The sequence below is a fragment of the Micromonospora sp. NPDC050187 genome, from assembly GCF_044459745.1.
Lineage (GTDB): Bacteria > Actinomycetota > Actinomycetes > Mycobacteriales > Micromonosporaceae > Micromonospora.
On the sequence record NZ_JBITJH010000020.1, the window covers coordinates 1 to 115,343 of the forward strand.

The window sequence follows — 115,343 nt, forward strand, 5'->3', positions numbered from 1 at the left end:
AGGGTGCGGTCCTGGTCGTGCATGGCCCAGCTGGGGTCGCGGACGAGGTCGACGACGCCCTGGTGGGTGATCTGGATGCCCTTCGGCTCACCCGTGGAGCCGGACGTGTACATCACGTAGCAGAGCTGCTGTGGATGCACGGTCGGCAGCGGTCCGTCGTCCACCACCGGGTCGGCATCGCACCCCAGCACCCGACGCCCGGCGGCCACCTGGTCGGCGACCAGGTCGTGAGCGCGGAACGCGTCGTCGACGAGCATCACCGGACATCCGGAGGCCGCGGCCACCGCCCGCATCCGGGCCAGCGGGTAGGCGGTGTGGATGGGCAGGTAGGCGCCGCCGGCCTTGAGGACGGCGAGGAGGGCGACGACGAGGTCCACCGACCGTTGCATGAGCATTGGCACCGGCGTTTCGTCCGCCACCCCGGCCGCCCGTAGCGTCCGGGCCAGCCGTTCGGCGCGCTCCCGCAGTTCCGCGTACGTCAGGACGGTCGAACCGTCGGTGACCGCTACCGCGTCCGGGGTATGCAACGCCTGGGCGTCGAACGCCTCGACCACGCTGCACGCCAGCACGGCTGGAGTCGACGCCTGTGCTTGCCGGGCACGCTCGCCCTCGACCAGGACGTCGAGCCGGCTGATCGGGGTGGCGGGTTGCCGGGCGACCTGGCGCAGGATCGCGTCGAGGCGCTGCCCGAGCAACTCGACGGTCTCCTGGACGAAGAGATCCCGCGCGTAGCCGATCGCGATGTCCAGATCCCCGTCGACCGGCTCGTCCATGACCGTGAACTCCAGGTCGAACTTGGCGATGGCCAGCCGGGTCGGTTCCGGCGTGCAGTCCAGCCCCGGCAGAGGAGTGGCGCTCGGGGTGCGGTCGGCACGGGACAGGGCGATCTGGAACAGCGGGTGCCGACCGAGGGAGCGCGCCGGTTGCAGGTGCGTGACCAGTCGCTCGAAGGGGAGGTCCTGGTGGTCGTAGGCGGTGAGGTCGGTGTCGCGGACGCGGTGGAGGAGTTGGGTGAAGGTGGGGTCGCCGGTGGTGTCGGTGCGCAGGACGAGGGTGTTGACGAAGAAGCCGATGAGGTGGTCGAGGGTGTCGTCGGTGCGTCCGGCGACGACGGTGCCGAGGGGGATGTCGGTGCCGGCGCCGAGTCGGGTGAGGAGGGTGGCGATGGCGGCTTGGACGACCATGAAGAGGGTGGCGTCGTGGTTGCGGGCGATGGTGCGGAGTGCGTCGTGGGTGGTGGGGTCGATGGTGAGGTCGACGCGTCCGGCCCGGTAGGTGGCCTGTGGGGGGCGGGGGTGGTCGGTGGGCAGCGGCAGTTCTTCCGGTAGCCCGGCCAACGCCGCGCTCCAGTAGCGCAGTTGCCGGCTGACCTCGCTGCCCGGATCGTCGTCGTTGCCGAGCAGGGTCCGCTGCCACTGGCTGTAGTCGGCGTACTGGACGGGCAGTGGCTGCCAGTCGGGTGCGTGGCCGGCAAGGCGTGCGGTGTACGCGGTGGCGAGGTCCTGGGCGAGGGGCGCCATGGAGGCGCCGTCGCCGGCGATGTGGTGGAGGTTGACGAGGAGGAGGTGGTCGTGGTCGCTGGTGGAGATGAGGTGAACGGCGAGGGGGGCTTCGTGGGCCAGGTCGAAGGGGTGCGCGGAGGTGGTGGCGAGGAGGGTTTCGGCCTGGTCGGGGGTGGCGTGGTGGTGGGTGAGGGTGGCGATGCCGGGTGTGGGGTCGAGGATTCGTTGGACGGGTTCGCCGTCGACCTCCGCGTAGGTGGTGCGGAGGATCTCGTGTCGGGCGACGAGGTCGTCGACGGCGGCGCGTAGCGCGTCGACGTCCACGGTGCCCTTGAGACGGGTGGTGACCGGCACGTTGTACGTCGCCGACGGGCCCTCGATGCGATGCAGCACCCAGAGCCGACGCTGGGCGAACGACACGGGCAGCGGATCCGGTCGCGGCGCGACGGTCAGCGCGGCCCGTGCGGTGCCGGTGCTCAGGTGGGGTTCGAGGGTGGCGACGGTGGGGTTCTCGAAGAGGTGGCGGACGCCGAGTTCGACGCCGAGGGTGGCGCGGATGCGGTTGACGAGGCGGGTGGCGAGTAGGGAGTGGCCGCCGAGGTCGAAGAAGTTGTCGGTGGTGCCGATGTCGGGGAGGCCGAGGACGGCGGCGAAGAGTTGGCAGAGTACGCCCTGTCGGGCGTTGCGGGGGGTGGCGTGCACGCTGGTGGTGTGGGCGGGCACGGGGAGTGCCGCGCGGTCGAGTTTGCCGTTGGGGGTCATCGGCAGGGCGTCCATGGTCATGTAGGCGGTGGGGACCATGTAGTCGGGCAGGTGCGTGGCGAGGTCGCGGCGGAGGTCGGCGATGTCCAGGGTGGTGTCGTCGGTGGGGACGAGGTAGGCGACGAGGCGTTTGTCGCCGGGTTGGTCTTCGCGGGCGATGACGGCGGCGTGGCGGATGTCGTGGCGGGTGGTGAGGGTGGTTTCGATTTCGCCGAGTTCGATGCGGAAGCCGCGGATCTTGACTTGGTCGTCGGTGCGGCCGAGGAAGTGGAGGCGTCCGGTGGTGTCCCAGCGGACGAGGTCGCCGGTGCGGTACATGCGGGCACCGGCCGGGCCGTACGGGTCGGCGACGAACCGGGCAGCGGTCAGGCCGGGCCGACCGAGGTAGCCACGGGCGAGCCCCTCCCCGGCGACGTGTAGTTCGCCCGGCACACCGATGGGGACGGGCTGGAGGAACTCGTCGAGGACGTAGAGGTCGGTGTTGGCGACCGGGACGCCGATGGTGACGGGTTCTCCGGCGGGCAGTGGTCCGCCGCTGGCGCAGACGGTGACCTCGGTGGGGCCGTACGAGTTGACCAGGCGGTAGTCGACGGACCAGGTGTCGACCAGCCACTGCGGACACGCCTCGCTGGCGGTGATCACCATCGTCCCGGCGGGAAGGACGTCGGGGCGGAGGGAGGCGAGCAGCGAGGGCGTGACCGTGACGTGGGTGGTCCGGGAGACCAGGGCGGTGTGCTCGCCCTCGGGGTTGAGCAGGTGCTCCGGGGTGAAGGGGACGACGGCGCCGCCGGCGAGCAGGGCCATCAGCATCTCCCAGACCGAGCCGTCGAAGCCGATCGAGGCGATCTGGAGGACGTGACTGCCGGGCCGGACCTCGAAGTCCCGCTGGTAGCGGTGGGCCAGCCGGCTGATGCCCCGGTGGGTGACCGTGACACCCTTCGGCGCACCCGTCGACCCCGACGTGTAGATCACATACGCGGCGTTGTCCAGGGACGGCGCCGGGAGACGGTAACCGGTGGGCGGCTCGGTCGGCCCCTCCCACGCCTCATCACCGGCCACGACGATCGCCGCCGGTGCCGGTGAGGGCTGGGCTGCGACATCGTCGACGATCAGGACCGCCGGTGCGGCGTCGCGGAGGATGAACTCCTTGCGGGCGGTCGGGTACGCCGGGTCCACCGGCACATAGCAGCCACCGGCCATGCTCACGGCGAGCAGGGCGACGACGAGGTCCGCCGACCGTCGCATGCAGACCGCCACCGGCACGTCCGGCCCGACCCCGAGCCCGACCAGGTGGTACGCCAGCCGACCAGCCCGCGCCTCCAACTCCCGGTACGTGATCTCCACGCCGTCGTGCACGACCGCGACGGCGTCCGGGTGCTGCCGTACCTGCCGGTCGAAGAGCGCCGGGAGGGTCTCGCACGGCACCCGGGGCGTCGCGCGCTGGAAACCGTCGAGAACCTGGCGACGCTCCTCGACGGTCAGCACCTGGACCGCGCTGACCCGCAGCGTGGGATCGGTGGCGACCTGGGCGAGCAGGGCGATCAGCCGTTGCCCCAGCGTTTCCGCGTTCGCCCGGGTGAACAGGTCTTCCGCGTAGATGAGGCCCAGCACGAGTTCCCCCGAGCGGTGCTGCGGCGCGAACCCGAAGTACAGGTCGAACTTCGCCGTCTCGAATGGTGGCTTCTCCGCGACGACGTCGAACACGTCCATGTCGAGGACGAGTCCGCCGTCGACGGCGAACGCCACCTGGACCAACGGGTTGCGACCGGGTGACCGGGCGGGCTGGAGGTGTTCGACGAGGCGTTGGAAGGGGAGGTCCTGGTGGTCGTAGGCGGTGAGGTCGGTGTCGCGGACGCGGCTGATGAGGTCGGTGAAGGTGGGGTCGCCGGTGGTGTCGGTGCGCAGGACGAGGGTGTTGACGAAGAAGCCGATGAGGTGGTCGAGGGTGTCGTCGGTGCGTCCGGCGACGACGGTGCCGAGGGGGATGTCGGTGCCGGCGCCGAGTCGGGTGAGGAGGGTGGCGATGGCGGCTTGGACGACCATGAAGAGGGTGGCGTCGTGGTTGCGGGCCATGGCGCGCAGGGCGCTGTGGGTGGTGGGGTCGATGGTGAGGTCGACGCGTCCGGCCCGGTAGGTGGCCTGCGGGGGGCGGGGGTGGTCGGTGGGCAGCGGCAGTTCTTCCGGTAGCCCGGCCAACGCCGCGCTCCAGTAGCGCAGTTGCCGGCTGACCTCGCTGCCCGGATCGTCGTCGGCACCGAGGAGTTCGTGCTCCCAGAGGGCGTAGTCGGCGTACTGGACGGGCAGCGGCTCCCACCCGGGGGCGCGACCGGCGGTGCGGGCGGTATAGGCCCGGGAGAGATCCCGCGCGAGCGGGCCGAGCGAACCGCCGTCCCCGGCGATGTGGTGCAGGTTCAGCACCAGCAGGTGCTCCCGCTCGGTGACGGTGAACAGTCGCACCCGCAGCGGCAACTCGGTGGCCAGGTCGAACGGCCAGCGACAGGTCTCCGCCGCCGCCGCGTCGACCTTGTCGGCCGTGATCGCCACGTGGGCGGCGTCGACGGATGCTCCGGCGGCCGGCAGGACGCGCTGCACCGGTTCCCCGTCGACCTCCACGTACACGGTGCGCAGGATCTCGTGCCGACCCACCACGTCCCGTACGGCGGCGAGCAGCGCGTCGGCGTCCACCCGGTCACGGATGCGCGTGACGATCGGGATGTTGTACGTCGCGGCCGGCCCCTCCAGCCGGTACTGGAACCACAACCGCCGTTGCGCCGACGACAGGGGGAACTCGGTGCTCGCGTCGGCTCCAGCGGGATCCATCCCGGCAACACCTCGTACTCTCCGTGAATGGCCAGCTTCCCTGCGCCGTCGGAGTAAGGATCGAGGTGGGCACTCACCGGGAGCTTCCCGGATCCTTCCCGCCGAACCGTGGGCGGTCACGCCACGGGTTCGGACGGGACGGTTCAGCCGCTGTGTCGGTCGAGCCTCGCCCGTAACGTGCCGGCGAAACCCTCGGCGACGGCGAGTTCGTCGCGGAGCGCGGTGACGCGGGCGTCGGCCGCCTCGTGGAACATGGCCAGCCGATCCAGCAGGGCGGCCCGGTGCTCCCCGCCCGTGACGGTGTCGAGCGCGTCGAGCAGGGCGAGCAGGTCGCGCATCTCGTCGAGGGTGAACCCGAGCGGCTTCATCCGCCGGACCACGGCGAGCCGGTCGAGATCGGCCTCGGTGTAGAGGCGGAAGCCGCCCTCGCTGCGGGCCGAGGGGACGATCAGACCGACCTCCTCGTAGTGCCGGATGGTGCGGATGCTCAGGCCGACCCGCTCGGCGGCCTCGCCGATCTGCATCAGCCGGCTCGGGCCGGGCACCGGGGCGTCCGGGGCGGAGTGTGCCTCCGGCCCGGACGCCCGGCTGGGACTCGCCATCAGTGGCCGACGCCCAGTTGACCGGCGAGGGCACCGTGGATGCGGGCGCTGGACGGGTTCAGTTCGATGATCTCGACGGTCTTGCCCCGGGCGGCGTACCGGGTGGTGACGGCGTCGAGAGCGGCCACCGAGGAGGCGTCCCAGACGTGGGCGTGCGTCATGTCGATGATCACGTGCTGCGGGTCGCCGGTGTAGTCGAACTGGTGGACCAGGTCGTTGCTGGAGGCGAAGAAGAGTTCACCGTGCACCGAGTAGATGCGGGTGCCGCCCTCGGGGTCGAGGACGCTGGTGACCTGGACGAGGTGCGCCACCCGCCGGGCGAAGACGACCATGGCGGTGAGTACGCCGACCAGCACGCCGATGGCCAGGTTGTGGGTGACCAGGGTGGTGGCGACGGTGGCGACCATGACGGTCGTCTCGCCGTACGGCATCCGCCGGAGGGTGGCTGGGGCGACCGAGTGCCAGTCGAACGTGGACACCGCGACGATGACCATCACGGCGACCAGGGCGGCCATCGGGATGAGCGCCACGACGTCGCCGAGCGCGACCACCAGGACCAGCAGGAAGGCACCGGCCAGGAAGGTGGAGAGTCGGGTACGCGCACCGGACGCCTTCACGTTGATCATCGTCTGGCCGATCATCGCGCAGCCGCCCATGCCGCCGAAGAAGCCGGTGACGATGTTCGCCACGCCCTGCCCCCAGGATTCCCGGGTCTTGTCCGACGGGGTGTCGGTGATGTCGTCGACCAGCTTGGCGGTCATCAGCGACTCCATCAAGCCGACCAGCGCGATCCCCAGGGCGTAGGGAGCGATCAGGGCGAGGGTGTCCAGGGTCCACGGAATCTGCGGCAGGCCGAGGGTGGGCAGGCTGTCCGGTAGCGCGCCCTCGTCACCGACCGTCGGCACGGTCAGTCCGACGGCCACCGTGGCCACCGTCAACACCACGATGGCGACCAGGGGAGCGGGCACCGCGCGGGTCAGCCGGGGCAACCCGACCATGATCGCCAGGGCGACGGCGACGAGCGGGTAGACCAGCCACGGCACCCCGAGCAGGTGCGGAACCTGCGCGGCGAAGATCAGGATGGCCAGGGCGTTGACGAAGCCGACCATCACGCTGCGGGGGATGAACCGCATCAGCTTCGCCACCCCGAGCGCGGCGAGGACGATCTGGAACAGCCCGCCGAGGATCACGGCCGCGATCAGGTGGTCGAGGCCGTGCTCCTTGGCCAGCGGCGCCACCACCAGGGCGATCGCGCCGGTCGCGGCGGAGATCATCGCCGGCCGGCCGCCGCAGATGGCGATGGTCACCGCCATGGTGAACGAGGCGAAGAGTCCCACCCGTGGGTCCACCCCGGCCAGGATCGAGAAGGAGATCGCCTCCGGGATCAACGCCAGGGCGACGACCAGGCCGGCGAGGACCTCGGTGCGGAACACCTTCGGCGACGACAGCCAGGAGGGGCGGGACAGACGCGGCCGGCGGGCCGCGGACAGGAGAGAGGACATGCGGCCATTTCCGGTCGGTACGTGAGGGAGCCGGGCCGACCCTACTCTCACGTCAGGGGAGGGTTCACCGATCGTGATGATCACCACGGCGCGACGCTGCCCACCTGGCGACCCTGCGGACCGTTGTGAACAAAATTGTCGTTTTAGCCCGGATGGTGTGGGTGCGGCTGCACACTGTCGAGGCAGGCGGCGTGCGCCTGACAAAGAGGAGGTCGACCATGAAGGTACGCACCCTGCTGCTGACTCTCGCGGTGCCAGCCGTCATGGGGCTCACGGCGGGCGCGCAGCCCGCCGCCGCGCAGTCCGAACCGGTGATCATCGATTGGCCGACCCAGGAGAAGCTCCTCGGCTGGGCGGCGGCCGTGGAGCACGAGGGCCGGCACAATCACCCGGAGGCGTATGCCGGGGTGGCGATCGACCCCACTGTCGGCACGGTGATCGTGCACCGTATCCCCTCGGTCGCGTTCGACGACGCCGTACGCCGAGTACTGCCACCGTCGGCCGCCGTCCGGTACGTCGACGCCGAGTACTCCGAGGGGCATCTCGCCGCCTGGACGGCGGAGGTGGTCGCCGACACCGACTACTGGCGGGAGCGCGGCGTCGAGCTGAACCTCGTCGGCAGCAAGCCCGGCCAGTGTGTCCTGGTGGGCGTCGAGGATCCCGCCCGCGACGCCGCCTCGATCGGCGCCCGGTATCCGGGGTGGCCGCTCTGCGTGGAGCACGACGGCAGGGCGGTGCCCCTGGCCGGAGGGCAGGCCTGAGCTTCCCACCCGCCTCGTGCGGAGATCCGCTGCGACGAGACAGGGCCGACGCGTGGTCCTGTGGAACCGGTGCACCCGGCGATATCCCGCCGGGTGTGCCGGTTGTCGACCAGCCGGGATGTCGTCCCGGACCCGTCCGGGCCGGACCCTCGCCCACGGGTGGGGCAGGCTCTCGCGTCCCGGACCCGTCCGAGCCCTGTCCTGACCCACGGGTGGGGGAGGCTCTCCCGTCCCGGAACCGGAAGAGGTGGCCTTCGTCAGGCAACCGGACGGCGCAGGTCGTCGAGGTGGTGGGCGAGGGCGGCCCGGACCCGGTCGGGCGGCATCAGGTCGGGGTGCAGCAGGGCGTGCAGGGCGAGCCCGTCGACCAGCGCGTGCAGCCGGGTCGTCTCGCTGGGCAGGTCCCGGTCGGCGGCCACCAGGCCGGCGTCGGCGAGCGCGGTGACCGCGAGTTCGGTGGCTCTCCGTACGCCGTCGTCGGCCTCGGCGACCCGGGCCCGCGCGACTCGGTCGGCCGGGGTGCGGGCGGCGAGCAGCAGCCACACCTCCATCTCCCGGACGCGCTGCTGGTCCAGGGGGAGGAACTCCTCCAGCATCCGTTGGACGACCTCGCGGACCGGTCCGGTCCAGTCTTCGGCGTGGAAGCGTTCGGTCGCCTTGGTGATGACATGTTCCATGGCGAAGGCGAGCAGTTCGGTCTGGGTGGTGAAGTAGTGCCGTAGCGCGCCGGGTGACCAGCCGGCCTCGGTCGCGATGCTGCGGACGGTCGCGGCAGCGGCCCCGTCGCGGTAGACGACGCGCCACATCGCCTCGGCCAACTCGGCGCGACGTGCCTCGTGGTCAACGATCTTGGGCAACGGCCCCTCCGACTGACATGTGCGACCCGCTGCTACGGTTATCACACAGCGTACTAAAAACGGGGTGGGAGATGCTCGTCGGACTGATCATCGCGTGTGAGGTCGCCTTCTGGGTCGTGCTGGCGGCCGGACTGGTCGCCCGCTACCCGCTGCGGCGCCCCCGGCTGGGTGCCGCGCTGCTGCTGGCGGTGCCCCTGGTCGACATCGTGCTCCTCGTCGCCACCATGATCGACCTGCGCTCCGGAGGCACCGCCACGCTCGTGCACGGCCTCGCCGCCGCGTACCTCGGCTTCTCGGTGGCCTTCGGCCACAGCATGGTGCGCTGGGCCGACCAGCGCTTCGCGCACCGCTTCGCCGGTGGCCCGCCGCCGGTCAAGCCGCCCCGCTACGGCTGGGCCCGGACCCGGCACGAATGGCGCGAGTGGGGAAAGGCCCTCCTCGGCTGGGCCGTCGCCTGCGCCCTGCTGGTCGGCGGGATCGTCCTGGTCGGCGACCCGGACCGGACGCGGGAACTGGAGGCCTGGATCGGCCGGCTCAGCCTGGTCGTCGTGATCTGGCTGGTCTTCTGGCCGCTCTACTACACGGTCTTCCCGAAGCGGGAGCCGCGCCACTGACCGCGCCTCGTGGTCAGCTGCCGTCGGGGACGGCCATCTCGCCGAGCAGGGACCAGTCGTCCTGCGGGATCGTCACGTTGACGATGCGTGGCGTCTCGGCGAGGTGCGGCGGCAGGGCCTGTTGCGCCGCCTTGAAATGCGGGGACTGGACGTGCTCCGCACCGGCGTTCTCGTCGCGGAACGCCTCGATGAGGATGTACTCCGTCGGGTCGTCGACGCTGCGGGACCAGGCGAACCACAGACATCCCGGCTCACGGCGAGTGGCCTGGGTGAACTCGTCGGCGATCTCGGGCCACCGGTCGGCGTGCTCGGGCAGCACCCGGAACTTGGCGGTAATGAAGATCATCAGCATCTCCCGTTTCGTGTTCTTGCTCTTCGGCCCAGGTCACCCGACTCAGATCATGCCGTACCGGGTTCCCCAACCCCTGCTGGCGGACCGAGGCGGTACTGCGGTGTACCTGGGCCTCCTGAGCAGTGCTACCAGCTACGATCCCGGGTATGACCAGTCCGGAGCGACCTGTCCGTAAGCTCTCGATATCCGTACCGGCGGACGTTGCTGATCGCCTCGACGCCGAGAGCAACGCCAGTGCCTACATCGTCGGCGCGGTCCGTGCCCGGATGCGGCTCGAACAGCTTGAGGTGATCCTCGCCCGGCGGGGGATGACCGTCACGGCTGAAGGCAGGGCGCGTGCCGCTGCCGCGATGGCCAACGCGGAAGCCGAATGGACCACTGAACGACGTGCCGAACTGCGGGAGCGGTCCAGGCAGGGAGCCGAGGTTCTGTTGGACACCCCGGCGAGCCGGCGGGCCTCCGCCGCGTGACGGACCCGAACCCGCCGGTACGACTCATTCTCGACCGATCCGCCCTGGTCGCCTACGCCGTCGGCAGCATGCATGCCGCCGAGCCGATCCACCAGGTGGTCGAGAACCAGGCCCGCATCGGCGTCTCCGTGGCAGCGCTGTCGGACACCCTCGCTCAGCTCGACGACCCGCAGGACCGTGCGGCCCTGAACGAACTGGTCGGCTCCGACGCGTGCGAGCCATTGCCCGTCCACGCCGACACCTGGCAGGAGCTGGCGTACTGGCAGCGTGTCACCGGCCGTTTGGACCTGGCCGCAGGCGTCCTGGCGGTGATCGAGCACGACTGCTGGATTCTGACGGCGGAACCGAAGCTGTACGGCGACGGCATCCCGCTCGTCGAGATCCCGGATCTCTGAGGGCCGGTCATCCGAGACCGATCCGGCTGGCGGGCCGCTGAGCCAGCGCATCGATCAGGTTCTGTCCCGCAGATCCTGTTGCCGGCAACGACTGCATATCGCCCCGACCTCCAAGCGCCCGAGGGGTAGGGACCTTCGCCCGCCTGCTTGCAGAGGAAAACGAGATCAGCCACGTGACAGTGCGCCGGGGTCCGGACTCGGTGATCGAGTGCGCAAGGGCCACTTCGCACCACGATCCATACCCGACGGGGCGGCAGCGCTTTGGGGAGCAAGCTTGAGCTGAATGAACTCGTCGGGCGTGGCTTACCGGGCCGCCGTCACAGACCAGCGGCGGGCCAGCGCTATTACGGCAAGGAAGGCGGCGAGGACGATCGCCGCCTCGGTCCCGATCGCCAGTGGGGTGAGCGGGAAGTTGAGCGACCGGCCGAATGTGGCCGCAGCGGCGATCCCGACTGCGGCAGCGAGCGGCAGCAGCAGTGTCATCCGCGCCGCAGTGTGTCGGATGCGGGGCGTGTCGCGCAGGGCGAAGCGTACGGCGAGGACGGCGCCGGCGATGACGACCGCCGCGACGCCGCCGTAGAAGACACCAGCGGCAAGCCACACCGGCACCCGCACGTCTCGCGGCAAGTCGAATGTCGACACGAATGTCTGGTGCAGGCCGATGACCACGACGTATCCCACGACGAGGGAGAGCATTGCGCCCGCACTCGCCACGCCGAGTATCTGGCCGTACCGCGGTGGGGTCCGCTCCATGCCGGCTTCCTCGGCGATCCTCAGGGCGAACTCGGTGGGGTCGGTGCCGAGAAGCTCTGTCGGATCGAGCCCGTCGGCGGCTGCTGCCTCGAGCTCGGTGCGCAGGTCGGCCGTGAGGGTCACCCGGTCGTGACGGCGAATGCCGAGAGCACTCCACTCCCGGTCTGCGGCGGCGAGGAGGTTGTCAACGGCCGACGTCGACGTGCTCATGGTCGTCTCCTGGATTCGGTGGACGGACGGCGAGGGTCTGGTTCACGACGTTCGCGAACTGGAACCACTGCTCACGCCAGGCGCGTAGCCGGTCATGGCCGGTGTCGGTGAGCCGATAGACCTTGCGGGGCGGGCCGCTGGGGCTGGGCTGCAGCGCGTTGGTAACGAGCCCCAAACGGTGCAGTCGGGTGATCATCGGGTAGATGGTGCCGTAGCTCACCGTCCCGAATCCGGCGGTGTCGAGTCGGTGGACGAGCTCATAGCCGTGTGCCGGATCGGCGGCGAGCAGTGCAAGCAAGCACGTGTCCAGGCAGCCGCGCAGTAGCTGGGCCTGCCGCTCGGTCGAATCGTCCGACCCGCCCGCTCCCACTATCATGCGATGCATAATACTGTCGGTATTATGCGTCGTCTAGTAGTGCTCTCGTCGCAAGCGATGGTGGCCTTGCGGATGCGGATGAGCCCATCGTGAGACGACCGGATCGCGACCGAGAACCAGGCTCGTGTGGATTCCGGCGAGGAGCTGGCTCCGCTGATCGCCGGGTTCCAGGCGCTCGTCGCTCGCCAGACCGTGCGGGGCGCTCGCGACAGCGGAGGCCGCCGCGCGGATCACCGTGCCGGTCGAGTTCTTGCAGTGGGACGACGAGCGGTTGCCACGGGCCCAGGGCCTGGCGCTGATCGACGCCTTGGCCCCGGTCGAGAAGACCCTGCACGCCAACCCCGGCAGGCACGGGGAGATCCCGGCATTCGAACTGGACAGCACGCTACGGTTCTTCGCCCGGCACCTTGGCTGACACCGTCGCCTGTGGTACGTGACGCGCCGATCGGGATCTGTTCCCGATCGGCGCATTCGGCGAGCGTCGGTCACCGGGGTTCGCCGAGACGGACGGGGCGGATTCGGGCGTGACCCGCCCGGCGCCTGTCTGTCAGCGCTCCGGCTTGTGGGCGACGACCAGCTCCCAGCCGCCGGGGAGCACGTCGATCCTCTCGAAGCCGGTCTCGGTCAGCAGGCTGGTGTAGAACTGCACCTCCCGCAGCCGGCTGACGCAGCTGTCCACCCCGATCAGGAAGTACGACCAGAAGAACTGCATCGCCAGCCGGTCTGGCGTGCGGAACTCCTCGCAGATCAGCAGCATCCCGCCCGGTGGCAGCGCCGCGTACGCCTTCTCCACCAGCATCCGGGCGACGTCGTTGGGCCAGTCGTGCAGCACCCGGACGAAGGAGATCGTGTCGTACCCGGTGGGCAGCGGCTCGGCGAAGAAGTCGCCGCCGACGAACCCGAGCCGCTCCGGGTCGACGGACGCGGCCCGGGTCTGCTCGACCAGCGGCCCGACCGCCGGCAGGTTGTAGACGTCGACCCGCAGCTCCGGGGCGTCCCGGAGCACCCGCGCGGCGAGGGTCCCGTCGCCGCCGCCGACGTCGAGGAAGCGGCGACGTCCCGACCACAGCCGGTCGGCGTGCTGGCCGAAGACCTCGACCACCGGGCCGAGTCCGACCGACATGCTCTGCTCGAACGACGCCGTCTGCTCGTCGGTCTTCGGCGGCCAGGCGAAGTCGTCGTCGGTCATGCTGACCTCGCCGCGCAGGCTCTCGGCCAGCCGGCCGTGCAGCCGCCGCCACGGGTACTGGTCCCGGTCACGTTCGATCGAGCCGGGCCCGAGCACCGCCCACACGGCGTCCCGCAGTCCGGGCACCGCCCGGTAGCTGGCCTCGGTGATGTCGTCGCTCTTCTCCTCCCGTTCGACGACGCCGACGCTCTCCAGGCAGTCGAGGAACTTGTAGAGCCGCAGCGGCCGTACGTCGAACCGGGTCGCCAGGTCGCCCAGGCCCACCGGGCCGGGCTCCAGCGCGTCGAGCAGCCCCATGGTGAGGGCGGTCTCCAGCACGTCCATCGCCTTGCTGGCGTTGAACAGCAGACTCATCAGCGCGCGCGGCGACAACGACGGTGTGCTCATCGGTGGCTTCCCTGCCATTCCTGTTCGAGTGCGTCCATGAACTCGTCGATCTCGTCGAGGGTGTTGTAGACGTGCGGGCCGACCCGCAGGTAGCCACGCCAGCTGCACACCAGGTTCCGGGCGGCGAGGCGGTACTTGAGCGCCTCCCCGTCCGGGACGTCGAGGCAGACCACCCCGCCCCGCTCCGGGCCCACCGGGCTGACCACCGGGATGCCGGCCGCGCCGGCCCGGTCGATGACCCGTCGCGTGCAGCGCAGGGAATGCGCCCGGATCGTCTCGATGCCCACCCCGGCCAGCAGGTCCAGGCCGACCTGGGAGATGAGTGAGGTGAGCGGGTACGGCGTGCCACCGGCGAACCGCTGCGCGCCGTCCGCGTACCTGGTCGACGGCTGGAAGGTCAGCGCCCGGTCGCCCGCCTGCCAGCCGGTCGCCGCCGGTTCGAGGCCGGGCAGCAGGTCGGGACGGACGTAGAGGAAGGCCGTCCCCGCCCCGCACAGCCACTTGTGCGCCCCGCCGAGGAGGAAGTCGACGCCGAGCGCGGTGACGTCCAGCGGCATGATCCCGACGCTCTGGAAGGCGTCGACCACCACCCTGGCCCCGACCGAGTGCGCGTGCTTCACCAGCCGGGCGAGGTCGACGGTGGCCCCGGAGGTGAAGCTCGCGTGCGGTACGCACACCAGCAGCGTCCGCTCGTCGATCTGCTCCTCCAGGGCGTCCTGGTCGATCCGGGGGCCGCCGGTACCGACCACGACGGGCTGCGCGCCGTGCCGGCGGAACGCGTTCCAGATGAACGGCACGGTGGGGAACTCGAGGTCGGTGGTGACCACCCGGTTCCGGGGCGCTCGGTAGTCGAAGCAGGAGGCCACCCGGACCAGCAGGGTGCTCAGGTTGGCGTCGGTGACCACGCTGCCGCGGGGCGCGCCGACGAACGCGGCCACCCCGTCGGCGTACCGGTCGAGCCCCTCGTGCCAGCCGCCCCAGACGTCGTCCCGCCAGGTGCGCAGGGTCTCCCAGTAGCCGGCCAGGACGTCCTGGACGCCCCGGGGCACCGCGCCGGTGGAGTTGCTGTTCAGGTAGACGCAGGTTTCCAGTACGGGGAACTGCGCGCGGAAGGCCGCGTCCACGTCAGCCCTCCGTGCCCGGGGTCGCCCCGGTCGTGTCCTCCGGTCCCCCGACGAGCGCGGTACGCGCCTGCCACAGGTCCGGGAAGAACCGGTGGTCGATCAGCTTGGCCAGCCAGTTCGCCGGGCTGCCCTGGGTGCCCGTCGGGCCGTGGCTGCCGATCCGGATGGCGATCTTGTAGTGCCGCACCCGCCACAGCGACACCCGCTCGTCCCAGTCGACCATCGCCTCGGCCACCCGGTAGACCGGGTCGGCGGGACTGCCCGCGTAGAGCTTCCGCAGGTCGATCTGCCGGTCGGCGAGGTATCGGGCGAACGCCTGATCGAGCCGGCGGCTGGCGGCCTGTGCCTGCTTCCAGCCCGGCGACTCCGCGCCGGAGCCGTTGCCGAGCGCGGGCACTAGGGCCTGGAAGGTGGCCGGTGGCAGGTGCCGGAACATGTCCAACTGGTCGGTGACGAGCCCGATGGCGAGTGAGGCCCGGCCCAGCAGGAGTTCGGCCTCCGACAGTTCGCCGTCGTCGACGCGCCCGGCTGCCTCGGTCAACTCGGCCACCGCCAGTTTGAGCCACAGTTCGGCGGACTGGTGCACCACCTGGAAGAGCAGCTCGTCCCGGTGGACCATCTCCGCCGGTTCCCGTTGCAGGGTGAGCAACTCGTCCGTACGCATGTAGCGCGCGTAGTCCGTGGCACCCTCGCCGGGGAGCACGGGCGAGTGGTCTCGCTTCACAGAATCGTCCCTTCCATGGGTGTCGGTGCGCCCGGTCCACGTGCGTCCGGGATCATCGCGCGGCTCATTATCCAGTGATGCCCGGCAATCAAAAGAACGCCCCCGCGTATGGGCGACGGGTCGGGAAGAGGCGCCTGCCGACGCTTGTGCCGGAATCGGCCGGTAATTCACGAGTGTGGCGCCTGTGTATGCGCGCCCGTGGCGTGGCGCAGGGCTCGCCGGCGACGACGCGTCGGCGGCGGCGAGGTGGAGCCGTTCGGTGGACTGCCGGGTGGCCGTCCGATGAGGACCGACCGGGCGGGTCGGTCGGTGCGGGGGAGCCGGACGGGTGGATGTCGGATGGTGGACACCGGGGCTGCGTCGTGGCCTGCCCGTCGGCTCCCGCCGGGCCCGCGACGCCCGGCCGGGAAGGGGCGGTTCAAGCGAGTAAACCGCAGGTGAAGCCCTTACTCCACAATGGTGTTACAGGCGGGCGCGGCTGCGGTCGGGCGGCGCGGTGGCCGGCGGCGCGGGTGCGCAATGCCGTGGTGGGCGGTGCCCCGGTCAGAGCCGGTAGGCACCGTTTAATCGAGATATGTATATTCGCCGAAATTATGAGGCGGTAAGTCATTCTACTGTGGACCTGATCAGCCACTTAGTATCCGTGATCGACAAAGAGTGCCCAAAACCGACGTATCGAAAGTGGTTGCGTCGGCAAGGAGTGCCGCTGCTAGCATTCCGGTGCGATCCACTGGGGTTGCGTGAAAGAAGCCGCCGGGCCGATGCTGTGGCGGAATTGTTCATGGCTGTTCCGGCCCCCGGGCCGGTGGTGGTCCGTGCCCATTTCCGACCTGCTCGGACAGGACGGTCGGGGTGGGGCCGGAATTGGGGTGTGCTGTGGACGAGGTTCCTGAGCGGTCGACGTCCGACCGTGCGCCATGGGCCGGAATCGGTACGCCGACGACGTATTCCGCCGTCTTTGAATCGGCGGACATAGCTGTTCTCCGCCCGTCGCCACGACGGGGGTCGGACCGGGCCGCGCGCCGGCGTCCCCGGCCCGTGCCCGGGACCGTCGCGGCGGCCGTGGGCGTCCGCACCTGCTGACCCGAGTTCCGAGCCTACTTACCACCGCGTCGGCACCTCCCCGACCGGTCGCCCCGAGCCACCTCGACGACGAGGCCCGGCCGGGCCCGGTCGACGGAGCATTCTCCCGTTGAGGACACGTCCATGCAGCGTCCCGATCAGGCAGCGTCGCGTCACGACTCGCCCACCGCCTCGGCGGTGGAGGAATGGCTTCGGCAGCACCTGGCCGTCCAGCTCGGTCTGGACGCCGCTGGTCTGGACGCGTACGAGCGTTTCCACCGGTACGGTCTCACGTCCCTGCGTGCCGCAGGGCTCATCGCCGGGCTTTCCCGGTTTCTCGGGCGCCCGCTTCCGGCGACACTTGTCTGGGATCATCCGACCCTCGATTCGCTGGTGCGGTTCCTCAGCGAAGGGGATCGCGCACCATCCGTCACGGATTCCCGCCCCGTCGTAGGCGAGTCGGAACCGATCGCGATCGTCGGAATGGCGTGCCGCTTTCCGGGGGCGCGGAACACCGACGCCTACTGGCAATTGCTGACCGAGGGTCTCGACGCCATTACCGAGGTGCCGGTCGACCGGTGGGACGTCGACCGTTTCTACAGTTCCGCGCCGGACGCGCCGGGCCGGACGAGTACCCGTTGGGGCGGCTTCCTCGACCAGGTGGACCGCTTCGACGCCGGGTTCTTCGGTCTGGCCCCGCGCGAGGTCATCCAGATGGACCCGCAGCAGCGGCTGTTCCTGGAGCTGGCATGGGAGGCCCTGGAGGACGCCGGCATCGTCCCCGGAACGCTGAAGGACAGCCCCACCGGCGTGTTCTGCGGCGCGATGTGGCAGGACTACGCCCGGCTCGCCACCCGCCGCCCCGAGGACGTCACCGCGCACACCGCGACCGGCCACGACCTGAGCGTGATCCCGGCCCGGGTGTCGTACCTGCTCGGACTCCGGGGGCCGAGCCTCGCCGTCAACACGGCCTGCTCGTCCGCCCTGGTCGCGGTCCACCTCGCCTGCCAGAGCCTGCGCTCCGGCGAGTCGACGATGGCGCTCGCCGGCGGCGTCAACCTGACCATCGCCCCGGACAGCACGGTGGCGATGTCCAAGTTCGGGGCGATGGCACCGGACGGCCGGTCCAAGGCCTTCGACGCGCGGGCCAACGGTTACGTCCGGGGCGAGGGCGCCGGCATCGTCGTGCTCAAACCGCTGTCCCGGGCACTCGCCGACGGCGACCCGGTCTACTGCGTGATCCGTGGCTCGACGGTCAACAACGACGGTTTCAGCAACGGGCTCACCGCCCCCAGCCCGCAGGCGCAGGTGGCCATGCTCCAGGCCGCCTACCAGCGGGCGGGCGTGGCACCCGAACGGGTGCACTACGTGGAGACCCACGGCACCGGCACCTTCCTCGGTGATCCCATCGAGGCCAACGCGATCGGCGCCGTGCTCGGCGCGAACCGCCCCGCCGACCGGCCCCTGGTGATCGGGTCGGTCAAGACCAACATCGGTCACCTGGAGGCCGCCGCCGGCATCGCGGGCCTGATCAAGACCGCGCTCGCGATCCGAAACCAGACCATCCCGCCGAACCTGCATTTCACCCAGCCGAACCCGCACATCGGCTTCGAGCAGCTCCGGCTGCGGGTTCCCGGCACCGTCGAACCCTGGCCGCACCCGGAGGAGAAGCCGCTCGCCGGCGTCAGCGCCTTCGGCTTCGGCGGCACGAACTGCCATGTGGTGCTGGAGGGGGCGATCGCGCAACCGGTCCACCTGCTCCCGCTGTCCGCGCCGGATCCCGACGCGCTGCGAGCGGTCGTCCGTGCCGTACGGGAGGCCGCCACCGGCCCGGTCGCCCTGGCGGACCTCTGCTACACCGCCGCCCGTCGGCTCACCGACCAGCCGTACCGGCTCGCCCTGCCGGCCCGCACCCGGGACGAGTTGGTCAGCCGACTCGACCAGTGGCTCGACACCGTCCCCTCGTCCGCTCCCACGCCGTCGTCGCCTCCCCGGGTGGTGTTCGTGTTTCCGGGTCAGGGTGGTCAGTGGTGGGGGATGGGTCGGGAGTTGGCGCGGTGTGAGCCGGTGTTCCGTGGGGTGTTGCGGGAGTGTGCGGCGGCGTTTTCGGAGTTTGTGGACTGGTCGTTGGTGGAGGTGTTGGAGGGGGAGTCGGTTCCTGAGGGGATCGATGTGGTGCAGCCGGTGTTGTTTGCCGTCGAGGTGGGGTTGGCGGCGTTGTGGCGGTCGTGGGGTGTGGTGCCTGCGGCGGTGGTGGGGCATTCGATGGGGGAGGTCGCGGCGGCGTATGTCGCTGGGGCGTTGTCGTTGTCGGATGCGGCTCGGGTGATCTGTGAGCGCAGTGGTTTGTTGCGGCGGATTTCGGGTCGTGGGGCGATGGCGGTGGTGGAGTTGCCGGCTGGCGAGGTTGAGGCGGTGGTGGCTCCGTTCGGTGGTGCGGTGGTGGTGGCGGCTCTGAATGGGCCGGTGACGACGGTGGTCGCGGGTTCGTCGGAGGCGGTGGACGCGGTGGTGGCGTCGCTGTCGGGTCGGGGGGTGTTCGCGCGGCGGGTGCAGGTGGATGTGGCGTCGCACAGTCCGCAGGTGGATGGGTTGCGGGACGAGTTGGTGGCGCGGTTGGTGGGGGTGTCGCCGCGTGTGGCGGTGGTGCCGTTGTATTCGACGGTGCGGGCGGAGGTTCTTGCTGGTACGGAGTTGGATGCCGGGTACTGGTGGGAGAATCTGCGGGAGCCGGTGCGGTTCGCGCCGATGGTGGACCGGTTGCTCGACGACGGGTCGACCTGCTTCCTGGAGATCAGCCCCCACCCGGTCCTCGGCACCGCCATCGAGCAGAGCCAGGCCCGTTACCCCGGCCGGGGTGTGACGCTCGCGTCGACCCGCCGGGACGAGGACGAGCGCGCCGCGATGCTCGACACGGCGGCCCGGCTCCACGAACTCGGACAGCCGCTCCACTGGCCGGCCCTGTACCCGCAGGACGTCGTGCCGGTGCCGCTGCCGTCCGCACCGGACACCGCCGCGCCGACCGACCCGGCCCGGCCCACCCCGCAGACCGCGCCCGAGGAGCCGGCCACGGCATCCGACGAGCGGGTCACCGCGTCCGACGTGTCCGGTGACGCCGGGGTCGCGGCAGCCGGGCACGACGCCGGGGACGTTGTACTGCTGCCGCTGTCGGCGCACACGCCGGCCGCGCTGACCGACCTGACCCGGCGCACCGTGGACCTGCTCCGCCGCCAGCCCAACCTCGACCTGCGCGACCTCGCCCACACCGCCGCAGTGCGGCGTACCCACCACGGCGTCCGGCTCGCCGTCGCCGCCACCTCCCACGCGGACCTCCTCGCCCAACTCGAAGCCCACCTCGCCGACGGTCGCCCGTCGGACCCGGTACCCGCCGGCCCGGCCCGCCGGGTGGTGTTCGTGTTTCCGGGTCAGGGTGGTCAGTGGTGGGGGATGGGTCGGGAGTTGGCGCGGTGTGAGCCGGTGTTCCGTGGGGTGTTGCGGGAGTGTGCGGCGGCGTTTTCGGAGTTTGTGGACTGGTCGTTGGTGGAGGTGTTGGAGGGGGAGTCGGTTCCTGAGGGGATCGATGTGGTGCAGCCGGTGTTGTTTGCCGTCGAGGTGGGGTTGGCGGCGTTGTGGCGGTCGTGGGGTGTGGTGCCTGCGGCGGTGGTGGGGCATTCGATGGGGGAGGTCGCGGCGGCGTATGTCGCTGGGGCGTTGTCGTTGTCGGATGCGGCTCGGGTGATCTGTGAGCGCAGTGGTTTGTTGCGGCGGATTTCGGGTCGTGGGGCGATGGCGGTGGTGGAGTTGCCGGCTGGCGAGGTTGAGGCGGTGGTGGCTCCGTTCGGTGGTGCGGTGGTGGTGGCGGCTCTGAATGGGCCGGTGACGACGGTGGTCGCGGGTTCGTCGGAGGCGGTGGACGCGGTGGTGGCGTCGCTGTCGGGTCGGGGGGTGTTCGCGCGGCGGGTGCAGGTGGATGTGGCGTCGCACAGTCCGCAGGTGGATGGGTTGCGGGACGAGTTGGTGGCGCGGTTGGTGGGGGTGTCGCCGCGTGTGGCGGTGGTGCCGTTGTATTCGACGGTGCGGGCGGAGGTTCTTGCTGGTACGGAGTTGGATGCCGGGTACTGGTGGGAGAATCTGCGGGAGCCGGTGCGGTTCGCGCCGATGGTGGACCGGTTGCTCGACGACGGGTCGACCTGCTTCCTGGAGATCAGCCCACATCCCGTACTGGCGGCGGGAATCGAGCAGAGCTGCCGGGCGCGGGGTGGTGACGGCGTCGTCCTCGCCTCCACCCGCCGGGACAACCCGGAGCGGCTGGCCATGCTGGACACCGCCGGTGAGCTGTACCGCCTGGGCGTACCGGTCGACTGGACGGCGCTGCACCCGACCCCCGGCGCGGTCGTCCGCCTGCCCGACTACCCCTGGCAGCGGGAACGGTACTGGGCCGACGAGCCGGCCACCGGACCCGCCCACGCCCGGCACACCGGCGGCCATCCGCTCCTCGGCGGGCACGTCGAGTCGTCACTGGACCGGGGCGCCCACCTCTGGACCACCGAGATCGACGTCGACGCGCTGCCGTACCTCACCGACCACCGGGTACGCGGCCAGGTCGTCGTCCCCGCCACGGCGTACGTCGAGATGGCCCTGGCCGCCGCCGGCGAGCTGCTCGGCACGCCGGCCCGCGTGGTCGAGCACCTGGACGTCGTCGCACCGCTCGCGCCGTCCGGGGAACGGCCCACCACCGTCCAGGTGAGCCTGACCGGGGACCCGTCCGGTGGGTTCGCGTTCCACTGCGCCAGCCGGCAACCCGACGAGGACGGGCAGCCGGGCGGCTGGCTGGTGCACGCCCGGGGCCGCGTCCGCGCCGGTGAACCCGTCGTCGCCGACCACGATCCGGAGGACACCTCCCGGCCGGACGGACCGGAGCTGACCGGGGACGACCACTACGCGGCGATGCGCGCCCGGGGCCTAAACTACGGCCCGCGCTTCCAGGGCGTACGGCAGCTGTGGCGGGCCGACGGCGAGGCGTCCGCGCGGATCGACCTCGCGGCGGACCCGTCCGACGGGTACGGCGTGCACCCGGCGCTGCTGGACAGCTGCCTCCAGGTGGCGATCGCCGTGCTGCCCGGCGCGGCCGACGACACCTGGGTGCCGGTCCGGATCGAGCGCCTCGACCTGCGGGAACGCCCCGGAACGACGCTGTCCTGCCGGGCCCGGCTGCGGCCCGTCGCAGCCGGCGACGTGCGGTCGCACACCGTCGACCTGGTGGCCCGCTCCGCCGACGACGGCCGGGTCCTGCTGGTCGTCGACGGCCTGCGCCTGCGCCGCCTGGCACGCGACGCGTCGGACGCCGGCCTGCTCCACGAGATCCGCTGGGAACCCCTCGTCACCCCGTCCGGCGACGCCGACTGGGCCGGCCGGTGGCTGTTGCTCGCCGACCGGGACACCACCCTCGACGCCGCGCTGGCGGCGCGCGGCGGCACCTGCGTCGTCGTCCGGCCGGGTCCGGCCTACCGACGGCTGGCCGCCGACCGGTACGAACTCGACCCGACCCGGCCCGAACAGATCCGGGACCTGCTCGCCGACGCCTTCGACGCGGACCGGCCCTGCCGGGGTGTGATCCACCGCTGGGCGCTGGACGCCGGAGGCCCGAAACCCGACCCGGCCGCCCTGGAACACGCCCACCAGGTCGTCGCCGACAGCGTGCTGCACCTGGTCCGGGCGCTGCACGACCTGCCGCCCGGGCGGCGGCCCCGACTCTGGCTGGTCACCCGGGACAGCCAGGCGGCGGCGCCGGGCGACCGGGTGTCCGCGCCGTTGCAGGCCCCGCTGTGGGGGCTCGGCCGGACCGTCGCGCACGAGCACCCCGACCTGCGCTGCACCCGGATCGACCTCGGCACGGACCTGCCCGACGAGGACACCGCCCTGCTCACCGCCCTGCTCGCCCCGGCCGAGGAACCCGACCTGGCCCTGCGTGGCGGTGACGTGTTCGTCTCCCGCCTGGTCGCCGGGGCACCCGGCGCGGCACCCGTCGTCGCCGAGCCGGCCGGCGACCGCCCGTTCCGGCTCGAACTCGACCGGGCCGGCACCCTCGACGGGCTCCACCTGCGTCCGTTCACCCCGGCCCCGCCGGGCCCCGGCGAGGTGCTCGTCGAGGTGCGGGCCAGTGGCCTCAACTTCCGGGACGTGCTGAAGACGCTCGGCGCGTACCCCGGCCTGGACGACGCGGAGGTCACCCTGGGCGACGAGTGCGCCGGGGTGGTGGTCGCGGTCGGGCCGGACGTGACCGACCTGCGGGTCGGCGACGCCGTGGTGGCCGTCGGCAGCCGGTGCGTCGGCAGCCACGTGCGGGCCGACGCGCGGCTGGTGGCGCCGAAGCCCGCCGGTCTCGACTTCACGGCGGCCGCGACCATCCCGATCGCCTTCCTCACCGCCGCGTACGCCCTGGAACACCTGGCCCGGATCGAACCGGGCGAGCGGGTGCTGGTGCACGCCGCAGCGGGTGGGGTCGGCCTGGCCGCCGTGCAGCTCGTCCAGGCCGCCGGGGCCGAGGTGTTCGCCACCGCCGGCAGCGCCGAGAAACGCTCCTACCTGACCTCGCTGGGCGTGTCGCACGTGCTGGACTCGCGGAGCATCGCCTTCGCCGAGCAGGTGCGCGCCGCCACCGGCGGGCAGGGCGTGGACGTCGTGCTGAACTCCCTGGCCGGTGCGTTCATCACGCACGGCATCGCCGCCCTCGCCCCGTACGGGCGGTTCGTGGAGATCGGCAAGCGGGACATCCACCAGGACCGGCCGATCGGACTCGGTGAGTTCCGCCGCAACCTGGCCTTCTTCGCGGTCGACCTGGACCGGATGTTCACCGAGCGGACCGCGCTGCTCGGCGCGCTGCTGCGCCGGATCGTCGCCCGGGTCGACGCCGGAGAGCTGCGTCCGCTGCCGACCCACCGGTTCCCGGTCGCCGAGGTACGCGACGCGTTCCACCTGATGGAGCAGGCCGGCCACATCGGCAAGATCGTGCTGACCGTGACCGACCGGCAGACCGTCCCGGTCACCCCGGCCCCCGGTGCCGCCCGGATCCGCTCCGACGCCAGCTACCTGGTCACCGGCGGCTTCGGCGGGCTCGGCCTCGGCGTCGCCCGCTGGCTCGCCGACTCCGGTGCCCGCCAGCTCGTCCTGGTCGGCCGCACGGGCGCGCCGGCCACCGCCCGGCCGGTCCTCGACGACCTGGCCCGGGCCGGGGTGGAGGTGGTCTCCCTCGCCGCCGACCTCACCGTCGCCGACGAGGTGGCCCGGGTGCTCGACCACGTCCGGGAGCACCTGGCGCCGCTGCGCGGCGTGGTGCACGCGGCCGGGGTGCTCGACGACGGCATCCTGCTCCAGCAGACCGCCGAACGGTACCGGCGGGTGGCCCGGCCCAAGATCGACGCCGCGTGGCACCTGCACGACCAGACCCGCACCGAGGCGTTGGACTTCTTCGTCCTGTTCTCCTCGGTGACCTCCGTGCTCGGTTCACCCGGCCAGGGCAGCTACGCGGCCGGCAACGCCTTCCTCGACGCGTTGGCCCACGCCCGTCGGGCCGCCGGCCTGCCGGCGCTGAGCGTCAACTGGGGACCCTGGTCGGCGGTGGGCATGGCGGCCCGGCTGGAACAGGGCGGGCAGCAGGCGCTGCGCGGCCTGCGCGCGATCAGCCCGGACCAGGGCGTCGCCGTCCTCGACGGGCTGCTCGGGCGGGATGCCGCCCAGGTCGCCGTGATGCCGTTCGACGCCGCCGAGTGGGTGGCCGCCTATCCGGCCGCCGCCCGGAGCAACCAACTCGCCCGCCTCGGCACCGACGCGGCCGGGCAGCCGACGACGGCCGGCGCCCGCGCCGAGTTCCTTTCCGCCGAGCCGGGACGCCGTCGCCGGGCGGCGATGGAGGGCTACGTCCGCCAGGAGGCGTCCCGCGTGCTGCGCCTGGCTCCGGCCCGGATCGGCGTCGACACCCCGCTCCGCAGCCTCGGCTTCGACTCGCTGATGTCGCTGGAGTTGCGCAACCGCCTGGAGGCGGGCCTCGGCATCCCGCTGTCGTCCACGGTGCTCTGGAACTACCCGACGATCGAGGTGCTGGTGCCCTACCTCGCCGAGCGGATGGCGATCCCGCTCGACCCGGCGGCCGTTCCGGACGACCCCGACGGCGCCGACCCCGGCCCGGCGGCGCCGGGTCCGGACGACGACCTGGGCGAACTCTCGGTCGACGGCGACCTGGGTGGGCTCCCGATCGACGGCGACCTGGGCGAACTCTCGGTCGACGACCTGGAGGCGCTGCTCGTGCAAGAACTCAACGACCTCGATTCCTGACGGCGGACAAGGAACCGACATGTCCTCAGCGGAACACTCCTCGGCGGCGACGCTGCACCGCGCGTTGACCGCGGTGCGCGACATGCGCGCCAAGCTCGAGGCCAGCGAGCGCGCCCGGACCGAGCCGATCGCGGTCGTCGGCATGGCCTGCCGCTTCCCGGGCGGAGCGAACAGCCCCGAGACGTTCTGGGCGCTGCTGCGCGACGGGGTCGACGCGGTCTCGGAGGTACCAGCCGACCGGTGGGACGCCGACACGCTCTACGACCCGGATCCCACCGCGCCGGGCCGGGTCAGCAGCCGCTGGGGCGGATTCCTGGACCAGGTGGACCGCTTCGACGCGGCCTTCTTCGGCATCTCCCCCCGGGAGGCCGACCAGATGGACCCGCAGCAGCGGCTGATGCTGGAGGTCGCCTGGGAGGCGTTGGAGAGCGCCGGGCAGACCACCGAACGGCTGGCCGGCAGCGCCACCGGCGTCTTCGTCGGTGTGCACAGCCACAGCAACGACTACACCTGGCTCCAGTTCGCCGACCCGGAGCGGATCGACACCTACACCGGCACCGGCACCTCGCACAGCGTCGTCGCCGGCCGGATCTCGTACCTGTTCGACCTGCGGGGGCCGAGCGTCGCCCTGGACACCGCCTGCTCGTCGTCCCTGGTCGCGGTGCACCTGGCCGTGCAGAGCCTGCGCAGCGGCGAGTGCCGGACCGCGCTGGCCGGCGGGGTGAACCTGGCGCTCGGCCCGCACTTCGCCATGGCCACCACCAAGATGCGGATGATGGCCGCCGACGGCCGCTGCAAGACCTTCGACGCCGCCGCCGACGGCTTCGTGCGCGGCGAGGGCTGCGGCGCGGTGGTGCTCAAGCGGCTCTCCGACGCGCGGCGCGACGGCGACCCGGTCCTGGCGGTGATCCGCGGGTCGGCGGTCAACCAGGACGGCCGGACCAACGGCCTGACCGCCCCGAGCGGGCTCTCCCAGCGGCAGATCGTCGCGCAGGCGCTGGCCAACGCGGGCGTCGAGCCGGCGGCGGTCAGTGCGGTCGAGGCCCACGGCACCGGCACCGCGCTCGGCGACCCGATCGAGATCGAGGCGCTGACCGAGGTGTTCGGCCCGGCGACCGGGCAGAGCCGCCCGATCACCCTCGGTTCGGTCAAGACCAATATCGGCCACCTGGAGGCCGCCGCCGGCATCGCCGGCCTGATCAAGGTGGTGCTGTCGCTGCGGCACGAGGCCGTTCCGGCCCACCTGCACTTCCGTACCCTCAACCCGAACGCCTCGCTGGCCGGGACCCGGTTCGTCATCCCGACCGAGCTGCGCCCCTGGCCCCGGGGCGAGCACCCCCGGTCCGCCACGGTCAGCTCGTTCGGCTGGTCCGGCACCAACGGCTGTCTGGTCGTGGCGGAGGCGCCCGCCGGGGAGACCCCCGTGCCCCCCAGGAACACCCCCGCGTCCGCCGGGGAGACTCCCGTGCCCGCCGACGGGCCGGCCGACCGGGTGGAGCTGCTGCCGCTGTCGGCCCGCAGTCCGCAGGCGCTGCGTGCGCTGGCCGGCGCGTACCGGTCGATGCTGGCCGACACCGACGTGCCGCTGCGTGACCTCTGCTGGACGGCGGCTGTCCGGCGCAGCCACCACCCGTTCCGGGCGGCGGTCTCCGGCCGCAGTCACGCCGAACTGGCCGACCGGCTGGCGGCCGTCGTCGACGCCCCCGCCCCGGCGGAGGCGGCCGTCCCGGACACCCCGGCCGGACCGGTCTTCGTCTTCTGCGGCCAGGGTGCGCAATGGGCCGGCATGGGCCGGGACCTGATGGCGGCCGAGCCGGTCTTCGCCGAGACGCTGCGCCGCTGCGACGAGCTGTTCCACGCCCTCGCCGGCTGGTCGCTGGTGGGCGAGCTCCTCGCCGACGAGAGCCGGTCCCGGCTGGACCGCACCGAGGTCGCGCAACCCGCGCTCTTCGCGGTGCAGGTGGCGCTGGCCGAGCTCTGGCGCTCGTGGGGCGTCGAACCCGAGACGGTGATCGGCCACAGCGTCGGCGAGGTCGCCGCCGCGCACGTCGCCGGGGTGCTCACCCTCGACGACGCGGTACGCGTGGCGTACCACCGGGGCCGGGTGATGCAGCCGGCGCACGGGCTCGGCCGGATGGCCACCGTGGCGCTGCCGGAGCACGAGGCCGCGCAGGCCGTGGCCCGGTACGGCGACCGGCTGGCCGTCGCGGCGGTCAACAGCCCCACCTCGACCGTGCTGGCCGGCGACGCCGACGCGCTGGCCGAGGTGCTGGCCGCGCTCGCCGAACGGGGCGTGTCCAGCCGGCCGCTGCGGGTCGAGTACGCCTTCCACAGCCCGCAGATGGCCCCGTTCCAGGATCCGCTGGTCGAGGCGCTGCACGGCGTCACGCCCCGTCCCGCCGCCGTGCCGATCGTGTCCACGGTGACCGGGCTCCCCGCCGCCGACGGGGACTACGGACCGGCGTACTGGGCCCGCAACATCCGGCAGCCGGTCCGGTTCGCGGCGGCGCTGGCCCAACTCGACGGGGCGGGAGCCGGCTGCACCGTGCTCGAGGTCGGCCCGCAGCCGGTCCTGGCCCGGCCGATCGTCGAGCAGGTCGAGCAGCACGGCCGCCCCGGTGTGGTGCTGGCCTCGATGCGGGCCGGCGCGGACGGCCGCACCACGCTGCTGACCGCGCTCGGTGGGCTCTACCGCGCCAACCACCCCGTCGACTGGGCGCGTCTGCACCCGAGTCCCGGCCGGTGCGTGCCGCTGCCCGGCTACCCGTGGCAGCGCCAGCGGCACTGGCTGCGCGGCACGCCCCGCCCGGCCCACCGGACCCCGGCCCCGGGCGGGCACCCGCTGCTCGGCCGGCGGATGCGTACCGCCGTGCCGACCTTCGACAACGTCCTCGACGCCGGCGGCTTCCTCGGTGACCACCGGATCCACGGCGCGGCGCTGCTGCCGATGACCGCGTACCTCGAACTGGCCCTGGCCGCTCACGGCGGCACCACCCCGGTCCAGGTCACCGACCTGGTGCTGCACCAACCGCTGGTCCTGCCGGACGACGCGCCCCGGTCGGTGCAGGTCGTGCTGACCCCCGCCGCGGGGTGGTTGCAGGGGTCCCCTACTACGCAGGAAGCGGTAACAGGGGACCCCTGCACGCACCCCGGCGGCACCGTGCAGGTGTTCAGCCAGCCGACCAGCGGCGGCGACGACCAGCCGTGGAACCGGCACGCGACCGGCAGGGTGGGCGAGTACAGCCCGCCCCAAGCCGACCGGTGCGACCCGGCGACCCTGCCCGACGGACTCACGCCGGTCGACGTCGCGTCGTTCCACCGGCGGCTCCGGTCGGCCGGCATCGCGTACGGCCCCGCCTTCACCGGCCTCCGTGAGCTGTGGCGCGGCACCGACCAGGCCCTCGGTCGGGTCGCTCGCGCCGACGGCCTGGCAGCCGACGACTACCGCTGGCATCCCGCGCTGCTCGACGCCGCCCTCCAGGTGGCCCTGGCCGCGTTCCCCGACGACCCGGCCGACGCCTGGCTGCCGATCGGCCTGGACCGCTTCGCCCCGGTCACCGCGCCCGGCCGGCAGGTGTGGAGCCACGCGCGGCTGCGCAGCCGCAGCGCCGAGGCGGCCGTCGCCGACGTCGAGCTGCGCACCACCGACGGGGTCCTGGCCGCCCGGGTCGAGGGCCTGCTGCTGCGCCGCGCCGACCGGCACGCCCTGCACGGCACCACCGCACCGGGAGTCCACTACGCGATCGCGTGGGAGCCGGCGGAGCCGGCCACCCCGACCACCGGCGCCGGTGACTGGCTGCTCCTGGCCGACCAGGGCGGCACCGGCACCGCCCTCGCCGACCTGCTGCGGTCCCGGGGCGAGCGGGTCGAACTGCTGCCCCCGGACGCCGACCCGACCGGGCCGTTGCGGCACCCCGGCCGGACCTGGCGCGGCGTGGTCGACCTCGGCGGCCTCGACGCAGCGGCCGTCGAGCCGGCCCTGGACGAGGTGCTGGCCGCCCACGAGCGGACCGTCCGCCGGATGCTCGACCTGGTGTCCACCCTGGCCACCGACGACCCACCGGCGCCCCGCCTGTGGCTGGTCACCCGGGGGGCCAGGGCGGTCCTCCCCGGCGACCCGGTCGCGGTCACCCAGGCCCCCGCCTGGGGACTGGCCCGCGCGGTCAACCGGGAATGGGCCGGCCTGCGCTGCGGCTGCGTCGACCTCGACCCGACCGACCCCCGGCCGGTGGCCCCGGAACTGGCCGACCTGCTGCTCGCCGCCGACGGCGAGGACGAGGCGGCGGTCCGCGACGGCGTCGTGCACGTGCCCCGGCTGGTGCCGACCGAGCCGGAAACGGGGGACACCGGCCCGGTGCGGCTGCGGATCCGCGAACGCGGCGTGCTGGAGAACCTCACCCTCGAACCGGCCACCCGCCGCCAGCCGGAACCGGACGAGGTGGAGATCCGCGTCCAGGCCACCGGGCTCAACTTCCGGGACGTGCTGAACGCCCTCGGCATGTACCCCGGCGAGGCGGGTCCGCTCGGCCTGGAGTGCGCGGGCGAGGTCGTCGCCGTCGGCGCGCGGGTCGACGCCCTCGCCGTCGGGGACCGGGTCCTCGCGCTGGCCCCGGCGAGCTTCGCCAGCTACGTCACGGTGTCCGCCGCCCGGGTCGCGCCGATCCCCGTCGGGCTGGACTACGCCGAGGCGGCCACCGTCCCGGTCACGTACCTCACCGCCGCGTACGGACTGCACCACCTGGCCCGGCTCAAGCCCGGCGAGCGGGTGCTGGTCCACGCGGCGGCCGGCGGGGTCGGACTGGCCGCTGTGCGGCTGGCCCACGCCGCCGGGGCGGAGGTGTTCGCCACCGCCAGCCCCGCCAAGTGGCCGGTCCTCACCGAGCTGGGCGTCCGGCACGTGTTCCACTCCCGCACCCTCGACTTCGCCGACGCGATCCGTGACCGTACCGACGGGCAGGGCGTGGACGTCGTGCTCAACTCCCTGGCCGACGAGTTCATCCCGCGCAGCCTCGACGTGCTGCGCGAGGGTGGCACCTTCCTGGAGATCGGCAAGCGCGGCATCTGGGACGCCGACCGGGTCGCCGGAGTGCGGCCCGATGTCGGGTACCACCCGTACGACCTGGGCGCGGTGGCCGACGCCGATCCGGAGCTGATCCGGGCGACGCTGCGCGAGCTGACCGACGCGCTCGGCGCGGGCCGGCTGGCCCCGCTGCCGCTGCGGGCCTTCCCGCTCGACCGGGCGGTGGACGCGTTCCGCCACATGGCCCAGGCACGGCACGTCGGCAAGGTCGTGGTGACCCACGACCACCCGCCCGTGGTACGCCCCGACGCGACGTACCTGATCACCGGTGGTCTCGGCGGGATCGGCCCGGCGGTGGCCCGCTGGCTGGTCGAGCAGGGCGCCCGCCACCTGGTGCTGCTCGGCCGCAGCGCGCCCTCGGCGGAGGTCGCCGCGACCCTGCGCGACCTGCACCCCGACGCGCGGATCCACATCCGGCAGGCCGACGTGGCCGACCCGGACGCCCTGGCCGGTGTGCTCGCCGAGATCGCCGCCACCCTGCCGCCGCTGCGCGGGATCGTGCACGCCGCCGGGGTGCTCGACGACGGGGTGCTCGCCCAGCAGACCTGGTCGCGGTTCGCCGGGGTGCTCGCCCCCAAGGTGGCCGGCGGCTGGAACCTGCACCAGCTCACCCGGGACCTGCCGCTGGACTTCCTGGTGTTCTGCTCGTCGGTGGCCGCGCTGCTCGGCTCGGCCGGCCAGAGCAGCTACGTCACCGCCAACACGTTCCTCGACACGCTCGCCCACCACCGGCGGGCCCGGGGCCTCGCGGCGACCAGCGTCGGCTGGGGGCCGTGGGCCGACGGCGGCATGGCCGCCCGCCTGGACGACCGGCAGCGGCAGCGCCTCGCCGCGCAGGGCTTCCGGGCGCTGCCGGCGGACGAGGCCACCGACGCCCTCGGCCGGCTGCTGGACGCCCGGACCACCCAGGCCGGGGTGTTCGCCGTGGACTGGTCGGCCCACCTGCACGGATACGGCGAGCGTCCGCCGGCGCTGCTGGCCCGGCTGCGCGCCGTCGAAAAGCCGCCCGCCACTGCCCTGACCGACCGGGACCCGACCGACCGGGCTCCGACCGGCGGGGCCCGCGAGCGGATCGAGGGCGCGCACCCCGCCGAGCGCCGTCAGCTCCTCCAGGAGTACGTGCAGTGCGTCGCGGTCACCATCCTCGGCCTGCCCCCGGCGCAGCCGGTCAACCCGCAGCAGCCGCTGCGGGAACTCGGCCTGGACTCGCTGATGGCGGTCGAGCTGCGCAACGCGCTGGGCGGATTCGCCGGGCGTCACCTGCCCAGCACCATCGCCTTCGACCACCCCACGGTGACCCGGCTGACCGACTACCTGCTCCGCGAACTGTTCCCCGAGTCCGCGACGCCGGCCCCGGCGTCCGACCCCCCGCCGACCCCCGACGTGCCGGACGACCTGGTCGCCCGGGTCGCCGCGCTGGACGACGCCGACGTCGAGGCGCTGCTGGCCGCGAAACTCTCCGCCCTGGAGGTGAGGACCACCCATGAGTGACACCGGAGCCGCCGCGACGTTGTCCCCGCTCAAGCGCGCCCTGGTCGCGATCGAGACCCTCCAGGCCCGCCTGGACGAGATCGAACGCGCCCGCACCGAACCCATCGCCGTCGTCGGCGTGGGCTGCCGGCTGCCCGGCGGCGCGAACAGCCCCGACGAGTTCTGGGCCCGGCTGCGCGACGGCGTGGACCTGGTCTCCGAGGTGCCCGCCGACCGCTGGGACGTCGACGCCTACCACGACCCGGAGCAGTCCACCCCGGGCACGATGAGCAGCCGCGACGGCGGCTTCCTCGACCAGGTCGACCGGTTCGACCCGGGCTTCTTCGGCCTCTCCCTCGGCGAGGCGGCCAGCATGGACCCGCAGCAGCGGCTGCTGCTGGAGGTCGCCTGGGAGTCCCTCGAACACGCGGGGCAGGTGCCGGCGAAACTGGCCGGCACGCACACCGACGTGTACGTCGGCATCAGCACCTGGGACTACTCGCTGCTGCTCGGCGGCGCGCCCATCCGGGGGCTTTCCGGCACCGCGTTCAGCATCGCCGCGAACCGCCTCTCCTACGTCTTCGACCTGCACGGCGCCAGCCTGGCGGTGGACACCGCCTGTTCGTCCTCGCTGGTCGCGGTGCACCTGGCCTGCCAGAGCCTGCGCGCCGGCACCGCCCGGCTCGCCCTGGCCGGCGGCGTCAACGTGATGCTCTGGCCGGAGACCACGGCGGCGTTCTCCCAGGTCGGCATGCTCTCCCCGGACGGGCGCAGCCGCACCTTCGACGCCAGCGCCAACGGCTACGTGCGGGGCGAGGGCGCCGGCATGGTCGTCCTGAAGCGACTCTCCGACGCGCGCGCCGACGGCGACCGGGTGCTGGCCGTGATCCGGGGCTCGGCGGTCAACCAGGACGGGCACAGCAACGGCCTCACCGCCCCCAACAGCGTCGCCCAGGAGGCGGTGCTGCGGGCCGCGCTCGCCGACGCCCGGGTCGCCCCGCACCGCGTCGACTACGTCGAGGCGCACGGCACCGGCACCACCCTCGGCGACCCGATCGAGGTGCGCGCGCTGGCCGCCGCGCTGGGCCCGGGGCGCGACCCGGAGCACCCGCTGATCCTCGGCTCGGTCAAGACCAACACCGGGCACCTGGAGGCCGCCGCCGGCATCACCGGCCTGATCAAGGTGGCGCTGGGCCTGCACCACGGCGAGATCCCCCCGCACCTGCACCTGCGCGAGCTGAACCCGCACGTCGAGTGGAGCGAGCTGCCGCTGAAGGTGGCCACCACCCGCACCGCCTGGCCGTCCCCGGCCGGGCAGCGGATCGCCGGGGTCAGCTCGTTCGGCTTCGGCGGCACCAACGCCCACATCGTGCTCGGTGACGTGCCGGCCCTGGTCGGCGAGGCCCCGGCCGACCCGGCCCCGGTCGACCAGCGGCCGCTGCGGCTGCTGACCGTCTCCGGCCGTGACGAGGCCGCGCTGCGCGACCAGGCCCGCCGGTACGCCGACCGGCTCGCCGCGCCGCCCACCCCGACGCTGGCCGGGCTGTGCCACACCACCAACGCCCGGCGCACCCACTTCGCGCACCGGGCGGCGGTGCCGGTGGCCGACCTGGCCGCCGCCCGCGCCGCGCTGACCGCGCTCGCGGCCGGTGGCACCCCCGACGGGCTGCACCGGGGCAGCGTCGGCGTCGGCACCCGGCGCCGACTGGCGTTCGTCTTCCCCGGCCAGGGCGGCCAGCACGTCGACATGGGCCGCGAGCTGTACCGGACCGATCCGGTGTTCCGCCGGACCATCGACCGCTGCGCCGAACTGTTCGACGTCCACCACCCGTGGCGGCTGCGCGACGTCATGTACCCCGCGCAGGGTGGCGTCCGGTACCCGATCGACGAGACCGAGTACGCCCAGCCGACGCTCTTCGCGATCCAGTGCGCGCTGGCCGAGATGTGGCGCTCCTGGGGGGTCCGGCCCGACGCGGTGATGGGCCACAGCCTCGGCGAGTACGCCGCCGCCTGGGTCGCTGGGGTGTTCAGCCTGGAGACCGGGGTCCGGCTGATCGTGGAACGCGGCCGGCTCACCCGGACCCTGCCGCCGACCGGCATGATGGCCGCCTGCTCGGCCTCCGCCGAGGACGTCACCGCCCTGCTCGACGGGTACGCCGGCCAGGTGGCGGTCGCCGCCGTCAACGGCCCCGAGCACACCGTCATCTCCGGCGAGAAGACGGCCGTGCAGGCGGTGCTGGAACGGCTGGAGGAGGAGTTCGTCCTCACCCGCCCGCTGCGGGTGTCGTACGCGTCGCACTCGCCGCTGCTGGAACCGATCCTCGACGAGTTCGAGAAGGCCGTCACCGGGCAGGAGTTCGGCGAACCGCGGATCCCCTTCATGTCCACCTACCGGGCGACCATGCTCCGCTCGGGCGTCTGCCACGACCCGGCGTACTGGCGGCAGCAGCTCCGCGAACCGGTCCGGTTCCTGGACGCCACCCGGGCCCTGGCCGCCGAGGGCTACGACACCTTCCTGGAGATGGGCCCGAAGGACACTCTGATCGAGATGGGCAAGCGCTGCCTGCCCCGGGGCACCGGCCGGTGGCTGCGCTCGCTGGACCCGGAGACCGGCAACTGGCAGACCCTGCTGGACAGCGCGGCCAGCCTGCACACCCACGGCGTCGACCTGGACTGGGACGCCTTCGAGGGCACCGCGCACCCGCCGGTCGACCTGCCCACCTACCCCTTCCAGCGGCGCCGCTGCTGGCTGGACCCGGAGCAGATCCGGGCGCACCGCCTGACCACGGAGGACCAGAGGTGAACGCCGTGCCGAACGTGCTCGAGGTGACCACGACCGGGCCGGGCATCGTCCGGGTCGCCATCTGCGACCCGCAGCGGGAGAACCGGCTCAGCTACGAACTGGTCGACCAGCTCATGGGAACCCTGGACAGGCTGGCCGGCGACGAGTCGGTGAAGGTGCTGCTGGTCACCGGCACCAGGGAGATCTGGTGCGCCGGGGGCACCCTCCAGATGCTCAAGGAGATGGCCAGCGGCGTATACGACGAGCGCCGCCTGCTCGCCCTCTCCGACCGGCTGCTGAGCTTCCCGGTACCGGTGATCGGCGCGCTCGAGGGGCACGCCGTCGGCGGCGGCCTGGCCCTGGCGCTCTGCTGCGACCTGACCGTCGCCGCCGAGAACCGCCGGTACGCGGTCAACTCCGCGAGCATGGGCTTCACCCCGGCGATGGGCCTGTCGGTGCTGCTGCCCGCCGCGGTCGGCCACCACGTCGCCGCCGAGATGATCTTCACCGGGAAGTACTACAAGGGCCGCGAACTGGCCGACCGGCGACTGTTCAACGCGGTCGTTCCCGCCGACGAGGTGCTGGCCCGCGCCACCGACCTCGCCGAGCAGATCGCCGAGAAGCCCCGCTACGTGCTGGAACTGCTGAAGGAGACGTTGGCGCTGCCCAAGCGCCACCTCCTCCAGGACGCCATCGCCCGCGAGCCGCTGATGAACCGGGTCTGCTTCAACCAGCCCGGCAGCGACGCCCTGCTCGACCAGACGTACCTGAACTGACCCGAGACGAGGAGAACACCCCCATGCGGGTAGGTATCGAGAAGCTGAACCTGTACGGCGGTCGTGCGTACCTCACGATCGCCGACCTCGCCTCGGCGCGCGGCGGCTCCCTGGACGAGCTGGAACGCCGCCAGATGGTGCCCTACGAGGCCCGGTCGATCATTCCGCCGTACGAGGACCCGGTGACCCTCGCGGTCAACGCCACCGAACGGCTGCTCACCGACGCCGACCGTGAGCAGATCGAACTGGTGGTGGTCGCCACCGAGTCCGCCGTGGACTTCGGCAAGCCCATCTCCACCTGGGTGCAGCGGCACTCACGGCTCCCCGCGCACAGCCGCAACTTCGAGGTCAAGCACATGTGCTACGGCGGCACCGCCGCGCTGCGCGTCGCCGCCTCCTGGGTCGCCTCGAACGTCCGACCCGGCAGGAAGGCCCTGGTCATCAACAGCGACCTGAGCCGGACCCGCAACCACGTGCAGACCGAGGACGACGACCTCGGCGAGCTGATGGCCGGCGGCAGCGCGGTCGCCATGCTGGTCAGCGCCGAGCCGACCGTGTTTGAGCTGGAGCTGGCGAAGGCCGGCTACTGGACCAACGAACTCTCCGACGCGTTGCGCCCGAACTCGCGTACCGAGATCATCACCGGGCAGACCAGCTTCTACTCGTACCTCGACGCGCTCGAGGAGACCTACGAGCGGTACGAGCACCTGGTCGGCGAGGTCGACTTCGACACGCACTTTCGGAAGAACATCTACCACGCCCCGTTCCCCGGGATGACCCGGATCGCGCACAAGACCCTGCTCAACCGGCTCGGCGTGTTCGACAAGGCAGCCATCGAGGCGAGCTGGCGGGAGCGGGTCGCCGACAGCACCCACTTCGCCCGCCGGATCGGCAGCGCGTACGGCGCGTCCACCTTCATCTGCCTGCTCGGCATGCTGCACGCCGGAAGCGGCTACGCCGCCGGGGACCGGTTCTCCGTCTTCGCGTACGGCTCCGGCTGCCAGGCCGAGTTCTACAGCGGCCTGGTCGGCACCGACGCGCAGGCGTACGTCCGGGGTCTCGACGTCGACGCGCACCTCGACTCCCGGGTCCGCCTCGGCGTCGAGCAGTACGAGCAGATCGAGAAGGCGTGCGAGTCGAACATCGACGAGCCCACCTACGAGCCGCTGACCCAGGACGTCGGCGACCTGTACGCGCAGCGCTACGACGGTCAGCGCCTGCTCGTCCTCGAGGGCGTCCGCGACTACCAGCGCCACTACACCTGGAGCTGACCATGGATCGCGCGGTTCGCTCCGAGATCGCCGACGGCGTCTGCTTCGTGACGCTCGTCGCCGCCGCCAACGGCAACGCCATCAACTTCGACCTGATCGACGGGCTGGAGGAGGCACTCGACGCGGTGGACGCCGACCCGGACTGCCGGGCCCTGGTGCTCACCGCAGAGGGGGACACCTTCTGCCGGGGGCTCGACCTGGAGGCGTTCTTCGTCCACGGCAGACTGCCGGAACGCGAGCAGCTCCGCCGGCTGCCGGCCTGCCTGGCCCGGCTGCGGCGGTCCCGCGTACCGGTGATCGCCGTCGCGAACGGCGAGGCCATGGGCGGCGGCCTCGGTCTCCTCGCAGCCTGCGACCTGGTGCTGGGCACTCCGAACGCCCGGTTCATGCTCTCCGAGCCGATCGTCGGCCTGGTACCCGCCACCATCGTGCCGTTCCTGCTGCTGCGCACCGGCCCGGCCCGGCTGCGGGCCATGACGCTGAGCACCCGGGGCATCGAGGCCGCCGAGGCGCACACCTACGGCCTGGTCGACGAACTGGTCACCGACGGCGTCGAGCCGGCCCTACGGGCCCAGCTGCAACGGATCTTCCGGTCCGCGCCGCAGGCGCTGGCCGAGACCAAGCGCTACTACGACCGGTGCAGCGCCGCCGACCTCGACGAACAGATCGAGGCGGGCCTCGACCTGTTCACCGGCTGGCTGGCCCGGCCGGACGTCCTGGCCGGGGTCACCGCGTTCGGGGAGGGCTTCGCACCACCGTGGTTCGCACGCTATCGAGGGCGGATGGATGTTCCAGGTCATTCGGGTACGTGAGGTGGAGCCCGGCATCGCCGAGCTGACCCTCGACGACGCCGAGCACGACAACCGGCTCAGCGACCGGCTCTGCGACGAGCTGCTGGCCGCCCTGGCACAGCTCGCCCGGGACCCGCAGCTCAAGGTGCTGCTGCTGCGCGGTCGGCCCGAGGTGTTCTGCGCCGGGGCCACCATGGACGCGCTGCACCGGGTGCTCTCCGGCACCCTGCACGTCAAGGACCTGCTGTTGTCCCGGCCCATGCTGGACTTCCCGGTGCCGATCGTCGGCGCCCTCGAAGGGCACGCGGTCGGCGGCGGCCTGGTGCTCGCGCTCTGCTGCGACCTCGTGGTGGCCGCCCGCAACCGGCGGTACAGCATGAACTTCGCGCGGATGGGCTTCACCCCGGCGATGGGCACCACCACGCTGCTGCCGGCCGCCGTCGGCGCGGCCACCGCCGCCGAGCTGACCCTGACCGCCCGCTACTACAAGGGTGCCGAACTCGACGGACGCGGCCTGTTCAACGCGGTCGTCCCGGCCGCCGAGGTCGTCGACACCGCCCTGGAGTACGCCCGCCGTATCGCCGAGAAACCCCGTCACGTGCTGGAGCTGACCAAGGAGAGTCTCGCCCAGCCCCGACGGCAACTGCTGCGCGAGGCGATGTCCCGCGAGCACCTCATGCACCGGGTCTGCTTCGGCCGACCCGAGGTCGCGGACATCGTCGCCGAGACCTACCTCACCTGAGAAGTACCACCGAGAAGGAGCACGAAGATGGAACGCCAGCAGGTCGTCGACGTGGTGACCAAGCACATCCGACTCAACGCCGAGGGCCTCGACGACAAGCCCGTCGACACCTCGAAGTCGATGAAGGAGTTCGGCCTCGGCAGCCTCGACATCGTCGAGATCGTGTCGGCCTCGATGCGGGAACTCAAGATCCGGGTGCCCCGTACCGAACTGGCCAACCTGTCCAACGTCGACGAACTGGTCGACCTCTTCCTGAAGGTCAAGCAGCAGCAGTAGGTCCCGGTCCACCAGGAGCAGTAGGCGCACCACGCGAGGAAGGGTTGAGCCGAATGGCGCCCGAGCGCAGTCACCCGTCGGACCCGACACCCCGGTCCGCAGCCGAACCGATCGCCGTGATCGGTCTGAGCTGCCGTTTCCCCGGTGCCGGCGACGCCGACGCCTTCTGGCGTCTGCTCGTCGGCGGCGGGGACGCGATCACCGAGGTACCCCGGGACCGCTGGGACGCCGACGCCCTCTTCGACGCCGACCTCGCCGAGCCCGGGACGACCAACAGCCGCTGGGGCGGCTTCGTCGACGGAGTGGGCCGGTTCGACCCCCACTTCTTCGGCATCTCCCCGGGTGAGGCGGCCAGCATGGACCCGCAACACCGCCTGCTGCTCGAGGTCACCTGGGAGGCGCTGGAACGGGCCGGGGTCGTCCCGGGACGGCTCGCCGGCAGCGCCACCGGCGTCTACGTCGGCATCGGTACCGACGACTACGCCCAGGTCGCCTTCGACGACCCGACCAACCTCAACGCCTACTACGTCACCGGCAACGCGCTCAGCATCGCGGTCAACCGGCTGTCGTACCTGCTCGACCTGCACGGCCCGAGCCTGGCCCTGGACACCGGCTGCTCGTCGTCCCTGGTCGCCGTGCACCTGGCGTGCCAGAGCCTGCGCTCGGGCGAGACCACCGTCGCCCTCGCCGGCGGCGTCAACCTCATGCTCTCGCCGAAGGCCACCATCGGGCTCTCCCAGACCTGGATGATGGCCGCCGACGGGCGCTGCAAGAGCTTCGACGCCGCCGCCGACGGCTACGTCCGGGGCGAGGGCTGCGGGATGGTCGTCCTCAAGCGGCTCGCCGACGCGCGCCGTGACGGCGATCCCGTCCTCGCCGTCATCCGTGGCACCGCCATGAACCAGAACGGACGCGGGGAGGCGCTGACCGCCCCGCACGCCGGCGCCCAGGAGGCCGTCGTCCGCGACGCCCTGCGCGACGCCGGGGTCACCCCCGACCAGGTCGACCTGATCGAGGCACACGGAGTCGGCACCCCGCTCGCCGACGTGGTCGAGGCGACCGCCCTGACCAGCGTGTTCGGCCCGGGACGGGACGCCGAACGGCCGTGCGCGCTCGGCTCGGTCAAGACCAACATCGGCCACCTGGAGATGGCCGCCGGCATCGCCAGCCTGATCAAGGTGGTGCTCACCCTCCAGCACGGGACGATCCCCCCGCACCTGCACCTCGACACGATCAACCCGCAGACCGGGCTGGCCGACGCGCCGTTCGTCCTCCCGGCCACGCCGCTGCCCTGGCCGCCCGCCGCCCGCCCCCGCCTCGCCGGGGTCAACTCGTTCGGCCTCGGCGGCGTCAACGTGCACCTGGTGATCTCCGAACCGCCGGCCGACGTCCCGTCCCTGTCGCCGGTCGAACCCGCCTCCGCCCGGCCGGGCAGCGCCGACGGCGGCAGTGGCGGGCCGCTGGTCCTGCCACTCTCGGCACGGAACGCCGCCGCGCTGCGCGCCCTGGCCGAGCGGTACGTCACCCTGCTGACCACCCCGGACGGCCCCGACCTCACCGCCGTGTGTGCGACCGCCGCCACCGGACGCACCCACTTCGCCCACCGCCTCGCCGTCGTCGCCCCCGACGCGCCGACCGCCGCCGCCCGGCTTGGCGCCTGGCTCGCCGGCACCGCCGACCCCGACGTCCACCACGGCGTCGTCGACCCGGCTGAGGTGGTAGCAGGGGACCCCTCCTCATCAAAAATCGGTAGCAGGGGACCCCTGCAGACAAGCGACGCCGGCGGCCAGGCGGCCTGTTACGTCCGCGGCGACGATCCGATGGGTCCAGGCGTCGGACGGTCGCCCCGGGTGGTCCTGCCGACCTACCCGTTCCAGCGGAAGCGGTACTGGATCGAGTCCCGCCCGGCCGACCGTGCCCAGCGGACGGCGGAGGTGCCGGAGCTGGTCCGGCTGGTCGCCGGGGCTGTCCGGGCCGAGCGTCGGACCCGGCTCGCCGACGCGGTCGCCGACCTGGTGGCCGAGACCCTCGGCACCGAGGACGACACCCCGATCGACCCCCGGCAGGGCTTCTTCGCCCTCGGCATGACCTCCCTGATGGCGGTCGACCTCCAGAACCGGTTGCAGCGGGCGCTCGGCGACACGTACCGACTGCCCCTGACCCTGGTCTTCCAGTACTCGTCGGTCGCCGCCCTGACCGACCACCTCGCCCGCGAGGTGTTCGGGCTGGACACCCCCGTGCCGGCCCGCAGCCTGCCGGCCACCCCCGCTCTCACCGCCGACGCGCTCGCCGCCCTCACCGAGGACGAGGCCCTGTCGCTGCTGCGCCGACACCTTACCGACGCCGATACCGATCTCTCCCCGGTCAAGCAGGCACTGCTGGCCCTCGGCCGGGACAGCACCGCCCGCCCTCCGCTCGCCGAGCCGATCGCGGTGGTGGGTATGGGGTGTCGATTGCCGGGCGGGGTGGATTCGCCGGCGGCGTTCTGGGATCTGCTGTCCGGAGCCGTGGACACCGTCGGTGAGGTGCCGGCGGACCGGTGGGAGGTGGACGGCTTCTTCGATCCGGACCCGGATGCGCCGGGGAAGTCGTACACGCGTGCCGGGCATTTCGTGGCCGGCGTGGACGGGTTCGACGCCGGGTTCTTCGGGGTGTCGCCGCGCGAGGCGGTGAGTCTGGATCCGCAGCAGCGGTTGCTGCTGGAGGTGGCCTGGGAAGCCCTGGAGCACGCCGGACAGGTTCCCGACCAGCTCGCCGGTACCCGTACCGGGGTGTTCGTCGGCCTGATCAGCAACGAGTACATGCAGCTTCAGCTCAAGCTCGGCGATCCTACGATCATCGACACCTACTACGGCACGGGCGGCATCGGCAGCGCGGTCGCCGGGCGGCTGTCGTACCTGCTCGGCCTGCACGGGCCCAGCCTGATGGTCGACACGGCGTGTTCGTCGTCGCTGGTGGCGGTGCACCTGGCGTGCCGGAGCCTGCGGTCGGGCGAGTCGGATCTCGCGCTCGCCGGTGGTGTCAACCTCATGATCATCCCGGAGTCGCACATCTTCCTCTCCCGTGCCCGGGCCTTGTCGGCGGACGGTCGGTGCAGGACGTTCGACGCCGCTGCCGATGGTTACGGGCGGGGTGAGGGTTGTGGTGTCGTGGTGTTGAAGCGGTTGTCGGACGCGCGGCGTGATGGTGACCGGGTGTTGGCGGTGATTCGTGGTTCGGCGGTGAACCATGATGGTCCGAGTAGTGGTCTGACGGTGCCGAACGGTCTGGCGCAGCAGGAACTGATCCGGACGGCGCTCGCCGACGCCGGGGTCGTGCCCGCCGACGTCGACTACGTGGAGGCCCACGGCACCGGTACGCCCCTCGGCGACCCGATCGAGGTCGCCGCGCTCGGCGCGGTGCTCGGCGAACGCCGTACGACCGATCGGCCGCTGCTGCTCGGCTCGGTGAAGGCCAACATCGGGCACCTGGAGGCCGCTGCCGGGGTGGCCGGTCTGATCAAGTCGGTGCTGGCGTTGCAGCACGGGCACCTGCCACCTCAGGTCAACATCACCACCGTCAACCCGCGCATCGCGCTCGCCGAGATCCCGGCCGATATCCCCGTCGCCGGCACGGCCTGGCCCCGCAGCGACCGACCCCGGCTCGCGGGCGTGAGTTCGTTCGGGATGAGCGGGACGAACGCCCACCTGGTCGTCGGAGAGGCACCAGAGCCGTCGGACACGGCGGTTCCGGCCGTGGAGCCCGGCCGTTCGGCGTACGTGTTGCCGTTGTCGGCGCGGGACGCTGCCGCGTTGCGGGTGGTGGCGCAGCGGTACGCCGATCTCCTGAACGCTGGCGACGCTCCCGATCTCGCCTCGGTGTGCGCGGCGGCTGCGGTGACCCGTAGCCACTTCCCCCACCGTCTCGCGGTGGTGGCCACGGATTCGGCTACCGCTGTCGTCCGGTTGCAGAACTGGCTCGCGGGCGAGGAACACCCTTCGGTGACCTACGGTGTGGCACCCACTGGTCGCCGACCGAAGGTTGGCTGGTTGTTCACGGGTCAGGGTGCGCAGTCGGTGGGGATGGCGGGTGTCCTGTACGAGTCGGAGCCGGTGTTCCGGGCCGAGTTGGACCGGTGCGCGGAGTTGCTCGATGGCGAGCTTGAACGGCCGTTGTTGGAGGTGTTGTTCCCGGCCGACGGCACGGATGTGTTGGATCAGACGGGTTTCACGCAGCCGGTGTTGTTCGCGGTGGAGTGGGCTCTCGCCCGCCTGTGGCGGCATTGGGGTGTCGAGCCGGACGTGGTCCTGGGTCACAGCGTCGGTGAGCTGGTCGCCGCGTGTGTGGCGGGGGTGTTTTCGCTGGAGGACGGGCTGCGTCTGGTGGCGGCTCGGGGTCGGTTGATGCAGGCGTTGCCGGCGGGCGGCTCGATGGTGGCGGTGTCGTTGCCGGAGGAGAACGTCCGTCCGCTGCTCGACGGCACCGGCCTTGTCCTCGCGGCGGTGAACAGTCCGGTGGAGACGGTGATCGCCGGTCCGGCTGAGGCGTTGGACGTGGTGCGGGAGAAGTTCACGGCCGACGGGGTGAAGACGACGGCGTTGCATGTGTCGCATGCGTTCCACTCGCCGTTGATGGCGCCGATGATCCCGGTCTTCCGGGAGGTCGCCGGGTCGGTGGTGTTCCGGTTGCCGCAGCGGACGTTGGTGTCGAACGTGACCGGCGCGGTAGTCGGTACCGGCTACGGGTCGGCGGACTATTGGGTGGCGCACGTACTGGCTCCGGTGCGGTTCGCCGACGGGATGCGGGCGGTCCTCGCGCAGGGCTGCGACGTCGTGCAGGAGGTTGGTCCGCATCCGGTCCTGCTGGCCGCCGGTCGGCAGTGTGTGGACGACGACGGTTCGGTGCGGTGGTTGCCGTCGCTGCGGCGGGGCCGGGACGACCGGCAGCAGATGCTCACCGCCGTCGCGGGCCTGTACGCCCAGGGCGTGGAGCTGGACTGGAAGGCGATCACCGACGGCGTTCCCGTCCGGGCGGTGGACCTGCCCACGTACCCCTTCCAACGCCAACGCTACTGGATCGACACGTCCCGCCTGCCCCAGCTGCGGGGGAGCGACGACAGCGACTGGCTCTACCAGGTGGACTGGCGGCCCCAGGAGATCACCGGTGCGGCGGACGAAAGCACTCCCGGCCGCTGGCTGGTCTTCGCGGACGCCGGCGGGGTCGCCGAGTCGGTGGCCGCCGCTCTCCGGGCCCGGGGCGACCGCTGCGAGCTGGTCCACGCCGGTGACGGGTACGCAGCCCTGGCCGACAGCGCCTGGCAGGTGGCACCCGGCCAGCCGGACCACTTCCGCCAGCTCCTCCGGGACACCGGCGCGATCACCGGCGTCGTCCATTTCTGGAGCCTCGACCACGCGCACGCCGTACCCGAGGACCTGCCCGGGGCCCACGAGCGGATCTGCGCCAGCCTGCTGCACCTGGTGCAGGCCGTCGCCCCGCTCGACCTGGCGGTGTCCCCTCGGATCTGGGTCGTCACCAGCGGCACCCAGGCCGTGGCGGGGGAGCCCGGCCCCGCCGCGCCGTGCCAGGTGCCGGTCTGGGGACTGGGCAACGTGATCGGACTGGAGCATCCCACCCTGTGGGGCGGGCTGATCGACCTGGATCCCGAGGCCGACGATCCCGCCGCCGCCGTGGTCGCCAGCATCCGGTCGTCCGGTGGTGAGGACCAGATCGCCTGGCGGGACGGGCGCAGCCACGTCGCGCGGGTCGTCCGGGCCGGATCCGCACCGTCGGACGCCCGCCTGGAGATCAGCGCCGACGGCACCCACCTGGTCACCGGTGGCCTGGGGGCTCTCGGGCTGCTGGTCGCGCGGTGGCTGGTCGACCGGGGCGCACGGCACGTCGTCCTGGTGGGCCGGCGAGGGCCGTCGGAGGCGGCCGACGATACGCTCGGTGCCCTGATTGAGCAGGGCGCGCAGGTGCGTGTGATCCGGGCAGACGTCGGCCGGGCGGACGACGTACGGGCGATCCTCACCGAGATCGAGACGTCGATGCCGCCGCTGCGGAGCGTCTTCCACGCGGCCGGCGTCCTCGACGACGGGGTTCTGCACCAGCAGAGCTGGGACCGGTTCGAGCGGGTCCTCGCACCGAAGGTGACCGGTGCCTGGCACCTGCACCAGCTCACCCGCGAGCTTCCGCTGGACCACTTCGTGCTGTTCTCGTCGATCGCCTCCCTGCTCGGCGCACCCGGTCAGGGCAACTACGCGGCGGCGAACGCCTTCCTGGACGCACTGGCCCACCACCGGCACGCGCTCGGGCTGCCGGCACTGAGCGTCAACTGGGGGGCGTGGGGTGACTCCGGCATGGCCGCCGGGCTGACCGACCGCGACCAGCAACGCTGGACCGCCCGGGGCATCGGCATCATCCCGCCGGAGCGGGGAATGCGGATGCTGGAGCGGATCATGGCGAGGCCGGTGCCGCAGGTCGGGGTCGTACCGGTGGACTGGGCCCGGTACGCCGAGCAGTACCCGCTCGGCGCGGCCCGGCCCCTGCTGGCCGACCTGGTCCGGCGGGAGCCCACCGCGGAGCGGTCGCCGACGGTGCCGGCCGAGGGGCCCCGGCTGCGCGAGCGGTTCGCGGCCATGCCGGACGCAAAACGTCGGACGGCGCTCACCGAGCACGTGACCGGTGAGCTGGCGCGGATCCTCATGCTCGACGAGGCGTCCCTCGACCCGGGCAAGGGGCTGTTCGACCTCGGCATGGACTCGCTGATGGCGCTGGAGTTCAAGAACCGGGTGCAGGCCGCCTTCGGCCACGAGATGCCCACCACGCTGCTGTTCAACTACCCGACGGTCGACGCGGTCGTCGGTTACCTCGACACGGTGCTCTTCGGGGAGCGGCAACCCGAACCCGAGAGTCCACCCCCGACGGACCCGGGTGACGACCTTGAGGCGTTGCTCGACAACCTCGAGCAACTGTCGGACGACGAGATCGACCGGCTGTTCACGAACGGATCGACTGCGGAAGGGCAGGCGTAGATGAGCGAGCTACAGGAGAGGCTGGCCAACCTGCCGCCCAAGCGCCTCGCGCTGCTCGTCCTCGACCTGCAGAAGCGCCTCGAGGCGCAGAAGCGTTCCGCGCCCGAGCCGATCGCGGTGGTCGGTGTGGGCTGTCGTTTCCCGGGTGGGGTGGATTCGCCGGCGGCGTTCTGGGAGGTGCTGTCGGAGGGTGTGGACGCGGTCGGCGAGGTGCCGGCGGACCGGTGGGACGTGGCGGCGTTCTTCGACGCGGATCCGGACGCCCCCGGGAAGATGTACACCCGTGCCGGTCACTTCCTGGCGGGTGTCGACGGGTTCGACGCCGGGTTCTTCGGGGTGTCGCCGCGCGAGGCGGTGAGCCTGGATCCGCAGCAGCGGTTGCTGCTGGAGGTGGCCTGGGCGGCCCTGGAGGACGCCGGGCAGGTGCCGGCCCGCTTGGCGGGTAGCCGTACCGGGGTGTTCGTCGGCATCGGCACCGACGACTACTCGCTGCTGCTGCGCTCCGCCGATCCGGCCACCATGGACGCGTACACCGGCACCGGTAACGCCTTCAGCGTCGCCGCCGGGCGGCTGTCGTACCTGCTGGGGTTGCAGGGACCGAGCATGGCCGTGGACACCGCGTGCTCGTCGTCGTTGGTGGCGGTGCACCTGGCCTGCCGGAGCCTGCGGTCGGGCGAGTCGGATCTCGCGCTTGCCGCCGGGGTCCACCTGGTCCTGACTCCCGAGGGCACCATCTACCTCTCCCGGACGAAGGCGTTGTCGGCGGACGGCCGGTGCAGGACGTTCGACGCCTCCGCCGACGGTTACGGCCGGGGCGAGGGTTGTGGTGTCGTGGTGTTGAAGCGGTTGTCGGACACCCAGCGTGACGGTGACCGGGTGTTGGCGGTGATCCGTGGTTCGGCGGTGAACCACGATGGTCCGAGTAGTGGTCTGACGGTGCCGAACGGTCTGGCGCAGCAGGAACTGATCCGGACGGCGCTCGCCGACGCCGGGGTCGCGCCCGCCGACGTCGACTACGTGGAGGCCCACGGCACGGGCACCTCGCTGGGCGACCCGATCGAGGTCGACGCGTTGGCTGCCGCCCTCGGCAGGGACCGGCCGGCTGATCGTCCGGTGCTGGTGGGTTCGGTGAAGACGAACATCGGGCATCTGGAGGCCGCCGCCGGGATCGCCGGTCTGATCAAGGTGGTGTTGGCGTTGCGGCACGAGCAGGTGCCGTCGCACCTGCACTTCCGTACGCCGAACCCGCACATCCCCTGGGACCGGATCCCGATCGAGGTCGCCACCGGAAACCGGGCGTGGCCACGTGGCGGGAAGCCCCGGGTCGCGGGCGTGAGTTCGTTCGGGATGAGCGGGACGAACGCGCATCTCGTCGTGGCCGAGGCGCCAGCCGTGACGCCGACCGTCGAAGCGCGGATCCCGGACCGTTCGGCGTACGTGCTGCCGATGTCGGCACGCGACGATGCCGCGCTGCGGGCGTTGGCGCAGCGGTACGTCGATCTCCTGACCGGTGCCGACGCTCCCGATCTCGCCTCGGTGTGCGCGGCGGCTGCGGTGACGCGCAGTCACTTCCCGCACCGGCTGGCGGTGGTGGCCCCGGACGCGGCGACGGCGGTGTCCCGGCTGCGGGGCTGGCTGGCCGGTGACGAGGACCGGTCGGTGGCGCACGGTGTGGTGCCGGTGGGTCGCCGTCCCCGGGTGGGGTGGTTGTTCACGGGGCAGGGCGCGCAGTTCGTCGGGATGGCGCGTGTCCTGTACGACTCCGAGCCGGTGTTCCGGGCCGAACTCGACCGGTGCGCGGAGCTGCTGGCGGGGGATCTCGAACGGCCGTTGTTGGAGGTGCTGTTCCCGGCCGACGGCACGGATGTGTTGGATCAGACGGGTTTCACGCAGCCCGTGTTGTTCGCGGTGGAGTGGGCTCTCGCCCGCCTGTGGCGGCACTGGGGTGTCGAGCCGGACGTCGTCCTGGGTCACAGCGTCGGTGAGCTTGTCGCCGCGTGTGTGGCGGGGGTTTTCAGCCTGGAGGACGGGCTGCGTCTGGTGGCGGCCCGGGGTCGGTTGATGCAGGCGTTGCCGGCGGGCGGCTCGATGGTGGCCGTGTCGCTGCCCGAGGAGAACGTCCGTCCGCTGCTGGCCGGCACCGGCCTCGTCGTCGCGGCGGTGAACAGCCCGGTGGAGACGGTGATCGCCGGCCCCGCCGACGTGCTGGACGCAGTGCGGGGCAGATTCACGGCCGACGGGGTGAAGACGTCCGTGCTGCACGTCTCGCACGCCTTCCACTCGCCGATGATGGCACCGATGATCCCGGCGTTCCGTGAGACGGCCGAGGAGATCAGCCCGCAGGATCCGCAGTGCACGGTCGTGTCGAACGTGACCGGCACGGTGGCCGACACCGGCTACGGGACGGCCGACTACTGGATCGAGCACGTGTCCGCTCCGGTGCGGTTCGCCGACGGGATGCGGGCGGTCCTCGCACAGGGGTGCGACGTCGTGCAGGAGATCGGCCCGCACCCGGTGCTGCTGGCTGCCGGTCGGCAGTGCGTGGACGACGACACCGCCGTGCGGTGGTTGCCGTCGTTACGGCGGGGCCGGGACGACCGGCAGCAACTGCTCACCGCCGTCGCGAGCCTGTACGCGCAGGGCGTGGACCTGGACTGGAAGGCGATCACCGACGGGATTCCCGTCCGGGCGGTGGACCTGCCCACGTACCCCTTCCAGCGCCAGCGCTACTGGTCGCCGGCTGCTTCCCGCCGGCCCCGGCACCTTCCTACCGGACATGACCACCCGCTGCTCGGGCGGAACCTCTCGTCGCCCGCGCTCACCGGCACGGTCTACGAGACGGTGCTCAACCGGCTGTCACACCCGCTCCTCACCGAGCACCGCATCTACGACCAGATCGTGGTGCCCGGCGCCCACCACCTGGTGATGCTCGCCGCCGCCGCCGAGGGCCGGAACGTCGCCCCGGCCCTGACGGACGTCGTCTTCCCGCAGCCGATGCTGCTCGGCGCGGAGGAGGACCGGGTCGTGCAGGTCGTCCTCGCCGCGTCCGCCGACCAGGACGGGCCGGTCCAGCTGGTCAGTCGGAGCGCCGACGAACAGACGTGGACGACCCACGCCACCGGCACCCTGAGCGAGGCGCCGCAGGTCGACGTGGAACCGCACGAGACGCCCACGGCGATCCGGGAGCGGTGCGCACCCGACCCGGACTACGTCGACTGGTTCTACGACACGGGTTGGCGGGACGGCCTCGAACTGGAGTCCGGCTTCCGGTGGCAGAGCCGGATCTGGCGACGCGACGGCGAGGCCCTGTGCCAGATGCGCGCGGTGCGGGACACCGACCGCCACGAGCGGTACGTCCTCCACCCGGGCCTGGTCGACGCCAGCTTCCAGATCGTCGGCGCGACCCTGCCGACCGCCGGACGCGAATTCACCGTGTACGTGCCGCTCGGCGTGGACCGGTTCCGGTTGCACCGCACCGTCGAGGGGCAACTCTGGGGCCACGCCCGACTGCGACCCGGCAGCGACCCGAACGACGAGACCCTCACCGCCGACGTCCGGCTGGTCGCCGACGACGGTCGCCTCGTCGCCGAGTCGTACGGGCTGCGCCTGAAGCGGGCCGAACGGTCGGCTCTCCTGCGCGCCGGCCAGTCCCGCGACACCGGGCTGTTCCACGAGGTGGTCTGGCGACCCGCGCCGTTGCCGGCTCCCGCAGCGGACGCCCCGGGCCGTTGGCTGGTCTGCGCCGACCGGCCCGGTGTCGGGGCGGCTCTGGCGGAGCGACTCCGTGGTCGTGGGCAGGAGGTCGTCCTCGCCCACCCGGGTCCGTCCTCGGCGGCCCTGGACGACGGGACCTGGCAGTTCGACCCGGCCGACCCGACCCGGCTCACGGCGCTACTGGGCACGGTCACCGCCGACCGGGCCGTCCCCTTCCGGGGCGCGGTGCTGCTGTGCGGGCCCGGTACGGGCGGGGTCGAGCCGCGACTGTCCGACCTCACGGTCGATCAGGAGTCGACGCTGCGTACCGCGCTGCGCCTCCTGCGGGGACTGGCGGCCCTGGAGAGCAGCGGTGCTCCACCGAAGCTCCACGTGGTCACCCGGGGGGCGTGTGCGACCACCGCCGCGTCGCCCGTGGCGGTGGCGCAGACACCGCTCTGGGGTCTGGGCAACGTCATCGAACTGGAACACCCCGAACTGTGGGGCGGACAGGTCGACCTGGATCCGGCCGCCACCGACGCGGACGCGGCGACCGCCCTGCTCGATGAACTCCTCGCCCCGCCGACCGGGGACCGGGTCGCCGTACGGGGACCGGAGCGGTTGGTCGCCCGACTCGTAGCGCAGCAGAGCACGGCCTCGGCCGAGGCGACGGTGCCGCTCGACGCCGACGCGACGTACCTGGTCACGGGTGGTCTGGGCGCGCTCGGCCTGACCGTCGCGCGCTGGCTGGTGGCGCGCGGTGCCCGGCATCTGGTCCTCGTCGGTCGACGCGAGCCCACCGGCGAGGTCGTGGCCGCGCTCGACGGGCTGCGGGAGTCGGGTGCCGAGATCACCGTCGCGTCGGCCGACGTCGCCCGACCGGACGACGTGGCGCGGATGGTCGCGGCGGTCCCGACCGACCGGCCCCTGCGCGGCGTGGTGCACGCGGCCGGCGTCCTGGCCGACGGCGTGCTGCTCCAGCAGCCCTGGGCGGACTTCGTCCGGGTGCTGACGCCCAAGGTCGACGGCGGGTGGAACCTGCACCGGGCCACCCGGGACCTGCCGCTCGACTTCTTCGTGCTGTTCTCGTCGGCGGCCTCCCTGCTCGGCTCCACCGGGCAGGCCAACTACGCGGCAGCCAACGCGTTCCTCGACGGGTTGGCCCACCACCGCCGGTCACAGGGCCTGCCGGCCGTCAGCGTCAACTGGGGGCCGTGGACCGAGGCCGGCATGGCGGCCCGCGCCGGCCAGGCCCAGGGACGGTGGGCCGCCCAGGGCATCGGCGGGATCACCCCCGAGCAGGGCATCGAGGCGCTGGACCGGATCCTGCGCGCCGACCCGGTCCAGGTCGGCGTCCTGCCGGTCACCTGGTCGACGTACCTGCGGCGGTTCGCGCCCGACGACACACCGGCGCTGCTGCGGGAACTGGCCCGCACGACGCGTGTCCCGAAGCAGCGTACGGCCGCGTCGCCGCCGGCGGACCGGCTGCCCGACCGGCTCGCCGCGACCCCGCCGCAGGACCGCCTCGATCTGCTCCGCCGGCACGTACACGACCAGGTGGTGGCGGTGCTCGGCCTGCCGGCGGCGTACCACCTGGAGCCCCGGCAGAGGTTCTTCGAGATCGGCCTCGACTCGTTGATGGCGATCGAACTGAAGAACACGTTGCAGGGTCAGCTCGGGCGGCCGCTGCCCTCGACGGTGGTCTTCGAGTACCCGACCGTCGAGGCCCTCACCGACTACCTGGCCCGGGACGTCCTCGCCCTGGAACTGGACGTGGCGGAGGAACCGGCACCGGAGTCGTCCCCCCGGTCCTCGGGAACCATCGAGCGCCTCAAGGACCTCTCCGAGGACGCCCTGGAAGACCTGTTGGCGAAGAAGCTCGCATCTCTTGCTCAGCGGAGAAGGAAATGACCGAAGACCCGACGCGCGGCGAACAGTCCGCGCTCCTGCGTGCGTTCGTCGCCATCGAGGAACTGGAAGCCGAGCTGGACGAGGTCCGGCGGGCCCAGCACGAACCGATCGCCGTCATCGGCGCGAGCTGTCGCTTCCCGGGTGGCGGTGACGGCCTGGCCGCCTTCTGGCGGGTACTGCGCGACGGCGTGGACGCGGCCGGCGAGGTGCCCCCGGAGCGCTGGGACCTGACCGACTTCTACCACCCGGACCCGGACCGGCCCGGCCGCATGTACACCCGCGAGGGGCACTTCGTCGACGGGATCGACCAGTTCGACCCGGCCTTCTTCGGCATCGCCCCGCGCGAGGCCGCCAGCCTCGACCCGCAGCAGCGGATGCTGCTGGAGGTGTCCTGGGAGGCACTCGAACACGCTGGTCAGGTGCCGGACCGTCTGGTCGGCACGCCGACCGGGGTCTTCGTCGGCATCATGACCAACGACTACCTCCAGTTGCAGACCGGTGCCGGGGATCCCACCCAGCTCGACCTGTACGCCGGCACCGGCAACGACCTCAGCTTCCCGGCCGGGCGACTGTCGTACCTGCTGGGGTTGCAGGGGCCGAGCATGGCGGTCACCACCGCGTGCTCGTCGTCGCTGGTGGCGCTGCACCTGGCGACCCGGAGCCTGCGCGCGGGCGAGACCGACCTGGCCCTGGTCGGCGGAGTCAACGCGATGCTCGCCCCGGACGCGTTCGTCACCCTGTCGAAGATGAAGGCGCTCGCCGTGGACGGCCGCTGCAAGACCTTCGACGCCTCCGCCGACGGTTACGGCCGGGGCGAGGGCTGCGGCGTGGTGGTGCTGAAGCGGTTGTCGGACGCCCAGCGGGACGGTGACCAGGTGCTCGCGGTCGTCCGGGGCACCGCCGTGAACCACGACGGCCCGAGCGGCGGCCTCACCGTCCCGAACGGCCTGGCGCAGCAGGACCTGATCCGGGCGGCCCTCGCCGACGCCGGCGTCGAGCCGGGTGACGTCGACTACGTCGAGGCGCACGGCACGGGCACCTCGCTGGGCGACCCGATCGAGGTACGCGCTCTCGCCTCGGTGCTCGGCCGGGACCGGCCGGCGGATCGTCCGCTGCTGGTGGGTTCGGTGAAGACGAACATCGGGCACCTGGAGGCCGCTGCCGGGATGGCGGGCTTGATCAAGCTGGTGTTGGCGTTGCGGCACGAGCAGGTGCCGTCGCACCTGCACTTCCGTACGCCGAATCCGCACATCGACTGGGACGGTCTCCCCATCCAGGTCCCGGTCGCCCCGACCCCGTGGCCTCGTGGCGAGCGGCCCCGCGTCGCCGGTCTCAGTTCCTTCGGCATGAGCGGGACCAACGCCCACATCATCGTCGGTGAGGCACCGGAGCCGGTCGCGGCGGAGGTTCCGGGTCGCTCGGCGTACGTGTTGCCGATGTCGGCGCGGGACGATGCCGCGTTGCGGGTGGTGGCGCAGCGGTACGTGGACCTGTTGGACGGTGCCGGTGCTCCGGATCTCGGGTTGGTGTGTGCGGCGGCTGCGGTGACCCGGAGTCACTTCCCGCACCGGCTGGCGGTGGTGGCCCCGGACGCGGCGACGGCGGTGTCCCGGCTGCGGGGTTGGCTGGCCGGTGACGAGGACCGGTCGGTCGTCCATGGCGTGGTGCCCGCTGGCCGTCGAGCCAAGGTCGGCTGGTTGTTCACGGGTCAGGGTGCGCAGTCGGTGGGGATGGCGCGCGTCCTGTACGAGTCGGAGCCGGTGTTCCGGGCCGAACTCGACCGGTGTGCGGAGCTGCTGGCGGGTGACCTCCACCGGCCGTTGCTGGACGTCCTCTTCCCGTCCGACGGCACCGACGTGATCGATCAGACCGGCTTCACGCAGCCGGTGTTGTTCGCGGTGGAGTGGGCTCTCGCGGCGTTGTGGCGGCACTGGGGTGTCGAGCCGGACGTGCTGCTGGGACACAGCGTCGGTGAGCTTGTCGCCGCGTGTGTGGCCGGGGTGTTCTCCCTGGAGGACGGGCTGCGTCTGGTCGCGGCTCGCGGCCGGTTGATGCAGGCCCTCCCAGCGGGTGGGTCGATGGTGGCCGTGTCGCTGCCGGAGGAGAAGATCCGTCCGTTCCTGGGTGGCACCGGTCTCGTCGTGGCGGCGGTGAACAGTCCGGCCGAAACGGTGATCGCCGGCCCGACCGACGCGCTGGACGCCGTTCGGGAGAAGTTCACGGCCGACGGGGTGAAGACGACGGCGTTGCACGTCTCGCATGCGTTCCACTCGCCGTTAATGGCGCCGATGCTTCCCGCCTTTGCGGAGGTCGCCGGGTCGGTGGTGTTCCGGGGGCCGCAGCGGACGTTGGTGTCGAACGTGACGGGTGCGGTGGTCGGGGAGCGGGCCGCGTCTGCGGGCTACTGGGTGGAGCACGTGTCGGCTCCGGTGCGGTTCGCCGACGGGATGCGGGCGGTTCTCGCGCAGGGCTGCGATGTCGTGCAGGAGATCGGTCCGCATCCGGTCCTGTTGGCTGCCGGCCGGCAGTGTGTGGACGACGACACCTCGGTGCGGTGGTTGCCGTCGTTGCGGCGGGGTCGGGACGACCGGCAGCAACTGCTGACCGTCGTCGCCAGCTTGTACGCCCAGGGCGTGGACCTGGACTGGAAGGCGATCACCGACGGCGTTCCCGCCCGGGCGGTGGACCTGCCCACGTACCCCTTCCAACGCCAACGCTACTGGTCGGCGCCCGCGCCGGGCAGCCAGAGCCGTCGCCGGTCGGGCGGCCATCCACTACTCGGGCAGCGGCTGCGGGCGCCCTCGTTGCGGGACACGGTTTTCGAGGCACCCCTGAGCGCGGCGACCTACCCGCTCCTGGCCGAGCACCGGCTGCACGACCAACTCGTGGTGCCGGGCGCGCACCACGTGGCGATGCTCCTGGCGGCGGGAGTCGAGAACGGCACCCCCGCCCCCGGCCTGCGGGACGTCCTGTTCGCCCAGCCACTGGCGCTGCCGGACACGGGGGAGCGTCCGGTGCAGACGGTCCTGACGGCGGCGGACGGCACGGCCCGCCTGGTCACCTTCGACGACCCGGACTGGACGGAGTACGTCACCGCCCGACTCGACCCGGACGGCGCACCGGGACAGCCGCCGGCAGACCTGGACGGGATGACGGCGCGCTGCGACCGGTCCCTCGACGACCTCGACACCTTCTACCTCCGGGTCACCGACGCCGGGCTGGACCTCGGGCCGAGCTTCCGTTGGCTCGACCGGGTCCGCACCGGCGACGGAGTGGCGGTGAGCGGCATCCGGGTGCCCGGACAGCTCGACCCGACCGTGCCGTACCCGGTGCATCCCGGTCTGCTGGACGCCTGCTTCCAACTGCTGGGCCTGACCCGGCCGCAGCCGGAGGACGGCCTGGCGATCCACGTCCCGTTCCGGGTGGAGCGGCTGCGGGCCGTCCCGTCCACCGATCCGGAGCTGCGGGCGTACGCCTGGAGCAGCGGATCCACCACCGGAGAGGTCGTCGGGGACGTCATGGTGGTCGACCGCGCCGGCCGGCTGGTCGTGGAACTGCGCGGCCTGCGGCTGCGGCACGTCGACCCGGCGGCGCTGCGCCGTGCGCCGGCCCGGAGCGACCTGCGCTACGAGATCACCTGGCCGGTCGCCGGGCTGACCGGGACCGTCGAGGCTCCCGCCGGGGCGGGTGCCTGGCTGGTCTTCGCCGACGCGGACGGTCTCGGCCGGGAACTGTCGGCGCGGCTGACCGCCGAGGGCCACACCTGCACCCTCGTCCGGCCCGGTACGGCGTTCGCCCGGGACGACGCGCGGTCGTACCGGATCGACCCGGCTCGCCCGGAGGACGTCACCCGGCTGCTCGACGCGGTCGGCACCGTCGACTGGCAGGGCGTGCTGCACCTGTGGGCGCTGGACACGCCGGCCGACCCCGACGCCGATCTGGTGGCCCTCCAGGACGCCCAGCGGACCACGCTCCGCAGCACCCTGCACCTGGTCCGGGCCCTGGCGACCCGCAGCCGGTCGCCCCGGACGTACCTGGTGACCCGGGGGGCCCAGGCGGTCAGCGAGCCGGGCGGGCCGCTGGCGCTGGCGCAGGCCCCGCTGTGGGGCCTGGCCGGCGCGGTGGCGCTGGAACACCCCGAGCTGCGCTGCACCAGGATCGACCTCGACCCGGCCGGCGACACCGCCGCCGACGTGGCGTTCCTCGCCACCGAGCTGCGGGCCGACGGGCGGGACGACCAGGTCGCCCGGCGGGGCGGCCAGCGGCACGTGGCCCGCCTGGCCCGCTGCGCGGCGGACGACGGCGGCCGGCCGTTGGCGCTGCCCAGCGTCGAGTCGTTCCGGCTCGACGTGGCGACCCCCGGGGTGCTGGACCATCTGGTGTTCCGGCCGGTGGCCCGGCAGGCACCGGCGGCCGGCCAGGTGGAGCTGCGGGTCCGGGCGACCGGACTGAACTTCCGCGACGTGCTCAACGCGCTCGGCATGTACCCGGGTGAGGCGGGACCGCTCGGCCTGGAATGCGTCGGCGAGGTGGTGGCGCTCGGCGCGGACGTCCCCGGCCTGACGGTGGGGGACCGGGTGGTGGCATTGGCCCCGGCGAGCTTCGGCAGCTTCGTGACCGTTGACGCCGACCTGGTGGCCCCGCTGCCGGCAGCGGTCGGAGACGCCGACGGGGCGACGATCCCGGTGACCTTCCTGACCGCCCTGTACGCCCTGGAGCACATCGCCCGGCTCGGCCCCGGGCAGCGGGTGCTGATCCACGCCGCGGCCGGCGGGGTGGGCCTGGCCGCGGTGCAGCTCGCCCAGGCCGCCGGTGCCGAGGTGTACGCGACGGCGAGCCCCGCCAAGTGGCCGGTGCTGCGACGGATGGGAGTCCGGCACCTGTCGAACTCGCGGACCCTGGCGTTCGCCGACGAGATCCGCGAGTGGACCGGCGGTGCCGGGGTCGACGTGGTCCTCAACTCGCTGACCGGGGACTTCATCGTCGAGAGCCTGCGCCTGCTCCGCCCCGGCGGGCGGTTCGTCGAGATCGGTAAGCGGGAGATCTGGTCGGCCGACCAGGTGACCCGGCTCCGGGACGACGTCACCTACACCGCCTTCGACCTGGTGGAGCTGTCCCGGGACGAGCCGGCGACGGTCCGCACCCTGCTGGACGAGCTGATGCGACGGTTCGCCGCCGGCACGCTCCAGCCGCTGCCGTGCCGGGTGTTCGGGCTGACCCGGGCGGTCGACGCGTTCCGGCACATGGCGCAGGCCCGGCACGTCGGCAAGATCGTCGTCAGCCACGACGACTCCGCCGGGTCGCCGGAGGCCGACGACCTGGTCCGCGCCGACGGGACGTACCTGATCACGGGTGGTCTGGGCGGGCTCGGCCTGCACGTGGCGCGCTGGCTGGTCGACCGGGGCGCCGGCACCCTGGTGCTGGTGGGCCGCAGCGGCGTCACCGACGCCAACCGGGCGGACGTGGCGGCGCTGCGCGACGCCGGTGCCCGGGTCGAGGTGGTCCGCGCCGACATCGCCCGCCCGGACGAGGTGACCCGGCTGGTCGGCGAGGTCACCGCGACCCTGCCGCCGCTGCGCGGGGTCGTCCACGCGGCCGGCGTGCTGGACGACGGCATCCTGCTCCAGCAGGAGTGGCCGCGCTTCGAGCGGGTGCTCGGGCCGAAGCTCGCCGGGGCGTGGAACCTGCACCACGCCACCCGCGGCCTCGACCTGGACTTCTTCGTGCTGTTCTCGTCGGTCGCCTCGATGCTCGGCTCCGCCGGGCAGGGCAACTATGCGGCCGGCAACGCCTTCCTCGACCTGCTGGCCGCCGAGCGGCGTCGGCAGGGACTGCCGGGATTGAGCGTGAACTGGGGTCCGTGGCGGGGCGCGGGCATGGCCGCCGGCGTCGACGACGACCGGCAGTGGGCGCTGCGCGGCATGGGCCTGATCGAGCCGGAGCGGGGTGTCGCCGAGCTGGCGGCGGCCCTCGGCCAACCCCGGGCGCAGGTGGGCGTCGTCGCCGTCGAGTGGGGCGCCTACCTGCGGCAGTACCCGACCGGGCTGCGGCCCCCGCTGCTCGACGACCTGGCTGCGGGCACGGCGGACGCGGGGGCTCCGGCGGTGGACGGAGCCGACCACCGGGCGCTGCTGACGCTGCTGGCCGAGGCGGCCCCCGACGACCGGCACGACCTGATCGTGGGGCACGTACGGGACCTGGCGGCCCGGGTGCTCGGCCTGACTGCCGCGCACACTCTGGACACTCATCGCCCGCTCAACGAACTCGGCCTGGACTCGCTGATGGCGGTGGAACTGCGCAACGCGCTCAGCCTCAGCGTCGATCGGTCGCTGCCCGCGACGGTGCTCTTCGACTACCCGACCGTCGAGGCGCTGGCCGGATTCGTCGCCGGGGAACTCGAACCCACCGAACCGGCCGGCCCACCCCCGGCCCGGACGGCGGCACCGGCCGTCGACACGGATCGGGACGCCTGGCTGGCGGAGATCGAACAGCTCTCCGACGCCGAGGTCGAAGCCCTCCTGGAGCAGGAACTCTCCCAGTCACGGAACAGGAACGACCATGAGTGACAGCGCCGCCCGTACGGACCATCTGACCCCGCTGCAACGGGCGCTGCTCGGCATCCGCGAACTGCGCGCCCAGCTCGCCGAGGTGGAGCGCGCGAAGACCGAGCCGATCGCGGTCATCGGCATGGGTTGCCGGCTGCCCGGCGGCGCGAACGACCCCGAGTCGTTCTGGCGGTTGCTGCGCGACGGCCGGGACGTGATCCGGGAGATGCCCGCCGACCGGTGGGACACCGACGCGTACTTCGACCCGGACCCGGAGGCGCCCGGGAAGATGAGCACCCGCTGGGGTGGTTTCCTCGACGGGATCGACGGCTTCGACCCGGCGTTCTTCGGCATCTCGCCGTGGGAGGCGGCGAACATGGACCCCCAGCAGCGGCTGATGCTGGAGGTGGCGCAGGAGGCGTTCGACGATGCCGGCCAGGTGCGCGACCAGTTGCGCGGCAGCCGCACCGGCGTGTTCGTCGGCCTGGCGCACAGCGAGTACGGCTGGCTGAACTTCAACAACCCCGACCTGGCGAACGTCTACACCGCGACCGGCTCGTTCGGCTCCATCGTGGCGAACCGGTTGTCGTACGTCTACGACCTGCGCGGCCCCAGCTACACCATGGACGCGGTCTGCTCGTCGTCGCTGCTGGCCGTGCACCAGGCGTGCGAGAGCCTGCGCAGCGGCGACTGCACGATGGCCCTGGCCGGCGGCGCCGGGTTGTTCCTCAAGCCGGAGGGCTTCGTCTGGTTCACCAAGCTCGGCGTGATGTCACCGGACGGCCGGTGCAAGGCGTTCGACGCCCGGGGCGACGGCATCGTGCTCGGCGAGGGCGTGGCGGCGGTGGTGCTCAAGACGCTGTCCCGGGCGATCGAGGACGGCGACCCCATCTACGCGGTGCTGCGCGGTAGCGCGGTCGTGCAGGACGGCCGCAGCAACGGCCTGACCGCGCCGAGCCGGCTGTCGCAGGAGGCGATGCTGCGCGAGGCGTACGAGCGGGCCGGCGTGGACCCGGCAGCGGTGCAGTACGTCGAGGCGCACGGCACCGGCACCATCCTCGGCGACCCGATCGAGGCGCAGGCGCTCGGCACGGTCCTCGGGTCCCGGCGGGACGGCGACCGCCCGTTGATGATCGGCTCGGTCAAGACCAACATCGGCCACCTCCAGATGGTCGGTGGCCTGGCCGGGCTGATCAAGGTGGTGCTGGCGATGAAGCACCGGCAGCTGCCGGCCAGCCTGCACTACACCGAGGGCAACCCGCACATCCCCTTCGACGACTACCGCCTGCGGGTGCAGGACGCCCCGGGCCCGTGGCCGTACGACGGGCCGCTGCTGGCCGGGGTCACCTCGCTCAGCTTCGGCGGCACCAACGTGCACGTGGTCGTCGAGGAACCGCCTGCGCCGGCCGCCGCCCCGACGCTGGGGGACGACGACCGGGCCCGGCTGCTGCCGCTGTCGGCCCACACCCCGGCCGCGCTGCGCGACCTGGCCGGCGCGGTGGGGGTCGTCGCCGCCGACCCGACCGTCGACCTCGACGACCTCTGCCACACCGCGAGCCTGCGCCGCACCCCGTACGACGACCGGCTCGCGGTCAGTTTCACCTCCCGTGGCGACCTGGTGGGCAAGCTGGCCGCGTTCTCCGGCGGCGCGGTGCGGCCCGGCCTGTCCACCGGCGACAAGTCGCAGCACGTCCGCCGTCGGCTGGTCTTCGTCTTCCCCGGGCAGGGCGGCCAGTGGGTCGGCATGGGCCGGCGGCTGCTGGACACCGAGCCGGTCTTCCGGCAGGCCATCGAGGAGTGCGCCGCCGCACTGGCGCCGTACGTGTCGTGGTCGCTGCTGGACGAGCTGCGCGCCGACGAGGCGACCTCGCAGCTCGACCAGATCGACGTGGTGCAGCCGATGACCTGGGCGGTCCAGGTGGCCCTGGCCGCGCTCTGGCGGTCCTGGGGGATCGTGCCGGACGCGGTGGTCGGGCACTCGATGGGCGAGGTCGCGGCGGCGCACGTCGCGGGCACGCTCAGCCTCGACGACGCGGCCCGGGTGATCTGCCGGCGTAGCTGGCTGGTCCGGCGGATCCGGGGCCGGGGCACGATGGCCGTGGTGGAACTGCCGCTGGACGAGGCGCGGGCCGCCATCGCCGGCCTGGAGGAGCAGCTCGCCATCGCGGTCAGCAACAGCCCCACCTCCACCGTCCTCTCCGGCGACACCACGGCCGTCGAGACGGTGCTGAAGACGCTCACTGAACGGGACGTGTTCTGCCGCCAGGTGAAGGTGGACTTCGCCTCGCACAGCCCGCAGGTGGACGAGCTGCGTGACGACCTGCTCGCCGAGCTGCGCGACGTGCGGCCCCGCGAGTCGACGGTGCCGATCCACTCCACGGTCACCGGCCGGCCCACCGGCGGGCGGGAGTTCACCGCCGACTATTGGGCCGACAACCTGCGCGAGCCGGTGCTCTTCGCCACCGTGCTCGGGCGGTTGTTGGAGAGCGCGCCGACGGCGGTCATCGAGATCAGTCCGCACCCGATCCTGCTGCCCTCGGTCGAGCAGTGCGCGCGGCACGCCGACCGGCCGGTGGCGGCGCTGCCCTCGTTGCGGCGCGACGAGGACGAGCGGGCCGTGCTGCTGGGCACCCTCGGCGCGCTCTGGGCGCTCGGCCACCGGGTGGACTGGCGTCGCCAGCACCCGGCCGACCGGCCGGTGCTGCGCCTGCCGTACTACCCCTGGCAGCGACAGCGCTGCTGGCTGGAGTTCGCCCCGACCGGTACGACGGCGGCCGGCCCGACGACAGCGACGGCGGCCGGTCCGGCGGGAGCCGCGCCGGCCAACCCGACCGGAGCCGGCGTGCCGGCCGCTGCCGAGCGGTACTTCCGGGCCGCCGCGCCCGGTGGCGAGCACTTCTGGGAGCTGCCCGTCGACCGGTCCGCCTGGCCGGACCTCGACGGCCAGCCGGCCGTGCCCGAGGCGGTCCACCTGGACCTGGCGCTCACCGCCGCCACCTCCCTCGCCGGAGCGCCGGCCTGCGCGCTGACCGATGTGACGTTCGAGGCGACCCTCGCGGGGGAGGGGAACCTCGTCCAGGTTGCGGTCACCGGCCCGCGGGACGGCACCGCCGGTTGGGAGGTGTTCGGCCGACCCGCCGGAGCCGACGGGCCGTGGACCCGGCACGCCCGCGGCGCCCTGCGTACCGTCCCCGCCGCCGGGCGGCCGTACCTGCTGGCGCAGGAGACCCCGGACGCGATCCGGCAGCGGTGCGCCACCGACGTGCCGGGCAGCGCGTACCGGAACAGCCGGGTCGCGGCGGGGCTGCCCGACACCGCCGGCGCGCGTACCGTGCGGCGGCTGTGGCGGCGCGACGGTGAGCTGCTGGCGCTGCTCGCCGCCCCGGCGGCCGATGGTGGGTCGCCACTGGACTGGCGGCTGCTGGACGGCGTGTTCGACCTGCTGCCGGTCGTCGCGCCGGACCCAACCGCCGCCACCGCCGGATACCGGCCCACGGTGGTCGAGCGGCTGCGCGTGCACCGGCGGGCGACCGGTGAGCTGTGGGCGCACGTCCAGCTCCGCGCGGTCGGCGACGACACGCTCACCGGTGACGTGCGGCTCCTCGACGCCGAGCTGCGTCCGGTCGCCGAGGTGACCGGTCTGCGGTCCACGCTCGGCGTACGCGCCGACGCCCCGGCGGGCGCGCTCACCCCGGCGGTGTCCATGGCCGCCGTGCCCCGGCTCCGCGCCGCCCTGCCCGGCGGACCGGTCGACGTCAGCGCCCCGCCCGGCGCGACGGGTGGAGCGGGGACGAGCCCGGAATCCACCGACCTCGACGCCGCCACGGTGCCACCGACCAGCCGGGCCGTGCTGCTGACCGTCGCTCCCGCCCGGCGACAGACGGTCCTCACCGGCTACCTGCGGGAGCAGATCGCGGCGGTGCTGGGACTCCAGCCGCAGCAGCTCGAGGTGGACCAACCCCTGCTGGGGCTCGGCCTCAACTCGTTGATGGTCTTCGAGCTGCGCAACCGTCTCCGCGTCATGTACGGCACGCAGATCCCCGCCCAGGAGTTCCTCTCCGGGATCACCGTCGAGCAGATCGTCGGCCACGTCCTGGCCCAGGTCGACGGCCCGGCTCCGGCTACTGCCGGCCCGGCTCCCGCCACCGGCGGCCCGGCTCCGGCCGTCGCCCGGTCACCGGATCCGGCCGCCGGCCCGGCTGTCCCGCAGTCGGCGCCGGTGCCCCGACCGGTGGTGTCGCGCCGGTCGACCGGATCGGCCCGGCCGGCCGTCGAGGTCAGCGCCGACCCCGCCGACTGGCTGGTCCGGGGCCTCCCGGACCCGGACGCCCGACTGCGACTGTTCTGCCTGCCGTACGCGGGCGGCAACGCGGCGCTGTTCCGCACCTGGCCCGGCGAGCTGCCCGATGGGGTGGACGTGTGCCCGATCCAGCTCCCCGGCCGGGAGCAGCGGCACCGGGAACCGGCGTTCACCCGGATGTCCGAGCTGGTCCAGACGCTCGGCGCGGTGCTGCGGCCGTACCTCGACCGGCCGTTCGCGCTGTTCGGGCACAGCATGGGCGGCCTGGTCGCGTACGAGTGGACCCGGCACCTGCGGCGGCGGGAGCTGCCCGCCCCGACCCACCTGTACGTCTCGGCGGCCCGCGCCCCGCACCTGCCCGACCTGGAACCGCCGCTGCACCGGCTGCCGGAGGCCCGGCTGATCGAAAAGCTGCGGGCGATGGACGGCACCCCGGAGGAGATGCTGGGCGACCCGGAGACGATCGCGTTGTACCTGCCGGTGCTGCGCGCCGACTTCGCCATGGTGGAGACCCGCATCCACCAGACCGAGCCGCCGCTGGACGTCCCGCTGACCGTCTTCGGCGGCGAGCGGGACGACAAGGTCACCGAGGAACAGCTCGCCGCCTGGCGCGACCAGACCACGGCCGGGTTCGCCCTGGAGATGCTTCCCGGCGACCACTTCTTCGTCCAGCGGGAGCGCGCCGGAGTGTTGGCCGCGCTCTCCGCACGACTCACGCACGACCTGGCGCGGCGCGACACGCCGCACGCCTCCGTTCCCACCGACAACCGCATTTCCTAGAAGGAGGACCGGTGCCGTACATCGTCGCCACCGAGACCAGCCTGCCCACCTACTACTACGACCAGCAGACTCTCGCCACCACGCTGCGGAAGTACTGCCAGGCGATCGGGCTGGACATCGACCTGGACATCATCGACAGCCTCTTCCAGAACACCCAGATCGACGGTCGCTACTTCGCGATGCCGCTGGACACCTTCTTCGACCCGCCGCCGTTCAGCACCGTCGCCGCCCGCTGTGTCGAGGAGGCCGCGGACCTCTGCGAGAAGACCGTCCGCAAGCTGTTGGCCACCGCCGGCATCGCCTCGACCGAGATCCACCAGTTCACCTCCATGCTCAGCACGGTGGTGTCGGTGCCCACCGTGGACGCGATCCTGATCAACCGGATCGAGTTCGCGCCCACCATGAAGCGGGTGCCGATCAACGGCCTGGGCTGCATGGCCGGTGTGGCCGGGCTGAGCCGGGTGGCCGACTACCTCAAGGGCCACCCCACCGAGGCGGTCATCCTGCTCACCTGCGAGCTGGGCGGCACCGCGTTCTGGCAGGGCGGGGTGCAGGGCTACCTCCAGGAGGCGCTGGACCGCGACCTGACCGAGAGTTCCTTCTACACCGATCTGGTGTCGCAGATCGTCACGGTCGCCCTGTTCGGCGACGGCGTGGCGGCGACCCTGATGGTCGGCGACGAGCACCCGCTGGCGAAGCCGGGGCTGCCCCGGGTGGTGGACACCCGCTCCGGCTTCCTGCCGGACACCCTGCACGTCGCCGGGGTGGACGTGCTGGACAACGGGTTCCGCAACCGGTTGAGCGTGGACGTGCCCGGCCTGGCGAAGACCGGTCTCCGTCCGGTGCTCGACCCGCTGCTGGCCGACCACGACCTCACCGTCGACCAGATCGGGCACTGGCTGATCCACCCCGGCGGCCCGAAGGTGCTGACCGCGACGGCGGAGGAGTTCGGCCTGACCGACGAGAACCTCAAGCTCAGCCAGCACGTCCTGCGCACCGTCGGCAACGTGTCCGGGCCGACCGTGCTCTACATGATGGACGAGACCTTCTCGTCGTACGACCTGGAGCCCGGCACCTACGGGCTGGTCGTCGGGATGGGGCCGGGCTTCTCGCAAGAGGCGGTTCTCCTCCAGTGGTGACCGCGAACCCGCCCGCACCGCGCCTGGCTCCCGGGCCGCGCGGCACGTTCCTGCTCGGCAGCCTGCTCGACCTGCGGCGCGACCTGATCGGTTTCCTCGGCCAGGTCAGCTCCGAGTACGGCGACATCGTGCGGTTCACCGTCGCCGGGTTCACCGTGCACCTGGTCACCCATCCGGACCACCTGCGGCACGTGTTGCAGGTGAACAGCAGGAACTACGACAAGCAGTCGCACGAGTACCGGCCCCTGAAGCTCGCCTTCGGTGCGGGGCTGTTCACCAACGACGGCGACTCGTGGCTGCGGCAGCGGCGGTTGATGCAGCCGGCCTTCCACCGGCAGCGGATCCTCAAGCTCGGCGAGTTCATCGTCGCCGACGTGGTGGACCGGATCGCCGGCTGGCAGTCGTACGCGGAGCGCGGCGAGTCCCTGGACGTCGCCGCGGAGATGGTCAACCTGTCCATGAACGTGGCCACGAAGTCGCTGTTCAGCACGGGACTGCGCGGGGACGGCGAGGTGGCGGCGATCGCCCGCAGCCTGGACACGGTGATCAACTACTGCCTCTACCGGACGATGGTGCCCTTCGCGCCGCCGCCGAGGGTGCCCACCCGGCGCAACCGGGAGTTCACCACGGCCATGGCCGAGCTGGACGGCATCATCTACCGGATCATGGGGGAGCGCCGCGAGCAGGACACGCAGCCGTACGACCTGCTGACGATGCTGCTGGAGGCGCGGGACGAGGAGACCGGCGAGGGCATGTCGGACCGGCAGGTACGCGACGAGATCGCCACCCTGCTGCTCGGCGGCTACGAGACGACCTCCAACCAGCTCAGCTGGGCCTGGTATGAGCTGTCCCGCAATCCGGAGATCGAGGCGCGGCTGCACGAGGAACTCGACCGGGTGCTCGGCGGCCGGCTGCCCACCGTGGCGGACGTGCCGCAGCTCGAGTACACCAACCGGGTGCTGGAGGAGACGCTGCGGCTCTACCCGGTGCCGTGGCTGGAACGGCGGGCGGCCGGTGTGGACACCCTCGGCGGGTACCACGTCAAGGCCGGTTCGCTGATCTACATCAGCCCGTACCTGACCCACCGGCACCCCGACTTCTGGGAGGACCCCGAGCGCTTCGACCCCGACCGGTTCACCCCGGAGCGGTCCGCCGACCGGCCCCGGTTCGCGTACTTCCCCTTCGGCGGCGGCCCCCGGTTGTGCATCGGCAACCGGCTCGCCCAGCTGGAGGCGCAGCTCACCCTGGCGACCATCGCCCAGCGGTACCGGCTGCGCATGGTGCCGGGGCACCCGGTCGAACCCAAGATGCAGGTCACCACCAGCCCCCGGTACGGGCTGAGGATGACCCTCGAACCACGCCGCCCGTCGGCCTGACGGCGGCACGAGGAGATGTCCCCTATGCACGACAACCGGTTGAACAGACTCGGCGGCACCTGCGCGATCCTGGTGGGTGTCTCCTACGTCGTGGTCACCACCTTCTTCGTGCTCGACCCGACACAGCTCATCCACGACGACAAGCACCGGCTCTGGACCGGGTTGGCCGAGAACGGCACCCCCCGGATCCTGTACTACTGGGGGTACGCCCTCGGCGCGATCTTCGCGTTCGGGGCCATCCCGGCCATCGCCGACCTGGTCCGCGACAAGCACGAGGGCTGGGTGCGCTGGACCACCGGCCTGGCGTACCTCTCCTTCGGGGTGACCGCGGTCGAGACGTTCCGCCTGGTCACCGCGACTCCGCTCTGGGCGGCCGACTACGCCGGCGGCGACGAGACGGTGCGGACGGCGATCGTCACCACCGACCTGCTGCTGCGGCTGGACCCGGCGACCTGGCTGCGGTTCGGCGCGCTCGGCCCGTTCTTCCTGGTGGTCAACATCCTTGCGCTGCGGTACGGGCTGCTGCGCCGGCCGCTGACCTACGTGGGTATCGCGCTGGGCGTGCTGACCAGCACGGCGGCGCTCGGGGTGGCCTTCGGGATCGGCCCGATGGTCCTGGTCTCGGCGATCCTCGGCGGGGCCCTGGCCGCGCCGATCTGGTTCGTCTGGATCGGGGTGACGCTGCGCCGGGGCGTCCCCCCGGTGACCACCGCAGAGCCGGCGGTTGTGAGGGAGGCAAGCAATGGCTGACCGTCACCCGCCGGGACCCAAGGGCGTCCCGGTGCTCGGCAACCTGCCCGGCCTCGGCCGGGGCATGGTCGAGTTCATGACGGAGACGGCGACGCACGGCGACATCGCGTCGTTCACGATCGGGCCGACCCGCAACTACCTGCTGAGCAGTCCGGAGCACATCCACGACGTGCTGGTGCTGCGCCGGGACAGGTTCACCAAGGACCCGCACGACCTGCGGACGCTGGGCCGCTGGATGGGCCGGGGACTGCTCACCAGCGACGGCGCGCACCACCGCCGGCAGCGCAAGCTGGTGCAGCCGGCGTTCCGGCACCGGCGGATGACCGGGTACGGCGAGATCGCGGTGGACAGCACGCTGCGCCAGATCGAGGGCTGGCGGTCGGGCGAGGTGCACGACATGCACCACGAGATGATGAAGCTGACGTTGAACGTGGTGTCCCGGTCGATGTTCGGCAGCGGGGTCTCCGACGACGAGGCGCTGAAGGTCCAGCGGGCGGTCGCCGGCCTCCAGGACGTCGCCATCAACATCAGCAAGTTCGGCATGCTGGTGTCGCCGTGGCTGCTGCTGCCGCTGCACCAACTCCTCAAGCGCGGCAGCCGAGTGCTCGACGACGCGGTCATGCGGATCATCGCCGAGCGACGCGCCGGCGGCGGGGAGGACCGGGGTGACCTGCTGTCGATGTTCCTGACGGCCCAGGACGAGGACGACGGCAGCGGCATGACCGACCAGCAGGTCCGCGACGAGACCGTGACCATCTTCGTCGCCGGTCAGGAGACCACCGCCAACGGGCTGACCTGGGCGTGGTACCTGCTCTCCCAGAACCCGGAGGTGGCCGAGAAGCTCGGCGCCGAGTTGGACGAGGTGCTGGGGGACCGGCCTCCGACGGCGGAGGACCTGCCCCGGCTGCGGTACACCGGGATGGTGTTCAAGGAGGCGCTGCGCTTCTGCCCACCCGCCTGGACGTTGAACAAGCGCACCCCGGTGGAGGACGTCGAGCTGGGCGGTTACCGGATCCGCAGGGGCAGCGGGATCTTCATCATGCCGTACGTGATGCACCACCTCGAGCGGTACTTCCCGGACCCGGACCGGTTCGACCCGGAGCGGTTCGCCCCCGAGCGGGAGGCGCAGATCCCCCGGTACGCGTTCATGCCGTTCGGCGGCGGGGAACGGATGTGCGTCGGGGCCGGCTTCGCCGAGATGGAGGCGAAGCTGATCCTGGCCACCCTCGCCCAGCGGTTCCGGTTCACCCTCGAACCGGACCAGAAGGTGGCGCTGAAGCCGCTGGTCACCCTCGCGCCGAAGTACGGCCTGCGGATGCGGGTGGCCGCACGGTCGAGCTGACCGCCGACCCCGGAAGGGCCGATCCACCACCGGTGGGTCGGCCCTTCCGCTGTCCGCGCCCACCTGCGGGGTGGGGCCGGGGCCGGCCGGTGCGGTCCCGGCTGGGGGTCGTCGTCCGGTCCGTCCCGCTCTGCCGGCGTGGCCTCCCGGGCAGAAGGCGGCCGGCCAGCGAAAATCGCTTCGTCAACCGTTGACCGTGCAGGTAACGCGGTGTTAACTGTCAACAGTTTCCAGGAGGTTACCGGTGTTGAACGTCAGGCCCATCCGGGTGGAGTCGCTCGGCGAGAAGCTCGCCAGCGAGCTGCGTCGCCGCATCATCGTGGGCGACGTCCCGGCCGGCACCCGGCTCGTGGAGGAGGAGCTGGCGGAGTCGTTCCAGGTCAGCCGTGGCCCGGTCCGGGACGCCATCAAGATCCTTCGCGCGGAGGGGCTGGTCACCGGGACCGGCCGTAACGTGGTGACGCGCTCACTCAGCGTGGCGGACATCGACGAGCTGATGGCCCTGCGGGAGTCCTTCGAGCTGCTCGCCGTCGAACGCGCCATCGACACCAACCGGGGCGACCTCACCGACCGGTTGGCCGCCGCCCTGGTCGAGATGGACGCGGCGGCGGAGGCCCGGGACGCGACCGCGTTCACCACCGCCGACATCCGCTTCCACAGTTCCTTCTTCGAGGCCGCCGGCCTGACCCGGCTCGACGTCCTCTGGAACCAGTTCAGCCCCACCATCGAGGGCCTGCTGCACGCCTCCGGCAAGCGCATGGACGACCTCGCCCCGTCGGCGAGGGAGCACCACGACCTCGCGGCGCTCATCGCCGCCGGCAAGGTCGCCGACGTCAAGACCGAACTGCATCGACACCTGCGGAAGACCCGCGCGCGGCTCCAGGCCGCAGTTTCCCCACCCCCGTCCCAGAGGAAATCAGACCTATGAAGTCACGGATGTTCCGGATCGCCACCATGGCGGTCGTCGGCACACTCGCGTTCAGCGCGTGTGCCAACCGCGGCGGCACCGAGGAGGCGTCGTCGGAGAACTACCCCGAGAAGAGCCTGACCATGGTGGTCCACGCGGGGGCGGGCGGTGGTTCCGACCTCACCGCCCGCACCCTCGCCAAGGAGCTGGAGGCCGACCTCGGTCAGTCCATCGTCGTGGAGAACCGCACCGGCGGCGGTGGCCGGGTGGGTCTGACCTACCTCAAGGACCGTCCGGCCGACGGGTACTCCATCGGCTTCGTCCCGGTCGAGGTGGCGATGCTCGGCCACCAGGGCGCGGACATCAAGCCCGACCAGTACACCATCCTCGGCCAGGTGATGAACGCCCCGGCGACGCTGTCGGTGCCGGCGAACAGCCCGCACCAGACGCTCGACCAGTTCCTCGCCGCCGCGAAGGCCAAGCCGGGCAGCATCACCGTCGCCAACTCCGGCGCGGGCGCGATCTGGGAGGCCGCCACCCTCGCTCTCGGCGACGCGGCCGGCGTGACCTTCAAGCCCGTCCCGTACGACGGCGGCGCCCCGGCCGTCGCGGCCGGTGTCTCCGGCGAGGTCCAGGCGGTCATGGCCGGGGTCAGCGAGTCCGCCACCGCCGCCAAGGACGGCCGGATGCGGGTCCTCGCGGTGCTCGCCCCCGAGCGGGTCGCCGCGCTGCCCGACACCCCGACCGCCAAGGAACTCGGCCAGGACATCGTCATCGGTGGCTGGGGCCTGATCGGAGCCCCGGCCGGCCTGCCGGCCGAGGTCAAGGAGAAGCTCGCCGCCGCCGTGCAGAAGGCCGCCTCGTCGACCACCTTCAAGGACGTCATGACCAAGGCCGGCAACACCCCGATGGCCACCTCGCCCGACGAGGCCACCACCTTCGCCCAGTCCGAGTTCGACCGATTCGGTGAGATCTACTAGTCATGACCGCCGACCAACCGGCCCCCGTCGCGGGTGACCGCAGCGCTGCCTCGCCGTTGCGCGAGGCAGCGCTGGGCGGGATCTTCCTGCTGCTGGGCGTCGTCCTCCTCATCCTGGCCCGCTCGATCGAGCTGCCGACGCGGGCCATGGCGGTCAGTCCGCGGATCTGGCCCGAGATGCTGGCCTACGGCATCATGGGCCTCTCGGTCGTCCAGATCGTCAGCGCCTTCGTGCGTACTCCCCGCGAGGACGAGGACGCGCAGGAGCCGGCCACCCGGACCGGGGTCCTGCGGGTCGCCGGGTTCGTCCTGGCCACCGTCGTCTTCGGCATCCTCTGGTACTACGTCCACTTCCTGGTCTCCGCGACGGTCTTCGTCGCCGCGCTGACCCTGATCGCGGGCGGCCGGGGCGTCAAGGACCTCGTCCTCTTCCCGGCCGGCATGACGGTGGTGCTCTACGCCCTGTTCGCGCTCCTGTTGAAGGTGCCGGTATGAACGCCATGGTCGAGGGCTTCGGTGCCCTGTTCACTCTCGAGATCGCATTCTGCGTCGTGATCGGCGCGGCCATCGGCATGCTCGTCGGGGCGTTCCCCGGCATCACCGCCACCATGGCGGTCGCCCTGGCCAGCGCCTTCACCCTCACCATGGACCCGGTGCCCGGCCTGGCCGTGCTGCTGACCATCCTGATCGCGGCGCAGTTCGGCGACCGGGTGCCGGCGATCCTGATCAACACCCCCGGCACCCCCGCCTCCATCGCGACCACCTTCGACGGGTACGCGCTGGCCCGGCAGGGCAAGGCCGGCATCGCGCTCACCGCCTCGGCGTACGCGTCGGCGATCGGCGGGTTCGTCGGCATCGCGGTGCTGATGTTCGCCGCCGTGCCGCTGAGCGGCCTCGCGGTGGAGTTCGGCTCGCCGGAGATGTTCGCCCTGGTGGTCTTCGGTCTGACCATGATGATCGAGGTGTCCGGCGGCAAGATCGTCAAAGGACTGATCGCCGGCCTCTTCGGCCTCGCCCTCGGCACCATCGGCCGGGACCCGCTGGACGGCTCGGACCGGTTCACCTTCGGCATCCCGCAGCTTGTCGAGGGCATCCCGTTCATCGCCGTGATCATCGGTCTCTTCGGCATCGCCGAGGTCTTCGGGCAGATGCTCGCACGCGCGCACGCCCGGGGGCGGGCGGTGGAGACCTTCGGCCGCTGGTGGCCCAACCGGTCCGAGCTGCGCGGCATGGTCAAGCCGGTCGCGGTGGGTTCCACCGTCGGCACCGTGGTGGGTGTGCTTCCCGCCGCCGGCGGTGACATCGGTGGCATCGTCGCCTGGAACCAGGCGAAGAAGGTCTCCAAGCAGCCGGAGAAGTTCGGCAAGGGCTCCCTGGAGGGGCTGACCGCCGCCGACTCGTCGTCCAACGCCGGAGTGGGTGGGTCGGTGCTCACCACGCTCGCCCTGGGCGTGCCCGGCGACTCGGTGATGGCCGTGATGCTCGGTTCGATGATCATCTGGGGCATCCAGCCCGGCCCGACGCTCTTCTCGCAGCAGCCTGACCTGGTCTACTCGATCGCCGGCATCATGCTCTTCGCGACCGTGCTGACCCTGGGGCTCAGCCTGCTGCGCATGCGGGGCGTGGCCAAGCTGCTGGAGCTGCCCAACCGGTTCCTCTGGGTGGTCATCCTGACCTTCTGCGTCGTCGGCACGTACGCGGTCAACAACAGCGTCTTCGACGTCGGTCTGATGATCCTCTTCGGCATCGTCGGGCTGCTGTTCCGTCGCTTCGGCTTCCCGGCCGGTCCGGTGGTGCTCGGGCTGATCCTCGGCCCGCTGGCCGAGCGGAACTTCCGCCGGTCGATGGAACTCGGCGGTCTGGAGACCATCTACACCAGCCCGATCGCCGTCGTGCTCATCGTCGCCGCCGTCCTGGCGGTCGCGGTGCCCCGGATCCGGGCCCGTCTGAAGACCCGGCGGCAGGAGCCGGAGGAGCCCACTCCGGCCGACGACCGGACCCCGACCGGGGTGAACGGTTGATGCGTCGGGACTTCGTCGTCCGGGACGTGCCGGGGCAGTGCCACGGCAGCACGGGCTGTGCGCTGGACGGTTCCTTCGTGGTCGCGTGGTTCGCCGGCGACCACGAGGGAGCGGCCAACTCCCGGATCCACCTCGCCACCGGGGCGGGTGGGGAGTGGTCCGACCCGGTGGCGGTCAGCGGCGATTTGGCCCCCTGCTGGAACCCGGTGCTGCACCGGCGGGTCGACGGCGACCTGCTGCTGTACTTCAAGGTCGGGGCGACCATCGGCGCCTGGCGGACCTGGCTGGTCCGCTCCGGCGACGGGGGCCGCACCTGGTCGACCCCGCGTCCGCTGGTCGACGGCGGCGAGGGGGGACGCGGACCGGTCCGCGTCCCGCCACTGCGGCTGCCCTCCGGGCGGCTGCTCGCCGGTGCCTCCACCGAGACGTGGGGGGAGCGACCCCGCTGGGACGCCTTCGTCGACATCAGCGACGACGACGGCCTGACCTGGCGGCGCACCCCGGACGTGCCGATCGACCACGACACGTTCCCCGGTGCCGGCATCATCCAGCCGACCCTCTGGGCGACTCCGGGCGGCGATCTGCGCCTGCTGGCCCGCAGCACCTCCGGCCGGCTGGTCGCCTCGACCAGCACCGACGAGGGCGAGACCTGGTCACCGGGGGTGCCCAGCGCGGTGCCGAACAACAACTCCGGGGTCAGCGCCTGCGCCGACGGCCGGACGGTCCACCTCGCGCACAACCCGACCACCGGCGACTGGGCCTCCCGGGCCCCGCTGGTCGTCTCGGTCTCCACCGACGACGGTGACACCTGGCGGCCCTGGCTGACCCTCGAGGAGTCCACCGGCGCCGCCGACCGGGAGGGCTACCGGCCGGCCGACTCGGGCGTACTCACCACCGGCGCGAACGAGTTCTCCTACCCCTGTCTGGTCCGCAGCCCCGACGGGCTCGCAGTCACCTACACCTGGCAGCGGCGCGGCATCGTCCTCGCCCTGCTCCACCCCTGATCCCCGGAGCCGACCCATGACGGCGTACCCCGCCAGCAACCTGATCAGCGCCCTGCCCACCCTCTTCGACGCGCACGGCGAGGTCGACCTCGGCGCCACCAAGGCCGCGTACGCGCAGTTGGCCGAGACGCCCCTGGACGGGGTCTTCGTCGCCGGCACCACCGGCGAGTTCACCACGCTCACCGACGACGAGCGGCTCGCCGTCTGCGCGGTGGCCGCCGACGCGTTCGGGGTGGAGCGGACGTACTGGCACGTCGGGGCGGCCTCGACCCACCAGGCCGTCCGGCTCACCCGGGCCGCCGTCGACCTGGGTGCCCGTCAGGTGGCCGTGCTCACCCCGTACTACTACCCGGCGAGCGAGCCGGCGCTGGTCGCGTACTACGAGGACGTGGTCGCGGCGGCGGCCGGGGCGTCCGTCTACGGGTACCTCTTCGCCGCCCGGACCACCGTGCCGGTGCCCCCGGCGCTGCTCGCCCGGCTCGCCGCGACCGGCCTCGCCGGAGTGAAGATCAGCGGCGAGAGCACCGCGCTGGTCGGCGAGTACGTCGCCGCGCTCGACGGCACCGGCCTGCCGGTCTACTCCGGCGCGGACGCCGAGTTCGCCGAGGTCGTCGCCGTCGGCGGGGCCGGGGTGGTCTCCGGGGTCAGCTCCGCCCTGCCGAAGCCCTTCCTGGAGGTCCGCGACGCGCTGCGCACCGGCGACGCCGACGCTCTCACCGTGGCCCGCGAGCGCGCCCACCGGGCCGTCGCCGTGACCCGGCAGGGCAACCTCGCCCACCTCAAGGCGGTGCTCGAACTGCGGGGCGTGCCCGCCAGCGGCCTGCGTGCTCCGCTCGACCCGATCTCGCCGGAGGACCGCCGCGTGCTCGAAGCCGACGTCGCCGACCTCCTCTGACCACCCACCTGTCCGTTCCGAAGCCTCGGGAGCCCGCCATGAGCAGCAGCTACGCCTTCCCCGTCCTGGCCGATGAGGCCCCCGCCGAACCCGGCGTCGTCTACACCGTCGCCAGCGGCGACCTGCGGCTGAGCGCCAACCAGACCTGCTGGCCCACGCAGGAGGCGTTCGAGGCCGACCTGGATCGGGCGGTCACCGCCCTGGGCCGGCGGATCCGCCGCGCCCACCCGGTCGACGCCGAACAGGGTCACGGCTTCATCGCCAGTCAGCGCCAGGGCATCGAGGTCTTCAAGACCATCCCGCCGGACGCCCCGGTGATCGTCGCCGAGGCGGTCTGGCAGTACAGCCACCACGTGCTCGCCGGACTGCGCACCCACCGGGGGCCGATCCTGGTGGTCGCCAACTGGAGCGGCGAGTTCCCCGGCCTGGTCGGCCTGCTCGGGCTGACCGCCAGCCTGACCAAGGCCGGCGTGGCCCACTCCATCCTGTGGAGCGAGGACTTCACCGACGACTGGGCGAGGGCCGGGCTGCGGACCTGGTTGGAGACCGGCACGCTGACCCACGACCAGAGCCACGTCCGTGACCTGCCCGCCCTGCCGGACACCGAGGAGGTGGCGCTCGGCCGGGCCCTCGCCGCCCAGCTCCAGCGGGAGAAGGCGATCATCGGCGTCTTCGACGAGGGCTGCATGGGCATGTACAACGCCATCATCGACGACGAGCTGCTCAACCCGCTCGGGATCTACAAGGAGCGGCTCTCGCAGAGCGCGCTGGTCGCCGAGATGAACCGGGTGCCGGAGGAGGAGGCCCAGGCCGTCCGGGAGTGGCTCGACGCCGCCGGGATGACCTTCCACACCGGCACCGACGAGGCCACCGAACTGACCGACGCCCAGCTACTCAGCCAGTTCCGGATGTACGTCGCGGCGCTGCGCATCGCCGACGACTTCGGCCTGGACGCGGTGGGTATCCAGTACCAGCAGGGCCTGAAGGACACCGTCCCGGCCAGCGACCTGGCCGAGGGCCTGCTCAACAACGCCGAGCGTCCGCCGGTGCGCAGCCGCGACGGCGCCCGGGAGCTCTACGCGGGTCAGCCGTTGCCGCACTTCAACGAGGTGGACGAGGGCGTCGCGGTGGACTCGCTGGTCACCAACCGGATCTGGACGGCGATGGGCTTCGACCCGGCCACCACCCTGCACGACATCCGGTGGGGCGAGGAGTACGACGGCCGCTTCGTCTGGGTCATGGAGATCTCCGGCTCGGTGCCGGCCTCGCACCACGGCGGGTACGACAAGAGCTACAGCATGCGGCAGCCGCCGATGTTCTTTCCGCTCGGTGGCGGCACGCTCAGCGGCGTCTCCAAGCCGGGCGAGATCGTCTGGTCCCGGGTGTTCATCATGGACGGCGTCCTGCACGTCGACCTCGGTCGCGGCACCGCCGTCGAACTGCCCGAGGAGGAGACCCGCCGTCGGCTGGACGCCACCAACCCGGAGTGGCCGATCATGCACGCCGTCCTGCACGGCGTCGACCGGGACCAGCTCATGGCCCGGCACAAGGCCAACCACCTCAACGTCGCGTACGCCCCGGACGCCGACACGGCCGACAGGGCGTTGCAGGCCAAGGCGGCCATGTTCGAGTCCCTCGGCGTGGTCGTCCACCTCTGCGGGGACGTGCGGATCTGATGGGACCGCTCCTGCTCGGCATCGACCTGGGCACCGGCAGCAGCAAGGGTGTGCTCACCGACCCCGGCGGCCGGGTGGTGGCCACCGCCGTCCGCCCCCGGCCCCGGTCGATGTCCATGCCCCGTCCCGGCTGGGCCGAGGCCGACGCCGAGGCGGTCTGGTGGGGCGACGTGGTCGCCATCGCCCGGGAGCTGACCGAGGCGGCCGGCGGGGCGCCGATCGCCGGGGTCTGTGTCAGCGGCGTCGGCCCCTGCCTGGTGCTCTGCGACGCCGACGACGTGCCGGTCCGGCCGGCCATCCTCTACGGCGTCGACATGCGGGCCACCGCCGAGATCGACGAGCTGACCCAGCGGTACGGCGCGGAGACGGTGCTGGACCGCAGCGCCACCCCGATCACCACCCAGGCGGTCGGGCCGAAGGCGCTCTGGGTGCGCCGCCGGGAGCCGGAGGTCTGGGCGCGCGCCGCCCGCTGGTACAACTCCAGCTCGTACGTGGTCCGGAAGCTGACCGGCGAGTACGTCCTCGACCACCACACCGCCAGCCAGTCGGTGCCGCTGTACGACATCGAGGCCCGGCGGTGGCACCAGCCCTGGTACGACGACATCATGGGCGACCTGCCCGCGCCCCGCCTGGCCTGGTCGGCCGAGGTGGTCGGCACGGTCACGCCGGCGGCGGCCGAGGCGACCGGCCTGCCGGTGGGCACCCCGGTCTGCGCCGGCACGGTGGACGCCTGGGCCGAGTCGGTCAGCGTCGGGGTGCGCCGCCCCGGCGACCTGATGCTCATGTACGGCTCGACGATGTTCTTCGTGCAGGTGCTGCGTGACCTGGCCCGGCACCCGCAGTTGTGGAACACCGCCGGGGTGGGTCCGGAGGCGTACTGCCTGGCGGCCGGGATGGCCACCTCGGGCAGCCTCACCGGCTGGGTCCAGGAACTGGTGGGCGACGTGCCGTTCGAGACCCTGGTGGCGGAGGCGGCACGGGTGCCGGCCGGTGCCGACGGGTTGCTGCTGCTGCCGTACTTCGCGGGGGAGCGGACCCCGATCTTCGACCCGCACGCGCGGGGCGTGGTCGCCGGGCTCACCCTGCGGCACGGGCGCGGACACCTGTTCCGGGCGGTGTACGAGGGCATCGCCTTCGGTATCCGGCAGATCCTGGAGCTGCTCGACACCGAGGCGAACCCGGTGCGCCGGCTGGTCGCCGTGGGCGGTGGGACGCAGGGCGGGCTCTGGACCCAGGTCGTCAGCGACGTCACCGGCCGGGTACAGGAGGTGCCGAAGGTGACCATCGGGGCCAGCTACGGCGACGCGCTCCTGGCGGGTGTCGGCGTGGGCCTCGTGCCGGCGGGGACGGACTGGACGGTGCCCGGTGTCACGGTCGAGCCGGACCCGACGGTGCGGGACACCTACGACCTTCTCTTCGGCCAGTACACGTCGCTCTACCGGGACACCCGGGACCAGGTGCACACCCTGGCCCGGCTCCAGTCCGACCCCGGTTCCGCCTAGCAGCGCTCTGTCAGGTCGGCGTGTCGTGCGGTGTTCGGGATCGACGGCAGGGGCTCGCCGGGTGCGGCCAGGCAGGACTCCGGCACCCTCGCCCGTCCCGGGTGGCCGTTGCCCGGCCCGCTGCGGTATCCCTGACGGGGAGCGTCATCGGCCGAAGTGGGCGCTGGCGGTGGAGGTGCTCGACGAACTTGTCGAGTACGAGCTGGGCTCGGCCGCTGCTGGCAGCCGATGCCGGCTACGGGGACGACAGCCAGTTCCGCAGCGCCTCGGACGAACGTGCAGTCGGCCACGTCATGCAGGTCAAGGGCGACGCCCTCGCCCACGAAGCGGGCGTGCAGCCGAACGGCCGACCCTGGACCGGCGCCTGCACCACCTGCCATCAACCCGTGGAACCGCTACACCGCAACACACGCCGGACCTGACAAAGCGCTATCAGGGGACGTAGTACATAGTCGCCCACCAGACATTCTGGTTCCGCACGCCGTACGGTTCGAGGTTGTAGCAGCCGCTGGCAGCTCCCTTGTAGAAGGAAACGGTGCCGACTTCCATGTCTGCTGAAGTGGCGATGTAGAGGGTTGCGTTGGTGATGCGCACAGAAGCGGCATTGTTCCGAATCTTCTGTCCGTACCCCGCTGATCCCCACGCGTTCCGATTGAAGGTGTCGTTGACCCACCACTCGCCGAAGTTCTGGCCACTGTAGATGCGCGATGCGTTTGCGCAGCCTGGCGAGTAGAAGATCTCGAACTTGGGCGTTGCGGCGGCCGCGGCAACAGCTTCCGGCGGAGCATTGACTGACGGGGAAGGTGCCGCCAGAGCGGGCGACGTGAACGCGGTCAGACCAGCCACCACGGCCGCAGCGACAAGCGTGCGCGCAGCGGATCGGCGAGCGATTTTCACTCTTTATCCAACTCCTTTTTCGTATTGCAATGACGTTGATCCATGTATATCACAGGTGGACTGCTGCTGTCTGTGCACCGAAAGGGGGGTGGGTCGGGCAGTGGGCGCGCAGTGCGGTCACCTGACCGCGCGATGGGTGGCATCGACATCGGCAGGTGCGTGGCAGGCATTGACCTGACCTGGATCGCGCCGGTGAGTGGCCGAAACTCTGGATCACGCAGCTACCCGGGCCGGGCCGGAGCCGGTGGGGGCCCAACCGGATCGAATCGACATCTCTCGTTGACAGACCGGTGAACCAGCCGTTACGTTCCTGCCAACAGGAAAGCGCTTTCCCTTCCGGAGTCCACCCAGTCGCCGCCGGAGGGTCGTGCCGTCTTCGGGGAGGTCGCCTTGGATACACCGGTCAGGTCCCGTTCCACCCGCCGGGGACGGTGGGCCGCGCTCGGCGGCGGGGTGGCCGTCCTCACTGCGGCCGGGTTCGCCCTCGCCCCGACCGCCTCCGCCGCCACGGTCTTCTCCGCCGACTTCGAGAGCGGCGGCCTCACCTCCTGGTCCAAGTCGGGCGGCAGTTGGGCAGTGCAGGCCGACGGCTCGCAGGTCGCCCGGCAGTCCAACGCCGGCAGCGAGAACGCGCGGTTGTTCAACGCCTCGACCACCCTCACCGACTACACCGTCCAGGCCCGGGTCAAGCCGGTCAGCCTCGGGTCTGACGGCTTCGTCGGCCTGCTCGCCCGCGCCTCCGGCTCCACCACCTTCTACCGGCTCGCCCTGCTGCCCGGCCGGGCCGAACTCCAGGCGGTCAACGGCGGTTCGGTGAGCGTGCTCGGCAGCTCCAGCCGATCGGTGGCCAACGGCACCTGGTACCAACTCGCGCTCACCACCAGCGGTTCCGTGGTGAGCGCGTCGATCGACGGCACGGCGTTCGCGTCGCGGTCGGCGTCCGGCCCGGCCTCCGGGCGGATCGGCCTACAGACCTCGTACGCGTCGGCCTCCTTCGACGACGTGGTGGTGACCACCGGCGGCAGCACCCCGACCACCCCGCCGCCCACCACCGCCCCGCCCACCACGACGCCACCCACCACGGTGCCGCCGACCACCCCGCCGGCCACGACACCGCCGCCGACCACCCCGCCGGGCAACGCCACCGGCCTCCAGGGCTTCGCCACGATGAGCGGCCACGGCCGGACCGGCACCAACGGCGGCGCGGGCGGCCCGACGGTGACGGTGAGCACCTACGCCCAGCTCGCGGCGGCGGTCGCCGACGACGTCCCCCGGATCGTGCGGGTCTCCGGCACCATCACCGGCACCGGCGCGGACATGCTGGACGTCGGCTCGAACAAGACCATCATCGGGGTCGGTTCCACCGCGACGATCAGCGGCTTCGGCCTCGACGTCAACGGTTGGGGCCCGGACGAGGTGGCCTGGGGCGGCGACATCTGCGACCCGGCCGAACGCACCCAGTTCACCCCCGTCCAGAACGTGATCATCCGGAACCTGAGCTTCCGCAACGCCCCCGACGACTCGGTGAACGTGCAGTGCTACTCGCACCACGTCTGGATCGACCACAACACCTTCCACCCCGGCGCCGACGGCTCGGTGGACGTCAAGCGCGGGTCGGACCTGGTCAGCGTCTCCTACAACCGGTACGTCGGCACGGACAAGTCGATGCTGCTCGGGCACAGCGACAGCAACGGTGCGCAGGACACCGGCTACCTGCGGGTGACCTACCACCACAACTGGTTCGACGGTTCCACCACCCGGCACCCCCGGGTCCGGTTCGGCTACGCGCACCTGTTCGGCAACTTCGTGCAGGTCGACGACTACTTCATCGGCCTCGGCGTGCAGGGCAGCATCTTCGCCGAGAGCAACTACGTCAAGAGCGCGAAGACCATCACCGAGGACTTCGGCAACGCCGGGCTGACCTGGCGTGCCAGCAACTTCTATGACCCGGCCACGATCACCCGCGCCAACGACTCCGGCAAGGACATGGACGACTGGCTGCGGATCACCAACAACGTCGCGGCACCGCCGTACAGCTACTCGGCGGGTTCCGCCTCGGCCACGCCGCCGTCGGCGGGCGCCGGGGTCGCCGGGGCCGACATCGTCCCCTGACGGCCCGGTCGGGGCGGGCGCTCGACGGGCCCGCCCCGACCGCCGCAGCCCACGGCGACCCGTTGCCCGTTCCGCCCAGGGCGGGCGACCCGCGACCGGTGCCCGGCCGTACGCCGGGCACCGGTTCGTCGTCTCACTCGAAGCGGGTCGGGTCCCCGGCCCCCCGGCGGACGATCTCGGCCGTGCCCTCCGAGAAGTCGATCACCGTGGTCGGCTCGGTGCCGCACTCACCGGAGTCGACCACCGCGTCGACGGCGTGGTCGAGCGTCTCCTTGATCGTCCAGCCCTGGGTCATCGGCTCGTCCTCGCCGGGCAGCAGCAGGGTGCTGGAGACCAGCGGCTCACCCAGTTCGGTGAGCAGAGCCTGCGCCACGGTGTGCCGGGGGATGCGAACCCCGACGGTCTTGCGCTTCGGGTGCAGCAGCCGGCGCGGCACCTCCCGGGTCGCCGGGAGGATGAACGTGTAGCTGCCCGGCGTCGCGGCCTTGATCGACCGGAACAGCGCGTTGTTGATCTGCACGAGCTGGCCGAGTTGGGCGAAGTCCCGGCAGACCAGGGTGAAGTGGTGGTCGTCGTCGAGGTGGCGGATCTGGCGGATCCGGTCGATGCCGGCCTTGTTGCCGAGTTGGCAGCCGAGCGCGAAGCACGAGTCGGTCGGATAGGCGATCAGCCCCCCGTCGCGGACGATCCCGACCACCTGGCCGATGCTGCGGGGTTGCGGGTTGTCCGGGTGCACGTCGAAGTACCTCGCCATGCGCCGGAGCATAGAAGCGCACGTCGCCGTCCCGCCAACCAGCCTCGGTGCGACCGCCGCCCGGCCGACGGTGACGCAGCGAGAAGTCGACGGTGGGCGGTGAAGAAACCGGCGCCCGGCGGGCTCTACCTGATGACCGGCGCGATCGCGCCCGGTCGATCGGGAGAGCGAGGTGACCGATGGACAGGACGACGGTCGTGCTGGAGGTGGCCACCGGCGCGGTGGGACTGGCCCTGGCCGTCACCAGGCTGGTGACGGAGACGGTGGACTGGTGGTCCGGCCGTCACCGGGTGGCCGCTGTCGAGGAGACGACAATCCGGCCCGGTGCGGTCGGCGATGCTGGGAGGGTCCGTTCCGGCGCGGAGCGGACCGGTGCGTGGGAGGACGACGGTGCATGAGTACGCCGACTTCGACGACTTCGTCGCCCGGACCCGGTCGGCGATGCTCGCCCGGGCGGTCATGTACTGCGGTCGCCGGCCGGACGCCGAGGACGCGGTGCAGGAGGCCTACCTGGCGGCGTACCTGCACTGGTCGGAGCTGCGCGAGCCACGGGCCTGGGTGGAGACGACGGTGAGGCGGCGCTTCGCCCGGGAGGCCGGACGCTGGTGGTCGCGGTGGCGGCGCACGGAGCTGGAGGTGCCGGTCTCCGCCACGTCCACCCCGGACGAGGAGGTCGCCGCCGTGGCCGTGCTGCGCAGCGTCGGGCTGCTGCCGCCCCGGCAGCGTCAGGTCCTGATCATGATCTGTCTGGAGGGCATGACCTACCGGCAGGTCGCCGACGAGGTGGGAATCAGCGTCGGGGCGGTCGGCGCCAACCTCGCCAAGGCCCGGGAGCGGCTCGCCGTCCTGCTCGGTCTCACCTCCGGACCGCACCGGGCCGGCGATCCGCTGGTCGCCGGCGTGCTCACCCGGTCCGGTCCGGACGGCATGCCGGGGTACGGCGAGGACGCGCTGGGGGCGGCGCTGCGCCGGACCGAACGGTGGCTGGTCCGGGGTTTCGACGCCGACCCGGCGTCGGCGCGCCGGCTGCGGGCGGCACTGGACCGGCAACGGGACGAGCACCGGTGACCGCCTCGCTGCGGGCCCTGCTCGCGCTGACCCTGCTGGCCGGCGTCCACCTGCTCACCGCTCTGCTGGTGCTGCTCTGGATCGGGTTCGCGGTCGCCGGGGTCTGGGTGGTCGGCAGTCGGGAGGCCAGCCCGCAGTTCAACACCACGCCGTTGCTGGTGGCCTCGGCGACCTTCGTCCCGCTGGCGCTGACCGTGCGGGAGCTGGTCCGGGCCAGCCGACCGGCCGGTCCCCGCCCGGACTCCGTGCTGCTGACCCGCAGCCAGGGAGCGGCGTTGTGGGAGCTGGTGGAGACGTTGGCGGAGCAGGTCGGCACCGACCCGCCGCTGGAGATCCGCCTCACCGGCGAGGCCAACGCGGCGGTCACCGACGACGCCTGGCTGTTCGCCCCGACCGGCCGACGGAGGCTCTACGTCGGCGTACCGCTCCTGGTCGGCCTCCGTCCGGACGAGTTGCGGGCGGTACTCGCCCACGAGCTGGGCCACTACGCGCGCCGGCACGCGCGGTTCACCGAGCCCGCCCACCGCGCGTACGCCGGCATGGTCATGGCCCGGCAGCGCATCCGCGAGGCGATGGTCGCCAACCAACTGGTGCGTCTCTACGCCGGGCTCCTCCTGCTGACCGTCACCGTCTGCGCGGCGCTGACCTACCGGCTGGTGCGGCCCGTCCGACGGCGACAGGAGTTGGAGGCCGACCGGATCGCCGCCGAGGTCGCCGGGGCCGGCGCGTTGGCCGACGGGCTGCGGTCCGTGCCGGCGGTCGCCGCCGCGTGGGCCCGGTTCGAGGAGGACCTCGTCGAACCGGTGCGTCGCGCCACCGGTACGGTCCCCGACGACCCGTGCCGGGCGTTCGCCCACCTGTTGGCGGACCCGGAGTACCAACCCGAGCTGGCGGTGCTGCGCGGGGCCGCCGAGCGGCTGCCGGCCGACGGGTTCCACCCCGCCATGCGGCGTCGTCTCGACCGGTTGACGGGGCTCCGCGACGACCCTCGGCAGCTGCCGCCCGTGCCGGAGGTCGCCGCCACGCTCGCGCCCGGCCCGCTGCGCCGGGCGACGAGGTACGCGGGGCGGAGGCGGCCGTGGCGGGAGTGGCTCGACACGCTCGCCGCGTACCGCGCCGGTGTGGCCGTGGAGGCGGTGACCTCCGTGCTCGGCCCCGACCCGGGAGGCTCGACCGTCGCGGAGGCGCTCCGCCGGGTCGGCTCCGGCCGGGCGGACCGGATCGCCCGATCCCTCGGCCCGGATCCGCAGGTGGGCCGCCGACGGTTGGTCGAGGGGATGTCCGCGCTGGTGGGGCTCTGTCTGCTCCGGGCCGGCCGGGCCCGGGTGACGGTGCGCTGGACGGGTTGCGGTCGGTTCACCGGTCCGGGGGTCGACCACGACGACCTCACGGTCTGGGTCACGGCGGCCCTCGACGAACCGGACGGGGTGCCCCGACTGCTGGCGCGGCTGACCGCGCTGGGGGCCGACCCCGACGACCACGTGGGTGCCGAGCCGGCCGGAGCCGCCCGGATCCTGACCATCACGCCCGCCCTGGACGAGACCATCCGACGCCGACACCAGGACGTCGCCCACGTGTCGCTGGCCGTGCTGCTGGTGCTGGCACTGCTGGGGTTCGCTTACTGGCTCGGTGACGAGCCGGAAGCACCGTACCGGCCGGGGATCATCCCCACCCGGACGGCGCTGCCGGATCCGCTGGACCAGGGGCCCCTGCCGGGCCTCGACCCCGTGCCGGGGTTCCCGCTCCGGCCCACCCGGGGGCCTCTCGTGCCGTCGTGGTCACCGCCGCCGCTGCCGGACCTGGTGCCCCGCTCCGCCCCGGCCGGATGAGCCGCCGGGGCGCCGCACCCGACCCGAACGGATGCGGCGCCCCGGTGCGGCGTCGTACCCGGGTGACCCCGGATGCGGCGCCCCGGTGCGGCGTCGTACCCGGGTGACCCCGGATGCGGCGCCCCGGACCGGCGTCAGACCCGGGTGACCCGGATGGCGTCGGCGATGACCAGGCCGCTGGCGGTGGTCCACCGGCTGACCCCGACGCGGTTCGCGTCGCCGGCCGGCAGGGTGAACGTGCCGAGGCTGCGCCAGGTGCCACCCGTGCGCTGGTCGACGACGATCGTCTTGTTGCCGGTCGTCGTCGAGACGATGTACGGCGTGGCGCTGTTGTAGCCGGAGACGCCCGGCCACCAGGCGTCCACCCGGTAGTTCGCGGTCGCCGGGATATTGACCTTGTACCAGGCGACGTCGCTGGCCAGGACCGGGTTGGCGTACCGGTAGTCGGCACCGTACCGCTGGCCGGAGTACGTCGAGACGCCCCAGTTGGCGCTGGCGGTGAACCGGCCGGCGGTGGTGTTGTCGACGATGGTGCTCCAGGCGGGGGGAGTGCCACCGCCCATCTTGGCGGCCACGTCGGCCCGCATGACGTTCAGGTCGATGAAGGACGGGTCGATCTTGCCGCTCGTGCTCGTCTCCCGGTGCCCCCGGGCGTAGCTGGAATCCCTGCCCAGGCGCTTGAGGACGGCGGCGGTCGCGGCGATCGAGGCGTTGTACTGCGCCGCCGTCATCTCCTGGCTCACGCCGTTGTAGTCGATCTCCCACCCGATCAGCATCGTGTTGCCGTCCCCGGCGGGGATCGGCCCGCTGGCCCGGGCGGTGCCCGCGTGGTTGCAACGGCCGGCGGAGATGACGTGGAAGACGCCGTGGTAGTCGACCAGCGCCTGGCAGAGCGGGCCGGGCAGGTCGGAGCGGCCGTTGATGCAGACGTTCAGCGCCGGGTGCGGGTTGGTGGCGCTGGAGGTGGCGGCGGTGTGGTGCCAGAGCACGCCGATCGGGTTGAAGCTACCGGGCCGCATCCGGTTCAGCCAGTCGCCGTGCACCACCACCTGCACACCGGCGGAACGCAGCACGTCCACGAGCCAGGGAATGGTGGCCATCAGGCCTCCTCGAGCAGGTCGGCCAGGCACTCCACGCGCTTGGTGGCGCGGGTCGGTGCGGCGCTGGCGGAGGCGGGTGCGGCGGCGACGGCGGCGGATGCGGCGACCACGAGGGCCGGGATGCCGAGCAGACCTCGGCGCCGCAGTCGGATGGATCGTGAGGTGGCCACGGCGCTCCTTGGGAACGAGGGTCCAGGGGGTGTACCAGGTCGACGACCAGGTTGATCGGCACGCTATATCCTCACGCCCATCTATGTCGATAGTCTTCGTGACTGTTTATCTACGTGAAACTCTCCGACGATCACCCGGTGACCGCGAGCACGGCCGGCACGCGGACGTGTGACGGTTCCATGACGAAGCGCACCGCCGGTCGCGATCCGCGTTTGCGCAGCCCGGAGCGGTGGGGATGGGTACGTTGACGACAGACCCGGAAGGGGAGGTATCCCGTGGAAGTGACCGGCTTTTTCACTGCCCTGATCATCGGCCTGATCATCGGTGCGCTCGGCCGGCTGGTCGTGCCGGGCCGGCAGTCGATCCCGATCTGGCTCACCCTGCTCATCGGTGTGATCGCCGCCGTCCTCGGCACGCTCGTCGCCGGGGCTCTCGGTGTCGACGACACCCGTGGGATCGACTGGATCGAACTCGCCCTCCAAGTCGCCTTCGCCGCGGTCGGCGTCGCCGTCGTGGCGGGAACCTACGGCCGGCGCCGGCACTGAGCGGAGCAGCCGGCCCGCCCGGTCACCCCGGTGACGGGGCGGATCCGGTGCTGCCGCGTACGGTCAGCCGGGGCTCCAGCAGGGTGGCGTCCGGCACGGGCTCGCCGGTGAGCTTGCGCATCAGCAGCGACACCGCCTCCCGGCCGGTCTCCTCCGCCGGCACCGGAACCGAGGTCAGTGCCGGGCTGGCCCGCTCCGCGAACTGGTCCGGGCAGACCGCCACCACCGAGACGTCCTCCGGCACCCGCCGGCCCAGGGCGGGTAGCGTGGCCAGGACCGGCCCGACGGCGGCCTCGTTCTGCACCACCAGCCCGGACAGGTCGGGGACGCGGGTCAACAGGTCGACCAGCTCGTCCCGGACGGCGGCCACCTCCTCGGGACAGGGCCGGATCTCGGCCGCGACGCCGAGCCGGGTAGCGGCGGCGGTGAACCCGGCCCGGGTCCGGTGCGCGAACCCGGTGCCCCGGTCGTAGACCGCCGTCGGCGCGCCGAGCAGGGCGACCCGGCGGTGCCCGAGCGCGGCCAGGTGCTCGACGCAGACCTCCCCGGCCCGGTGGAAGTCCAGGTCCACGCAGGTCAGGTCGGTCGGGTCGGCGGGGAAGCCGATCAGGACGCTGGGCCGGGTCAGCTCCCGCAGCAGCGGAACCCGGCTGTCGTGCATCTCGACGTCCATCAGCACGATCCCGTCGACCATGGCACTGGCCGCGATCCGTTGCAGGCCGGCGGCCCCCTCGTCGGCGGTGAGCAGCAGCACGTCGTGGTCGTAGCGCCGGGCGGTGGTCACCACGGCGGTGGCGTACTGCATCAGCACCGGCACCTGCGCCCCGGTGCGCAGCGGCAGCACCAGCGCGATGACGTTGGCCCGGCGGCTGGCCAACGCCCGTGCCCCGGCGTTCGGGTGGTAGTCGAGCAGGCGGATGCTGGCCAGCACCCGGTTGCGGGTGGCCGCCGAGATGGCCCGCTTGCCGCTGAGCACGTACGACACGGTGCTGACCGCGACCCCGGCGTGCCGGGCCACGTCGGCGATCGTGACCAGGTCGGCCGACTTCACCGCGCGGTTCGGGGAGCCGGCGGCCCGGTCACCGGGTGGCGCCGACATCGAAGCGTTCCCGCTCGGGCCGCCATCCGGTCGCCCCGCCGGCCACGGCCAGCACGCCGACCAGCCGGATGTCCCGCGACGAGCGCCCCACCAGCATGCTGTGCCGGGCCTCCTCCACCACGGGCCGGCCCCGGGACTCGTCCCAGTACGCCAGGTCGGCGACGCGCAGCCGCAGCGTGACGAGCCGCCGTTCGCCGGGGGCGAGGGTGATCCGGGCGAAGTCGCGCAGCTGGCGCAGCGGCTGCTTGACCCGGGAGCGGCGCTGGCGGGTGTAGAGCTGCACCACCTCCTCGCCGGGGCGGTCGCCGCTGTTGGTCACCGTCACGCTCACCCCGACCTCCTCGTCGACGGTCGCCGACGCCGCACTCAGCTCCAGGTCAGCGTAGTCGAACCGGGTGTAGCCGAGCCCGTGCCCGAACGGGTAGAGCGGGTCGCCCCGGTGGTAGAGGTAGGTGGCGTCCGCCTCGATGACGTCGTAGTCGAGCAGGTCGGGCAGCTCGGCTGAGTCCCGGTACCAGGTCTGCGGCAGCCGTCCGCCCGGTTCGACGTCGCCGGCCAGCACGGCGGCCAGCGCCGAGCCGTACTCCTGGCCGCCGTGCGCGGACCAGAGCACCGCCGGCAGGTGCGCGTCGGCCCACCCGACCGCGTACGGGTAGCTGCTGCTCAGCACCAGCACGGTCCGGGGGTTGGCGGCGTGCACCGCCTCCAGCAGCCGCTGCTGCCCGGCGGGCAGGGCCAGGTCGACCCGGTCCTCGGTCTCGCGTCCGTTGACCATCGGGTGGTTGCCCAGCACCACCACGGCCACGTCGGCGGCGGCGGCGTGGGCGGCGGCCCCGGCCACGCCGTCGGCGACCAGTTCGACCCGGAACGCGGTGGCCCCGGCGGTGTCGACCGCGTCGGCCCGCAGCAGCCCGTCCGGGCCGACGGTGACGTACCGGTCGGTGGCGACGTGGTGCAGCAGCACCGTGCCGTCCGGCCCGGGGTGGCACCGGAAGGTCTCCCGCACCACCCACTCACCCGGTCCGGGCCGGTCGTTGACGAGCAGTCCCTCCTCGTCGGCGCGCACGTGCCGCCCGTTGGCGACCGCGCGCAGCGCCAGCAGGTCCGCCCCCCAGTCGAAGACGTCCAGGTGGGTGTCGTCGGTCGGGTCGGTGGCGTCGGTGGTCAGCGCCGCGCCGTCGGGCGTGCCGGCGCAGCGGACGTACCGGTCGCCGACCCGCAGTGCGACCCGGTCCGCCCCCTCGTGGGTGGTCACGGTGGCGTACCGCTCGGCCAGCGCCCCGTACGCGGTGACCGCGTACGGCAGCGTGCCGCTGTACCAGTCCTCGTGCAGGCGGTCGGCCAGCGGGCCGAGCACCGTCACCCGCAGCCCCGGGTCGCTGGTCAGCGGCAGCAGCCCGTCGTTGCGCAGCAGCACGATCGACTGCCGGGCGGCCTCCCGGGCCAGCGCCCGGTGCGCGGGGCAGTTGACCACGTCCAGCGACACGTCGGCGTACGGGTCCTCGCCCGGCGGGTCCAGCTCGCCGAGGCGGGCCCGGACGGTGAGGATCCGCCGCACCGCGGTGTCCACGTCGGCCTCGGTGAGCAGCCCGCGCCGCAGCGCCTCGGTGAGCCGTTCGACGGTCGGCGTGCTGTCCTCGCCGTCCTCGGTGACGTTGTCGATCCCGGCGCGCAGCGCGGCGGCGAACCCCTGCACGTGGTCGGGCAGGTAGCCCTGCATGCCGGCGATGTTGGTCACCGCTCCGGCGTCGCCGACCACCATGATCTCGCCCGGGGCGTACCGACGCAGCTCGTCGGCGATCAGCGGGCTCAGGTGCGCCGGCACCCCGTTGACCAGGTTGTACGAGGCCATCACGGCGACCGCCGCGTCGGCGGCGAGCGGGGCCCGGAAGGCGGGCAGTTCGTACTCGTGCAGCACCCGGGGCGGCAGGTTGCTGGAGGTGGTGGCCCGGTCGGTCTCGTTGTTGTAGCCGAGGAAGTGCTTCAGGGTGGGGGCCGTCCGCAGCCGCCACGGGTGGTCCCCGCGCAGGCCGCGCGCGTACGCGGTGGCCAGGTGGCCGGTCAGCCAGGGGTCCTCGGCGAAGCCCTCCTCGTTGCGTCCCCAGCGTGGGTCGCGCAGCGGGTTGACCACCGGCGCCCAGACGTTCAGCCCGACCCGCTCCGGGTCGGCCTGGTGCATGGCGCGGACCTCCACGCCGACGGCGGCCCCGACCGCGCGCAGCAGATCCGGGTTCCAGCTGCTGCCGAGCCCGACCGCCTGCGGGAAGACGGTGGCCGGTCCGAGCCACGCCACCCCGTGCAGCGCCTCGGTGCCGGTGCGGAACGACCGCAGGCCCAGCCGGGGCACCGCGGCCTGGTGCTGGTGCAGCAGCCCGATCTTCTCCGTGAGGGTGAGCCGGCCCAGGAGATGGTCGACGCGGGCGCCGACGGGGTCGCCGGATGCGGGATCGGTGCTGATCGTCATGGTGGTCCGTTACCTTTCCTGGCCTGCCTCGGCCCGCTCCGGCCTGTCGAAGCGCTTCGACGACCGCCGGCGCGGGGCGTGCGGGATCGGGGTGAGAGGTAGCCGTCAGCCCGGTCGGCGCGAAGCGCCTCGACGGCATGCACACGTGGCCCGCCCCTGTTGCCCACGTGTTACGGGGCGGCCGTCTGAGGCTTGCACCGGGGCCATCCTCCGGTCAAGAGGTGAATGGGATCGCTTCCACGCCGATCGCGTCGAGGGCGATCCGGGGCGGGCGTGGCGCGTCGGGTCGACCCCGGCGGCCGACGGGCGGGTGTCGGGTCGAGCCGACGGGTCGGCCGCCGGTCAGCCGCCGGTCAGCCGGCGGTCAGCCGGCGGTGGCGGCCGGGGTGGGCAACCGACCGGCTTCGACCGCAGCCAGCGAGGCGGTAGCGCCGCCCAGCGCCGCCGCCTCGGCACCGAGCGTGGAGGCGTCCAGCCGGCAGCCACCGGCGTCGGGCGCGAGAGTCCGCCGGGTCAGCTCCGTCCGGGCCGCCGGCAGTAGCCAGGGTGCCAGCGCCGCGAAGTGCCCGCCGACCAGGACAGCCTCGGGGTTGAGCAGGTCGGCCAGGACGGCCGCGCCGTGCCCGAGGTGCCGGCCGAGGTCGGCCAGACCGGCGAGGGTGGACCGGTCCTCGGCGCGGGCCAGGGTCCGGATCCGTTCGATCTCCGGGGCGAAGTCGGTGACCGCGCCGTCGGACTCGGCGTCGGGCAGCAGCCGGCGGACCACCGCCGGCAGGCCGACCAGCGCCTCCAGGCAGCCCCGCCGGCCGCACCGGCACGCCGGGCCGGCCGGGTCCAGCGGCAGGTGCCCGACCTGGCCGGCGAAGCCCCGTCCGCCGCGCAGCAGTCGCCCGTCGACCAGGACGCCCGCGCCGATGCCGGCGCCGCCGGTGAGGTGGACGAGGTTGGCCGTCCCGGCCCGGTCCCCGTGCCGCTGCTCGGCCAGGACGGCCAGGTTGGCCCCGCTCTCCACGGCCACCGGGAAGCCCGGGTCGCGCAGCGCGGCCCGCAGTTCGGCGGCGACCGGCGCGTCCCGCCAGTCCAGGGTGGCGGCCAACGGCACCGTGCCGGTGGTGTCGACCAGCCCCGGCACGCCGAGGGTGAGCCCCAGCACCGTACGGCCCCCGGCGGTGAGGCGTCCGACGGCCCGGCGGGCCAGCTTCGCCACGGCGGCGACGGTCTCGGTGGGGGAGGAGCCCAACGTGCCGAAGGCCCGCCGCCAGGTGAGCAGCCGGTTCCCACCCAGGTCGACCGCGACCACCACCAGCTGGTCGGCGTCGACCTGCATGCCCAGCGCCGCGTACGGCTCCCCGTCGAGGACCAGCATGGTCGCCGGACGGCCGACCCGGTTCTCGGTCAGCCCGGTCTCGCGCAGCAGCCGGCGCTCGATCAGCTCGGTCACCAGGCTGGAGACGGTGGCCTTGTTCAGTCCGGTGCGGGCCGCGATGTCCGCCCGGGAGCAGGGGGAGTGGGTGCGGACGTGGCGCAGCACCACGGCCCGGTTGGTGGCCCGGACGTCGCTCAGGTCGGTCGGCTGCGGCCCGGTCTGCATGGTGATCAACGTTCTCCGCTCCCTGCGCCGACGTGCCCCGACCGGTGCTGTCGTGGGCGGTGATCGCGTCTTCATCATGCCGCACCCGCGCCGTTGACCCCGACCGGCGCGCCCCCTGTGGCCCGGTGGGTGCCCGCCCGGACCCGCTCCCTTGTGGGACCGGTGGCGGTCGTTTAGTTTGTTCGGCTAGAAGACTAACTAATCCTAACCGGGTCGGACCGCTTTGCAACCGTGATCGCCACGATCCGGCCCGGTTTCGCCATGAAGGGAGTGCGCCGTGCAGCCGTCCCTGCCGGACGTGTCCACCGATCGTCGGACCCTGCTCCGCCTGGCCGGGGTCGGCGCCGCCGCGACCGTGGCCGGCGGAACCCTGGCTTCGTGCAGCAAGGAGGCCGGCAGTCAGGGCAGCGCCACCAAGGCCGACGCGATCCGCGCCGTACTGCCCACCCACAAGCCCGCCGAGCTGCTCAAGCCGGACATCCCCGGGGAGGGGCCGATCCCGGACGGCTACCTCACCTATCCGCGTGAGCTGGTGGACGCGGTCACCGAGCAACCGGGCCGGGGCGGCGCGCCGATCAGCACCATGAGCCCGTGGTGGGGCCCGGCCCCGCCGACGCTGGGGCGCAACTCGTACCTGGCCGCCGTCAACGGCAAGCTCGGCGTGGACGTCAACCCCAGCCTCCAGGACGGCGGGACCTACGCCGACAAGCTCAACGCGATGCTCGGCGCCCGGGACGTGCCGGAGCTGCTCAGCGTGCCGAACTGGGAGGTCGACAAGGTCGCCCGGTTCTCCGACGCGGTGAAGGCGCTCTTCGAAGACCTCACCGACCACCTCAAGGGCGACGCCGCCGCCACCTACCCCTACCTCGCCGCCCTGCCCACCGGGGCCTGGGAGTACTCGGTCTGGGGCGGACGGCTGCACGCGGTGCCGTTCCCGACCGACGGTCCGTTCGCCTACGCCCTGTTCTACCGCAGGGACCTGGTGACCGCGGGCGGCCTGGACACCCCGACCAGCCCGGAGGAACTGTACGAGTTCGGAAAGAAGGCCACCGACCCGGCCAGGGGCGTCTGGGCCTTCGGCAGCGTCTTCGAGATGGTCCAGCAGTACTTCGGCTGCCAGCAGATCTGGCGCAAGAAGTCCGACGGCGGGCTGGAGCACAAGTTCGAGACCGCCGAGTTCCGGGCCGCGCTGGAGTTCGGCGCCCGGCTGTTCGCCGAGGGTCTGGTGCACCCGGACACGGTGGCCAGCAAGGGCGCCGACGAGAAGCAGCTCTTCAAGGGCGGCAAGATCCTGATGTACCAGGACGGCCTCGGCGCCTGGCAGGGCATGCAGGGCGAGCAGTCCAGGGTGCTGGCCAGCTTCGACATGCAGCCGCTGCCGGTCTTCGGCGCGAACGGCAAGCCGGCGGTGATCTGGGGCAGCGAGAAGCCGGTCTTCTTCACCTTCGTCAAGAAGGGGCTCGGCGAGGAGCGGACCAGGGAACTGCTGCGGGTGTTGAACTGGTGCGCCGCGCCGTTCGGCAGCCGCGAGTTCGAGCTGCGTGAGTACGGCGTGGAGGGTAAGCACTTCACCCGGGGCTCCGACGGCAGCCCGGTCCCCACCGAGCTGGGTCGCAAGGAACTGGGCGCGCAGTACACCCACATCGGCGGCCGGGTGCCGGTGAAGGTGCGCAGCGGGGACACCCCGAACTACGTCCGCGACTACCTCGGCTACTACCAGGAGCACATCGCGCTGATGGAGAAGGACCTCTTCGCCGGGATCAAGCTGGAGCTGCCGGCGAACTGGTCGAAGATCATCAACCCGACCGAGGACAAGATCCGGGACATCCTCCGGGGCCGCCGGCCGATCGCCGACCTCGACCAGGTGCGCAAGGAGTTCCTGTCCACCGGTGGCGACGAGGGGCGCGCGTTCTTCGAGAAGGCGCTCGCCGACAACGGCCGATGAGCCGGGCGGGCACGGCCGGGGCGGTCGACGCCCCGGCCGGCACCGACCGGGAGCCCTCACCGGCCGGGCGTACGCCGGAGCGGGGTCGCCGCCGCGACGACCGGCCCCGCCCCCGGCGCAACCTGCGGGCCCGCCTGCGCCGGGACTGGCCCCTGCTGGCGATGACCGCGCCGGCCGCGTTGCTGCTGCTGGTCTTCCACTACCTGCCGACCCTCGGCAACGTGATCGCCTTCCAGGACTACAACCCGTTTGTCGGCGACGACCCGCTCGAGGCGTTCCTCTACAGCGAGTGGATCGGCTTCGGCAACTTCGAGGCGCTCTTCCGCGACCCGCTGTTCTGGGACGCGGTCGGCAACACCCTCACCATCACCGCGTTCCAGCTGGTCTTCTTCTTCCCGCTGCCGATTCTGCTGGCCATCCTGCTCAACAGCCTGGTCTCCGGCCGGGTGCGCGGCTTCGTGCAGAGCGTGGTCTACCTGCCGCACTTCTTCAGCTGGGTACTGGTGATCACCTTCTTCGTGCAGATGCTCGGCGGCGCCGGGCTGCTGGCCCAGGAGATGCGCCAGGCCGGGTTCGAGCCGTGGAACGTCATGACCAACCCGGACACGTTCATCGTCCTGGTCACCGCCGAGGCGGTCTGGAAGGACGTCGGCTGGGGCGCGATCGTCTTCCTGGCCGCGCTGGCCGCCATCGACCCCAACCTGTACGAGGCCGCGGCGGCCGACGGCGCGGGCCGCTGGCGACGGCTGTGGCACATCACCCTGCCCGGCCTGCGCCCGGTGATCGTCCTGCTGCTCATCATGCGGCTGGGCGACGCGCTCTCGGTCGGCTTCGAGCAGTTCATCCTCCAGCGCGACGCGGTCGGCCGGGAGGCCGCCGAGGTGCTGGACACCTTCGTCTACTACCAGGCGATCGCCACCCAGCAGTGGGGTCTGGGCGCTGCCGCCGGCCTGTTCAAGGCGGTCGTCGGCCTGCTCCTCATCGTCGCCGCCAACAACCTGGCACACCGGATGGGCGAACAGGGGGTGTATTCCCGATCATGACCGCACAGCTCAGTGGGGCCGGACCGGTGCCGGTGGCGCCGCCGCCGGTCGACGGCCGGAATCGGCGGCCCCGGTCGGCACGTCCGGTCTGGGAGGAGCCGCCTTCGCCGGCCGGCCAGCTCGGCAAGGGCGTGGTGCTCACCCTGTTGGTGCTCGCCGTGCTCTTCCCGATGTGGTCGGTCGTGGTGACCAGTCTCGCCTCCCGGGAGACGATCAACGAGACCGGTGGCATGGTCGTGGTGCCGCGAGAGTTCGACCCGAGCGCGTACGTGACGATCTTCAACGGCGGTCAGATCACCCAGGCGGTCTGGATCAGCACCCTGGTCACCGTCCTCGGCACGGCGGTGAGTCTGGTGCTCACCGTGCTCGCCGCGTACGGGCTGTCCCGGCCGGGCTCGGTGGCGCACCGGGGGTTGCTCTTCTTCTTCCTGCTGACCTTCCTGATCTTCCCTGGCCTGGTCCCCAGCTACCTGGTGGTGACCGGGCTGGGCCTGAAGGACAGCATCTGGTCGCTGATCCTGCCGAGCGCGATCAGCGTGTTCAACCTGGTGGTGATCCGGGCGTTCTTCATGAACGTCCCCGGCGAACTGGTCGACAGCGCGCGGATCGACGGGGCGGGCGAGTTCCGCATCCTGTGGAGGATCATGCTGCCGCTGTCGAAGGCGGTCGTCGCGGTGGTCGGGCTCTTCTACGCCGTCGGGTACTGGAACGCGTACTTCAACTCGGTGCTGTACATCGACGACAACGACAAGTTCCCGATCCAACGGGTGTTGCAGACCTACATCCTCGGTGGACAGTCGCCGGCCGTCTCCGGGGCGTCGTTCAACCTTCCCGGGGTGACCGCGTACCCGCCGACGCTCGCGGTCAAGATGGCGGTGGTGGTGGTGACCGTCCTGCCCGCCGTGATCATTTATCCGTTCGTGCAGCGGCACTTCACCAAGGGCATGATCACCGGCGCGGTCAAGGGCTGACCGGTCCCGGTGCACGCCCGGCGGCCCCGGCCCCACCGACACTCTCCTACCCGCACGCTCCGGCGCCCCGACCGTCTCCGGTCGGGGCGCCGTCCGCGGATTCAGCCCGCCGGGTCGAACAGACCGTCGAGCGGCGTCGCCGGCACCTCGGTGCCGTTGAGCAGCACGCGGGCCGGTGCGTCGGCCCCGGCCACCGGCGCGAGGGCCACCCCGCGCAGCCGCAGCGGTCCCTCGCTGGTCACCCGCAGCGTGTCGCCGTCGCGGACCGCCTCGACGACCGTGTCGCCGTCCACGTCGTGTACCACCGTGCGGCCGTCCACCCCGCCCCAGCTCACCAGCGTGACGTCGGTGAACGGGCCGTCGGCGATCCGGTCGGCGCCGGGCGCGACCGGCAGCAGCGCGCCGTGCCGGACGAAGAGCGGGGTCCGCTCCAGCGGGACGTCGACGCGCAGGTGCCGCCCGCCGGTGTGCACCTCGCCGGTGTTCGCGTCGACCCACCGGTCGCCGTCGGGCAGGTAGACGCTGCGCCGGCCGGTCGGGTCGAACATCGGCGCGACCAGCAGGTCCCGGCCGAGCCGGTACTCCAGGTCCCGGGTCCACGCGGTCGGGTCGTCCGGGGTGTCCACCAGCAGGGCCCGCATCATCGGCGCCCCGGTGCGGGCCGCCTCGGCCGCGACCGAGTAGAGGTACGGCAGGAACCGGTAGCGCAACCGCAGCGCCGCCACCGCGTCCCGCTCGGTCTCGGCCGGGAAGTCCCAGGGCAGCCGGCTGGTGGTGCCGTGCAGCCGGACCAGCGGCGAGAACGCCCCGAACTGGGTCCAGCGGACGTACAGGTCGGGCTCGGGCGTGCCGTGGAAGCCTCCGGTGTCGTGGCTCCAGAACGGGATGCCGGAGAGGCCGTGGGACAGGCCGCCGCGCATCGTGCTGGCCAGCGCCGGCCAGGTGGCGTTGACGTCGCCGCTCCACTGCGCGGCGTGCCGCTGCCCGCCGAGGAAGGACGAGCGGGCCCAGACGGTGTCGTGCCCGGCCACCTCCCGGGTCACGCCGGAGACCGCGTCGTTGAACAGCAGCGAGTACACGTTGTGCAGTTCCACGCCGGTCATCCCGTTGGCGGCCACCGCGTCGGCCGGCACCCCCTCGGCGAAATCCGTCTTGAACACCGCCGCGCCCTGCTCCAGCAGCGGGCGCAGCAGCCCGGTGAACCAGTCGGTCGCCTCCGGGTCGGTGAAGTCGACGATCGCGCTGGCCGCGTGGCTGCCGTGCCAGACGTCGGCCACGTAGGTGCTCCCGTCGGCGCGGGTCAGGAAGTAGCCGGCCTCGGCCGCCTCGGCGTAGAGCGGGCTGTCGGCCGAGACGTACGGGTTGATCCAGAGGCAGACCCGGAAGCCCTGCTCGGCGAGGGCGGCCATCATGCCGGCGGGGTCGGGGAACTGCTCGGTGTCCCACTGGAGGTCCGACCAGCGTCCGTCGACCTGCCAGTAGCAGTCCAGGTGCAGCACGTCGCAGGGGATGCCCCGCTCGCGGATGCGGCGGGCCCGCTCCAGCACCTGCTCCTGGCTGTCCGGGTAGAAGCCGGAGGAGATCCAGGCCCCGAACGCCCACTTCGGCGGCAGGTACGGCCGGCCGGTGAGGCGGTCGAGGCGGTCGATGACGGCGACGGGCGTCGGGCCGGCCAGCACGTAGTAGTCGAGCACGTCGTCCGGGACGAGGATCTGCACGCTGCTGTGGGTGGACTGGCAGACGTCGAACTCGACCGGCAGACCGCTGTCGACCAGCACCCCGTAGCCCCGGTCGGACAGGTAGAACGGGACGCACTTGTGCGACCGGTCCGACTCGCCGCCGAAGGCGTCGAAGTTCCACATCAGCGTGCGCTGCCCGCGCTTGTCCAGCGGGGTGAACTTCTCCCCGAAGCCGACGAAGCGTTCGTCGCCGGGAGCCACGAAGCTCTCGTGGTACGCCACCGGCTGCCCGCCGGAGCCGGAGCGGCCGAAGGGCAGGGTGCGCTGCCGGCCGGAGATGTCCAGGGTGCCGCCGTCCTGTTCGAGCAGCACCCGCCCGTCCGGGGCGAGGAAGCGCAGGTGCCAGGGGTCGAGCCGGATCTCGGCGACGACCGCTCCGGCGTCGAGCCGGACCAGGCCGCCGTCGACGGTGACCCGGGCGGGTCGGGGCTCGGCGGTGACCAGCGGCAGGATCCGGGCGGAGCGGCTGCGGACCTGCGGGTCCTCGGCGAGCCGGACCCGGATCACGCCGTCGCCGGCGGACTCCACCCGGACGACCAGTGAACCGCCGTCGGAGGTGGCGCTCTTGAGGGTCACCCCGTGGTCGTCGGTCTCCACCACCTCGGCTCGGACGACCACGGTGGGGCCGTCGTCCCCGGCGCGGCGGACCGGCAGATCGGGCGGGTCGGCCACGAAGGTCTCGAACGGAACCAGTGGCGGGCGGTACGGCATGGACATCTCCTCGGTTCCCGGATCGGCAACCCCACCAGTTTCTTTGGATACCCAACAAAGTGTCAACGAGGACCAAGTTCTGTCAGCGGAGGGATCGCGTTGACAAGGGTGGACGGCGGCCATAATTTAGCGGGATATCAAACAAAATTCGCGGGAGTGCGGCATGGTGGTGGACGGTCGGCTCTGCTACGGCGGCGACTACAACCCGGAGCAGTGGCCGGCGGAGGTCTGGGAGCAGGACGTCGAGCTGATGCGGCGGGCCCGGGTCACCCTGGTCACCGTCGGCGTCTTCGCCTGGTCCCGCCTCGAACCCGCCCCCGGCCGGTACGCCTTCGACTGGCTCGACCGGGTGCTCGACCTGCTGCACACCGGCGGCATCCGGGTCGCCCTGGCCACCCCCACCGCGTCGCCCCCGCCCTGGTTCTCCCTGGCCCACCCGGATGCGCTGCCGGTCACCGCCGACGGTGTCCGGCTGCACCACGGCAGCCGGGACACCTACTGCGCCGCCGCGCCGGCCTACCGTGCCGCCGCGAGCCGGATCACCGCCTTGCTCGCCGAGCGGTACGCCGACCATCCGGCGCTCGCGCTCTGGCACGTGCACAACGAGTACGGCACCACCTGTCACTGCCGCCACGCCGAGGCCGGCTTCCGGCGCTGGCTGCGGGAGCGCCACGGCGACCTCGACGCGCTCAACGACGCCTGGACCACCAGCTTCTGGAGCCAGCACCACTCCGACTGGGCGCAGGTGAGCACCCCCCGGGCCACCCAGTACCTGCCCAACCCGAGCCAGGTTCTCGACTTCCGGCGCTACTGGTCCGACGAACTGCTCGCCGCGTACGTCGAGCAGCGGGACCTGCTCCGTGCGGCGACCCCGGCGGTGCCGGTCACCACCAACTACGTGCTCGGCGACTGGGTTCCGGTCGACCACGCCCGCTGGGCCGCCGAGGTCGACCTGGTCGCGATCGACCACTACCCGTCCGACGCCGGGCCGGCCGCCGAGGAACAGATCGCGCTCGCCGCCGACCTGGCCCGGGGCTGGGCCCGGCACGGGGCACGTCACCACGCCCGTGCCGCCGACGGCGACCTGCCCGGCACGCGCGGCTCCTGGCTGCTGATGGAGAGCGCCCCCAACCTGATCTACACCCCGGGACGGATGCACACCCGGGAGCCCGGCCGGATGGCCCGGCACAGCCTCGCGTACGTCGCCCGGGGCTCCCGGGGGGCGATGTTCTTCCAGTGGCGGGCGCCGCGCGGCGGCGCGGAACTCTTCCACTCCGCCCTGGTGCCGCACGCCGGACCGGACAGCCGGATCTTCCGGGAGGCCGTCGAGCTGGGCGGCATGCTGGACCGGCTCGCCGAGGTCGACGCCGGCGTCGTCGAGGCCCCGGTGGCCGTCGCCTGGGACGCCGCCAGCGGCTGGGCGTTGCAGCAGCGTGCCCTGCCGTCCGACCGGATACACCACCACACCGAGGTGGCCGCCGCGCACCGGGCGCTCCGGCGGTCCGGGTACGGCTGCGACCTGGTGCTCCCCGGCGATCCGCTGACCGGGTACGCGCTGCTCGTCCTGCCCGCCCTCTACCTCGCCGGCGACGCCACCGCCGCCTGGGTCCGCGACTACGTCCACGGCGGTGGGCACGTGGTCGTCGGCTACCTCAGCGGAGTCGCCGACGAGCACGCCCGGATCCGGCTCGGCGGCTACCCGGGCGCGTACCGGGACGTCCTCGGGGTCCGGGTGGAGGAGTTCCACCCGCTCGCCGACGGCGACGAGGTCCCGTTGACCGGCGGCGGCACCGGGCGGTCCTGGGCGGAGACCGTCCGGCTCGCCGGGGCGGAACCGGTCGACACGTACGCCGCCGGCGTGCTCGCCGGGCAGCCGGCCGTCACCCGCCACCGGTACGGCGACGGTGTCGCCTGGTACGTCTCCACCCGCCCGGACGAGTCCACGTACCAGCGACTGCTCGACGACGTGGCCCACGCCGCCGGTGCCACGCCGACCTGCCCGGACGCGCCGCCCGGCGTCGAGGCGGTACGGCGCCGCAGCCCGGAGTCGAGCTGGCTGTTCCTGCTCAACCACACCGACACGACGCAGCGGGTGCCGGCCGCCGGGGTCGACCTGCTCACCGGCGCGGCGGTCGAGGGCGCGGTGACGCTGCCCGCCGGGGGCGTCGCGGTGGTCCGGGAGCGCAGCGGTGCCTGACCCGACCTCCGCCGGGCCGGACCACCGGATCCGCTTCCACCACCCCGCCACCAGCTGGATGGACGCGCTGCCGTTGGGCAACGGCCGGATCGGCGCGATGGTGCACGCGGGCCGCACCCGGGACCGGATCGCGCTCAACGTCGACACCCTCTGGTCCGGCGGACCCCGCACGCACGGCGTGCCCGACGGCCCCGCCGTCCTCGCCGAGGTCCGCCGCCTCCTGCTCGACGAGGGCGACCCGGCCGCCGCCGGCACCGCCTCGAAGCGGTTGCAGGGCCCGAACAGCCAGGCCTACCAGCCCCTCGGTGACCTGCTGGTCGACCTCGCCGGTCCGACCGACGGCGACTGCCGGCGGGAGCTGGACCTCACCCGGGCGGTGGCCACCGCACGCACCGGCGCGGCGGTCCGCACCGCGTTCTGCTCCGCCCCGGACGACGTCCTGGTGGTCCGGCTGCGCGGCGACCACCCGCTCGACGTCACCGTCGCCCTGCGCCATCCGCACCGGGAGGGCTGGACCACGCGCCCCGACCCGGTGACCCTCGCCGCCGGGGGCCGGGTCCCCGCCCACGTGCCCCCACCGCATCCCGACCGCTCCGAGCCGGTCGTCTACACCCCCGGCGAGGGCATGTGCTTCGGGTACGCGGTCCGGGTGCTCGCCGGGGCGGGCACGGTCACCGTCGACGGCGACACCCTCCGGGTCACCGGCACCCGGGAGGCGACCCTGCTGGTGGCGGCGGAGACGGCGTACCAGGGTTGGGACCGGGTGCCGCACGACGACCGGCAGCGGCTGCTCGACGCCGTCACCGCGACCCTGGACGCGGCCACCGCCGTCGGCCCGGACCGGCTCGCCGCCCGGCACGAGGCCGACCACCGGGCGCTGTTCGACCGGGTCCACCTCGACCTGCCGGGTGACCCGGCCCTGGACGCCGTGCCCACCGACGAACGCCTCGCCCGGGTCCGGGCCGGGCGCCCGGATCCCGGGCTGGCCGCCACGCTCTTCGCCTACGGCCGCTACCTGCTGATCGCCGCGTCGCGACCGGGCGGCCAGCCGGCCACCCTCCAGGGCGTCTGGTGCGAGGACGTGCAGCCGGCCTGGAGCAGCAACCACACCGTCAACGTCAACCTCCAGATGAGCTACTGGGCGGCGGAGACGACCAACCTGCCGGAGTGTCACCGGCCGCTGCTGGACATGGTGGACGAGCTGGCCGTCTCCGGCGCGCGCACCGCCCGCTCGCTCTACGACTGCGCCGGGTGGACCGCCCACCACAACGTCGACCTGTGGCGGACGAGCTGGCCGGTGGGGGAGGGCCGGGACGACCCGATGTGGGCGATGTGGCCGATGGGCGGGCTGTGGCTGACCCTGCACCTGGTCGACCACGCCGTCTTCGCCGGGGACGACGACGTCCTCGTCGACCGGGCCTGGCCCCTGCTGCGCGGTCTGGCCGCGTTCTTCCTCGACTTCCTCACGCCGGAGGGGACCGGCCGGCTGGTGAGCTGCCCGTCGACCTCGCCGGAGAACACCTACCGGGACCCCGCCGGCCGCGAGGTGTCGGTGGACGTGATGGCCACGATGGACGTCTGGCTGCTGCGCGACCTGTTCCGCGTCACCCTCACCGCCGCCGACCGGGTCGCCCGCGCGAACGGCGACCCGACGGCGCGCGCCGACGGCGACCTGGTCCGGCACGTCCGTGCCGCGCGGGACCGGCTGCCCGAGCCGGTGGTCGGTCCGGACGGACGGCTGTGCGAGTGGTCCGCGCCGGTGACCGAGGTCGACCCTGGCCACCGACACCTGTCCCACCTCTACGGCCTCTATCCCGGCACCGCCGTCGACCCCGTCGACACCCCGGCGTGGGCGGCGGCGGCCCGACGCTCCCTGCGGGCCCGGCTGGACGCCGGCGGCGGCAGCACCGGCTGGAGCCGGGCCTGGACGATCGGGCTCTGGGCCCGCCTCGGGGACGGCGTGGCCGCCGCCGAGGGCCTGCACGAGTTGTTCACCCGCTACACGGCACCCAACCTGCTCAACCTCCAGCCACCGGCGACCTTCCAGATCGACGGCACCCTCGGCGTCACCGCCGCAATCGCCGAGCTGCTGGTGCAGAGCCACAACGGCCGGCTACGGCTGCTGCCCGCACTGCCGCCGACCTGGCCCGACGGGACGGTCCGGGGGCTGCGCGCCCGGGGACCGGTGCTGGTCGACCTCGCCTGGCGGGCCGGTCGGCCCACCTCGGCCACCTTCACCGCCGCCCACGACCGCACCATCGTGCTGGCCCTTCCGCCGGGGGTACCCGGCCCGTCGAGCGTGCACGTCCGCGCGCACGTCCCGACCACCCTGACCTTTCCCCGCTGAGCCGGAGCACGTCAGCCGCCCCGCCGTTCCGGGCTGGCCCGGACCTGGTCGGCCGCCCCGCCGATCCGGGCGTCGTCGTCGGATCGCCGACCGAATACTGTGGCGTCACGGCCGGGGCGACCAGCATGGACCGCTGACGACGGCGGCACCCTCGCAGGGCCGGTGGTGATCGCTGGCGCCGGCGGGGCACGATGCCTGGGGAAAGGAAGGTGCGGCATGGGGGATGTCATCGTCGTCGGGGGCGGCATCGTCGGGTTGACGACCGCGGTCCGGTTGCAGGAGCGGGGCGCGCGGGTCACGGTGTTCACCGCCGATCCGCCGGAGCGGTTGGTCTCGACGGTCGCGGCAGCGGTCTGGTATCCGACCCACACCGATGCCGACCCGCGCGTGCTGCGCTGGGCGGCCACCACCTACGAGGAGTTCCGCCGGCAGGCCGCCGACGGGGTGCCCGGCGTGCTGCTGCGCCGGACCCGGATGTTCCAGCGCGGGACCGTCGACGGTCTGCCCTGGTGGGCGGAGGCGGCCGGGGACGTGCGGGCCGTGGACGCGCCCGCGCCGTACACGCGCGAGCTGCGCTTCGTGGCCCCGCTGGCCGAGACGGCCACGTACCTCGGATGGTTGGGCGACCGGCTGGTCGCCGGGGGCGGCGAGGTGGTGCGACGCCGGGTGGAGTCGCTCGACGACCTCTTCGCCGAGGCGCCGGTGGTGGTCAACGCCGCCGGCCTGGCCGCCGGCGCGCTCTGCGGCGACCCGACCGTGCTGCCGGTACGCGGCCAGGTCGTGCTGGTCGCCAACCCCGGCCTGGACGTGTCGGTCCGCGACGAGGACGACCCCGAGGGCATCACCTACGTGCATCCGCGCAGCCGGGACGTGGTGCTCGGCGGCACCTTCGAGCCCGGCCGGGCGGACCTCGACCCGGACCCGGCGGCCCGCGCGGGCATTCTCAGCCGGGCGGTCGCACTGGTGCCCGAACTCGCCGTCGCGCCGGTGCTCGGCGAGCGGATCGGCCTGCGCCCGGCCCGGCAGGACGGCCCCCGCGTGGAGGCGGAACGCCGTGCCGGCGGGCTGCTGGTGCACGCCTACGGGCACGCCGGTGCGGGGATGACCCTCTCCTGGGGCAGCGCCGACGAGGTCTGCGACCTGGTGCACGCCGGACGGTGAGCCAGCCCCGGTTCCCGCCGCGTCGTGGCGGGAACCGGTCAGTCAGGCCAGGACCGGCGCCTCCGGGACGGCTCTGGACAACCGGCAACCGTCCCGTACCTCATGGGCCCGGGACGCCACGTCGGCCGGCGACCGTCCGGCTTCGGGGTTCTCAGCTCGGCAGGAGACGCACGGGTAGGGCCCGGTGCCCGTTGGAGATGAAGGAGTCCACCGGCTCGATCTGCCCGGCCGGCACGGCCAGGGTGAGTTCGGGGAACCGCGCGAAGAGCGCCGGTAGCGCCACCCGCGCCTCCAGGCGGCCCAGCGGAGCACCGAGGCAGTGGTGCACCCCGTGGCCGAAGGACAGGTGCTCCTTGTCGGTCCGGGTGACGTCGAAGCGGTCGGCGTCCGCGCCGTACCACGCCGGGTCGCGGCCGGCGGCGGCGTACGCCACCAGGATGGCCTCGCCCCGGCGGATCAGCGTGCCGGCCAGCTCGATGTCCTGCGCCGCGTACCGCAGCGGCAGGTTGGCGACCGGCGCGTCCTGCCGCAGCGTCTCCTCGATCACGTCATCCCACGAGGCGCGTCCCCGCAGCACGTGGGCGCGTTGTTCGGGATTGGTGAGCAGGGCGTAGACGGCGTTGTCGATCAGGTTGACCGTGGTCTCGTGACCCGCGCTGATCATGAGAAGCAGGGTGTCGAGCAGTTCCTGCTCGCTGAGTCGGGTGCCGCCCTCGTCCTCGCGGGCGGCGATCAGAGCGCTGGTCATGTCGTCGCCGGGTGACCGCCGCTTCGCGGCGACGAGGTCACCCAGGACGGTGTAGAGCCGGGTGTACGTGGCGGTCACCTCCGCCGGGTCGGCGGAGGTGTGGAAAACACTGTCGACGATGGACCGCAGCTCCGCCCGCCGTTCCCCGGGAAGGCCGAACAGCTCGCTGATCACCTGGATGGGCAGGGGGTAGGCGAACGCCTCCCGTAGGTCGACCACGTCCCCGTGACGCCCCGCTTCGGCGACGCGGTCCAGCAGGTTTGCGGTGATCTCCTCGATCCTCGGTCGCAGCGCGGCGGTCCGGCGCGCGGTGAAGGCCCGGGCGACCAGCGCCCGCAGCCGCCGGTGCTCGTCGCCGTACGCGGTGAACATGTTCCGGACGGCGACCCAGGAGAACAGCGGCCACTCGGGGGAGATCCTTCCGTCGATCCAGGCCGGCCAGTGTCGACGCGGATCCTTGGAGACCCGTGGATCGGTCAGTAACCGCCGCAGCAGTTCGGGACTGCTGACCGCCCAGGCCTCGACCCCACCGGGAAGCTCGACGCGGGCCACCGGCCCCCGTTGCCGGAGCCGGGCGCCCTCCCCGTGGATGTCGCGGCCCGTCGGATCCACCACCAGCGGCTTCCGCGCGTCCATGACACCTCCGTGACGTAGGGGATCCAGTACGACACGATCCGCCACGGTCTGGCAAGGGCCGATCGCCACGCCGCCCTTTCGTCGGGTGCGGCGCGTGCCCCCGGTGCCGGTACGGCGGTGAGCCCGCAGCGTCGTCCGGGCGGGCGTCAGCGGTCCGGGCTGTCGGCGGGGGCCATCACCCGCAGCGCGTTGGCGGCCAGGCCGAGCCGGATCGGGGTCTGACCGCAGAGTTCCCCGTCGACCTCGACCCGCGCCGGGCGGTCGGTCTCCAGCCAGAGTTCGCGTACCGCGAGGAACGGTTCGTCGCCGAGCGTGCGGCGGTGCCCGGTGGCCGCGTTGCGCGCCGTGTCGCGCAGCAGGCCACGCCGGGTCGGCCCACCCACCGGGTACGCGACCAGCAGTCGGTCGTCGGCGTCGGCGTCGGCGGTGATCCGCCGCCCGGCGTGGAACCCGCCGTTGGCCACGTACATCTGGTGGGTGACGAAAACGTGCTCCGCACCGGCCGACCGCAGGACGGCCCGCATCGGACGGTGCCGGGCGAGCAGCCCCAGCGCGGTCAGCGGGTAGGCGAGGCGACCGGTGATCCGCTTCAGCCGGGGTGGGGTCCGGAGCATGATGTCGGCGGAGAGCCCGATCCCGACGTGGTTGGCGAACGGCACGTCCCCGGCCAGACCGAGGTCGACGTCGATCACCTTGCCGTCGGTGAGGACCGCGACGGCCCCGTCGAGGTCGAGCGGCACGCCGACCGTCCGGGCGAAGTTGTTGGTGGTGCCGAGCGGCAGCAGGCCGAGGGCCATGTCCCGGTGGGCGAGCAGTCGGGCGGCGGCGCTGAGCGTGCCGTCCCCGCCGCCGGCCACGAGCAGGTCCGGTGCCAGGGCAGCGGCGGCCGTGAGGCTCTCCTCGAGTTGGCCGGGACGGTCGACCGGGTACGTGCCGAGCAGGTCGAAGCCGGCTGCCCGCAGTCGGGACCGCGCGTGGTCGTAGCGGCGGCGACCCCGGCGGGAACGGGCGTTGATGACCAGCACGGCGCGACGGTGTCGCCGGATGGCCTCACCCAGTTCCTGCTTGCTCCGCATGGGAACCGACCCTATCGCCCGCCCGCCGACTCGACGTGGTCGGTGCCGCGCGGTCGTCCGGTGCCGGCGCCGGGCCGGCGACTCCGGATGCCGCCGGAATCCTGAATCGTCAAGACCGATATCTGGTTCCGGTGTTCAACCGTCGCGGCGTCTCACGCATCGACTCAGTGCCACTCCCAATCGTTGCGGTAGGAGGTGGACCGCGCCGTGAATTCCTGCATCGTGACTTCCTCTCGCGTTCTGATGTCATCGACGTTAGTCCACGCGAGGAAGAGTGTCTGCACCAATGGGAACTGTTGACCGGTTCCGGCCACCGGTCGCCGATTCGAGATCCGAGAGGGCGCGACGGATGGTTCCCTCCAGCAGCGTGGGGCGCGGCTGCCGGCAGAGCACCAGGGCCGTGTGCAGGGCCGCGCGGGCCCGTTCCACCTGGCCAAGGCCTTGGTAGCAGAGGCTGAGACCGTGCAGGGCCTGACCCTCGCCGGTGAGGTCGCCGAGTTGTCGGCTAGCCGACAGCACCCGGGAGAACAGCGGTTCGGCCTCGGTGAACCGCTCCTGTCGCACCCGGAGCATGCCCTGCCAGAACAGCACCTGCGCTTCCAGTCTCGTCGATCCACCGAGCCGGCACATGTCGAGTGCCTGACCGAAATAGTGGTCGGCGGTCGAATGGTCCTGCTGGTTGAGATGTATTTGTCCGATACCCCGGAGGGCGAGTGCGGCGGAACTCCAGTCCCGCGCATCGACCAATTCCGGCAGTACCTCCTTGTACCGGACGAGTGCCTCGCGTTCGTGACCCTTGATACGGCTCAGTGACGCGGCAAAGGCATTCACGAGCGCCCGTCCATGCAGGCTGCCGGTGGTGGCGAAGATCTCCAGCGACCGGGCGATGTACTCCTCGGCCCGGCCGAACTCACGGCGGTCGGTACTGTGCATGGCGAGGCGGTACAGCATCGTCGCCTCGCCGAGCCGGTCGCCGGCCGCGTGCGCCGCGTCCAGGGCCAGGACGATCAGCTCGTGCCACTCGGTGAAGTAGCGTCGCATCTGGAACAACGGCGAGGTGATGTTGACCAGTTCCCAGCATGCCGCCGCGTGGCCCTCCTGTGCGGCCCGGCGGGCGACCACGGCCAGTGCGGCCCGTTCACCCTCGAACCAGGTGACCGGCTCCTCGGCGGGGCGGATCCGCTGGGCGTCGTCGACCGCGTACCGCTCGACGGAAACCCGGACCGTCTGGTATGGCCCACCGTGTATCGCCCGGTAGGCCCCGTCCGCCATGGACAGCCACGCGCCGAACACCCGGATGCGTGCCGCCGCCAACTCGTCGCTGTCGTCCTCGGTGTCGGCGCGCTCGCGGGCGAAGAGGCGGACGAGGTGGTGCAGGCGGAACCGGGAGCCACTCACCGGATCGGCCTCGGCGACGTCCACCAGTTGCCCGTCGAACAGCTCCTCCAGCAGCGACTCGCCCTGCGCGGCGCTGACGTCCAACAGCGCCGCCGCGATCCAGGAGTCGGTGTAGGCCAGGTCGACGTGGCCGGTCAGGCGCAGCAACCGCTGCGCCGCCGGGGAGAGCCCGGCGTAACTGATCGCCAGGCTCGCCCGGACGTCCAGCTCGTGGTAGCTGAACTGGTCGAGCCGCCCGCTCTCGTCGCGTAGCATCCCGCTCAGCTTTGCCACGCTCCAGTGTGGCTTCGCCGCGAGCCGGGCACCGAGCACGCGCAGCGCCAGCGGGAGGAAACCGCACTGTCGGCACAGCTCCGCCGCGGCCTCGGGCTCGGCCCGCAGCCGGGCGGTGCCGGCGACGTGCCCCAGCAGCTCCACCGCCTGTCCCGGCTCGAAGATCTCCAGCCGCAGGGCGGGTGCGCCGAAGGTCGAACCGAGATGGGTGCGACCGTTGATGATGACCGCGCACCGGTGTCCGGCCGGCACGAGTGGGGCGATCTGGTCGTCGGAGGCCGCGTTGTCGAGCACCACCAGCACCCGGCGCTCGGCGAGCAGGTCGCGGTAGAGGTCGGCCCGTTCCTCGATGGTCTCCGGCACGGCCGCGCCGTCGACGCCGAGCGCCCGCAGGAAACGGCCGAGCACCTCGGACGGGTCGATCGGGGTGCGATGGTCCGGCCCGCGCAGGTTGGCGTACATCTGCCCGTCGGGGAAGTCCTCCTTGAGGGTGTGCGCGACGTGCACCGACAGCGCCGTCTTGCCCACCCCGCCGGGACCGGTCACGGCCACCACCGCCACCCCGGTACGGGTCGGCGCGGTGAGCAACCGGTGGATGCGGCCGATCTCCGTCGTGCGTCCGGTGAAATCGCTCACGTCCGGCGGCAGCAGTCGGGGCACCCCACCACGGAAGGGCACCCCGGACTGGTCGGCGACACCCACCGGCAGGGCGTCGTCCGGCGGCTCGACCGGCGGCTCGGCCTCACCCTCGCGCAGGATGGACAGGTGTAGTCGCTGGACGTCCGGCTGCGGGTCGACGCCGAACTCGTCGGCCAGCCACCGGCGCCACCCGTCGTAGTAGCTGAGCGCCTCCGCGCTGCGGCCGACCCGGGTCAGGGCCAACATGAGCTGGCCGACCAACCGCTCCCGGGCGGGGTTGACCCGCGCGGTGGCGAGGAGTTCGTCCACGATGCGCTGCTGGTTGCCGAGCCCCAGCTCCAGGTCGAACAGTTCCTCGGTGGCGGTCAGACGTGCGGACTCCAGCCCCTGGCAGAGGGTCGCGCAGAGCTCGTTGGGGACGTCTCCGCCCAGCACCGGCCCGCGCCACAGGTCGAGGGCCCGACGCAGGGTCCGGATGGCGGCGTTGCCGTCCCGCTCGGCGCGGGACGCCCGCACCAGGGTGAGGAAGTGTTGCCCGTCGATCGCCTCGGGCGCGGACTCCAGCAGGTAGCCTCCGCCCCGGGTACGCAGGCGCACCGCCGCGTCAACGGAGCCATTGAGGACGGCGCGCAGTTCGCTGACCCGGGTCTGCACGACGGCCCGCGCCTGACGGGGTGGCGAGTCGCCCCAGAGCAGGTCGATCAGCTGGTTGGACGAGACCAGTTCGTTGGCGCGGAGTGCGAAGATGCCGAGGATCAGCCGCTGCTGGCGCCGGGCGAGACGCACGGGGGCGCCGGCGTGCCACACCTCCACCGGTCCCAGTATGCGAACTTCCACCCCACACCCCCCCGGGTCGCAGTTTCCGCGACGATACTCCTCGCGACGGCGTCCCCGCCCTACGTGTCGGAACTTCGGTCGTAACGAAGTGGCACTGAAACAATGTTACGGTCGTCGATGGAACCGGACGGGAAGCGTTTGGGAAGGCAGGGCTTGCGACACTGGGGCGGGCCGGCCGTGGCGTGGTTGGTCCAGCGAACTCAGGAGGAACGACCCATGCCCGTCCACAACGGACTCGCTGCCGCCCCGCCCGCTGGCGATTCCCTGCCCACCCTCGATGTCAGCAAGCTGGACCGGGACATTCTGCGCCAACTGGCCGCCGGGCACACCGACGAGGCGACGGCGCTGCGGCTGAACGTCAGCCCGCGCACCGTCCGCCGCCGGGTGGCGCTGATCGGGGAGCAGTTGGGGGTGCAGGGCCGGTTCGGCCTCGGTGTCGCCGCCGCGCAGCTCGGACTGGTGTCGGTCCGCTGGCGCTGATCGCTACCGCGACTCGTCCGGCCAACGGGCCTCGCGGATCCGCCGGTCGGTGAAGGCCCACCCGACGGCGAGGGCCAGGACGCCGGCCAGGGTGAGGATCGCGTACGCGGCGGGGAGCCGCTCCAGCAGCTGGCCGGAGGCGAAGAGGCCGACCGAGGCGCCGGCCCCGAGCACCGTCATGAACGCCGTGAAGGTCCGGCCGCGCTGCTCGTCGGGCACCTGTCGGAAGATCAGGATGTCGACGAGCACGCGCATCGACGGCCCGCCGAGCCCGAGCAGGAACAGCGCGGTCGCCAGCCACCAGGCTCCCAGCGGCAGGGCCAGCGCGCTGATGAAGGCCACCGCCGTACCGCCGAGGACCAGCATCAGCGTCCCTGGGGAGAGCGCGCGGTGCAGCGGGCGGACCAGCAGGGTGCCGGCGAGTCCGCCGACCGCCAGACCGGCCGAGGTCAAGCCGATCATGGTGGGGGAGGCCCCGGCGCGGTCCAGCATCACCAGCACGATGAGGAAGAGCGGTGCCGTGACCATGTTCAGCGCCATCGCGAAGAGGGTGCTGTGCCGCAGGGTCGGCACCCGCCAGAGCAGGGCGAGCCCGGCGAGGGCCCGACGGACCGTCCCGCCTTCCTCGACCGGCGCGGCCGGAGCGTCGTCGCGACGGGGAACGCGGACGAAGATGGCGCAGATCAACGACACCGTGAACGACACCGCCGTCGCGACGAAGGGCAGCACGGTGGCGAGGCCGTAGAGCAGACCGCCCAGCGGGGGTCCGCCGAGGGCCGCCGCGTGCGTGCGCACCTCCTCCTGGGTCAGCGCGGCGGTGAGCTGCCGGGGTGGTACGACCGCCCGGACCAGGAGCATCCGCGCCGAGCCGCCGAGCGGTCCCACCGTGCCCACCACGACGGCCACGCCCAGCAGGTGCGGCAGGGTGACGGCGTCGAGGAGGACCGCCGCCAGGACACTCGCCGAGGCGGTCGCCCGGGCGGTCTCCATCACGATGAGCAGCTTCCGCCGGTCGTAGGAGTCGGCGACGCTACCGGCCGGGATGCCGACCAGCAGGGCCATGAACAGTTGCACGCCGCCGAACGTGCCCGCCCAGGCGGGAGACCCGGTGATGGCCAGGACCATCAGGGGGTAGACGAGATCGGTCATCTCCCGACCGAGGAAGGCGAACGCCGAACCGCTCCACAGCAGCTGGAAGTCGCGGTTGCGCCGGAGCGGCTTCTCGGCGGCCATCGCCGGGTCGAGCACGCCCGCACCGCCGGGGTGGGCACTCATCGCTGGTCTCCTGTCGGTTGGTACGTCGGGCTCACGCGTCGGCGGCGGTGTCGTCGTCGGCGAGGATGCGGTACACGTCACGGCGGGCCGCGTCCAGCACGCGTCCCGCACGGGTCAGTTGGTCGTCGGTGCCGGCGGCGGTCACCTGGGTCACCGCCGCGGTCAGTCCGTCGAGGGCGTGGCGCACCTCGACGGCCCGCTCGGGGAGCAGTCGGGCCGCGGCACGCCACGGCTCGTTGACGCGGTCCTCGTGGGCGGCCACGAAGGCGCGACCGGCCTCGGTGAGGTGGCAGCGCCGGTCCGCGCCGGTGCCGGTGACGGCGACCAGGCCCTCCTCCTCCAGTTGGGACAGTGCCGGGTAGACCGATCCGGGGCTGGGTCGCCAGTGACCACCGCTGCGCTCGGCGACGGCCTGGATGAGCTGGTAACCGTTGCGGGGCTGCTCGTGCAGCAGGGCCAGCAGCGCCGCCCGGACGTCGCCCCGACGCATCCGGCCCGCCCGGCGCCCGCCCGGCGGCGAGGGCGGTGCAGGAGGGAGTGGCGGAGGTGGGGGGAGCGGAGGTGGCGGCTTCGCCGGCAGGGGCGGGAACGGGGGAGGGGTGTCCGAGGTATCACCCGGTCCCACGTGGACGTGGCGGGGAGTCCCGGAAGGACTGTCGGGCATCGGTCGACCTCCGTCAGGCTCGGTTGCCTTAACGATATATCGCGATAGCTCGTTTGAATACCCCGCCGTGGACCGGTCACCGGCCCTCCCAGACCGGATCCCGCTTCTCCACGAACGCCCGGGGGCCCTCCACCGCGTCCCGACTTGTCGACCGTCGGTGCTCCCACTCGTAGCGGGCGCTGAACGCCTCCTCCAACGGCATGTCCACCGACCGCATCGCGGCCTGCTTGATCGCCCGGACCGCCAAGGGAGCGCTGCGCAGCAGGTCGGCCACCCAACCCGCCACGCAGTCGTCGAGTTCCTCGGCGGGCACCACCTCGTTGACCAGCCCGAGCTGGAACGCCCGCCGCGCGTCGAGGCGGCGGCCGGTCAGCAGGTGGCCCATCGCCGTCTTCAACGGCAGCTGCCGGGCCAGCCGGAACACCCCGCCCGCGCCGGGGACCAGGCCGAGCCGGGCCTCCGGAAGCGCGAACACCGCGTCCTCGGAGGCCACGACGACGTCACAGGCCAGCGCCAGCTCGAAACCACCGCCCAGGGCGTAGCCGCGCACCCGGGCGACGACCGGCTTGGACAGGTCGAACCGTTCGGTCAGTCGGGGCCAGCCGGGCTGCCCCCGACTGCCGAACGTGGTCGTACCGCCCCCGGCACGGTCCCGTTGGGCCCGTTCCCGCAGGTCCTGCCCGGTGGAGAAGGCGCGGGTCCCGGCGCCGGTGAGGACCGCCACCCACAGCTCGTCGTCGGCCTCGAAGTCGTCCCACACCCGCCCGAGTTCCTCGTGCGTGCGCAGGTCCATGGCGTTGAGCACGTGCGGCCGGTTCAGCGTCACGTACGCGACCCGGCCCCGCTTCTCGTACCGCACCCGGGGCTCGTCGACGTCCTGCGTCACCTGCGCTCCTTCTCCGTCTCAGGTCAGTCCGTCACCGCCGCCGCCCGGGGGGCCGCGGCGAAACGGGTGACCTTGTTCATGACGTCCTCGCTGTAGAGCCGGCGGGCCTGCTGGACGGCGAACTCGGCCAGGTAGGCCCGGAACCACTCCTGCGGCTCCTCGGCGAGGTTGAGCATCCGCTTGTTCGCCACCACCGCCGGGGCGTCCATCCGGGCCACCTCCGCCGCGACCGCCGCGTCCATCTCCTCGGCCGGGACGACCTCGTCGAAGAACAGCTTCCCGTCCGGCTCGCTCGCCGACACCCGCCGCCCGGCGAGGATGACCTGCCGGGACAGCCGGCCGTTGGCGACCCGCCCGAGGCGCAGGTTACCCACCCCCGGCACGATCCCCTCCTGGGCGGCCGGCAGGCTGAAGAAGGCGTCCCGCTCGGCCACCACCCGGTCGCAGGCCAGTACGAGCTGCGCGCCGCCGCCGATGGCGAAGGAGTCCACCGCCGCGACCCACGGCTTCTGCACCACGTCGCCGTCCCAGGCCCGGTCGCGCTCACCGGTCAGCCCATGGACGATCTTGGCGATGTAGCCCAGCTCCCGTCGGAGCAGGAAGTCCACGTAGGAGATCTGCCCGGCCTGGAGGCAGCGCAGGTTGATGCCCGCGCTGAACACCCGGCGCCCGGCGTACCGGGGATGGGTCATCACTCCGCCGCGCAGCACACCCACCCGCACCGACGGCGCCAGCAGGACCAGGTCGACGGCGGTCTCCATGTCCTCGACCTGCGCGTTGTCCTCGGCGTTGAGACAGTCGTCCCGCTGCATGGTCAGGTGGGCCGCGCCGTCGCGGACCTCGACGCGCACGGAGTCCAGCCGCGCGACGCCGGTGCGCTCGAACTCCGGCAGCAGGGCCAACGCCCGAGCGGTGGGTCGTCGCATGGCCTCCAGCAGGTGCGGTCCGGCGACGTCCGACCGGAGCAGGTGGCTGACCAGGATGCTCTGGTCGATGTCCAGGCCTTCCTTCTCCGCCGGAGGAAGCCGCAGCTCGGCGGCGGCCTGCGCGCGGGTCGGCACGAGACCGGGCACCGCCTCGGCGGCCGCCGCGCAGACCTCGTCCAGCCGCAGGTGGCGGGAACGGTCCCCGGTCACCTCGTCGTAGAGGCGGTCCGTGTGCGCGCGCAGGAACGCGTCGGCGAGGTCGCGGGCCTGCCGGCGGGCCTCGGTGACGGCCGTCCGCTGCTCCGGCGACCGCTGCGCCGGTCCGGGCAGGGTGGCGAGCAGGTCGTCGACCCGCGCCGCGGCGGCGGTGACCTCGTGGGCGGCGGGGAGGGTGCCGACCGGTTCAGACGAGAGCCGCGACATCGTGCGCCCCCTCCGATCGGGGGCGCCGCAGCAGCCGGTCGCAGGCGGCGAGGTGACGGCCGAGGGCCTCCTCGAACGGAATGGTCGTCGCGTCCAGCATGAGCTGGCGGCGGACCGCGACGTCGGGACCGGCGGTGGCGGCGAGCGCGGCGACGGTGTCCGCGACGGCCGTCGCCACGTCGTCGGTGACCTCGTCGACGAGGTCCAGGGCGAGCGCCCGGGTGGCGGGGATCGCGTCGGCGAAGAGCACCGAGCGCCGCAGCCGGGCGTACCCGACCTGGTTCGCCAGCCGGTAGAGGCCCATCCCCGGCCAGGCGCCCCCGTCGGTGACCGGCAGGTGCAGCCGGGCGTCGGTCGTGGCGACCCGCAGGTCGGTGGCGAGCAGGGCCTCGACGGCGGTGCCGCCGCAGTCCCCGCGCACCACGGCGACGGTGGTCGTGCCCACCCGTTCCAGGCGACGCAGGACCCGCTCCCACCGGTTCACCACCGCAAGCGGCGGCCGGTCGGCGGCGGTCGGCGAGGGTACGCCGGTGAGGTCGAGCAGCGCGACGGTGCCGGCGGGCGCGTCCTCGACCGTGTCGATGAAGGCGTCGAGCGCCGCGACGGTCGCCGGAGCGAGCGGCTCGCCTCCGTCGATGGAATGCTGGAGCTGCATGTCTTCTCCCGTGTGGGATGGCAGGGGTGGAAGGTGCGCCGGGCGGGTCACCAGCGGACCAGGGCGGTCTCGATGGTGGAACCGGGGCCCATCGTCATGAGGACGCCGTACTCGCCGGGACGGACGGTGCCCTCCTGGATCAGGCGTTCGTAGGAGAAGAGGAACGACCCGCTCGACAGGTTGCCGTAGTCGCGCAGCACGCCGGTGGTGTGCCGCAGGTCGTAACGGGTGAGGCCGAGGTTCACGCCGACGGCGTCGATGACCTTCTTGCCCCCGGAGTGCACGAGCCAGTGCGCGATGTCGGACTGGCGCAGGCCGGCCCGACCCAGCAGCCGGTCCACGGTCAGCCGGGCGTGTGCGCCCACGACGTACGGGATGTCCGGGTCGAGGTAGAAGCTGAACCCGTTCTGCGCGCTGTCCCAGTCGTAGCGCATCGCGTCCACCGCCTCGGGGATGATGCAGCTGGTGAAGTCGACGACGCGTGGCGTGAGCGGCTGGTCGGTGGTCGGGTCGGGCTCGGTCCCGGCGACCATGGCGATGGCCGCCGACCCGTCGCCGAAGAGGCTGTTCACCACCGAGGTCCGCATGGTGCCGTCGAAGACGTACGCGGCCGAGCAGGCCTCGATGCAGACCATCAGGGCCAGCTCGCCGGGGTGGGCGCGGGCCCAGCCGGCCACCGCGTTGAGGCTGTTCAGGCCCGCGTTGCAGCCCATGCCGACGATGTCGGCGCGGCTGGTGTGCCGGTCGAGGCCGAGTTCCCGGATCAGCAGGGCGCTGAAGCCCGGGGTGAGGAACCCGGTGGAGGTGACGCAGAGCAGGTAGTGGACGTCGGACAGGTCCGCGCCGATCTGCTTCAGGCACTCCTGCACCGCGCGGCTGCCCATCGCGATGCCCTGTGCCTTGTGCTTGGCCAGCAACTGGCCGGTGGTCTCCATCGCGCGCACACCGTCGGCGTCCGGCTCCGGCAGGGTCAGGAACCGTCGGTCGATGGCGCTGTTGAGGTAGACCGAGCGGATCCTGGAATCCCGGATGTCGAAGATGTCGAGGAGTTCCCGCTGGGAGTAGGCCGTCTCCGGGGTCGCCGTGCCGACGGCCAGGATCCGGGCCATGGCCGTCGACTCGAGCGCCGGTGGCGGCGTGGCGCGGATCAGGCCCGGGTGGGGCAGCAGTGCGGTGGGCGTCATCATCGGTATGTCCAACCCCACATCCGCTTCCGGCTCCTGGTCAGTCGTTTGACCGTTCGCTCAGTCAAGGTCGCTCATCCTTTCCGCGATGATCGGGCCGATCAGGGACATGGCGTCCGTCCGGACGATGTCGAGGTGGCCGCAGTCCAGGTCGTGGAACGTCGCCGGCCCGCCGAGGAACGGCTGCCAGAGCAGGTCGGAGTCCTTGTTGTGCCGGGTCGCGACGAAGCCGAGGGTCGGACCGTCGAACCGGGCCGGTGAGTGGGTGGACAGCGCCCGCACGTTCGCCGCCGTCACCGCGACCAGCCGGTCCAGCGTCGGGTCGTCGAACGAGGCCAGCGGGCTCTGCGCCGCCACGAGCTGCGCCCGCCGGGCCGGACCCACCTCGGTGGTCACCCCGTCGAGGGCGACGTAGCGGGCCTCCTCCTCCGTCGGCTCGTACGGGCCGTCGCCACCCGGGCGGGCGTCGAGCAGGACGAGCAGCGCCACCTCCGCGCCGCCGGCGCGCAGCGTCACCGCCACCTGCTGGGCCAGGGTTCCCCCGAACGACCAACCGGCGAGCACGTACGGGCCGGTGGGCTGGATCGCGGTGATCTGGTCGCGGTAGCCGGCGGCCAGTTCGGCCAGGGTGGGGTCGTCCATGGCCCCGCCGGTCAGCCTCGGGTCCTGGAGCGCGTGGATCGGGTGACCCGGTGGGATGTGCCGGGGCAGGGCCGAGTAGCCCCAGCCGAGCCCGTTCGCCGGTGGCAGCACGAACACCGGCGTCCGCCCGCCGGAGCGGCGGTAGGTCAGTACCGGTTCCAACCCGGTCGGCTGCTCCTGGTCGAGGAGGCGGTCGAGTTGCGCGACGGTCGGCGCGGCGAACACCGTCCGGACGCCGACGTCGACGCCGAGCACCGCCCTGATCCGGTTCACCAGGCGGGGCGTGAGCAGCGAGTGCCCACCCAGGTCGAAGAAGCTATCGTCCACCCCCGGGTTCGTCACCTCCAGCACCTCGGCGAACAGGTCGACGAGGATCTGCTGGCGGGGCGTGACCGGCGGCCGTCCGCCCGTCCGCCGCTGCGGCTCCGGCAGCGCCGCCCGGTCCACCTTGCCGTTGGCGTTCAACGGCAGCGCGTCCAGCACGACCAACGACGGGGGCACCATGTAGTCGGGCAGCCGGGCGGCCAGGTGCGCCCGGACACCGTCCAGGTCCGGTTCGGCCCCGGGCCGTCGGGCGAGGTAGCCGACCAGGGAACGGTCCCCGTTGCCGCCGGTGTGGACGGTGACCACCGAGGCGGCCACGTCCGGGTGCGCGTCGAGCGCCGCGACGATCTCACCCAGCTCGATCCGGAACCCGCGGATCTTCACCTGGTCGTCGGTGCGGCCCAGGTACTCCAGGTGACCGTCGCGCGCCCAGCGGACCAGGTCACCGGTGTGGTACATCCGCGCGCCGGGCTCGCCGTACGGGTCGGCGACGAACCGGCTGGCGGTCAACCCCGGCCGCCCCAGGTAGCCACGGGTCACGCAGGCGCCACCGACGTACAGGTCGCCGGCCGTACCCTCCGGCACCGGACGCAGGCGCTCGTCGAGGACGTACGCCCGGGTGTTGGCGACGGGATGCCCGATCGACGGCGGCCCGGGCCGGTCGTCGATCACCGCGTCCGTGCAGCTGACGGTCGTCTCGGTCGGGCCGTACCCGTTGA

Annotated in this window: 69 protein-coding genes (1 of these 69 running past the window's edge); 41 read left to right on the forward strand and 28 right to left on the reverse strand. The window is 72.6% G+C overall.

Annotated features, from left to right (window positions below):
• From ACIBJE_RS25135 to ACIBJE_RS25145, 3 genes are all read right to left on the reverse strand, one after another.
• Positions 1–5,084: amino acid adenylation domain-containing protein (locus ACIBJE_RS25135; protein WP_396752360.1), on the reverse strand; the 5,084-nt coding region annotated here is incomplete at its 3' end.
• A 143-nt stretch (positions 5,085–5,227) separates the two neighbouring features.
• Positions 5,228–5,686, reverse strand: coding sequence for a MerR family transcriptional regulator (locus ACIBJE_RS25140; RefSeq protein WP_396752362.1), 459 nt, complete (start codon positions 5,684–5,686; stop codon positions 5,228–5,230).
• Positions 5,686–7,188, reverse strand: a complete 1,503-nt coding sequence (locus ACIBJE_RS25145; protein WP_396752364.1) for a SulP family inorganic anion transporter — start codon at positions 7,186–7,188, stop codon at positions 5,686–5,688. The genes ACIBJE_RS25140 and ACIBJE_RS25145 overlap by 1 nt, the downstream gene beginning before the upstream one ends.
• A gap of 218 nt (positions 7,189–7,406) precedes the next feature.
• On the opposite strand from ACIBJE_RS25145, the gene ACIBJE_RS25150 reads away from it, so the two are divergent.
• On the forward strand, positions 7,407–7,949 hold the full coding sequence (locus ACIBJE_RS25150; protein WP_396752366.1) for a hypothetical protein: 543 nt from the start codon (positions 7,407–7,409) through the stop codon (positions 7,947–7,949).
• Between the two features lie 257 nt (positions 7,950–8,206).
• Here ACIBJE_RS25150 and ACIBJE_RS25155 read toward each other — a convergent pair whose 3' ends face one another.
• Positions 8,207–8,806 carry a TetR/AcrR family transcriptional regulator gene (locus ACIBJE_RS25155; protein WP_396752368.1) on the reverse strand — a complete coding sequence of 200 codons (600 nt, stop codon included), beginning with the start codon at positions 8,804–8,806 and terminating at the stop codon, positions 8,207–8,209.
• Between the two features lie 71 nt (positions 8,807–8,877).
• Here ACIBJE_RS25155 and ACIBJE_RS25160 point away from each other — a divergent pair, with 71 nt between their 5' ends.
• Positions 8,878–9,420, forward strand: a complete 543-nt coding sequence (locus ACIBJE_RS25160) for a hypothetical protein (RefSeq protein ID WP_396752370.1) — start codon at positions 8,878–8,880, stop codon at positions 9,418–9,420.
• Between the two features lie 13 nt (positions 9,421–9,433).
• Here ACIBJE_RS25160 and ACIBJE_RS25165 read toward each other — a convergent pair whose 3' ends face one another.
• Positions 9,434–9,766, reverse strand: a complete 333-nt coding sequence (locus ACIBJE_RS25165; protein ID WP_396752372.1) for a putative quinol monooxygenase — start codon at positions 9,764–9,766, stop codon at positions 9,434–9,436.
• A 152-nt stretch (positions 9,767–9,918) separates the two neighbouring features.
• Here ACIBJE_RS25165 and ACIBJE_RS25170 point away from each other — a divergent pair, with 152 nt between their 5' ends.
• Together ACIBJE_RS25170 and ACIBJE_RS25175 are read left to right on the forward strand one after the other, a co-directional pair.
• Entirely contained in the window at positions 9,919–10,242 is a 324-nt protein-coding gene (locus ACIBJE_RS25170) for a hypothetical protein (RefSeq protein ID WP_396752374.1), read from the forward strand.
• Positions 10,239–10,637 carry a hypothetical protein gene (locus ACIBJE_RS25175; protein WP_396752376.1) on the forward strand — a complete coding sequence of 133 codons (399 nt, stop codon included), beginning with the start codon at positions 10,239–10,241 and terminating at the stop codon, positions 10,635–10,637. The genes ACIBJE_RS25170 and ACIBJE_RS25175 overlap by 4 nt, the downstream gene beginning before the upstream one ends.
• Before the next feature lie 303 nt (positions 10,638–10,940).
• Here the strand turns inward: ACIBJE_RS25175 and ACIBJE_RS25180 are convergent, their stop codons facing one another.
• Positions 10,941–11,600 (reverse strand): hypothetical protein, encoded by a 660-nt coding sequence (locus tag ACIBJE_RS25180; protein ID WP_396752377.1) that lies wholly within the window; start codon positions 11,598–11,600, stop codon positions 10,941–10,943.
• A complete protein-coding gene (locus ACIBJE_RS25185; protein ID WP_396752379.1) occupies positions 11,575–11,976 on the reverse strand; it encodes a PadR family transcriptional regulator in 402 nt (133 codons plus the stop codon). Before ACIBJE_RS25185 ends, ACIBJE_RS25180 begins: the two co-directional genes overlap by 26 nt.
• Before the next feature lie 235 nt (positions 11,977–12,211).
• Between ACIBJE_RS25185 and ACIBJE_RS25190 the strand changes: the two genes are divergently transcribed.
• The gene (locus ACIBJE_RS25190; RefSeq protein ID WP_396752381.1) at positions 12,212–12,391 is read left to right on the forward strand and encodes a hypothetical protein; all 180 of its coding nucleotides are present in this window, start codon (positions 12,212–12,214) and stop codon (positions 12,389–12,391) included.
• 132 nt (positions 12,392–12,523) lie between these two features.
• Here the strand turns inward: ACIBJE_RS25190 and ACIBJE_RS25195 are convergent, their stop codons facing one another.
• The 3 genes from ACIBJE_RS25195 to ACIBJE_RS25205 are packed head-to-tail and all read right to left on the reverse strand — an operon-like array spanning position 12,524 to position 15,400.
• A complete protein-coding gene (locus ACIBJE_RS25195; protein WP_396752383.1) occupies positions 12,524–13,552 on the reverse strand; it encodes a methyltransferase in 1,029 nt (342 codons plus the stop codon).
• Positions 13,549–14,676 carry an aminotransferase class V-fold PLP-dependent enzyme gene (locus tag ACIBJE_RS25200; protein WP_396752385.1) on the reverse strand — a complete coding sequence of 376 codons (1,128 nt, stop codon included), beginning with the start codon at positions 14,674–14,676 and terminating at the stop codon, positions 13,549–13,551. The genes ACIBJE_RS25195 and ACIBJE_RS25200 overlap by 4 nt, the downstream gene beginning before the upstream one ends.
• Position 14,677: 1 nt before the next feature.
• Complete coding sequence (locus ACIBJE_RS25205) at positions 14,678–15,400, reverse strand: tryptophan 2,3-dioxygenase family protein (RefSeq protein ID WP_396752387.1); 723 nt, start codon at positions 15,398–15,400, stop codon at positions 14,678–14,680.
• A gap of 1,206 nt (positions 15,401–16,606) precedes the next feature.
• On the opposite strand from ACIBJE_RS25205, the gene ACIBJE_RS25210 reads away from it, so the two are divergent.
• From ACIBJE_RS25210 to ACIBJE_RS25325, 24 genes are all read left to right on the forward strand, one after another.
• Positions 16,607–24,793 (forward strand): SDR family NAD(P)-dependent oxidoreductase, encoded by an 8,187-nt coding sequence (locus ACIBJE_RS25210; RefSeq protein ID WP_396752389.1) that lies wholly within the window; start codon positions 16,607–16,609, stop codon positions 24,791–24,793.
• A 19-nt stretch (positions 24,794–24,812) separates the two neighbouring features.
• On the forward strand, positions 24,813–31,364 hold the full coding sequence (locus ACIBJE_RS25215) for an SDR family NAD(P)-dependent oxidoreductase (RefSeq protein WP_396752391.1): 6,552 nt from the start codon (positions 24,813–24,815) through the stop codon (positions 31,362–31,364).
• Positions 31,357–34,146, forward strand: a complete 2,790-nt coding sequence (locus ACIBJE_RS25220) for a type I polyketide synthase (protein WP_396752393.1) — start codon at positions 31,357–31,359, stop codon at positions 34,144–34,146. The genes ACIBJE_RS25215 and ACIBJE_RS25220 overlap by 8 nt, the downstream gene beginning before the upstream one ends.
• Before the next feature lie 5 nt (positions 34,147–34,151).
• On the forward strand, positions 34,152–34,901 hold the full coding sequence (locus ACIBJE_RS25225; protein WP_396752395.1) for a polyketide synthase: 750 nt from the start codon (positions 34,152–34,154) through the stop codon (positions 34,899–34,901).
• 23 nt (positions 34,902–34,924) lie between these two features.
• Complete coding sequence (locus ACIBJE_RS25230; RefSeq protein ID WP_396752397.1) at positions 34,925–36,172, forward strand: hydroxymethylglutaryl-CoA synthase family protein; 1,248 nt, start codon at positions 34,925–34,927, stop codon at positions 36,170–36,172.
• 2 nt (positions 36,173–36,174) lie between these two features.
• A complete protein-coding gene (locus ACIBJE_RS25235; protein ID WP_396752399.1) occupies positions 36,175–36,984 on the forward strand; it encodes an enoyl-CoA hydratase/isomerase family protein in 810 nt (269 codons plus the stop codon).
• Positions 36,959–37,705 carry a polyketide synthase gene (locus ACIBJE_RS25240; protein WP_396752401.1) on the forward strand — a complete coding sequence of 249 codons (747 nt, stop codon included), beginning with the start codon at positions 36,959–36,961 and terminating at the stop codon, positions 37,703–37,705. The genes ACIBJE_RS25235 and ACIBJE_RS25240 overlap by 26 nt, the downstream gene beginning before the upstream one ends.
• A 27-nt stretch (positions 37,706–37,732) precedes the next feature.
• Complete coding sequence (locus ACIBJE_RS25245) at positions 37,733–37,981, forward strand: phosphopantetheine-binding protein (RefSeq protein WP_145832868.1); 249 nt, start codon at positions 37,733–37,735, stop codon at positions 37,979–37,981.
• 53 nt (positions 37,982–38,034) lie between these two features.
• Positions 38,035–44,994 (forward strand): type I polyketide synthase, encoded by a 6,960-nt coding sequence (locus tag ACIBJE_RS25250; protein WP_396752403.1) that lies wholly within the window; start codon positions 38,035–38,037, stop codon positions 44,992–44,994.
• A complete protein-coding gene (locus tag ACIBJE_RS25255; protein ID WP_396752405.1) occupies positions 44,995–50,598 on the forward strand; it encodes a type I polyketide synthase in 5,604 nt (1,867 codons plus the stop codon).
• Complete coding sequence (locus ACIBJE_RS25260; protein ID WP_396752407.1) at positions 50,595–57,164, forward strand: SDR family NAD(P)-dependent oxidoreductase; 6,570 nt, start codon at positions 50,595–50,597, stop codon at positions 57,162–57,164. The genes ACIBJE_RS25255 and ACIBJE_RS25260 overlap by 4 nt, the downstream gene beginning before the upstream one ends.
• Positions 57,157–62,223 carry a beta-ketoacyl synthase N-terminal-like domain-containing protein gene (locus tag ACIBJE_RS25265; RefSeq protein ID WP_396752409.1) on the forward strand — a complete coding sequence of 1,689 codons (5,067 nt, stop codon included), beginning with the start codon at positions 57,157–57,159 and terminating at the stop codon, positions 62,221–62,223. Before ACIBJE_RS25260 ends, ACIBJE_RS25265 begins: the two co-directional genes overlap by 8 nt.
• An 11-nt stretch (positions 62,224–62,234) precedes the next feature.
• Entirely contained in the window at positions 62,235–63,362 is a 1,128-nt protein-coding gene (locus ACIBJE_RS25270; RefSeq protein ID WP_396752411.1) for a type III polyketide synthase, read from the forward strand.
• Complete coding sequence (locus tag ACIBJE_RS25275; protein WP_396752413.1) at positions 63,359–64,738, forward strand: cytochrome P450; 1,380 nt, start codon at positions 63,359–63,361, stop codon at positions 64,736–64,738. Before ACIBJE_RS25270 ends, ACIBJE_RS25275 begins: the two co-directional genes overlap by 4 nt.
• Positions 64,739–64,762: 24 nt before the next feature.
• Positions 64,763–65,488 (forward strand): hypothetical protein, encoded by a 726-nt coding sequence (locus tag ACIBJE_RS25280; RefSeq protein WP_396752414.1) that lies wholly within the window; start codon positions 64,763–64,765, stop codon positions 65,486–65,488.
• Positions 65,481–66,830 carry a cytochrome P450 gene (locus tag ACIBJE_RS25285; protein ID WP_396752416.1) on the forward strand — a complete coding sequence of 450 codons (1,350 nt, stop codon included), beginning with the start codon at positions 65,481–65,483 and terminating at the stop codon, positions 66,828–66,830. Before ACIBJE_RS25280 ends, ACIBJE_RS25285 begins: the two co-directional genes overlap by 8 nt.
• A gap of 244 nt (positions 66,831–67,074) precedes the next feature.
• On the forward strand, positions 67,075–67,758 hold the full coding sequence (locus ACIBJE_RS25290; protein ID WP_396752417.1) for a GntR family transcriptional regulator: 684 nt from the start codon (positions 67,075–67,077) through the stop codon (positions 67,756–67,758).
• Positions 67,755–68,717 carry a tripartite tricarboxylate transporter substrate binding protein gene (locus ACIBJE_RS25295; protein ID WP_396752419.1) on the forward strand — a complete coding sequence of 321 codons (963 nt, stop codon included), beginning with the start codon at positions 67,755–67,757 and terminating at the stop codon, positions 68,715–68,717. Before ACIBJE_RS25290 ends, ACIBJE_RS25295 begins: the two co-directional genes overlap by 4 nt.
• Positions 68,718–68,719: 2 nt before the next feature.
• The gene (locus ACIBJE_RS25300; protein ID WP_396752421.1) at positions 68,720–69,211 is read left to right on the forward strand and encodes a tripartite tricarboxylate transporter TctB family protein; all 492 of its coding nucleotides are present in this window, start codon (positions 68,720–68,722) and stop codon (positions 69,209–69,211) included.
• Positions 69,208–70,737, forward strand: a complete 1,530-nt coding sequence (locus ACIBJE_RS25305; protein ID WP_396752423.1) for a tripartite tricarboxylate transporter permease — start codon at positions 69,208–69,210, stop codon at positions 70,735–70,737. The genes ACIBJE_RS25300 and ACIBJE_RS25305 overlap by 4 nt, the downstream gene beginning before the upstream one ends.
• Positions 70,737–71,741: an exo-alpha-sialidase gene (locus tag ACIBJE_RS25310; protein WP_396752425.1), complete on the forward strand. Its 1,005-nt coding sequence runs from the start codon at positions 70,737–70,739 to the stop codon at positions 71,739–71,741. Before ACIBJE_RS25305 ends, ACIBJE_RS25310 begins: the two co-directional genes overlap by 1 nt.
• 16 nt (positions 71,742–71,757) lie before the next feature.
• On the forward strand, positions 71,758–72,636 hold the full coding sequence (locus ACIBJE_RS25315) for a dihydrodipicolinate synthase family protein (RefSeq protein ID WP_396752427.1): 879 nt from the start codon (positions 71,758–71,760) through the stop codon (positions 72,634–72,636).
• A gap of 38 nt (positions 72,637–72,674) precedes the next feature.
• Complete coding sequence (locus ACIBJE_RS25320; RefSeq protein WP_396752429.1) at positions 72,675–74,312, forward strand: fucose isomerase; 1,638 nt, start codon at positions 72,675–72,677, stop codon at positions 74,310–74,312.
• A complete protein-coding gene (locus ACIBJE_RS25325; protein WP_396752431.1) occupies positions 74,312–75,814 on the forward strand; it encodes an FGGY-family carbohydrate kinase in 1,503 nt (500 codons plus the stop codon). Before ACIBJE_RS25320 ends, ACIBJE_RS25325 begins: the two co-directional genes overlap by 1 nt.
• Before the next feature lie 432 nt (positions 75,815–76,246).
• Here ACIBJE_RS25325 and ACIBJE_RS25330 read toward each other — a convergent pair whose 3' ends face one another.
• Positions 76,247–76,711, reverse strand: coding sequence for a hypothetical protein (locus tag ACIBJE_RS25330; RefSeq protein ID WP_396752433.1), 465 nt, complete (start codon positions 76,709–76,711; stop codon positions 76,247–76,249).
• Positions 76,712–77,101: 390 nt separating this feature from the next.
• Here ACIBJE_RS25330 and ACIBJE_RS25335 point away from each other — a divergent pair, with 390 nt between their 5' ends.
• Entirely contained in the window at positions 77,102–78,823 is a 1,722-nt protein-coding gene (locus ACIBJE_RS25335) for a polysaccharide lyase family 1 protein (protein WP_396752435.1), read from the forward strand.
• A 133-nt stretch (positions 78,824–78,956) separates the two neighbouring features.
• On the opposite strand, the gene ACIBJE_RS25340 is transcribed toward ACIBJE_RS25335, so the two are convergent.
• Complete coding sequence (locus tag ACIBJE_RS25340; RefSeq protein ID WP_088984480.1) at positions 78,957–79,577, reverse strand: L-threonylcarbamoyladenylate synthase; 621 nt, start codon at positions 79,575–79,577, stop codon at positions 78,957–78,959.
• A 179-nt stretch (positions 79,578–79,756) separates the two neighbouring features.
• On the opposite strand from ACIBJE_RS25340, the gene ACIBJE_RS25345 reads away from it, so the two are divergent.
• Genes ACIBJE_RS25345 through ACIBJE_RS25355 form a run of 3 tightly spaced genes read left to right on the forward strand, consistent with a single transcriptional unit; the run spans position 79,757 to position 82,474 of the window.
• Positions 79,757–79,975: a hypothetical protein gene (locus tag ACIBJE_RS25345; RefSeq protein ID WP_396752437.1), complete on the forward strand. Its 219-nt coding sequence runs from the start codon at positions 79,757–79,759 to the stop codon at positions 79,973–79,975.
• Positions 79,968–80,645 carry an RNA polymerase sigma factor gene (locus ACIBJE_RS25350; RefSeq protein WP_396752439.1) on the forward strand — a complete coding sequence of 226 codons (678 nt, stop codon included), beginning with the start codon at positions 79,968–79,970 and terminating at the stop codon, positions 80,643–80,645. Before ACIBJE_RS25345 ends, ACIBJE_RS25350 begins: the two co-directional genes overlap by 8 nt.
• Positions 80,642–82,474: a M48 family metallopeptidase gene (locus tag ACIBJE_RS25355; RefSeq protein WP_396752441.1), complete on the forward strand. Its 1,833-nt coding sequence runs from the start codon at positions 80,642–80,644 to the stop codon at positions 82,472–82,474. The genes ACIBJE_RS25350 and ACIBJE_RS25355 overlap by 4 nt, the downstream gene beginning before the upstream one ends.
• A 134-nt stretch (positions 82,475–82,608) precedes the next feature.
• Here the strand turns inward: ACIBJE_RS25355 and ACIBJE_RS25360 are convergent, their stop codons facing one another.
• Both ACIBJE_RS25360 and ACIBJE_RS25365 read right to left on the reverse strand, forming a co-directional pair.
• Positions 82,609–83,574 carry an N-acetylmuramoyl-L-alanine amidase gene (locus ACIBJE_RS25360; RefSeq protein WP_396752443.1) on the reverse strand — a complete coding sequence of 322 codons (966 nt, stop codon included), beginning with the start codon at positions 83,572–83,574 and terminating at the stop codon, positions 82,609–82,611.
• Positions 83,574–83,744 (reverse strand): hypothetical protein, encoded by a 171-nt coding sequence (locus ACIBJE_RS25365; RefSeq protein WP_396752445.1) that lies wholly within the window; start codon positions 83,742–83,744, stop codon positions 83,574–83,576. The genes ACIBJE_RS25360 and ACIBJE_RS25365 overlap by 1 nt, the downstream gene beginning before the upstream one ends.
• Positions 83,745–84,020: 276 nt before the next feature.
• On the opposite strand from ACIBJE_RS25365, the gene ACIBJE_RS25370 reads away from it, so the two are divergent.
• Positions 84,021–84,290 carry a GlsB/YeaQ/YmgE family stress response membrane protein gene (locus tag ACIBJE_RS25370; protein WP_396752447.1) on the forward strand — a complete coding sequence of 90 codons (270 nt, stop codon included), beginning with the start codon at positions 84,021–84,023 and terminating at the stop codon, positions 84,288–84,290.
• Between the two features lie 22 nt (positions 84,291–84,312).
• Here ACIBJE_RS25370 and ACIBJE_RS25375 read toward each other — a convergent pair whose 3' ends face one another.
• The 3 genes from ACIBJE_RS25375 to ACIBJE_RS25385 all read right to left on the reverse strand — a co-directional run bounded on the left by ACIBJE_RS25375 (position 84,313) and on the right by ACIBJE_RS25385 (position 89,444).
• A complete protein-coding gene (locus ACIBJE_RS25375) occupies positions 84,313–85,326 on the reverse strand; it encodes a LacI family DNA-binding transcriptional regulator (protein WP_396752492.1) in 1,014 nt (337 codons plus the stop codon).
• Positions 85,327–85,369: 43 nt separating this feature from the next.
• Positions 85,370–87,853, reverse strand: coding sequence for a glycoside hydrolase family 3 C-terminal domain-containing protein (locus tag ACIBJE_RS25380; protein WP_396752449.1), 2,484 nt, complete (start codon positions 87,851–87,853; stop codon positions 85,370–85,372).
• 364 nt (positions 87,854–88,217) lie between these two features.
• Positions 88,218–89,444: an ROK family protein gene (locus ACIBJE_RS25385; RefSeq protein WP_396752494.1), complete on the reverse strand. Its 1,227-nt coding sequence runs from the start codon at positions 89,442–89,444 to the stop codon at positions 88,218–88,220.
• Between the two features lie 277 nt (positions 89,445–89,721).
• Between ACIBJE_RS25385 and ACIBJE_RS25390 the strand changes: the two genes are divergently transcribed.
• Genes ACIBJE_RS25390 through ACIBJE_RS25400 form a run of 3 tightly spaced genes read left to right on the forward strand, consistent with a single transcriptional unit; the run spans position 89,722 to position 93,403 of the window.
• Positions 89,722–91,389 (forward strand): extracellular solute-binding protein, encoded by a 1,668-nt coding sequence (locus ACIBJE_RS25390; RefSeq protein WP_396752452.1) that lies wholly within the window; start codon positions 89,722–89,724, stop codon positions 91,387–91,389.
• Positions 91,386–92,432, forward strand: coding sequence for an ABC transporter permease (locus ACIBJE_RS25395; RefSeq protein ID WP_396752454.1), 1,047 nt, complete (start codon positions 91,386–91,388; stop codon positions 92,430–92,432). The genes ACIBJE_RS25390 and ACIBJE_RS25395 overlap by 4 nt, the downstream gene beginning before the upstream one ends.
• The gene (locus tag ACIBJE_RS25400) at positions 92,429–93,403 is read left to right on the forward strand and encodes a carbohydrate ABC transporter permease (protein WP_396752456.1); all 975 of its coding nucleotides are present in this window, start codon (positions 92,429–92,431) and stop codon (positions 93,401–93,403) included. The genes ACIBJE_RS25395 and ACIBJE_RS25400 overlap by 4 nt, the downstream gene beginning before the upstream one ends.
• A 101-nt stretch (positions 93,404–93,504) precedes the next feature.
• Here ACIBJE_RS25400 and ACIBJE_RS25405 read toward each other — a convergent pair whose 3' ends face one another.
• Positions 93,505–95,853: a TIM-barrel domain-containing protein gene (locus tag ACIBJE_RS25405; protein ID WP_396752458.1), complete on the reverse strand. Its 2,349-nt coding sequence runs from the start codon at positions 95,851–95,853 to the stop codon at positions 93,505–93,507.
• Between the two features lie 163 nt (positions 95,854–96,016).
• Between ACIBJE_RS25405 and ACIBJE_RS25410 the strand changes: the two genes are divergently transcribed.
• The 3 genes from ACIBJE_RS25410 to ACIBJE_RS25420 all read left to right on the forward strand — a co-directional run bounded on the left by ACIBJE_RS25410 (position 96,017) and on the right by ACIBJE_RS25420 (position 101,558).
• On the forward strand, positions 96,017–98,050 hold the full coding sequence (locus ACIBJE_RS25410; RefSeq protein ID WP_396752460.1) for a beta-galactosidase: 2,034 nt from the start codon (positions 96,017–96,019) through the stop codon (positions 98,048–98,050).
• Positions 98,043–100,397 (forward strand): glycosyl hydrolase family 95 catalytic domain-containing protein, encoded by a 2,355-nt coding sequence (locus ACIBJE_RS25415; protein ID WP_396752462.1) that lies wholly within the window; start codon positions 98,043–98,045, stop codon positions 100,395–100,397. The genes ACIBJE_RS25410 and ACIBJE_RS25415 overlap by 8 nt, the downstream gene beginning before the upstream one ends.
• A 216-nt stretch (positions 100,398–100,613) precedes the next feature.
• On the forward strand, positions 100,614–101,558 hold the full coding sequence (locus tag ACIBJE_RS25420; protein WP_396752464.1) for an FAD-dependent oxidoreductase: 945 nt from the start codon (positions 100,614–100,616) through the stop codon (positions 101,556–101,558).
• Between the two features lie 151 nt (positions 101,559–101,709).
• On the opposite strand, the gene ACIBJE_RS25425 is transcribed toward ACIBJE_RS25420, so the two are convergent.
• The 3 genes from ACIBJE_RS25425 to ACIBJE_RS25435 form a co-directional block, all read right to left on the reverse strand.
• Positions 101,710–102,942 (reverse strand): cytochrome P450, encoded by a 1,233-nt coding sequence (locus ACIBJE_RS25425; protein WP_396752466.1) that lies wholly within the window; start codon positions 102,940–102,942, stop codon positions 101,710–101,712.
• Between the two features lie 146 nt (positions 102,943–103,088).
• Positions 103,089–104,018: a diacylglycerol/lipid kinase family protein gene (locus ACIBJE_RS25430; protein WP_396752468.1), complete on the reverse strand. Its 930-nt coding sequence runs from the start codon at positions 104,016–104,018 to the stop codon at positions 103,089–103,091.
• A 255-nt stretch (positions 104,019–104,273) separates the two neighbouring features.
• Entirely contained in the window at positions 104,274–107,141 is a 2,868-nt protein-coding gene (locus ACIBJE_RS25435; RefSeq protein ID WP_396752470.1) for an AfsR/SARP family transcriptional regulator, read from the reverse strand.
• 240 nt (positions 107,142–107,381) lie between these two features.
• On the opposite strand from ACIBJE_RS25435, the gene ACIBJE_RS25440 reads away from it, so the two are divergent.
• The gene (locus tag ACIBJE_RS25440) at positions 107,382–107,645 is read left to right on the forward strand and encodes a hypothetical protein (RefSeq protein WP_396752472.1); all 264 of its coding nucleotides are present in this window, start codon (positions 107,382–107,384) and stop codon (positions 107,643–107,645) included.
• Positions 107,646–107,648: 3 nt separating this feature from the next.
• On the opposite strand, the gene ACIBJE_RS25445 is transcribed toward ACIBJE_RS25440, so the two are convergent.
• The 7 genes from ACIBJE_RS25445 to ACIBJE_RS25475 form a co-directional block, all read right to left on the reverse strand.
• The gene (locus ACIBJE_RS25445) at positions 107,649–108,920 is read right to left on the reverse strand and encodes an MFS transporter (RefSeq protein ID WP_396752474.1); all 1,272 of its coding nucleotides are present in this window, start codon (positions 108,918–108,920) and stop codon (positions 107,649–107,651) included.
• Between the two features lie 31 nt (positions 108,921–108,951).
• Positions 108,952–109,410 carry a PadR family transcriptional regulator gene (locus tag ACIBJE_RS25450; RefSeq protein ID WP_396752476.1) on the reverse strand — a complete coding sequence of 153 codons (459 nt, stop codon included), beginning with the start codon at positions 109,408–109,410 and terminating at the stop codon, positions 108,952–108,954.
• 250 nt (positions 109,411–109,660) lie between these two features.
• Complete coding sequence (dpgD, locus tag ACIBJE_RS25455) at positions 109,661–110,470, reverse strand: enoyl-CoA-hydratase DpgD (RefSeq protein WP_396752478.1); 810 nt, start codon at positions 110,468–110,470, stop codon at positions 109,661–109,663.
• A gap of 23 nt (positions 110,471–110,493) precedes the next feature.
• The gene (dpgC, locus tag ACIBJE_RS25460; protein ID WP_396752480.1) at positions 110,494–111,819 is read right to left on the reverse strand and encodes a (3,5-dihydroxyphenyl)acetyl-CoA 1,2-dioxygenase DpgC; all 1,326 of its coding nucleotides are present in this window, start codon (positions 111,817–111,819) and stop codon (positions 110,494–110,496) included.
• Entirely contained in the window at positions 111,800–112,474 is a 675-nt protein-coding gene (dpgB, locus tag ACIBJE_RS25465; protein WP_396752482.1) for an enoyl-CoA-hydratase DpgB, read from the reverse strand. The genes dpgC and dpgB overlap by 20 nt, the downstream gene beginning before the upstream one ends.
• A 47-nt stretch (positions 112,475–112,521) precedes the next feature.
• Positions 112,522–113,661: a 3,5-dihydroxyphenylacetyl-CoA synthase DpgA gene (gene dpgA / locus ACIBJE_RS25470; RefSeq protein ID WP_396752484.1), complete on the reverse strand. Its 1,140-nt coding sequence runs from the start codon at positions 113,659–113,661 to the stop codon at positions 112,522–112,524.
• Positions 113,662–113,718: 57 nt separating this feature from the next.
• A protein-coding gene (locus tag ACIBJE_RS25475) for an amino acid adenylation domain-containing protein (RefSeq protein ID WP_396752486.1) crosses the window boundary here: on the reverse strand, positions 113,719–115,343 show its final stretch. Its footprint extends 2,272 nt past the window's final position; 1,625 of the gene's 3,897 nt are visible here — the last part of the coding sequence; the start codon falls outside the window, past its right edge; it ends in the stop codon at positions 113,719–113,721.

What these genes read in the sequence shown, in the direction of transcription:
- ACIBJE_RS25140 (WP_396752362.1), bottom strand. Translation starts at nt 5,686, where the DNA reads ATGGCGAGTCCCAGCCGGGCGTCCGGGCCGGAGGCACACTCCGCCCCG.
- ACIBJE_RS25145 (WP_396752364.1), bottom strand. Translation starts at nt 7,188, where the DNA reads ATGTCCTCTCTCCTGTCCGCGGCCCGCCGGCCGCGTCTGTCCCGCCCC.
- ACIBJE_RS25150 (WP_396752366.1), top strand. Translation starts at nt 7,407, where the DNA reads ATGAAGGTACGCACCCTGCTGCTGACTCTCGCGGTGCCAGCCGTCATG.
- ACIBJE_RS25160 (WP_396752370.1), top strand. Translation starts at nt 8,878, where the DNA reads ATGCTCGTCGGACTGATCATCGCGTGTGAGGTCGCCTTCTGGGTCGTG.
- ACIBJE_RS25165 (WP_396752372.1), bottom strand. Translation starts at nt 9,766, where the DNA reads ATGATCTTCATTACCGCCAAGTTCCGGGTGCTGCCCGAGCACGCCGAC.
- ACIBJE_RS25170 (WP_396752374.1), top strand. Translation starts at nt 9,919, where the DNA reads ATGACCAGTCCGGAGCGACCTGTCCGTAAGCTCTCGATATCCGTACCG.
- ACIBJE_RS25180 (WP_396752377.1), bottom strand. Translation starts at nt 11,600, where the DNA reads ATGAGCACGTCGACGTCGGCCGTTGACAACCTCCTCGCCGCCGCAGAC.
- ACIBJE_RS25185 (WP_396752379.1), bottom strand. Translation starts at nt 11,976, where the DNA reads ATGATAGTGGGAGCGGGCGGGTCGGACGATTCGACCGAGCGGCAGGCC.
- ACIBJE_RS25195 (WP_396752383.1), bottom strand. Translation starts at nt 13,552, where the DNA reads ATGAGCACACCGTCGTTGTCGCCGCGCGCGCTGATGAGTCTGCTGTTC.
- ACIBJE_RS25210 (WP_396752389.1), top strand. Translation starts at nt 16,607, where the DNA reads ATGCAGCGTCCCGATCAGGCAGCGTCGCGTCACGACTCGCCCACCGCC.
- ACIBJE_RS25215 (WP_396752391.1), top strand. Translation starts at nt 24,813, where the DNA reads ATGTCCTCAGCGGAACACTCCTCGGCGGCGACGCTGCACCGCGCGTTG.
- ACIBJE_RS25220 (WP_396752393.1), top strand. Translation starts at nt 31,357, where the DNA reads ATGAGTGACACCGGAGCCGCCGCGACGTTGTCCCCGCTCAAGCGCGCC.
- ACIBJE_RS25230 (WP_396752397.1), top strand. Translation starts at nt 34,925, where the DNA reads ATGCGGGTAGGTATCGAGAAGCTGAACCTGTACGGCGGTCGTGCGTAC.
- ACIBJE_RS25235 (WP_396752399.1), top strand. Translation starts at nt 36,175, where the DNA reads ATGGATCGCGCGGTTCGCTCCGAGATCGCCGACGGCGTCTGCTTCGTG.
- ACIBJE_RS25240 (WP_396752401.1), top strand. Translation starts at nt 36,959, where the DNA reads ATGTTCCAGGTCATTCGGGTACGTGAGGTGGAGCCCGGCATCGCCGAG.
- ACIBJE_RS25245 (WP_145832868.1), top strand. Translation starts at nt 37,733, where the DNA reads ATGGAACGCCAGCAGGTCGTCGACGTGGTGACCAAGCACATCCGACTC.
- ACIBJE_RS25250 (WP_396752403.1), top strand. Translation starts at nt 38,035, where the DNA reads ATGGCGCCCGAGCGCAGTCACCCGTCGGACCCGACACCCCGGTCCGCA.
- ACIBJE_RS25255 (WP_396752405.1), top strand. Translation starts at nt 44,995, where the DNA reads ATGAGCGAGCTACAGGAGAGGCTGGCCAACCTGCCGCCCAAGCGCCTC.
- ACIBJE_RS25260 (WP_396752407.1), top strand. Translation starts at nt 50,595, where the DNA reads ATGACCGAAGACCCGACGCGCGGCGAACAGTCCGCGCTCCTGCGTGCG.
- ACIBJE_RS25265 (WP_396752409.1), top strand. Translation starts at nt 57,157, where the DNA reads ATGAGTGACAGCGCCGCCCGTACGGACCATCTGACCCCGCTGCAACGG.
- ACIBJE_RS25280 (WP_396752414.1), top strand. Translation starts at nt 64,763, where the DNA reads ATGCACGACAACCGGTTGAACAGACTCGGCGGCACCTGCGCGATCCTG.
- ACIBJE_RS25285 (WP_396752416.1), top strand. Translation starts at nt 65,481, where the DNA reads ATGGCTGACCGTCACCCGCCGGGACCCAAGGGCGTCCCGGTGCTCGGC.
- ACIBJE_RS25295 (WP_396752419.1), top strand. Translation starts at nt 67,755, where the DNA reads ATGAAGTCACGGATGTTCCGGATCGCCACCATGGCGGTCGTCGGCACA.
- ACIBJE_RS25300 (WP_396752421.1), top strand. Translation starts at nt 68,720, where the DNA reads ATGACCGCCGACCAACCGGCCCCCGTCGCGGGTGACCGCAGCGCTGCC.
- ACIBJE_RS25305 (WP_396752423.1), top strand. Translation starts at nt 69,208, where the DNA reads ATGAACGCCATGGTCGAGGGCTTCGGTGCCCTGTTCACTCTCGAGATC.
- ACIBJE_RS25310 (WP_396752425.1), top strand. Translation starts at nt 70,737, where the DNA reads ATGCGTCGGGACTTCGTCGTCCGGGACGTGCCGGGGCAGTGCCACGGC.
- ACIBJE_RS25315 (WP_396752427.1), top strand. Translation starts at nt 71,758, where the DNA reads ATGACGGCGTACCCCGCCAGCAACCTGATCAGCGCCCTGCCCACCCTC.
- ACIBJE_RS25320 (WP_396752429.1), top strand. Translation starts at nt 72,675, where the DNA reads ATGAGCAGCAGCTACGCCTTCCCCGTCCTGGCCGATGAGGCCCCCGCC.
- ACIBJE_RS25325 (WP_396752431.1), top strand. Translation starts at nt 74,312, where the DNA reads ATGGGACCGCTCCTGCTCGGCATCGACCTGGGCACCGGCAGCAGCAAG.
- ACIBJE_RS25340 (WP_088984480.1), bottom strand. Translation starts at nt 79,577, where the DNA reads ATGGCGAGGTACTTCGACGTGCACCCGGACAACCCGCAACCCCGCAGC.
- ACIBJE_RS25345 (WP_396752437.1), top strand. Translation starts at nt 79,757, where the DNA reads ATGGACAGGACGACGGTCGTGCTGGAGGTGGCCACCGGCGCGGTGGGA.
- ACIBJE_RS25360 (WP_396752443.1), bottom strand. Translation starts at nt 83,574, where the DNA reads ATGGCCACCATTCCCTGGCTCGTGGACGTGCTGCGTTCCGCCGGTGTG.
- ACIBJE_RS25380 (WP_396752449.1), bottom strand. Translation starts at nt 87,853, where the DNA reads ATGACGATCAGCACCGATCCCGCATCCGGCGACCCCGTCGGCGCCCGC.
- ACIBJE_RS25385 (WP_396752494.1), bottom strand. Translation starts at nt 89,444, where the DNA reads ATGCAGACCGGGCCGCAGCCGACCGACCTGAGCGACGTCCGGGCCACC.
- ACIBJE_RS25395 (WP_396752454.1), top strand. Translation starts at nt 91,386, where the DNA reads ATGAGCCGGGCGGGCACGGCCGGGGCGGTCGACGCCCCGGCCGGCACC.
- ACIBJE_RS25400 (WP_396752456.1), top strand. Translation starts at nt 92,429, where the DNA reads ATGACCGCACAGCTCAGTGGGGCCGGACCGGTGCCGGTGGCGCCGCCG.
- ACIBJE_RS25405 (WP_396752458.1), bottom strand. Translation starts at nt 95,853, where the DNA reads ATGCCGTACCGCCCGCCACTGGTTCCGTTCGAGACCTTCGTGGCCGAC.
- ACIBJE_RS25410 (WP_396752460.1), top strand. Translation starts at nt 96,017, where the DNA reads ATGGTGGTGGACGGTCGGCTCTGCTACGGCGGCGACTACAACCCGGAG.
- ACIBJE_RS25420 (WP_396752464.1), top strand. Translation starts at nt 100,614, where the DNA reads ATGGGGGATGTCATCGTCGTCGGGGGCGGCATCGTCGGGTTGACGACC.
- ACIBJE_RS25425 (WP_396752466.1), bottom strand. Translation starts at nt 102,942, where the DNA reads ATGGACGCGCGGAAGCCGCTGGTGGTGGATCCGACGGGCCGCGACATC.
- ACIBJE_RS25430 (WP_396752468.1), bottom strand. Translation starts at nt 104,018, where the DNA reads ATGCGGAGCAAGCAGGAACTGGGTGAGGCCATCCGGCGACACCGTCGC.
- ACIBJE_RS25440 (WP_396752472.1), top strand. Translation starts at nt 107,382, where the DNA reads ATGCCCGTCCACAACGGACTCGCTGCCGCCCCGCCCGCTGGCGATTCC.
- ACIBJE_RS25445 (WP_396752474.1), bottom strand. Translation starts at nt 108,920, where the DNA reads ATGAGTGCCCACCCCGGCGGTGCGGGCGTGCTCGACCCGGCGATGGCC.
- ACIBJE_RS25450 (WP_396752476.1), bottom strand. Translation starts at nt 109,410, where the DNA reads ATGCGTCGGGGCGACGTCCGGGCGGCGCTGCTGGCCCTGCTGCACGAG.
- dpgC (WP_396752480.1), bottom strand. Translation starts at nt 111,819, where the DNA reads ATGTCGCGGCTCTCGTCTGAACCGGTCGGCACCCTCCCCGCCGCCCAC.
- dpgB (WP_396752482.1), bottom strand. Translation starts at nt 112,474, where the DNA reads ATGCAGCTCCAGCATTCCATCGACGGAGGCGAGCCGCTCGCTCCGGCG.
- dpgA (WP_396752484.1), bottom strand. Translation starts at nt 113,661, where the DNA reads ATGATGACGCCCACCGCACTGCTGCCCCACCCGGGCCTGATCCGCGCC.